The sequence below is a fragment of the Pedobacter polysacchareus genome (assembly GCF_019802255.1).
GTDB classification, from domain to species: Bacteria; Bacteroidota; Bacteroidia; order Sphingobacteriales; family Sphingobacteriaceae; genus Pedobacter; species Pedobacter polysacchareus.
Map to the genome: position 1 here is coordinate 173,015 of NZ_JAHYSS010000004.1, position 115,343 is coordinate 288,357.

The 115,343-nt window shown below is 41.2% G+C and carries 99 protein-coding genes (2 of these 99 running past the window's edge); 62 read left to right on the forward strand and 37 right to left on the reverse strand.

The window, feature by feature from the left end:
* From K7X70_RS11920 to K7X70_RS11960, 9 genes are all read right to left on the reverse strand, one after another.
* Nucleotides 1-133: the start of a phytase gene (locus K7X70_RS11920; RefSeq protein ID WP_222537317.1), read on the reverse strand. It extends 932 nt beyond the left edge of the window; only the first 133 of its 1,065 coding nucleotides appear in the window; it begins with the start codon at nt 131-133; the stop codon falls past the left edge of the window.
* 43 nt (nt 134-176) lie between these two features.
* Nucleotides 177-1,430, reverse strand: a complete 1,254-nt coding sequence (locus K7X70_RS11925) for a right-handed parallel beta-helix repeat-containing protein (protein ID WP_222537318.1) — start codon at nt 1,428-1,430, stop codon at nt 177-179.
* A 94-nt stretch (nt 1,431-1,524) separates the two neighbouring features.
* Nucleotides 1,525-4,299, reverse strand: coding sequence for a TonB-dependent receptor (locus K7X70_RS11930; protein WP_222537319.1), 2,775 nt, complete (start codon nt 4,297-4,299; stop codon nt 1,525-1,527).
* Between the two features lie 338 nt (nt 4,300-4,637).
* Complete coding sequence (locus K7X70_RS11935; protein ID WP_222537320.1) at nt 4,638-6,248, reverse strand: tetratricopeptide repeat protein; 1,611 nt, start codon at nt 6,246-6,248, stop codon at nt 4,638-4,640.
* A gap of 238 nt (nt 6,249-6,486) precedes the next feature.
* On the reverse strand, nt 6,487-8,607 hold the full coding sequence (locus tag K7X70_RS11940; RefSeq protein ID WP_222537321.1) for a S9 family peptidase: 2,121 nt from the start codon (nt 8,605-8,607) through the stop codon (nt 6,487-6,489).
* A gap of 99 nt (nt 8,608-8,706) precedes the next feature.
* A complete protein-coding gene (locus K7X70_RS11945) occupies nt 8,707-9,771 on the reverse strand; it encodes a branched-chain amino acid aminotransferase (protein ID WP_062550635.1) in 1,065 nt (354 codons plus the stop codon).
* 120 nt (nt 9,772-9,891) lie between these two features.
* Nucleotides 9,892-10,854: a tryptophan 2,3-dioxygenase family protein gene (locus tag K7X70_RS11950; RefSeq protein ID WP_222537322.1), complete on the reverse strand. Its 963-nt coding sequence runs from the start codon at nt 10,852-10,854 to the stop codon at nt 9,892-9,894.
* Nucleotides 10,855-10,969: 115 nt separating this feature from the next.
* Complete coding sequence (locus K7X70_RS11955; RefSeq protein ID WP_222537323.1) at nt 10,970-12,268, reverse strand: HAD-IB family phosphatase; 1,299 nt, start codon at nt 12,266-12,268, stop codon at nt 10,970-10,972.
* A 4-nt stretch (nt 12,269-12,272) separates the two neighbouring features.
* Nucleotides 12,273-13,250: an NAD-dependent epimerase/dehydratase family protein gene (locus tag K7X70_RS11960; protein WP_222537324.1), complete on the reverse strand. Its 978-nt coding sequence runs from the start codon at nt 13,248-13,250 to the stop codon at nt 12,273-12,275.
* Between the two features lie 74 nt (nt 13,251-13,324).
* On the opposite strand from K7X70_RS11960, the gene K7X70_RS11965 reads away from it, so the two are divergent.
* A complete protein-coding gene (locus K7X70_RS11965; RefSeq protein WP_222537325.1) occupies nt 13,325-14,506 on the forward strand; it encodes a formimidoylglutamase in 1,182 nt (393 codons plus the stop codon).
* 124 nt (nt 14,507-14,630) lie between these two features.
* Nucleotides 14,631-15,779 carry a TlpA disulfide reductase family protein gene (locus K7X70_RS11970; RefSeq protein WP_222537326.1) on the forward strand — a complete coding sequence of 383 codons (1,149 nt, stop codon included), beginning with the start codon at nt 14,631-14,633 and terminating at the stop codon, nt 15,777-15,779.
* Nucleotides 15,780-15,893: 114 nt separating this feature from the next.
* Here K7X70_RS11970 and K7X70_RS11975 read toward each other — a convergent pair whose 3' ends face one another.
* From K7X70_RS11975 to K7X70_RS12000, 6 genes are read right to left on the reverse strand one after another with little or no spacing between them, the layout of a single operon-like run.
* Nucleotides 15,894-17,162 (reverse strand): sialate O-acetylesterase, encoded by a 1,269-nt coding sequence (locus tag K7X70_RS11975; RefSeq protein WP_222537327.1) that lies wholly within the window; start codon nt 17,160-17,162, stop codon nt 15,894-15,896.
* Nucleotides 17,163-17,164: 2 nt separating this feature from the next.
* A complete protein-coding gene (locus K7X70_RS11980) occupies nt 17,165-18,073 on the reverse strand; it encodes an SGNH/GDSL hydrolase family protein (protein WP_222537328.1) in 909 nt (302 codons plus the stop codon).
* A 5-nt stretch (nt 18,074-18,078) separates the two neighbouring features.
* Nucleotides 18,079-19,533, reverse strand: coding sequence for an MBOAT family O-acyltransferase (locus K7X70_RS11985; protein ID WP_222537329.1), 1,455 nt, complete (start codon nt 19,531-19,533; stop codon nt 18,079-18,081).
* A gap of 2 nt (nt 19,534-19,535) precedes the next feature.
* Nucleotides 19,536-19,943, reverse strand: a complete 408-nt coding sequence (locus tag K7X70_RS11990; RefSeq protein WP_222537330.1) for a VOC family protein — start codon at nt 19,941-19,943, stop codon at nt 19,536-19,538.
* A gap of 25 nt (nt 19,944-19,968) precedes the next feature.
* Entirely contained in the window at nt 19,969-20,205 is a 237-nt protein-coding gene (locus K7X70_RS11995) for an acyl carrier protein (RefSeq protein WP_062550625.1), read from the reverse strand.
* Nucleotides 20,206-20,217: 12 nt separating this feature from the next.
* Complete coding sequence (locus K7X70_RS12000) at nt 20,218-21,942, reverse strand: HAD-IIIC family phosphatase (RefSeq protein ID WP_222537331.1); 1,725 nt, start codon at nt 21,940-21,942, stop codon at nt 20,218-20,220.
* A gap of 499 nt (nt 21,943-22,441) precedes the next feature.
* Here K7X70_RS12000 and K7X70_RS12005 point away from each other — a divergent pair, with 499 nt between their 5' ends.
* Both K7X70_RS12005 and K7X70_RS12010 read left to right on the forward strand, forming a co-directional pair.
* On the forward strand, nt 22,442-23,293 hold the full coding sequence (locus tag K7X70_RS12005) for a DUF6266 family protein (protein WP_222537332.1): 852 nt from the start codon (nt 22,442-22,444) through the stop codon (nt 23,291-23,293).
* A 92-nt stretch (nt 23,294-23,385) separates the two neighbouring features.
* Nucleotides 23,386-24,393, forward strand: a complete 1,008-nt coding sequence (locus K7X70_RS12010; protein WP_222537333.1) for a lipid A deacylase — start codon at nt 23,386-23,388, stop codon at nt 24,391-24,393.
* A gap of 98 nt (nt 24,394-24,491) precedes the next feature.
* On the opposite strand, the gene purD is transcribed toward K7X70_RS12010, so the two are convergent.
* On the reverse strand, nt 24,492-25,763 hold the full coding sequence (gene purD, locus K7X70_RS12015) for a phosphoribosylamine--glycine ligase (protein WP_222537334.1): 1,272 nt from the start codon (nt 25,761-25,763) through the stop codon (nt 24,492-24,494).
* A gap of 257 nt (nt 25,764-26,020) precedes the next feature.
* On the opposite strand from purD, the gene K7X70_RS12020 reads away from it, so the two are divergent.
* From K7X70_RS12020 to K7X70_RS12070, 11 genes are all read left to right on the forward strand, one after another.
* Nucleotides 26,021-26,482, forward strand: a complete 462-nt coding sequence (locus K7X70_RS12020; protein ID WP_255607120.1) for an RNA polymerase sigma factor — start codon at nt 26,021-26,023, stop codon at nt 26,480-26,482.
* A gap of 4 nt (nt 26,483-26,486) precedes the next feature.
* Entirely contained in the window at nt 26,487-27,137 is a 651-nt protein-coding gene (locus K7X70_RS12025; protein WP_222537336.1) for a hypothetical protein, read from the forward strand.
* A gap of 218 nt (nt 27,138-27,355) precedes the next feature.
* Nucleotides 27,356-30,667, forward strand: coding sequence for a preprotein translocase subunit SecA (gene secA / locus K7X70_RS12030; RefSeq protein ID WP_222537337.1), 3,312 nt, complete (start codon nt 27,356-27,358; stop codon nt 30,665-30,667).
* Between the two features lie 70 nt (nt 30,668-30,737).
* On the forward strand, nt 30,738-31,196 hold the full coding sequence (locus K7X70_RS12035) for an SPOR domain-containing protein (protein WP_255607121.1): 459 nt from the start codon (nt 30,738-30,740) through the stop codon (nt 31,194-31,196).
* The gene (locus tag K7X70_RS12040; RefSeq protein WP_222537339.1) at nt 31,180-32,367 is read left to right on the forward strand and encodes a M20 metallopeptidase family protein; all 1,188 of its coding nucleotides are present in this window, start codon (nt 31,180-31,182) and stop codon (nt 32,365-32,367) included. Before K7X70_RS12035 ends, K7X70_RS12040 begins: the two co-directional genes overlap by 17 nt.
* 61 nt (nt 32,368-32,428) lie before the next feature.
* Nucleotides 32,429-33,370 (forward strand): hypothetical protein, encoded by a 942-nt coding sequence (locus K7X70_RS12045; RefSeq protein WP_222537340.1) that lies wholly within the window; start codon nt 32,429-32,431, stop codon nt 33,368-33,370.
* A 44-nt stretch (nt 33,371-33,414) separates the two neighbouring features.
* Nucleotides 33,415-34,965 (forward strand): serine hydrolase, encoded by a 1,551-nt coding sequence (locus K7X70_RS12050; RefSeq protein ID WP_222537341.1) that lies wholly within the window; start codon nt 33,415-33,417, stop codon nt 34,963-34,965.
* A 5-nt stretch (nt 34,966-34,970) separates the two neighbouring features.
* Nucleotides 34,971-35,636 carry an SGNH/GDSL hydrolase family protein gene (locus K7X70_RS12055; protein WP_222537342.1) on the forward strand — a complete coding sequence of 222 codons (666 nt, stop codon included), beginning with the start codon at nt 34,971-34,973 and terminating at the stop codon, nt 35,634-35,636.
* Between the two features lie 54 nt (nt 35,637-35,690).
* Nucleotides 35,691-37,697, forward strand: coding sequence for a DNA primase (gene dnaG / locus K7X70_RS12060; RefSeq protein WP_222537343.1), 2,007 nt, complete (start codon nt 35,691-35,693; stop codon nt 37,695-37,697).
* On the forward strand, nt 37,698-38,060 hold the full coding sequence (locus K7X70_RS12065; RefSeq protein WP_222537344.1) for a YraN family protein: 363 nt from the start codon (nt 37,698-37,700) through the stop codon (nt 38,058-38,060). It begins immediately after the preceding gene.
* 7 nt (nt 38,061-38,067) lie between these two features.
* On the forward strand, nt 38,068-39,144 hold the full coding sequence (locus K7X70_RS12070) for a glutaminyl-peptide cyclotransferase (RefSeq protein WP_255607122.1): 1,077 nt from the start codon (nt 38,068-38,070) through the stop codon (nt 39,142-39,144).
* A 72-nt stretch (nt 39,145-39,216) separates the two neighbouring features.
* Here the strand turns inward: K7X70_RS12070 and K7X70_RS12075 are convergent, their stop codons facing one another.
* Nucleotides 39,217-39,744: a DUF4251 domain-containing protein gene (locus K7X70_RS12075; protein ID WP_222537346.1), complete on the reverse strand. Its 528-nt coding sequence runs from the start codon at nt 39,742-39,744 to the stop codon at nt 39,217-39,219.
* A gap of 76 nt (nt 39,745-39,820) precedes the next feature.
* A complete protein-coding gene (gene pgi, locus K7X70_RS12080) occupies nt 39,821-41,467 on the reverse strand; it encodes a glucose-6-phosphate isomerase (RefSeq protein ID WP_222537347.1) in 1,647 nt (548 codons plus the stop codon).
* A 100-nt stretch (nt 41,468-41,567) separates the two neighbouring features.
* Here pgi and K7X70_RS12085 point away from each other — a divergent pair, with 100 nt between their 5' ends.
* The 4 genes from K7X70_RS12085 (at nt 41,568) to K7X70_RS12100 (ending at nt 45,538) form a co-directional block, all read left to right on the forward strand.
* Complete coding sequence (locus K7X70_RS12085) at nt 41,568-42,872, forward strand: amidohydrolase (RefSeq protein ID WP_222537348.1); 1,305 nt, start codon at nt 41,568-41,570, stop codon at nt 42,870-42,872.
* 83 nt (nt 42,873-42,955) lie between these two features.
* Nucleotides 42,956-43,456, forward strand: coding sequence for a hypothetical protein (locus K7X70_RS12090; RefSeq protein WP_222537349.1), 501 nt, complete (start codon nt 42,956-42,958; stop codon nt 43,454-43,456).
* Between the two features lie 84 nt (nt 43,457-43,540).
* A protein-coding gene (prfB, locus tag K7X70_RS12095) for a peptide chain release factor 2 (protein ID WP_222537350.1) occupies nt 43,541-44,618 on the forward strand; the annotation gives its coding sequence in 2 pieces (ribosomal slippage) (nt 43,541-43,600 and nt 43,602-44,618; 1,077 coding nt in all).
* Between the two features lie 2 nt (nt 44,619-44,620).
* Entirely contained in the window at nt 44,621-45,538 is a 918-nt protein-coding gene (locus K7X70_RS12100; protein WP_222537351.1) for an alpha/beta hydrolase, read from the forward strand.
* Here the strand turns inward: K7X70_RS12100 and K7X70_RS12105 are convergent.
* A complete protein-coding gene (locus K7X70_RS12105) occupies nt 45,535-46,404 on the reverse strand; it encodes a transglutaminase-like domain-containing protein (RefSeq protein ID WP_222537352.1) in 870 nt (289 codons plus the stop codon). The genes K7X70_RS12100 and K7X70_RS12105 overlap by 4 nt on opposite strands.
* A 44-nt stretch (nt 46,405-46,448) precedes the next feature.
* On the opposite strand from K7X70_RS12105, the gene K7X70_RS12110 reads away from it, so the two are divergent.
* Entirely contained in the window at nt 46,449-47,231 is a 783-nt protein-coding gene (locus K7X70_RS12110; RefSeq protein WP_222537353.1) for an O-methyltransferase, read from the forward strand.
* Between the two features lie 8 nt (nt 47,232-47,239).
* Here the strand turns inward: K7X70_RS12110 and K7X70_RS12115 are convergent, their stop codons facing one another.
* Nucleotides 47,240-48,373 carry a BamA/TamA family outer membrane protein gene (locus tag K7X70_RS12115; protein ID WP_222537354.1) on the reverse strand — a complete coding sequence of 378 codons (1,134 nt, stop codon included), beginning with the start codon at nt 48,371-48,373 and terminating at the stop codon, nt 47,240-47,242.
* A 162-nt stretch (nt 48,374-48,535) separates the two neighbouring features.
* Between K7X70_RS12115 and K7X70_RS12120 the strand changes: the two genes are divergently transcribed.
* The 20 genes from K7X70_RS12120 (at nt 48,536) to K7X70_RS12215 (ending at nt 68,609) form a co-directional block, all read left to right on the forward strand.
* The gene (locus tag K7X70_RS12120) at nt 48,536-49,516 is read left to right on the forward strand and encodes a deoxyhypusine synthase family protein (protein ID WP_187665676.1); all 981 of its coding nucleotides are present in this window, start codon (nt 48,536-48,538) and stop codon (nt 49,514-49,516) included.
* 252 nt (nt 49,517-49,768) lie between these two features.
* Nucleotides 49,769-51,064, forward strand: a complete 1,296-nt coding sequence (locus tag K7X70_RS12125) for a cytochrome c3 family protein (RefSeq protein ID WP_255607123.1) — start codon at nt 49,769-49,771, stop codon at nt 51,062-51,064.
* 44 nt (nt 51,065-51,108) lie between these two features.
* A complete protein-coding gene (locus tag K7X70_RS12130) occupies nt 51,109-54,183 on the forward strand; it encodes a TAT-variant-translocated molybdopterin oxidoreductase (protein WP_222537355.1) in 3,075 nt (1,024 codons plus the stop codon).
* A gap of 23 nt (nt 54,184-54,206) precedes the next feature.
* Complete coding sequence (gene nrfD / locus K7X70_RS12135; protein ID WP_062550602.1) at nt 54,207-55,679, forward strand: NrfD/PsrC family molybdoenzyme membrane anchor subunit; 1,473 nt, start codon at nt 54,207-54,209, stop codon at nt 55,677-55,679.
* A gap of 2 nt (nt 55,680-55,681) precedes the next feature.
* Entirely contained in the window at nt 55,682-56,218 is a 537-nt protein-coding gene (locus K7X70_RS12140) for a DUF3341 domain-containing protein (protein ID WP_222537356.1), read from the forward strand.
* Nucleotides 56,211-56,798: a c-type cytochrome gene (locus tag K7X70_RS12145; RefSeq protein ID WP_255607124.1), complete on the forward strand. Its 588-nt coding sequence runs from the start codon at nt 56,211-56,213 to the stop codon at nt 56,796-56,798. Before K7X70_RS12140 ends, K7X70_RS12145 begins: the two co-directional genes overlap by 8 nt.
* Nucleotides 56,799-56,812: 14 nt before the next feature.
* Nucleotides 56,813-58,027: a hypothetical protein gene (locus K7X70_RS12150; protein WP_062550599.1), complete on the forward strand. Its 1,215-nt coding sequence runs from the start codon at nt 56,813-56,815 to the stop codon at nt 58,025-58,027.
* Nucleotides 58,028-58,095: 68 nt separating this feature from the next.
* Complete coding sequence (locus tag K7X70_RS12155; RefSeq protein ID WP_222537358.1) at nt 58,096-59,334, forward strand: cytochrome c oxidase subunit II; 1,239 nt, start codon at nt 58,096-58,098, stop codon at nt 59,332-59,334.
* A gap of 20 nt (nt 59,335-59,354) precedes the next feature.
* On the forward strand, nt 59,355-61,223 hold the full coding sequence (locus K7X70_RS12160) for a cytochrome c oxidase subunit I (protein WP_222537359.1): 1,869 nt from the start codon (nt 59,355-59,357) through the stop codon (nt 61,221-61,223).
* Nucleotides 61,224-61,326: 103 nt separating this feature from the next.
* On the forward strand, nt 61,327-62,385 hold the full coding sequence (locus K7X70_RS12165) for a COX15/CtaA family protein (RefSeq protein WP_222537360.1): 1,059 nt from the start codon (nt 61,327-61,329) through the stop codon (nt 62,383-62,385).
* A gap of 17 nt (nt 62,386-62,402) precedes the next feature.
* Nucleotides 62,403-63,278, forward strand: a complete 876-nt coding sequence (cyoE, locus tag K7X70_RS12170) for a heme o synthase (protein WP_222537361.1) — start codon at nt 62,403-62,405, stop codon at nt 63,276-63,278.
* A gap of 10 nt (nt 63,279-63,288) precedes the next feature.
* Complete coding sequence (locus K7X70_RS12175; RefSeq protein ID WP_062550594.1) at nt 63,289-63,879, forward strand: cytochrome c oxidase subunit 3; 591 nt, start codon at nt 63,289-63,291, stop codon at nt 63,877-63,879.
* Nucleotides 63,880-63,909: 30 nt separating this feature from the next.
* Entirely contained in the window at nt 63,910-64,617 is a 708-nt protein-coding gene (locus tag K7X70_RS12180; RefSeq protein WP_222537362.1) for a cytochrome c oxidase subunit 3, read from the forward strand.
* Nucleotides 64,618-64,636: 19 nt separating this feature from the next.
* Nucleotides 64,637-64,987 (forward strand): cytochrome C oxidase subunit IV family protein, encoded by a 351-nt coding sequence (locus tag K7X70_RS12185; RefSeq protein WP_062550592.1) that lies wholly within the window; start codon nt 64,637-64,639, stop codon nt 64,985-64,987.
* Complete coding sequence (locus tag K7X70_RS12190) at nt 64,987-65,694, forward strand: SCO family protein (RefSeq protein ID WP_222537363.1); 708 nt, start codon at nt 64,987-64,989, stop codon at nt 65,692-65,694. Before K7X70_RS12185 ends, K7X70_RS12190 begins: the two co-directional genes overlap by 1 nt.
* Nucleotides 65,695-65,716: 22 nt before the next feature.
* Nucleotides 65,717-66,286 (forward strand): DUF420 domain-containing protein, encoded by a 570-nt coding sequence (locus tag K7X70_RS12195; protein ID WP_062550590.1) that lies wholly within the window; start codon nt 65,717-65,719, stop codon nt 66,284-66,286.
* Between the two features lie 120 nt (nt 66,287-66,406).
* Entirely contained in the window at nt 66,407-66,655 is a 249-nt protein-coding gene (locus tag K7X70_RS12200; RefSeq protein WP_062550589.1) for a hypothetical protein, read from the forward strand.
* 51 nt (nt 66,656-66,706) lie between these two features.
* Entirely contained in the window at nt 66,707-67,105 is a 399-nt protein-coding gene (locus K7X70_RS12205; protein WP_062550588.1) for a hypothetical protein, read from the forward strand.
* A complete protein-coding gene (locus K7X70_RS12210; RefSeq protein WP_222537364.1) occupies nt 67,102-67,761 on the forward strand; it encodes a DUF2461 domain-containing protein in 660 nt (219 codons plus the stop codon). Before K7X70_RS12205 ends, K7X70_RS12210 begins: the two co-directional genes overlap by 4 nt.
* A 5-nt stretch (nt 67,762-67,766) precedes the next feature.
* Nucleotides 67,767-68,609, forward strand: coding sequence for an OmpA/MotB family protein (locus K7X70_RS12215; protein WP_222537741.1), 843 nt, complete (start codon nt 67,767-67,769; stop codon nt 68,607-68,609).
* An 87-nt stretch (nt 68,610-68,696) separates the two neighbouring features.
* On the opposite strand, the gene rfbC is transcribed toward K7X70_RS12215, so the two are convergent.
* From rfbC to K7X70_RS12230, 3 genes are read right to left on the reverse strand one after another with little or no spacing between them, the layout of a single operon-like run.
* On the reverse strand, nt 68,697-69,251 hold the full coding sequence (gene rfbC / locus K7X70_RS12220; protein WP_222537365.1) for a dTDP-4-dehydrorhamnose 3,5-epimerase: 555 nt from the start codon (nt 69,249-69,251) through the stop codon (nt 68,697-68,699).
* 7 nt (nt 69,252-69,258) lie between these two features.
* The gene (locus K7X70_RS12225; protein ID WP_222537366.1) at nt 69,259-69,561 is read right to left on the reverse strand and encodes a DUF4286 family protein; all 303 of its coding nucleotides are present in this window, start codon (nt 69,559-69,561) and stop codon (nt 69,259-69,261) included.
* 16 nt (nt 69,562-69,577) lie between these two features.
* On the reverse strand, nt 69,578-71,386 hold the full coding sequence (locus K7X70_RS12230) for a tetratricopeptide repeat protein (RefSeq protein WP_255607125.1): 1,809 nt from the start codon (nt 71,384-71,386) through the stop codon (nt 69,578-69,580).
* A gap of 224 nt (nt 71,387-71,610) precedes the next feature.
* On the opposite strand from K7X70_RS12230, the gene K7X70_RS12235 reads away from it, so the two are divergent.
* Genes K7X70_RS12235 through K7X70_RS12245 form a run of 3 tightly spaced genes read left to right on the forward strand, consistent with a single transcriptional unit; the run spans nt 71,611 to nt 75,878 of the window.
* Nucleotides 71,611-73,506, forward strand: coding sequence for a S9 family peptidase (locus K7X70_RS12235; RefSeq protein ID WP_222537367.1), 1,896 nt, complete (start codon nt 71,611-71,613; stop codon nt 73,504-73,506).
* Between the two features lie 10 nt (nt 73,507-73,516).
* On the forward strand, nt 73,517-75,184 hold the full coding sequence (locus K7X70_RS12240; protein WP_222537368.1) for a sensor histidine kinase: 1,668 nt from the start codon (nt 73,517-73,519) through the stop codon (nt 75,182-75,184).
* Between the two features lie 4 nt (nt 75,185-75,188).
* Nucleotides 75,189-75,878 (forward strand): response regulator transcription factor, encoded by a 690-nt coding sequence (locus tag K7X70_RS12245; protein WP_222537369.1) that lies wholly within the window; start codon nt 75,189-75,191, stop codon nt 75,876-75,878.
* On the opposite strand, the gene K7X70_RS12250 is transcribed toward K7X70_RS12245, so the two are convergent.
* The 7 genes from K7X70_RS12250 to K7X70_RS12280 form a co-directional block, all read right to left on the reverse strand.
* Nucleotides 75,875-76,756, reverse strand: a complete 882-nt coding sequence (locus tag K7X70_RS12250) for a UbiA family prenyltransferase (protein ID WP_222537370.1) — start codon at nt 76,754-76,756, stop codon at nt 75,875-75,877. The two genes, K7X70_RS12245 and K7X70_RS12250, sit on opposite strands and share 4 nt — an antisense overlap.
* A gap of 19 nt (nt 76,757-76,775) precedes the next feature.
* Nucleotides 76,776-78,053: a metallophosphoesterase gene (locus tag K7X70_RS12255; protein WP_222537371.1), complete on the reverse strand. Its 1,278-nt coding sequence runs from the start codon at nt 78,051-78,053 to the stop codon at nt 76,776-76,778.
* Nucleotides 78,054-78,089: 36 nt separating this feature from the next.
* Nucleotides 78,090-79,589, reverse strand: a complete 1,500-nt coding sequence (locus K7X70_RS12260; RefSeq protein ID WP_222537743.1) for a sigma 54-interacting transcriptional regulator — start codon at nt 79,587-79,589, stop codon at nt 78,090-78,092.
* A 49-nt stretch (nt 79,590-79,638) separates the two neighbouring features.
* Nucleotides 79,639-80,736 (reverse strand): vWA domain-containing protein, encoded by a 1,098-nt coding sequence (locus K7X70_RS12265; RefSeq protein WP_222537372.1) that lies wholly within the window; start codon nt 80,734-80,736, stop codon nt 79,639-79,641.
* 201 nt (nt 80,737-80,937) lie between these two features.
* Nucleotides 80,938-81,819 carry a cupin-like domain-containing protein gene (locus K7X70_RS12270; protein ID WP_222537373.1) on the reverse strand — a complete coding sequence of 294 codons (882 nt, stop codon included), beginning with the start codon at nt 81,817-81,819 and terminating at the stop codon, nt 80,938-80,940.
* 145 nt (nt 81,820-81,964) lie between these two features.
* Nucleotides 81,965-82,846, reverse strand: coding sequence for a cupin-like domain-containing protein (locus K7X70_RS12275; protein ID WP_222537374.1), 882 nt, complete (start codon nt 82,844-82,846; stop codon nt 81,965-81,967).
* A 360-nt stretch (nt 82,847-83,206) separates the two neighbouring features.
* The gene (locus K7X70_RS12280) at nt 83,207-83,752 is read right to left on the reverse strand and encodes a fasciclin domain-containing protein (protein ID WP_222537375.1); all 546 of its coding nucleotides are present in this window, start codon (nt 83,750-83,752) and stop codon (nt 83,207-83,209) included.
* A gap of 125 nt (nt 83,753-83,877) precedes the next feature.
* Between K7X70_RS12280 and K7X70_RS12285 the strand changes: the two genes are divergently transcribed.
* The 3 genes from K7X70_RS12285 to K7X70_RS12295 all read left to right on the forward strand — a co-directional run bounded on the left by K7X70_RS12285 (nt 83,878) and on the right by K7X70_RS12295 (nt 88,491).
* A complete protein-coding gene (locus tag K7X70_RS12285) occupies nt 83,878-85,836 on the forward strand; it encodes a DUF1800 domain-containing protein (protein WP_222537376.1) in 1,959 nt (652 codons plus the stop codon).
* A 101-nt stretch (nt 85,837-85,937) separates the two neighbouring features.
* Complete coding sequence (locus tag K7X70_RS12290; RefSeq protein ID WP_222537377.1) at nt 85,938-87,203, forward strand: DUF1501 domain-containing protein; 1,266 nt, start codon at nt 85,938-85,940, stop codon at nt 87,201-87,203.
* Nucleotides 87,204-87,333: 130 nt separating this feature from the next.
* Nucleotides 87,334-88,491, forward strand: coding sequence for a formylglycine-generating enzyme family protein (locus tag K7X70_RS12295; protein ID WP_255607126.1), 1,158 nt, complete (start codon nt 87,334-87,336; stop codon nt 88,489-88,491).
* A gap of 34 nt (nt 88,492-88,525) precedes the next feature.
* Here K7X70_RS12295 and K7X70_RS12300 read toward each other — a convergent pair whose 3' ends face one another.
* Nucleotides 88,526-89,836: a DUF3472 domain-containing protein gene (locus tag K7X70_RS12300; RefSeq protein ID WP_255607127.1), complete on the reverse strand. Its 1,311-nt coding sequence runs from the start codon at nt 89,834-89,836 to the stop codon at nt 88,526-88,528.
* A 167-nt stretch (nt 89,837-90,003) separates the two neighbouring features.
* On the opposite strand from K7X70_RS12300, the gene K7X70_RS12305 reads away from it, so the two are divergent.
* A complete protein-coding gene (locus K7X70_RS12305; protein ID WP_222537379.1) occupies nt 90,004-93,165 on the forward strand; it encodes a glycoside hydrolase family 2 TIM barrel-domain containing protein in 3,162 nt (1,053 codons plus the stop codon).
* A 163-nt stretch (nt 93,166-93,328) separates the two neighbouring features.
* Here the strand turns inward: K7X70_RS12305 and K7X70_RS12310 are convergent, their stop codons facing one another.
* The 3 genes from K7X70_RS12310 to hemW are packed head-to-tail and all read right to left on the reverse strand — an operon-like array spanning nt 93,329 to nt 95,657.
* Entirely contained in the window at nt 93,329-93,652 is a 324-nt protein-coding gene (locus K7X70_RS12310) for a phage holin family protein (protein ID WP_222537380.1), read from the reverse strand.
* A gap of 49 nt (nt 93,653-93,701) precedes the next feature.
* Nucleotides 93,702-94,487: an SDR family oxidoreductase gene (locus K7X70_RS12315; RefSeq protein WP_222537381.1), complete on the reverse strand. Its 786-nt coding sequence runs from the start codon at nt 94,485-94,487 to the stop codon at nt 93,702-93,704.
* A gap of 27 nt (nt 94,488-94,514) precedes the next feature.
* Nucleotides 94,515-95,657 carry a radical SAM family heme chaperone HemW gene (gene hemW / locus K7X70_RS12320; RefSeq protein WP_222537382.1) on the reverse strand — a complete coding sequence of 381 codons (1,143 nt, stop codon included), beginning with the start codon at nt 95,655-95,657 and terminating at the stop codon, nt 94,515-94,517.
* Between hemW and K7X70_RS12325 the strand changes: the two genes are divergently transcribed.
* The 7 genes from K7X70_RS12325 (at nt 95,595) to porN (ending at nt 102,656) form a co-directional block, all read left to right on the forward strand.
* Nucleotides 95,595-95,747, forward strand: coding sequence for a hypothetical protein (locus K7X70_RS12325; protein ID WP_222537771.1), 153 nt, complete (start codon nt 95,595-95,597; stop codon nt 95,745-95,747). The genes hemW and K7X70_RS12325 overlap by 63 nt on opposite strands.
* A gap of 233 nt (nt 95,748-95,980) precedes the next feature.
* Nucleotides 95,981-96,964, forward strand: coding sequence for a DUF4271 domain-containing protein (locus K7X70_RS12330; protein ID WP_222537383.1), 984 nt, complete (start codon nt 95,981-95,983; stop codon nt 96,962-96,964).
* A 17-nt stretch (nt 96,965-96,981) separates the two neighbouring features.
* Nucleotides 96,982-97,752 (forward strand): uroporphyrinogen-III synthase, encoded by a 771-nt coding sequence (locus K7X70_RS12335; RefSeq protein WP_222537384.1) that lies wholly within the window; start codon nt 96,982-96,984, stop codon nt 97,750-97,752.
* Between the two features lie 221 nt (nt 97,753-97,973).
* Entirely contained in the window at nt 97,974-99,335 is a 1,362-nt protein-coding gene (porK, locus tag K7X70_RS12340) for a T9SS ring complex lipoprotein PorK/GldK (RefSeq protein WP_222537385.1), read from the forward strand.
* 34 nt (nt 99,336-99,369) lie between these two features.
* Complete coding sequence (gene porL, locus K7X70_RS12345) at nt 99,370-100,179, forward strand: type IX secretion system motor protein PorL/GldL (protein ID WP_222537386.1); 810 nt, start codon at nt 99,370-99,372, stop codon at nt 100,177-100,179.
* A 45-nt stretch (nt 100,180-100,224) separates the two neighbouring features.
* Nucleotides 100,225-101,763 (forward strand): type IX secretion system motor protein PorM/GldM, encoded by a 1,539-nt coding sequence (gene porM / locus K7X70_RS12350; RefSeq protein WP_222537387.1) that lies wholly within the window; start codon nt 100,225-100,227, stop codon nt 101,761-101,763.
* An 8-nt stretch (nt 101,764-101,771) separates the two neighbouring features.
* On the forward strand, nt 101,772-102,656 hold the full coding sequence (gene porN / locus K7X70_RS12355) for a type IX secretion system ring subunit PorN/GldN (protein ID WP_222537388.1): 885 nt from the start codon (nt 101,772-101,774) through the stop codon (nt 102,654-102,656).
* 113 nt (nt 102,657-102,769) lie between these two features.
* Here porN and uvrC read toward each other — a convergent pair whose 3' ends face one another.
* From uvrC to porW, 3 genes are read right to left on the reverse strand one after another with little or no spacing between them, the layout of a single operon-like run.
* The gene (gene uvrC / locus K7X70_RS12360; protein WP_222537389.1) at nt 102,770-104,578 is read right to left on the reverse strand and encodes an excinuclease ABC subunit UvrC; all 1,809 of its coding nucleotides are present in this window, start codon (nt 104,576-104,578) and stop codon (nt 102,770-102,772) included.
* A gap of 23 nt (nt 104,579-104,601) precedes the next feature.
* On the reverse strand, nt 104,602-106,824 hold the full coding sequence (locus K7X70_RS12365) for a transglycosylase domain-containing protein (protein WP_222537390.1): 2,223 nt from the start codon (nt 106,822-106,824) through the stop codon (nt 104,602-104,604).
* A 2-nt stretch (nt 106,825-106,826) separates the two neighbouring features.
* Complete coding sequence (gene porW / locus K7X70_RS12370) at nt 106,827-109,595, reverse strand: type IX secretion system periplasmic lipoprotein PorW/SprE (protein ID WP_222537391.1); 2,769 nt, start codon at nt 109,593-109,595, stop codon at nt 106,827-106,829.
* Nucleotides 109,596-109,706: 111 nt separating this feature from the next.
* Here porW and K7X70_RS12375 point away from each other — a divergent pair, with 111 nt between their 5' ends.
* The 8 genes from K7X70_RS12375 to atpG all read left to right on the forward strand — a co-directional run.
* Nucleotides 109,707-109,928, forward strand: a complete 222-nt coding sequence (locus K7X70_RS12375) for an AtpZ/AtpI family protein (protein WP_222537392.1) — start codon at nt 109,707-109,709, stop codon at nt 109,926-109,928.
* Between the two features lie 51 nt (nt 109,929-109,979).
* On the forward strand, nt 109,980-110,369 hold the full coding sequence (locus K7X70_RS12380; RefSeq protein ID WP_222537393.1) for a hypothetical protein: 390 nt from the start codon (nt 109,980-109,982) through the stop codon (nt 110,367-110,369).
* A gap of 14 nt (nt 110,370-110,383) precedes the next feature.
* A complete protein-coding gene (gene atpB, locus K7X70_RS12385; RefSeq protein ID WP_222537394.1) occupies nt 110,384-111,538 on the forward strand; it encodes a F0F1 ATP synthase subunit A in 1,155 nt (384 codons plus the stop codon).
* Between the two features lie 40 nt (nt 111,539-111,578).
* Nucleotides 111,579-111,788, forward strand: a complete 210-nt coding sequence (atpE, locus tag K7X70_RS12390) for an ATP synthase F0 subunit C (protein ID WP_062551197.1) — start codon at nt 111,579-111,581, stop codon at nt 111,786-111,788.
* 77 nt (nt 111,789-111,865) lie between these two features.
* Complete coding sequence (locus tag K7X70_RS12395) at nt 111,866-112,360, forward strand: F0F1 ATP synthase subunit B (protein WP_182960764.1); 495 nt, start codon at nt 111,866-111,868, stop codon at nt 112,358-112,360.
* A gap of 31 nt (nt 112,361-112,391) precedes the next feature.
* Complete coding sequence (atpH, locus tag K7X70_RS12400) at nt 112,392-112,940, forward strand: ATP synthase F1 subunit delta (protein ID WP_222537395.1); 549 nt, start codon at nt 112,392-112,394, stop codon at nt 112,938-112,940.
* A gap of 52 nt (nt 112,941-112,992) precedes the next feature.
* A complete protein-coding gene (atpA, locus tag K7X70_RS12405; RefSeq protein ID WP_222537396.1) occupies nt 112,993-114,567 on the forward strand; it encodes a F0F1 ATP synthase subunit alpha in 1,575 nt (524 codons plus the stop codon).
* Between the two features lie 28 nt (nt 114,568-114,595).
* Nucleotides 114,596-115,343, forward strand: the 5' portion of a protein-coding gene (gene atpG, locus K7X70_RS12410) for an ATP synthase F1 subunit gamma (protein WP_222537397.1). Its footprint extends 137 nt past the window's final position; the window shows 748 of its 885 coding nt (coding positions 1-748); its start codon is at nt 114,596-114,598; its stop codon lies beyond the right edge, outside the window.

Consider the following 115,343-nt stretch of genomic DNA (forward strand, 5'->3'; position numbering starts at 1 on the left):
CGGAGTCAAATTGTACCGGATCAGAGGTGTACAGCGGTTTTACTGCTGCGGGATCTTTCTGGACAGAAGAACAGGATACATGAAGCGTAAGCAGCAGCGCGGATACAGAAAGGATAAGGTGAGGTTTGTTCATTTTTGTTAGTGTTTGATACTTATAAATCAGGTTAGCTTTAAGGTTAATTAGTGCCATATGCACCAATATAGCTGGTAGGTGCAGGTGAGGTATATAGGTTTCCATTTAGGGTTAATCCTGCTGCATGGTGACGGAAGAAGTCCGTTTTCCCTTTGCCAATTGCTGGAGAACCAGAAGCGATGTGGAAATTCCAGGCGGTATTGAAATCAGGATTGTCTATTGGATTGGTAACCGGATAATTCAGGAACATGGGATGATTGGATCCTGCAGTTTTTCCAATCACATCATTACTGCCAGCAATGATATCCGCCGATGGCTGAAACTGGTTTGTGGTCGTTTGACTCTCGCCATAATATAGGTTGTTGCCAATCAGAGATCTGGCATCTTCCGGGTTTTTAGTATCTCTTTTGATCCCAAAACGGGTATTCGCGAAAAGGTTGTTAAACAGGTTGACCCTTACTGTAGCTTCTACCCAGACCGAACCACCTTTGGCACTTGGTCTGCGCCAGCCGGTATTCACAAAAGTGTTGTTATAGGCAACTACAAAGGTTTGAGGGCTTCTGTCGCCACTGTTTGAAAGTTTAAGCGCATTTGTATTGGTGCTATACATCAGGTTAAAGGCAACATCTGCCAGACATCCGGATTTCAGGTTGATGGCTTCTCCACCGGTTACTCCTGTAGTATAAAATACGTTGTTGGAAAAAATGATTTTTCCACCTTCAATATAGGTGCAATCTTCCTGTAGGTTTCTGAAAATACTGTTGGTCACCACTAATTTTCCATTCACATTGGCATACCATAGGGCCGGTAAATTCTCTCCGCTTTTCGCTTTATAAAGACTCATTTTTACGGAGGTAGAGGCTGCGGTGGTGGTGGCTCCGGCATATTCAATAATCGTGTGGTTCAGCAACAATTCTGCACAGCTTGGCGCTGCTAGAATCCCTCCCCATAACCGGCCGAATTTGTTTTTCAGGGTTCTGGAATCCTCAGGAATGGTGAATTTGATCGGAAATTCTGCAGTACCTTCTGCATAAAGATTTCCTTTAACAATGATCTCTGGTTTAGCAAGTGTATCCATCACAACGGTTACGCCTTCTTCAATGGTGAGTGATTGACCTTCAGGAATGATGATGTCCCCTTTAATAATTTGCGTGCTCCCTCTTTTCCAGGTACCGGAAACCTCGCCGATGGCAGAACCGTTTCCTGTATCAGGATCTACATCGCTATTGGCTTTTTTGCAGCTGCTGAATCCGACTACTAATACTGCCAGACCCATCCATATTTTTGTTGCTTTCATCTTGTTTGTATTTTATGATTGATCAATTATGTATGTGAAATGATCAAATGACTATGTGAAATGGTAATAACTGTATACGAAATGTGGAGGCCGATTATAATTTATAGCGTACTCCCAATAAATAGGTTTGTTTATAATGGTCGTTACGGATCAGTGTTTTGCCATCATATTCAGTTCCCGATGTTCCATTGGCTTCCGTATTGGTACCTTTGATGAATAATTTTAATGGCGTATTCAACAGGTTTCCAGCTTTAACAAATACACTTAAATTGTTTTTAAACTTCTTCTCTGCAGAGGCATCCATCTGGATAAATCCTTGCTGCCATAGGTCGTTGTCTAAGAATTGAGAAATGGTATTAATCCTTGGGCCGGTATAAGAGGCTGCCAATTGTGCATCCCAGCCGCTTTTGCTGTCTTTAAAAAGCAGGGATAAGTTGGCAATGTGTGCAGATTGTCCAAATAAAGGTCTGGTTTGATCTACCAAAATCGGATCTAAGTCGCCATTTGCATTGCGGATTCTTGATGTTTTCGGCGTCGTAATTCTGGAATGGGTATAAGTGTAATTGGCTTTGAATCCGAATTTGTGGATAAACTTAATGTAATCCAGTTCCAATCCGTAGTTTTTAGCGGTACCGAAATTTCCAGGGGTATAGTAAGTATCCTGTGGACGAATCGGGTCTGGCTGGAAGGTATATTCTATTGGGTTTTGGATGTTTTTATAGAATACACCAACTAATAACTGATCGCTCCTGTTTGGGAACAGCTCATAACGAAGGTCAAGGTTGTCTGCGATTGCGCGTTTCAGATCTGGATTTCCTCTTTCTTTATAGTCGTCCTGTACCACTCCGATTCCCGGAACCAATTCATAAAAACCAGGACGGTTTAAAGAGCGGAAATAAGAAGCACGAAGGGCCTGGTGGCTGCTCAGTTTATATTTTAAATTTAGGCTTGGCAGCAGGTCTGTATATACTTGTTTGCCATTTGGGCGAGGCTGAGCACCTGGAAACAGCATCATATAGCTTTGGTCGGTATGCTCCATACGTAAACCACCAATTACCTGCAGGTCTTTTACGGTAAAGTTGAACATCCCGTAAGCTGCAGCCGTTTTTTCGGCAGCATCATAGGTCAATGCGTTGTCTACAGATCCTGTTGGGTTTTTAACATTCCATACAATTTCTGTATAGCTGTTGAAATCCTTACCAAATAGTGCGGTAGGATTCGCGTTTGTTAAGGTATATTGATTGAAGAAACTGCTGCGCTGTTTGTCGCGGTACATTCCACCGGCACTGAACAGGACATTGATCCCAGCAATTGGCTGTGTGTAATCGATGTCCAGGTAACCAGCTTTATCTTCTTCGGTACTGCGTTCCCAACGACGGGTATAAGCATCGCCAATGGCAGGAGCATAGGTGCGGCGGTCTACAAAATTCTCTTTTACACCTAAGATATTGATGATGCTTTGATCAGGCGTTTCATTTTTTGCTGAAGAGTATACTGCCGACCAGCGTACTTTTAATCTTTCAGGGATCAGCTGATGTTCACCCTGTAAAGTACTGTTGTAAATCTGCTGCTCAGAAAAACGGGAGCGGGTAGAATACGTGAGTTTAGCATTGCCTAGTTCAGGCTGGTATTCACTGCTGAAATCGGTTACTTTAGAGTCGCGCAGCTGCAAGCTGTTCAAATCAACATAAGCATTGTATAAACTCAGTTTATTGTTTTTATTGAAGGTATAGTCCAGTTTTGCATGTGCACCATAGCGTTTCTGCTGCTCAGAGTATTCCCTGTCGTCCCGACTCATAATGGTGCCTACCTTATTGGCGGCAGCCACTACACTGGAATTGTAAAAAGTACTATTGGCTCCTCTATAGGTGTTCTGGTAACTACCAGCAATTAAAACACCTAGTTTATTGTCCAGAAAACGTTGTCCGATAGATAAACCACCCACTACATTTGGTGCAGGATGTTTGGTTTTGTAATCCACCATTCCTGTGGAGAAATCCAGTGGAGTAGCTTTATAATCCTTACCATGCAATTCATAAGGGGATTTGCGATTGTTTCCGCTGTTGTCGAATGAAGTAAATCCACGATCCAGGAACATCTGGCTATACCCAGTGGCCAGATTGGCATCAATTTTTAATTTGTTTGGCGCATCTTTCATCACCATATTGATCACACCACCAACGGCATCACCTTCCATATTTGGAGTCAGTGTTTTTGAAACTTCCAATCTTTCCAGCAATTCAGCAGGAAAGATATCCAGTGGTACATAACGGTATTTATTGTCAGGACTAGGAATTTTAATGCCGTTTACCAGGGTATAACTGTACCGTTTATCCATACCACGAAGGATGGCATACTGCCCATCGCCGCTGCTGCTTCTTTCTACAGATACACCGGATACACGTTGAATCACGTTGGCCACAGTCAGGTCTGGAGAAATTTGGATGGCTTTTCCTGATACCACATTCACCAATTGCAGTGCTTTCTGCTCAATCCTTCTGGCTGTTTTCTCTGAAGATCCATCTCCTTTTGCAGAAACAGAGACTTCATTTAACTCAGCGGCATTGGTTTCTGATAAATAGATTTTTAGTACTGGATTGTCCTCTTTCAGGATCACGATCTGCTTGAAAAAGGTTTTGTACATTAGGTAGGATACCTTCAAGGTATAAGTCCCGGCAGCAGGATGTTTGATCTCAAAGGATCCATCCAGTCCGGTTAAAACAGCTTGGTTGGTTTTTTCCAGCTGTACTGATGCACCCACCATTGCTTCTCCTGTTTTCTGGTCGTAAACATAACCTTTCAGGCTTGTCGCATGAGCGATAGTAATGCTAAATAATAGGCAAAAAAGAACGGATAATAGTGTCTTCATTTTCTGATTAATTTTGTTGGATTGGTTTATTTTGCTGTAGTGATTTGTTCGTATTGCTATTTGTTTTACTGTTGTTGTTTATTTGTTCTCAATAGACCATCTCCTGTCGTTTTGCTAACGTTCCCCAAAAGTGAATACTGGATAATGGGCTTTAAAATTATGACCGTAAACAAAATGTATACAGCGTTACATGGCAGGGATACAAAACGCGTACAGCGTGAACATGATTTTGTTAACTTGTTGATAGTTAGGCGTTTTTGCGTAACCAAAATCGCCATTACCATTTTATTAGCGTAATGTTACCAAATTGTTAAGCGTCATGTAATTCGGAAAATCCATCATAAAGTCTGGATAAATGTGCTCAGGTTTTCTCCTTGAGGAAGGTTGAGTTTCTTCCTTAAACGGTACCTTGCTACCCGTAAACTGTCTTGGGAAATGCCAAAAAGAACGGCCATGTCTTTTGAACTCAGGTTCATTTTAATCAGCGCTACCAGGCGAATATCATTTGCCGTCAGGTCATCACAATGGGCTTTCAAATGGTCAAAAAATGTCTGATGAATCTGCTCAAACATCCGACTGAAATCTTTCCAGTGCTGATCCTGGTTGATGTTCTGGTTGATGCGCTGAATCAGGAGCTGTAAGGCTTTTTTCTGGTCTCTTTTGTCGTCTTTTACCAGGCTTTCTATGGTGCTTCGGAGTTCTTCCAGGAACTGATTACTTTGAATTGTATGGAGGGTGGTGCTGGTGAGTTCCTTGCTTTTTAATTCCAATGCATCGTTAATCGCTTCTTTCTGTGTTTCAAATAACCGTTGGTTTTGTTCGTTCAGCTGCTGTTCGTTTCTAATTTTTAAACGCTGTCTGCTGATGACACTTGCGGCCAGACAAACCAGGAGTACAATGATGAGAATGGTGGCGATGAGCAGGATTCTATCCGCAGATTTTTCCTGTTCAAACTGTGCAATGGCATCGTCTTTCTGCTGGATTTCAAATAAGGTCTGTAATAAAGCGAGCTGCTTATTATTGTCTTCGGTAAAGATTTGAAGAAAGATATCCCGACCTAGTTCGCTGTAATGATAGGCGCTGTCGTAACGCTTCATCAGGTCAAAAGTTTTGGAGAGGTCCCGATAAGCACTGCTCAGCTGATATTGGTCATTCATAGCCTTAGCCATGCTTTCGGCCTTCTTGGTGTAGTTTAAGGCCTCTGGATACCGACCCGTTTTCCGGTACACATCACCGATGTTATTGATGATTTCAATCTGTCCATGGAGGTTTTTTTCTCTGGCATTACCCGCCATGGCCAGGGTATAATATTTCAGTGCTGAATCTAAATGTGGCTTATCTTCATAAATGCTGCCGATGTTCTCATAGATCTTCGCGATGCCGGTCTGGTCCTTTTCTTTATGGTAAACCGTCAAGGCCAGTTGCTGGTATTTCATGGCAGCGAGGTAGTCCTGGGTTTTCTCATACGTCTGCCCAATCAGGCCATAAGACTCCGCAATGCCTTTCTGAATACCCAGCTGCTGATACAACTTTAAGGCCTCCTGATATTTTTCTAAAGCAACGCGGTATTGCCTGGCATAGTAATAGGTTTCCCCAATCTTATTCAAGTTTCCGGCAAGTTGAACCGTCGCGTTTTTCTCCCGAAAGATCTTATCCGCCTTATAGTAATAATTGATGGCTTGAGCATAGGCAGCCTGAAAATAAAAGAGGGCTCCGATTTCCTGATAACACAAGCCTTCGGTTAAGAAATCGTCTTTTTCCAGCGCCTCTTTTAAAGTCTTTTTGATCTTCAGAAAGGAAGTATTTGGGGGATTATTAGTCAGGGTATCTATCGGGTGGGATTTGGGTTTTATGACTTCCTCGGCAAATGTAGGGAAGGAATAAAGTAAGACAAAACATAGGGCTAGGCCGATGTAGTTGTGGAATGGTAAGGTAGTCTGTTGTTTCACATCCTAAAATTACCGCGTCGATATTAAGCTAATGTTAAATAAATCCCCAATGTGAAACGGCTGGAATGAATAATTAAGGAACAAAAATAAGGAGGGCTAATGGCTATGCATTTTGGGCAGATCAAGGAATAAAATGAGCAGAAAAAAGCCCCTGAACATTTAAACGTTCAGGGGCTCGATCTTAATTAAATGACCGCTTTAAGCGTGCTGCTCATTGGTGTCATTTTTCTTATAAATGTTAGTTCAGCAAATCTGCAGGAACAGGTTTCTCCAGCAAATGGTCATAATAGAAACGGATTCTTTCCGCTTTATCATGCGCTGTTTTCAGACCACCCCAGCCATGACGGCCACCAGGGTAAATCATCAGTTCAAAATGCTTATTGGCATCCTGTAATTTATCTATTAATTGAATCGTGTTCTGGATATGTACATTGTCGTCCATATCGCCATGCATAATGCGCAATAGTCCTTTGTAATTGTTCACATAAGTGAGCACAGAGCCGTTTTTGTAGCCTTCTGGGTTTTCCTGTGGCGTATCCATGAAACGTTCTGTATAGTGACTGTCGTACAGCTCCCAGCTCGTTACCGGGGCACCTGCAATCCCGAAATCGAAATCATTGGCACCCATGGTTAAAGCCATACAAGTCATGTAACCACCATAACTATGACCAGTGATCAATAGTTTTTTGTTGTTTACATAAGATTTTGCTTTCAACCATCTTGCTGCGGTTGTATAATCTTTCATTTCCCATTTACCCAGATTACGGTGCATTAAAGCGACACCTTCTTTACCGAATTGTCCGGAAGCACGGTGATCTACTGCAATCTGAATGATGCCTTCATTCGACCAGTACTGTGGAGCAGTACCCTTCCAGGTATTGGTTACGGTACCCGCATTCGGGCCGCCATAAATACTCATCACCACTGGATATTTCTTATTGACATCAAAATCTGTCGGGTAGGTGATCACTGCTGGTAACTGGTAGCCATCCTCCGTAGGAATCGTGATCATTTCCGTTTTACCAAAGTTATATTGTGCAAAATCTGCTGATTTACTATCGCCCAGTTCTTTGATTATCTTACCTTCATTGTCTACTAATGTTCTTTTTGGCGGAGTGGTCACATTAGAATAAGTCGTTACGAAGTAACGGCCATTTGGCGAAAGCTGGATCTGGTGGTTATATTCACCAAAAGTCAGTCTTTTTAAGTTTTTACCACTGTAATCTACGCGGTAAAAATCAGAACGGGTAGAAGCTTCTTTGCGGGCATTGAAATAAACTACTTTATTTTTCTCATCTACATGAACGAGACTCGTTACCTGCCATTTTCCAGAGGTGATTGGATTGATCAGTTTTCCATCTAAGGTATATAGGTAGAAATGTGCCCATCCTGTTTTATCACTTTTCAGGATATAGTGTTTTTTATCTTGTAAGTATTCAATACGACCATCATAATCCAGGTCTACCCAGGAAGGCTGTTTCTCATCATAGATTTCTTTTTTAACCCCTGTATTCGGATTTACGGAGTAGAATTTCAGGTTATCCTGACCGCGGTTCATCCACTGCACCATCATGCTGCTGCCATCATAGCTCCAGTAAGGCGTACCAAAATACTGATCGTCTTTTTCATTGAAATCTGCCCAGGTGATGTCACCACCAGCAACCGGGACGAAACCTATTTTCACTTCCGGGTTAGGATCTCCTGCTTTAGGGTATCTTGTTTTTTCAACATAGCCATGCTGACCGGTTGAACCATTAATCGGGAACATCGGAACTTTGGTATCATCGAAATGCATAAATGCAATGTTCTTGCTATCAGGCGACCACCAGAAGGCTTTATATGCGGTAGCGCGGCCTAAGATCTCCTCAAAATATACCCATGACGACCAGCCGTTGTAAATCACATCAGTTCCGTCTGTCGTATATCTCGTTTCTTTTCCTGTGGCTACGTCAACTGAGTAAAGGTCATTGTCGCGGGTAAAAGCAATGTGTTTTCCATCCGGAGATAGGGTAGGGTTTTTTTCCTCTGCTTTAGTATTGGTGAGTTGTTTTGCGGCTTCTTTTCCATATTGAATAAATACATCATGATTTCTGATGTTCACATTCACATTGCTTTTCGGGGCAGGAGTATATGGTGTTCTACGCCCTGTTTTTACATCTACCGCGTATAATTTGCGATCCGAAAGGTCCATTTCAATATAATGGTTGTCGTCAGACCAGCCATTTACCATGTTCATCGGTTTCGTTAATGAGGCCTGGCCTCCCAGGGTTTGTTGCTGGCTCAGCCTTTTCAGCTGTGCCTGTACCGTATAGCTGAAGCAAAACGATGCCGCTAAACCGATCAGTAATGTTTTTTTCATTGTGGTTATAATTGTGTGTTAAGGATAAACCTAATAAAAAAAAGGCGCCCTGGTTCAAAGGCGCCTCACAAAAATTATTTACAGCAATGTGCTGCAAATTTACAAGATAAAATTCCATCCGAATTCATCTGGAGCAAGTCCGTAACGGATGTCATTTAATGTTTTCGCGATCCCTGCAGAAATGGTACGTGTTGCAGGATCTGTTAAAGTATATAATTTACCTTCGTAACCGATTTCACCGATTGGCGTCACTGTAGCGGCAGTACCAGCTGCAAAAGCATCTGTTAAACGGCCATTTTCAATTCCTTCAATCACTTCTTTTACGCTTACACGTCTTTCTTCCACTTCAATACCAGCATGTTTAGCCAATTTGATAATGGTATCACGTGTTACGCCATCTAATACCGTGCTTCTTACCGAAGGGGTCACCAGTTTACCATCGATCACAAAGATCAGATTCGCTGTTCCTGCTTCTTCGATAAACTCATGAGTTACCGCATCTGTCCAGATCAACTGGTCAAAACCAGCTTTTGTAGCTTCTGCAAATGGGAATAAAGAACGCGCATAGTTACCAGCGGTTTTGGCAAAGCCTACACCACCTTCATCGGCACGGGTATATTCTGTTTCAATTTTTACTTTTAAAGCTTTGCTATAGTAAGGACCTGTTGGGGTAGTTAATAAGGCGAAAGTATAGGTATCTGATGCTCTCACACCCAGGTAAGGGTCTGTAGCGAACATCACCGGACGGATGTATAAAGAGTAACCATCCTGATTAGGTACCCAGTTTTTATCGATGTCAATTAAGGCTGCAATGCCTTTCATAAAAATATCTTCATCAATAGCTGGCATTGCCATACGAGCTGCTGATTTGTTAAAACGCTCAAAATTCTTGTCCGCTCTGAATACGCTAACCGTGTCATCTGGTTGACGGTAAGCCTTCATACCTTCAAAAATCGCCTGTCCATAATGTAGGGCAGAGATTGCCGGGCTCATTGGAATAGGGCCATAAGGAAGCACTCTTAAGTTTTTCCATGCGCCATCTTCATAATCGGCAATAAACATGTGATCGGAAAACACCTTTCCGAAGGGAAGTTGTGAAAAGTCTGTTACAGTTAGTCTGCTTTGTTCAGTTTTCGTGATGGTTATATCCAGTGTCTCGTTCATTTCAATTCGTATTTCTATAGGCAAATCTACTAAAAATTGCCACTCTTATTTGTTTTATTTGCATTTAAAAAGGGGTTTAATTGGTGTTTAACTTACACTAAGCCCCCTTGTTTTTCCCGGCTAGCTCCGTAAATCTTTCAGTACGCTGATCACCCATCCTTTGCCCCATTCCTCCATTTGTGCTTCCGTCCAAAGGAAAGGGTAGAAGATTCTCTTCTGAAAACGTGGAGGCAGGTATTTCTGCCAGTTTGTACCACCGGTTGCGGCAATGTCTACCGGATCTCTTTCCAGATAGCGCACCGCGGATTTATAATGCGAAAGCGGCCATTCCACATTCACAAAAAGATCCAGTTTTCTCAACTCTTCTTCTAAAGCACTGAGCTCAGCTCCCTGACTTTTCAATTGGTGGTAAAGCGCAGAGAAATTACTATCCTGACGGTCTTTCACCAATTGTAAAAATTGGGTCGCATATTTGTTGATGAACTGCTTTAAGGTGAGCGTTTGCTTGCCTGTAGCCAGCTCTGTCGCGCCGGCTTTCCAATAAATATTTTCAAACTGCTCCTCAATGGAAGCATCTTTCAATACTGCTCTTTTATCTTTCTCTACAAGGCGGATAAAATCAGTTGCAGAAATCTCTATCATCCGGTACTGGCCGGATTGAAAGCCACTTGCCGGTAATAATGACATGCGGAATTTCAGAAATTGCTCCTTTTCCATGCCATTTACCATGACCTCAAAAGAAGAAACCAAAGCAGTAAAATAAGCGTTGATTCTTTTCACACGATCCGTAAAAAAAGTAACGGTCAATGTTTCTTTAGCGGCTGCAATCTGGTTGAATTCATGTAAACAAAGTTTAAAGTACAACTCTGTAATCTGGTGATACATGATGAAAATCTCTTCGTCAGGGAAAGAGGTCTTTGGATGCTGCAAACTGAGCAGGGTATCCAAATGAATATAATCCCAATACGTTAAGAAATCTGCATACAATAAGCCGTCCAGGTAGGCCGACATATCCTGGCCCATCGCTGCATACTTTTCCTGCAGCTTGTCCAGTTTGTCTTTAATTTGTGGGGTTAGTTCCATGATTTAATCGATATTACCAATGCACTGAGTACTCCTTAAGTTACCTTTTCTAAACAGGCAGCGCCTGAATTGATCCTGGTATCACTCAGATTACTCAGCGCATTCCCCTGAATCACTAGTACAATACCCTGAATTTAATGGTATGTTCAATTTTCTTCAGAGATTTAAAAAGTTGTTTGTCGTACTCCGAGTTGATGTCGGTGATCGCATAACCGATCTCCGGATTCGTCATCAAAAACTGTCCGACAATATTAATGTCGTGTTTTGCAAATACGGTATTGATCTTCGCCATAATCCCCGGAACGTTTTTGTGAATATGGATCAGGCGGTGTGATTTCTCAATTCTTGGCAATTGCAGGTTCGGGAAGTTATTACTCAAATGAGTCGTTCCTGTATTCATGAAATCGATCATTCGCTTAGGAATGAAAGTCAGGTTTCTTGGGTTGGATTTCAAATCGTCAAATACCACTACTCCCTGTTTGGTACAAGCAGCCAGGTCGATCTTGTTTTTCGATTGCCCAAGGTAACCAATGGTCTTTAATTTTACTGCTTTGGTCAATTGATCCAATGTCAGTTTCTCGCCATCTGCCAATAACAGCATGTGCACATCTGCCACATATTTCTCTTCAAATGAAGTTTTATGACGGATAGAAAAGCCATCTTTTTTCAGCAAGGCGATACTTTCCGGATTCACGTCCCCGATTACCAAGCATAAGATCCTGTTTTTAGGGTAAGAAATTGCCCTTGGCAGGTTGTTCACATATAAGAACTCGTCGAAACTTGGCGTTACATGGTCTGCTTTTTTAACGATGCTTTCTCTGGAAATGTTCTCCGTAAAAGCATAAAACTTCTTGATCAGTCCGCTTTCTCTCAGCTGGAAATCAGAATAGCCATCGCCGATCCCATAAAGATTGCCTTCCAGGTTCAGCTGCTGCATTAGTTTCACTTTACCACCTTCCTCACTTAAAGGATTGGAATGGTCGTAATCTATAATTTTGCCGTCTCCAGTGGTGACAAAGGTATTGGCGTAAATGTTTTCTTTTTTGATGTGATATTGGCTCACCACAGGGGTGATAAACTCTTTAAAACCACCAGAAACGATCAATACCTCATCTGCATGTTTCTTAAAGAAATCTGCATTGCGGGAGAAAGAGGCGGATACCTTTTTCTTTAAGCGGGTAATCAACTGTTTCAAATGATCTTCTGTAGCTTCCAAAAGTTTTACCCTTTGTGCTAAGCTTTCGCCGAAGGAAAGTTTTCCCTCCATGGCCAGGTTGGTATAATCCTCAATCTTTTTGAAGATGGCTTCCTTATCAGGATGCTTTTTTAGGGAGATACGGGCCAGCTCATCCAATGCCTCTACTTGTGTAAAGGTGCTGTCGAAATCAATGATGTAAATGTTCTTTTGGTTCATAATTTTAATGAAGTGAAACCTGTTTCAAGGCCTGGCAAGTTTCTGCCACACTCTGATCCAAGGGCTTAAAGGTTATTCCAATCGTATCAATTATCTTTTTATTGCTGTATAGACTTTCATTCAGGCTGCTTCTTGCGGCATCACTGGTTAAGGCAGCAGGTTTTCCCGTAAATAGGGAAACCAGCTTTGCAGCCCTCCAGGCGATGCCCAGCATCCATGGTTTCGCTTCTTTTGATGGCGCTTTGACACCAAAACCTTTGGCAATCTCGCCAAAGAAGCGCTGGTAATTATAATTTTCAGCGGAGATCGTAAAACGCTCTTCGCTGATGCTGCTGTTCATTAAAGCGATCATACTTTTCGCCACATCTTCTACGTCTACAAGACCTGTAGCCCCTTTGGTATAATAAGAAAGGCCATCTCTGACGAGTTTAAAGATCGCACCGCTGCCTTCAAATCCAGCCCCGCCACCAATGATGACAGATGGATTCACAATCACCGCATCCAATCCTTCGGCAATGCCGCGCCACACTTCCATTTCTCCCTCATATTTGGAAATGGCATAGCTATGTGCTTTGGCATCGTATTCCCAGAAGTCTTTTTCGGTAATGAGCGCATCTTTTTTCGCGTTTCCTAATGCTGCCACGGAGCTGACATGCAGCAGCCTCGCCTGATTTTCCACGCAAAGGTTCACCACATTACTGGTGCCCTCAATGTTTACTTTCAGTAATTTCGCTTTGTCTTTTGGATCAAAAGAAACCATGGCTGCACAGTGATATACCTGTGAAATGCCTTCAAAAGCATCTTCCAGGGTAGAAAAATCGTTCAGGTCTGCAACCACCCAGCTGATCAGGGTATTGTCTTTCAGGATCGCCGGAATCACAGAATGCTCGCGCTTTAATGCACGGAGCTTAATTCCTTGTCCCGTAAGTTGATGTATTAATTCTGCCCCTAAAAATCCAGTAGCACCGGTAACCAATATCATTTCATTATTTTTAGGATGTTCATTAAAATATGATCTCAAAAATAGATATTTGACAGATACATTTATAATACAATATGTCATTATCAGATTTTTTCTCCCCAGTCAACCCCGATAAATTTGCACCGAAACAAGGATTCTATGCCAGTCAGTTAGGTTTAAGGGCCGGATTTTACACCGATAAATTTCCGGAACTTGGGGAAAATCAATACGATATTGCCATTTTTGGCGTACAGGATGATCGCGCAGCAGTAAATAATGAAGGCTGTGGGCTTGGTCCCGACTATTTCAGGGCGCAATTTTACGCCTTGCATGAGGGGGCTTTCGACAGCAGGATCATCGATCTTGGGAACATCAAACCTGGCGCTTCCATTTCTGATACTTATGTAGCGGTAAAGATGGCGGTAGGGGAGCTGATCAAATTGAACATCATTCCGGTAATTATTGGCGGCGGTCAAGACCTGACTTATGCGCAATACCTGGCTTATGAAAGTCTGGAGCAAAAGGTAGACCTGGTGGTGGTAGACAGCAAGTTTGACCTCGACGAAGAAGATCAGGAGGGACTGGCTGCAAAATCAGATACCTACCTCAACAAAATATTATTACATCAGCCCAATTACCTGTTTAACTTCAGCAATGTGGGCTACCAGACTTATTTCGTGAATCAGGATAGCCTGAAGGTCATGAGTAAGTTATATTTTGATGCCCACCGACTAGGGGAATTCAGTAATGACATCACTTTAACCGAACCGATTATCCGCAATGCGAACATGATCAGCTTTGATATTGGAGCCATTAGATCTTCCGATGCGGTTGCCAATGCCAATGCTGGACCAAATGGTTTTTATGGCGAACAAGCCTGCCGTATTACCCGTTATGCAGGAATGAGTGACAAGCTGACTTCCATCGGTTTCTATGAGTTTAACCCGGCATTTGATCAAAACGGACAAACCGCTTTATTGCTTGCACAAATGGTCTGGTACTTCATAGAGGGCTTTTATAACCGCAAAAAAGATTTCCCACTCACGCCAAAATCGCAATACCTGATCTATCGCGCCAGCTTAAATGACGGCTCTGGAGATATGCTGTTTGTGAAGAGTAAAAAGTCAGACAGGTGGTGGATGCAAGTCCCTTATCCATCTGGAATTACCAAGAACGAACGCTACCATTTGGTGCCTTGCCGATACGATGATTATACGATGGCCGTGAATGGAGAAATGCCCGATTTATGGTGGAGAACCTATCAAAAGCTATTGTAATTTTATAGGGAATTTCACGTTATTCTGTATACGCTTCCTTATATTTGAAGTATAGACGACTAAAACAGGTAAGTTTTCTGTTTTATAGCGCATTTAAATTTAAACTAACGAAAAATCATATTAAATGAAAAGATCAATCATCGCTGCAATTTGCTTATTGCCAATTGCAGGTATGTCGCAAGGCAAATTTACCGTTCAAGGTAAAGTAGGGAACTTAAACGCACCTGCAAAGGCTTATATTGCTTATAGAGTAGGTCAGACTCAGGCGACTGATTCCGCTGCGATTGTAGGTGGTAAATTTACTTTTCAAGGCCCTGTAAATGGAATTTCTCAGGCGCAAATCAGAATTAAACACGACAATGCGGTGGTGGATCCACAGTCACGTGTGGCTCCTGATGTGATTTCTTTTTATATAGAGCCGAAAGAAATTCAAATCGTTGCCCCTAAAGATTCGATCAAATATGCAACTATTAAAGGTTCTGTAGTCAATGATGAAAACGCAAAATATAAAGCTTTAACTAAATCTGTTTCGGAAAAAGGTGCAGCATTAATGGCTGAATACCGCAGTAAAAATGAAGCTGAGCGTAAAGATGAAGCTTATATGAAAACAGTATATGCGCGTGATGAGGCCATTCAAAAAGAATTAGAAGGTATTAACAACGTATATATTGCTGCTAATCCAAATTCTTATGTTGCTCTAGTTGCTTTTGGCAGCAGTTTAAGTGATGCTGATCCGGCAGTGATTGAGCCTCAGTTTAACAAGTTCTCTGCCGCAGTTAAAGGTACTGACCTTGGTAAAAGTATTGCCAGTATGATCGCTTCAGCGAAAAATACACAGGTAGGACAAATGGCTTTAGATTTCACCCAAAATGACGTGAATGACAAACCAGTAAAATTATCCGATTTCAAAGGTAAATATGTACTGCTTGATTTCTGGGCTTCATGGTGTGGACCTTGTCGCCAGGAAAATCCTAACGTAGTGACTGCTTACAACAATTTTAAAGACAAGAACTTTACAGTTCTTGGTGTTTCTCTAGACCGTCCAGGTCAAAAAGAGGCTTGGTTGAAAGCGATTGAAAAAGACGGTTTAACCTGGACTCATGTTTCAGACTTAAACTTCTGGAATAATGCTGCAGCACAATTGTACGGGATCAAATCTATTCCAGCAAACTACCTGATCGATCCAACTGGAAAAATCATCGCTAAAAATATCAGAGGTGAAGAATTGCAAACGAAACTTGCTGAAATCTTAGGCGCAGCAAAATCTAAATAATTTACAGCTTAATCGCTGAAGATGTTAATCACAAGAAAAGGTTGCCCGTTTAGGCAACCTTTTCTTGTGAATGGTGATTTTTATTCAGCCACCTTCTAATATTCCGATCAGGTATTAATCGACTAGTTCATCAAATTGGTATGCCCAATTGTGCAGCGGGTAAGATTTTTTAAGAATTGTTGCAGTGAATGCTGTTCCCTGTGAGTCCCGGAGATTCCCTCTTGGACCTTGTTTAAAACCGCTTTTTTCCTTCATTCCATTTACGGCGTACCTCACTTTTGCCCCTGAAGGAGATTCCTTACATTGAAGTTTTAGTAAATTGTCTTTTAAGGTCACCTGCTGTAAGATGTTTTCATTTTTGGAGTTAATGACGCTAAAGCCATAGTTGGCCGCATATTTTACTGCGGTAGTATCCAGGACCAATGGAGGTGCAGGAACATTAAATTTAACGAATACGGTATTTCCTGAAACTTTAAAATCAGTAGGCAGCAGACCGGTATTTGGTTTAGATTCCAGCAGTCGGATCACAGATAAGCCAGTTAAATAACCCAGCCTTTTTTGAGAAAGGCCATCAATATGTACGCGATCGTCTACAAAGGAATAAGGATAGGTTGGACCACTGCCCATAAACAGGCTGTCTTCGCGAATTAAATCTAATTGCCCTTGCGGAATACCCATCTCTCTACTGTTGAAATGGTTCTCATTGAAATCTTTTGAAAGTGTCAGACAATTGGTTTGGTAGCTGATGCAAACTACATCCTGACGTTGTTTTGTAATGGCTTTTACATCTCTGTTAAAGTCTATTTGAAACTGCTTAAGGTCCTTTTTATAATTTTTAGATTTTACCCACACGATGTCGTCTTCGCCTTGCATCCAGCAGAAAGCAGGAACTATAAAATTCCAGCCATTGTCCTGTGCCTTTTGATAAGCGCCTTCGATTTCATCCAGGAATTTTTTATAGGCTTTCGTGCCTTTGCCGATTTCGGCAATGCCGGAAGCACCTTGTCCGCCGGGAAAGGTAGAGATCAGCAGACTATCCCCATAACCTTTCTCTTTTAAATGTGCCGATACAACCTCAGCCATGCCATATACCGAGAGTTCAAATGCTCGGTGACGGTCGTTTACTACTTTTTTTACCCATTGTTTAAATGGGGTTTCTGAAAGGTATCCGAAGTTTTCATCCAGATTCTCAGTGAGCACGGTATGGTTTGTTGTGGCAGCCAAAGTATCAAAATCCGTAATTCTGATGGCTTCTTCTCCCAATGCTAAACTCTGTCCATAAACAGGGATGGCCAGAACAGTCTTTTTTTCCGAAGTTTTGGTTTGGCAGCCAGTAAAGGCCAGTACTGCTAGCAGGAGGAGGAAGGAGAAGCGCTGTTTCATGGTTATTTAATATATGGTTTCAATTCAGAAGCAATCAGGGCAGAATATTTTTTAGCACCCTCATCATTGAGGTGACCAAAGTCAAAGAAATTATGAGAATCACCAGTAATTCCTGCTTGCTGATAGTTGTTGATAAAAGGAATATTGTTCTTTTTAGCAATGCTATCCGGCACCTGGAATAAATTCGTTTTTTCTACAGCATACATTGGTGAATAAATCAGGATCAGCTGGATTTTCTTCTCTTTGCATTTATCAATAAAAGCCTGCAGGTATTTCAATTTATCCTTACTGACTGGAAAAGGAAATTTCTCTGGTTTAACAGCTACAATGGCAGTGTCTAATTTGCCATATAAGGCTTTATAGCCTTTATCAGCATCTGAAGTACGTTTACTAAGGTTACCGGCCAGGAGGTTCGCAAACTCACCGTTATAGCGGTATAAATGGGATACCTCTCCTTTGTAATAGAATCCAGCCTGCTTTAGTACGGTATCACAACCTGGGCTGTAACCGATAAATGGGGTAAGCGGGCCTACCGCTTCTGTGGTAGAGAACGGTGTTTCCAGATAATCAGTAGGGTGTATTTCCAGGCAGATCGTTTCCGGTGTATATCTTTCCAGGATATTGCTGAGCAGGCCATATTGAAAATAAATGTTGCGCATTCCCCATAATCCGGCATTGTAAACGCCCTTTTTCAGGGTATCACTAATGATGGATGGCACATAATGGTGATGTGCCCGGGAGCTGCCCATAAATACGACTGGGTCGGTCATTTTGTAGGTCACCGCAATCAATTTATGCTCGTTGGTAGTGGTGGTCGTTTTATAAAAAATATTGACCACATAAGACAATGCCCTGTCGGCAACAAATGTGATGACAATAATAATGAGTAATCTTTGTAAGAACTTTTTCATCTCCATTAAAATTTAAAATAGATGAACTGATTGCCATCGAGTATACCGAAAAACAGAATTAACAGGATATAAGCGGATATGGTAAGCTCATAACGGTATTTATTGATAAAACCGGTTTTAAAAGCTTGTTTAGCCGGGAAAAATTCATCTCTGAAATCCTTGCAGAACAGAATAAACAGACAGAGTAAACCATTGCTCAGCGTGTTGAAATCAAAGAATAAAGCGCCCCAATCTGTAGCGATTTTAAACATGATATTTCCGGCTTCTCCCAGACTGGTAGACCTGAATAGGATGAGTCCGAGGGCCACCAACAAAAAGGTGCCCAGCATCTTCATTGTACTGCTGAAATTCGGTAAACCGCTTTCATTCTTTTTGATTTTACTCTTTTTAAAGAAGGCCCCGGAGAGCATGAGTGGAATGTATAATAAGCCATGGTACAAGCCAAAAATGGCGAAAGTCCAGTCTGCACCATGCCACAGTCCAATGAGGACAAAAGTGATGATGATGGCGAAAATAGAACCCCATTTTTCAAAATTTCTAAAGCGGATATTTAAAGGCATGAATACGTAATCGGTCAGCCATCCGGTAAGGGAGATGTGCCATTTGCGCCAGTATTCGGCAATATTTTGCGAGAAGAACGGACGTTTAAAGTTTTCCGTAATTTTCAATCCTAGCAAGCAGCCTACACCGATCGCCATTTCAGAATAACCGGCAAAGTCGGCGTACATCTGGATGGGATAAAGCAGGGAAGCAAAAGCCAGGGAAGTTCCGTTATGGTGAATAGAATTGTCGAATATGGCATCCACATAAATCGCTAAGCGGTCTGCGACGCACATCTTCATGAACATTCCCCAAAAAATTCTTTTTAAGCCGATAGAGGCCAGGTCGTAATCCAATACCCGTCCAACAGACAATTGCGCCAGAAAAGATTTCGGGCGGTCAATAGGGCCGGAAAGGATCGTTGGGAAAAACGAGATATAAGTTGCGAAATCTACAAAGTTCCTGGCGGGTTCGATATGACCGCGGTGGATCTCTATAAGATAACTGATGAGTTTAAAGGTGAAAAAGCTGATTCCCAAAGGCATCAGGATATTAAAGGTACTCCAGTGGGTCTGAAGGCCGATGGCATTGAAAAAGTCGCTGAAGGACTTGATGAAAAAGTTCAGGTATTTGAAATAGAGCAATAAGCCAATTCCGAGGGAAACACCAACCGTACTGAGGATGGAGGTTAACTTTTCATTGTGTGCTCTGTATTTTCCGATGGCCCTGCCTAATCCGTAGAATACGAGTGTTGCGCCGAGCAGCAATGGGATCATTTTCCATTCTGCGAAACCATAAAAGAAATAACTGGCCAGGAGCAGCCAAATATTTTGCGCAGCAGCTTTACCTTTTAAGGGAAAAAAGTAAACGGCAAAAACGACCACGAAAAATATTAAGAAGTTGATAGAATTTACGACCATTATTAATCTTTATTTACCAATTCTATAAATCCGACCTCTTTTTTATAGAGGTAGCAGATGAGTCTGTTTTCTAATGCAATGGCTTCTACAGGGCGGAATAAGGGGATAAATCCCAATGTTTCCACCAGCTCGTCGTAAGCCAGATGAATATCTGCAACTTCATAGCAGACATGATAGGGGGCAACACCGGTTTTCTTTAAAATTTTATTAACCGAAGAAAGCTCATCAATAGGCTGGATGAGTTCTATTCTTGGAAAGCCTGTTTTGTTCAGGAAACAGATGTGAACCCGTTGAATTTCGTCTTCAATGATTTCAGTGGCCTCATAGCCAGTCTGTAAATAGAAGTCGGAAGTATTGGCTATGCTGTCGGTAACATAGCCAATATGATGAAAGTTAGAATCTTTGAGCACCGTTGTTTTTTTGCTAGGCGTTTAATTATTTACTGGCAATACAATCGATCATTTCCGAAACATTTTTCCAGGAAAGGATCTCTTTAGAGGTAAACTTGATTTTCATTTCTTTCTCAATACCTACAATCAATTGAATGTGTGTCAATGAATCCCAATCTTCTACATCATCGGCAGTGGTTTCAGGAGTCAATACAATTTCTTCGTTATCCAATACGTCGCGGAAAATTTCCTGCACTTTTCCTAAAATCTCATTACGTTCCATTATTCGTGTTTTTTATTTGTGGCTAATATAAAATTCTTTGCTTTGGTATTGGTCTACATCCAGCTCAAACTGCAATTCTGCAGTGCCTTCCAATTTCTGGAAGCCAAGTTTTGGATAATGTGCTTCTACCATTTGGTTTTTTGCCGTTGGCAGGTACTCCCCAACGATGCGTTTGAAGCCGTTTTCTTTAGCATAAGCAACCAGCCTGCTTAAAGTAAAATCTTCCATGCCGCGTTTCAGCACTCTGCAGCTCATAAACCAAGTGTCAATAAACAGTGTTTCCGCATCTTCTTTCTTCAGGATGATGACACAAATCAGCCCGTTATCTCCAAACTTGTCGGACAAGTCAAAAGAGAAACTGGCATATTGATCATCTTTTCCTAAAGCTTCAATTTCGGCCTCCGTATAGCGAACTGTGCGGAGGTTAAACTGGTTGCTCCTTTGCGATAATTGTGCCACACGGACTTTATTGAAAGAATCAAAGTTTTTCACTTCCGACACCATGTCCAATGATTTCAGGAAGTCTGCTTCATTGGTAAATGTTTTCAATAGCGAAGCGCGCTGGTGTTCTACCTGATATTGCTGTGTTCTTTCGGCATCTGCATTAGAGTAGGAAGCGGTTTCAAAAAGGTTTAGGGAATACAGGTATTCCAGGTATTCGCCCGGATCTTCAGGAAGCTCAGGGACGGTAATGTCTGGTACGTTTTCCCGCACCATATTGCGTTCAAAAGGATTGTCGTCCAGGAATACCATGGAGTCAAATCCGATATTAAGAATGCTTTGAATCAGTCGGATGTTATCTGCTTTATTATCCCAATTGGCTACAAATACGGCGATATCATCTATTTTCAGCACCATCTCCGGATTGAGTTCAAAAGGAGCTCTTGCCTTATCTTCGTCGTTTTTACTGCAAACGCAGATGATGATCCCACGATTTTTAAGTTTTTTAACCCATTGCTGGAATTCGGTAAATGCTTTGCCGATGCCCAGGCCATGGCCTACCTGAATGTTTTCCCATCCATCATCACCAACGATTCCACCCCAGGTGGTATTGTCAAGGTCGAGTACGAGACATTTCTTAAACTTTCCTTCTACAGCGCATAAAATATCCAGTGTCCGGGAAGCAACATAAGGAAGGATGTCGAGGCTCAGCACCATTTCTGTACTCACATACACATGGCTATTGAACATCTGGTCGCGTCCGAATTTATTTTGCAATCCTGCGATGTCACAGATGAAGAAGTTCGGATATTCCTGTGCAATTTTCATCAGTTCAAAATTCAGTTTACGAACTTGAAAGGTAAAAGAGGATGGGACTTTTGTGGCATAACTGCCAAAAACGGTATCTTCAATTTCAGGATAGTTATAATAGATAATGCGACCTGAAACGGAATTGCAGAGCATTCGGATAAAATCCAGACGATCGTCGGCAAGGTTTATCTGTTCCGCAGTGGCTGAGGTACTATATTTTTCCAGCAGTTTATGGGTAGATTGAAATACAACGGAGTAATCGGCGGCAAAGTCATAAAAATCCGATGTTGGATCTAATATCTGACGCTCAATCTGGTTGTATTCTGCTTCGAATAAATCAATATTATAGTTTCTTTCATAGCCCATTCCTTGGATGGCTACTGCCAGGAATTGAGTAGCGGCATCGCCAAGAAGTGCAACTTTCCGGGTTGGGAGCGCTGTACTGTCTTTTTTTAAATTGCGTTTAAGTTCTTTAAAAGATATCATATAGGTATAAAAAGAATGCTAAAGTACGGGGTTTCTATTTCAGTGAATAAGCTACCCAAACCTAATAATTGTTTTTGCGAAAATAGCTATTTTTTCTAACTAAGAGCAGATGAAAGTTTCGCTAACTTACTGGAACAGTGTTGCTGTGCTGTGAGCTGGAGTTGGGCTGGGGAGATTCGGGGAGAGGTTTGGTTAAATGAGGGAAAAAACTACTGAGTATAGCTTTGAAAGGGATTCTTGTTCTTTCTATTTTCAATGGCTTTTAGGACTGGGTTGCTGGGGCCTTAGCCGGCTTTATGGCCTTCCAAGGGCTATTTTGCTGCACAGCTATTTTGTTCAACTAAAAGCCCTTTCCGATGAATTACATGAATTCTTCTTTCATGCTAATTGTATGGAGTATGATTCTATACTAAGGGAACTGTGCAGGAGACTTGAAACTATTATGCAATTATCTTGTTGTAGGTTATTCAAATTATTTACATATAAAGGGAATCGTATTATGGCAAAGGGAAAAAATGGTCTTCATGGATGGCCAAGTGGTAAAATTGGGAGAGTAGTTTATTATGAGCTGAATGGGCAACCAGTGATGCGAGGTATTGGGAAACCTGGAAAACCGAGTTTAAAGCAACAGGCAAATCACCAGTCTATGGCGGTGACTACCCGTTTCTTGAGCCATCTGAATGACTTTATCAAAAATGGTTTCGAACTCGAAACCCGTGGGACGATTAGAAATCAACATAATCTGGCTGTTTCTCAGATTAAGAAGAATGCCTTGCAGGGTACATACCCGAACATCAGCATTGATTATGAGAAAGTGCAGCTCAGTAAAGGTACTTTGCTCAATCCGAAAGGCCTCCGTATGAAGAAAACAGCAGCTGGACTACAAATCAGCTGGGATCCTGCTTATTCTTATGGTACAGGAGTCCAGTATGACGATACTTTGCAGCTGGCCGTTTGTTTTCCGGCAACAGGGAAAAAACAGATTGAACTGAATTTTGCGAAGAGAAAAGATGGCACTGCTTTTTTGCCGCTATGTGAATACGAATTGAGCCAGTCTATGGAGGTGTACTTGTTTTTAAGAGCTGCAAACCATGATTCCGTTTCTGATACGGTTTATCTGGGCAATCTGAATGGCACTTATGAAAATCCAAAAATCAAAGAAATCAGGGAAAAAGCACAGGCTGCAGATTTAAAGTTAAATCTACGTTTTGAGCAGATTAATGCACAATATAAGGCGCAAATGAAGTTGAAACCAGAAGAGCGAGTCGGTGGTAAAGCTTTTCGAAACTTAGAAACAGAATACTTTGTTTTAGTGGATCAGTGGCGATCCCGACAAACAAAACCAGGCTAATTTTAGCCTTATTTTTAATTGCCGGATAGTGGAATTATATATTAATTTTGGGCGTCGTTTTATGTTAACGATTTGAACCCTAAAAACAACCTATGCGGATTCGTTTACTACTCATTTTTGCTGTACTATTTACGGCCACGGATATTTATGCCCAAGAATTGGAAGGTAATTTAAACTTCCATGGCTTTGCTGATAACAGAGAATACTCCAGATCAAATCGCTTTTCTGAAACTATTTTTGGAATGCGCGTTTCTCCTGAAGTAGGTTTGCTGGTGGATAGCACCCACAGAATCAGAATTGGGTTTAATGCGTTTCATGAATTTGGATCGCCAAAATTTACCACCAGTATTGCACCGGTAGCTTATTACCAGTACATGAAAAAGGACTGGGATTTTTATCTGGGCGCTTTTCCAAGACAGGGATTGATCTCCGATTTCCCGCGTGCCATATTAAATGACACCTTAAGTTACTACCGTCCTAATATTGAAGGGATGTTGGTGAAGTATGAGAATGAAAATTGGAAACAAATTATTTTCATTGATTGGACCAGCAGACAAACGGCAACCGCAAGAGAGAATTTTATCTTCGGTTTTTCCGGTACCTATAAAAAGGATTTGTTCTTTGTATCTCATCATGCGATGATGCTGCACAATGCAGGGCCAGGTATTCCTATTCCTAACGACCATGTGGAAGACAATGGTGCGGCAAGTGTAAAAGTTGGATTGGACCTTTCTAAAAAGACTTTCCTGGATTCTTTGACGCTGAGTGCTGGCGGATTGATTTCATTTGAACGTATTCGTACGGTTGGTGGCTGGAAAACACCTAAAGGCATGTTGCTGGAATTGAATATGGAGTACCATAAGTTTGGGATCGTCAATTCCTTTTATAAAGGAGAAGGGCATCACCTGATTATGGGCGATAAGTTCTATACCGCTAAAACTTACAACAGAATGGATTTGACCTGGCGTCCGATCGTTTATAAAAACCTGGAAGCTAAACTGGTCTTATCTTTCCATTTTGTGGATGGCGTAGTAGATAGTCAGCAGGCATTTGGATTAAGGTATAATCTTTTTGGAAGTAAATCTCTGAAAAGGAAATAGTCCTCAATGAGGATGAACAACAGTCTATGCTGTGAATTCATTAACATAAAAAAAGGGTTTGTTCTTAGAACAAACCCTTTTTTTATGTGGAATCAAACTTATACTAAATCAAATCCAATATCTTCTCTAAAGTATTTTCCATCGAAGTAAATGCGTGCTGCATCGCCTGTGGCGCATTGTAAAGCGTCAAACTGGCTGTCCTGCAGGCTAGTTACTGCAAGTACTCTACCTCCGTTGGTTTTCACAACACCTCCTTCTAAGCTGGTACCTGCATGGAACACATGAGAATTGCGCACGTTATCAATACCAGTAATGGTCTTACCTTTTTCGTAATCACCAGGATAGCCACCTGCAACGATCATTACGGTTGCTGCATTTTTAGGGCTGATGGTTAATTTATAATCTTTTAATTTCTTTTGAGCAGTTGCCATGAAAAGCTCTACCAGATCGTTTTCGATACGTGGGATCACGCTTTCCGTTTCCGGATCACCCATTCTGCAATTGTACTCTATAATTAAGGGCTCATCACCAACTTTGAATAAACCAAAGAAGATAAAGCCGGTATAATTAATTTTGTCTTTCTTTAAACCATTAATGGTAGGAATGATGATTTTCTGCTCTACTTTATTTAAGAAAGCTTCATCTGCGAAAGGAACTGGAGATACAGAACCCATTCCGCCGGTGTTCAGGCCAGTATCTGCCTGTCCGATTTTTTTATAGTCTTTCGCTTCAGGTAAGATCACATAGTTTTCACCATCTGTCAATACAAAGACCGACAGCTCTATTCCGGTTAGGAATTCTTCTACCACTACCGTACTTCCAGCATTGCCAAATTTACCACCCAGCATCAATTTTAATTCTGATTGTGCTTCTTCGATCGTATCCAGGATTAACACGCCTTTACCTGCAGCTAAACCATCTGCTTTTAATACAATTGGAAGGGCATGTGAAGCCAGGTAGTTTAATCCTTCTTCCAGGCTTTCATTGCTGAAAGATCTTGATCCTGGGGTTGGGATGCCATGGCGTGCCATAAATTGTTTAGAAAAATCTTTACTTCCTTCCAGGATGGCGCCTTCTTTTTTAGGACCGATTACCGGGATGTGCGATACTTCCGAGTCATTCGCAAAGAAATCATGGATCCCATTTACCAAAGGTTCTTCCGGACCAACTACTAAAAGTTCAATGGCTTCTTTTAATGCAAAAGCTTTTACGGCTTCAAAATCATTAGGATTCAGGCTGATATTTTTTCCGTAAGCGCCGGTACCACCGTTGCCTGGTGCAATAAACAGTTGAGAACATTGAGAAGATTGGCTCATTTTCCAGGCTAATGCACTTTCTCTGCCGCCGGAACCTAATAGTAAGATATTCATCTATGTATGGTTTTTTGTTTGAATTGTGTAGGTGGATCGGGTACCTGCCCGGTTCTTACCGGCAAATATACCGCTTTAGGGAAATTATCACAGTTTAACTTGAATATTAAAATTAAAGAGGTAAGGATGTCTCATTTCTAAGCCGAATGATCTCCGGAAGCAGGGGGGCATTTATTTTTTTAATTATTGTAATTTTCGGGCCCTTTAAGCCGACTTACTCTACAAACCAATCAATGATGGAAAAAGCTTTTATCGAAATGATAAACAAACATGCTGGGATTGTATATAAGGTCTGTAGCATGTATGGCCTGGAAAAGGAGGATCAGAAAGATCTTTTCCAGGAAATCGTTTTACAGCTATGGAAATCTTTTCCATCTTTTAGACAGGAGGCGCAGGAGAGTACCTGGATGTACCGCATTGCCCTGAATACAGCGATTAGCAATTTTAGGAAGGAGCGTAAAATCCCTGCCAGCAGTAGCATTTCCGCCGCTGAATTTGAAATTCCTGATGGCTGCATTTTTTCAGATCAGGAAGACCAGCTGGGCATGTTGAAACTTGCTGTCGGGCAGTTGACGAAAATTGAAAAAGCGGTCATTCTGTTATATTTCGAAGAAAAGAACTATCAGGAAATTGCAGACATCACTGGAATGACAAAAACAAATGTTGGGGTGAAAATCAGCAGAATCAAGCAGAAGTTGGAAAAGATAATTAAAGCATAAGGGGATGAATTTAGAAGAGCTAAAAGGAGCCTGGATAGCACAGCAGGAAAAAATGAGTCCTGTTTCACCACTGAACCCGGATGTAATCAGAGGAATGATCAGTAAAAGATCTGAAACGATGACTTCAAAAATCAGGAAGTTTTATGTCAATGGGATTTTGTTTTGCAGTTTTTATGTGGTGGTTTCCTGCTTATTGGGCTGGTCATCTGATCATGGGGAATTGTTTAACCAGCGGGTGATGATAAGGCTTGGCGCGTTGTTCCTTGCTTTATTTGTACTTGGCCTGGCCTGGCTGAGGATGCGAAAGATTGATCATGAACAAAATGTTCTGCATCACCTGGAGGAGATGGTGAGTCATTATGTGCTGGCCATGCGGACGGTTGTCGTACTTGTTGTCCTCGCATTGGGTACCTTTCTCATTGTACTTCCTTCTTTGAAATTGTCTGAAAATATAGCCAGTCAGGGACTCGTATGGGGTATTTTGGATACTTATGAAATGTTAGTCATTTTGGCGTTCATCATGTGTTTAGGACAATTTTTTCTGCAAAAGTTGCGTTGGTCTAAAGTAGGGGGACATTACAGTTTGAAGCAGGTAAAGCAGGAGTTGAAAGCGCTGCGTGAATTGACTGCAGAATTGAGAGAAGATCAAGTCTGATTACTGTCCTCTTTTATAGGTTTTTAACAGCTTTTCTCTTAACCACTGTTAAATTGTTAAAGATTTTTAAATAAAATCACGATGCTAAAGCAAAGTACAGGATATTTTGTAATTTTAGCGCCCAATGACTGCCATTCTGACTTATTGTTTGATATGGCTTGGTTGTTGTAATTTGTACGTTTTTCAATATTAATAAACAATAAACACAAACATAAAAGATGTTAGGATTTTTAACCAAAGTATTTGGAAGCAAATCGGAAAGAGATATCAAGGCATTACAGCCTATCGTTATCAAAATCAACGAAGAGTATTCGAAGCTTTCTGTACTGAGCAATGATGAGTTGCGTAACAAAACGGTTTATTTTAAGGATGTGATTGCACAGGCTTTAGCGGAGATTGATGGAAAAATCAGTGGCTTAAAAGCCGATGGTGAAAGTCAGGATTTGTCTTTAGCAGCAAAAACGGCCTTATATGATCAGATCGATGAGCTGATTAAAGAACGTGATAAAGAATTAGAAGTAGTATTACTAGATATATTGCCACAGGCATTTGCCGTGGTTAAAGAGACTTCCAGACGTTTCTCAGAAAATGAGCGCCTAGAGGTAACTGCCAGTCAGCACGACAGAGATTATGCGGTACGCAGAAACAATGTAACCATTGAAGGCGATAAAGCTTTCTGGGCAAATTCATGGGATGCTGCCGGTACATTGGTGAAATGGAACATGGTACATTACGATGTTCAGTTGATCGGTGGTATGGTATTACACAGTGGTAAAATCTCTGAGATGGCTACGGGTGAGGGTAAAACTTTAGTAAGTACATTACCTGCTTACCTGAATGCGCTTGCTGGAAAAGGTGTTCACATTGTAACTGTGAATGATTACCTGGCACGACGTGACTCGGAGTGGAATGGTCCATTATTTGAATTCCATGGGATTAAAGTAGATTGTATTGATAAGCATGAGCCAAACTCTCAGGAGCGTCGTGATGCTTACCTTGCTGACATTACTTATGGTACCAACAATGAATTTGGTTTTGATTACCTGCGTGACAATATGTCGCAAACGCCAGACCAGCTGGTGCAGCGTAAATTGCATTTCGCGATGGTGGATGAGGTCGATTCAGTTTTAATTGATGATGCCCGTACACCTTTGATCATTTCAGGTCCGGTTCCTTTTGGAGATCAGCATGAATTCCATGAGCTGAAACCAAGGATCGAAAGATTGGTAGCTGCACAAAGAGAATATGTAACTAAGGCTTTAAATGAAGCTAAAAAATTAATTAATGATGGTAAGGCCGGAACCGAAGAAGGTGAAGGTGGTTTAGCGCTATTACGTGCACACCGTGGTTTGCCTAAAAATAAAGCATTGATCAAGTTTTTAAGTGAGGGTAGTGTTAAACAAACCTTATTGAAAACTGAAAATCATTACATGGCTGATCAGTCGAAGAACATGCCGAAAGTAGATTCGGAATTGTACTTCTATATTGATGAGAAAAACAACCAGGTAGAGCTGACTGAAAAAGGTATTGAGCTGATCACCAAATCTGGTGAGGATGCGCATTTCTTCGTATTGCCGGATGTAGGTACAGAGATCGCTGAGATTGAAAAATCTAACCTGACGAATGAAGAGAAGATTGCACAGAAGGATGCCCTGATGCGCGATTACTCGATTAAAGCAGAAAGAATTCACTCGGTAAACCAATTGCTGAAAGCTTATACTTTATTTGAGATTGATGTGGAATACATCATCGATGAAGGAAAGATCAAAATTGTTGACGAGCAAACTGGTCGTATTATGGATGGCCGTCGTTATTCTGACGGTTTACACCAGGCGATTGAAGCAAAAGAAAATGTGAAAGTAGAAGATGCTTCACAGACTTATGCAACAGTAACCCTTCAAAACTTCTTCCGTATGTACCATAAACTTTGTGGTATGACAGGTACAGCAACTACTGAAGCTGGTGAGTTCTGGTCGATCTATAAACTGGATGTAGTGGAAATCCCTACCAACAGAGTGATCTCTAGAATTGACCACCAGGATTATGTTTACCGTACGGTTCGTGAAAAATACAATGCAGTAGCAGAAGAGATTGTTAAATTAACAGAAGCAGGCCGCCCGGTATTGGTAGGTACAACTTCAGTTGAGATTTCTGAGTTATTGAGCAGAATGCTGAAACTTCGTGGAATTAAACACAATGTGTTGAACGCGAAGATGCACCAGAGAGAGGCGGATATCGTAGCTGAAGCAGGTCAGGCTGGACAGGTAACGATTGCAACCAACATGGCTGGTCGTGGTACGGATATTAAGCTAGGTGCTGGTGTTAAAGAAGCAGGTGGTTTGGCTATCGTAGGTACAGAACGTCATGAGTCTCGTCGTGTAGACAGACAGCTACGTGGTCGTGCAGGTCGTCAGGGTGATCCAGGTTCTTCTCAGTTCTTCGTATCTCTTGAAGATAACTTAATGAGGTTATTTGGTTCTGAAAGAATCTCTAACATCATGGTAAAAATGGGCATCGAAGATGGTGAAGTGATTCAGCATTCGATGATCACCAAATCTATTGAGCGTGCACAGAAGAAAGTAGAAGAAAACAACTTTGGTATCCGTAAGCGTCTATTAGAGTATGATGATGTGATGAACTCACAGCGTACTGTAATTTATGCAAAACGTAAAAATGCATTGTTCGGTGAGCGTTTAGACGTGGACATGAACAACATGACTTTCGACGTAGCTGAAGACATTGTTACGGAATATAAAGAAGAAGGAAATTACGAAGGTTTCAAACTGGAAGTGATCAAAAACTTCTCTGCAGATACGACTATTGATGAAGCAGAATTCAGTGCAAGAAATATTCACCACCTGACTGATAAATTGTTTGAAGAAGTAACGGCATTCTATGCTAGAAAATCTGAAGGCATTATCCAGCAGGCCATGCCAGTATTGAATCAGGTATTCGAAGAGCGTGGAGAACACATTGAGCAAATCATTGTTCCGTTTACAGATGGTATTCGCAGCATCCAGGTGCCGGTTAATTTGAAAAAAGCAATCGACAACCATGGTCGTGAGGTGACTAAATCATTCGAAAAAACAATTGTACTGGCCTTGATCGATGAATCATGGAAAGAACACTTGCGTGAAATGGACGAGTTGAAACAGTCGGTTCAAAATGCGGTATACGAGCAAAAAGATCCACTGATCATTTACAAAATGGAAGCCTTTAACTTGTTTAAAAACATGTTGAATGCGGTAAATAAAGAAGTAGTTAGTTTCTTATATAAAGGTGGTATTCCAATTGAAACAGATCCTAATGACGTTAGAGAAGCTCAGGCACCAAGACCTGCTCCGAGCAAATTGAAAATGTCAAAACCGGATTTTGAAATTTCAGTTGGTCATGAACCAATGACTATGGAAGATACTCGTGAAGCCGCACCACAGCAGCCCATCCGTAAAGAAGTGACGGTAGGCAGAAATGATATGTGCCCTTGCGGAAGCGGTAAGAAATTCAAAAACTGCCACGGCGCAGGATTGTAATTTGTAATACACATTTAGAATGCCGATTTTTGTAACAAAAAATTCGGCATTCTTTTTTTTAAGCCCTTTCATGAAGATATTATTTACCAGTATATTGTGTTGTTTCTCCATCGTTCTTTTTGCCCAGCAGAAAGGAGAGGTGGTGGTGATTAAAGATCCCATGATTGATAGCTTGATTGCAAAGCGGATCGCTTTGTACACCAAGTCTGCTGGTACTGCCGGCGGTACTCCCGCTAAACCCGGGGCTGCAATTGTTGGTCAGATGGGGTATCGCGTACAGATATTTTATGGCTCCGACAGGCGTCAGGTATTTTCGGAACAAGCCCGCTTTAAATCTGCTTACCAGAATTTAAACACCTATATTACTTACAAAGAACCTAATTATTATTTGCGGGTTGGCGATTTTAGAACACGTTTGGAAGCCCAGCGTTTGTTAAATGAGCTGAGACCCATGTTTCCAACCCTGTTTATTTTTAGGGAGAAAATAAATGCACCTAACCTAGATTATAGCAATGACAATGAAAGATAAGATCCAAACCCTAGCGCTTGATATTTTTGATCAGGTGAGAGGCTACCGTCAGCATATTCATGCCAATCCTGAACTTTCCTTTAAAGAGTTTGAAACTTCAGCTTATATTAAAAGTCACCTGGATGAATGGGGAATCCCTTATACAGAAATGGCGAATACAGGGGTAGTTGGATTGATTAAGGGGGACATTCCATCTGATCAAATTATCGCATTGCGTGCAGATATGGACGCTTTGCCAATCATAGAGGCAAATGATAAACCTTATGCTTCAAAAAATCCAGGAGTGATGCATGCCTGCGGTCATGATGTTCACAGTTCTTCGTTATTGGGAACGGCTTTCATCCTGAACAGCCTGAAAGCAGAATTTGCAGGCACCATTAAATTGATTTTTCAACCGGGAGAAGAAGTGCTTCCAGGTGGTGCCAGTATCATGATTAAAGAAGGGGTGTTAGAGAATCCTAAGCCACAGGCGATCCTTGGACAGCATGTGATGCCATTAATTGATGCAGGTAAGGTTGGTTTTCGCTCAGGTATTTATATGGCCTCAACGGACGAATTATACGTAACTGTGCATGGTAAAGGCGGCCATGGTGCCCAGCCTCACCAGAATATTGATCCGGTAGTGATTGCTTCGCACATCATTATCGCTTTGCAGCAAATTGTCAGCAGAAATGCAGACCCACGCTTGCCTTCTGTACTTTCTTTTGGAAAGGTGCAGGCCAATGGAGCAACGAATATCATTCCTAATGAAGTGAAAATGGAAGGTACTTTCAGAACACTGAATGAAGAATGGCGTAAGGAAGCAAAATTACTGATGAAAAAAATGGCAGAAGGCATTGCTGAAAGTATGGGCGGAAGCTGCGATTTTAACATCATGAACGGCTATCCTTACCTGATCAATGAGCCGGTATTGAGCGATAATGCACGTGCGCATGCAGAAGATTATTTAGGAAAAGAGAATGTGCTGGAATTGGATATCTGGATGGCAGCGGAAGATTTTGCCTACTATTCGCAGGTAACCGATGCTTGTTTTTATAGGTTAGGAACCGGAAATAAAGAAAAAGGAACCAGCTATTCTGTGCATACGCCAAACTTTGATATTGATGAGGATGCTTTAAAATTGTCGACTGGCCTAATGGCTTATCTTGCATTAAAGCAGTTGGGTAATTAGGTTGCGGTTGTTAAACCACCGCATCGGCATTAATTTTTGTGTACTGTTCCCGGATTTCCCAATGAAGAAAATACTTTTGTTAGCGGTTTGCATTTTGTTTTTTGGAAAAGGTTTTAGCCAGGAGATTCCGCGCTTTAACCCGGATACCATTAAAACTATCCAGCTGGATTCTGCAGTCAATATCGTGTCGCAAAAGTTCGGTGTAGAGACGTTTATTAATGCGATCATCACCGATAATAGCTTTTATCAGGCTTTCCGGAATATGAAGAAGTACGGTTTCATCGCCGAAAACAGAATTTATACCTACGATAAAAAGAATAAAGTAAACGGCAGGATTTACCGGAAAATCAGACATAGCCCTAAAGGGCCGGTCAAGATGGAATACCTGGTGAAACAGGATACGGGAAAGGTGTACAAGAAAAATGGCAAATACCAGTTGTATACGATTGAGATGTTTGATTACATCTTTATGAACGCGTATCAGTCGGAATTTGTATCTGAAGGGCCTATGACTACTGGTAAAGGAGCCGAAAGTAATGAAAGCTATAAAGATAAACTGAAGACCCTCATTTTTGCCCCCGGAAGACCTATTAAAGGCTTGCCATTTATCGGCAGTAAAACACAAATCTTTACGGCCAATATGCGCCAGTATTACGATTATAGCTATGCCAGCGGAACTTACCTGGATTCTATTCCAGTGTACCGTTTCAAGGTGACGGTGAAACCCGACCTGAGCAATGGTACCAAAGAGGGCTTGATGATTAAGGAACTGACCACTATTTTTGATCAGCGTACTTTTGAGATTCTGGGTCGTTATGTGGACATGAAATATAGCAATATGCTGTTTGATTTCAACGTACAGATGAACATTGAAATGAGTTATTTTGGAGGGGAGAAATTACCCACTAAGATCACTTATCAGGGGAATTGGGACTATCCTTTTAAAAAGGAAGAACGGGCAAGTTTTTTAATTGTTCATAAGGACTACGATACCGGGAAATAGATTTCCGAATTTTAAAATATATTTGATAGACAAATTGTTCTGTTATGAAAAAAATTAGGTTCATCGTCTTTTCTTTTGTAATTCTTGGATTTACAGGAGTTGTTCAAGCACAGGTACTGACCAGTAAACAGGTGGATAGCCTGGTGGAAAAGACGCTGACTGCTTTTGATGTTCCTGGGATTGCGGTAGCGATTGTAAAAGATGGGAAAGTGATTCACTCTAAAGGATATGGGCTTCGCTCTATCAGGACGAAGGAGGCAGTCAACGAAAATACTTTTTTCGGAATTGCTTCCAATAGCAAGGCTTTTACTGCCGCAGGATTGGGCATATTGGTTGATGAAGGGAAACTGAAATGGGACGATAAGGTGGTAGATCTGATTCCTGGATTTAAGCTGTATAATCCTTATGTGACCCAGGAATTTACCGTAAGGGACTTATTGACCCACCGTTCTGGTTTAGGCTTAGGTGCAGGAGACCTGATGATTTTCCCGGATTCTAACCGGGTAACTAAGGCGGAACTGATTCATAATATGCGTTACCTGAAACCTGTTTCTGGGTTCAGGACTAAATTTGACTACGATAACCTGCTGTATATTGTGGCAGGAGAGGTACTGGCAAAAGTATCGGGAATGAGCTGGGAAGATTTTGTCGAAACCAGAATCATGCGCCCGATAGGAATGAGCCAGAGTGCCGGTGCTTACCCTCGTCTGAAAGACAAAAAGAATGTGATTGATGCACATAGTTTGATTGATGGAAAGCTAACCGTAGTCAGTAAAGGTTTTCCTGAGATTTCCAACGCTGCAGGTGGCATCTGGTCGAATGTAACAGAGATGAGCAAATGGGCGATCATGCAGATGGATAATGGCAAATATGGCGAGGGATTAAAGAAGAATTTATTCAGTGAAGAAGTACATCGGGAAATGTGGAGCCCGCAAACGATCATCGCAGGTGGTTCTTTTAACAGTTATGGACTGGGCTGGTTTTTGAGCGCTATTAACGGAAAATTAGAAGTTTCACATACCGGTGGTTTAAGTGGGATTGTGACGCAGGTGACTTTAATTCCGGAACTGAAACTGGGCATTATTGTGCTGACCAATCAGGAGAGCGGTTATGCTTTTTCGTCCATTACCAACACGATAAAAGATGGTTATTTTGGCATCAAAGGGAAGGATAGAATTGCGGTTTATAAAGGGTATGCATCGGAAGATGAAGCCGAAAGTAAAAAGGTGACTGATGAGGTTTGGGCAGCAATTACGGCTGAACAGCAAAAGAATACCCAAAAAGTTGACCTGAGCGTTTATGAAGGTTCTTTTGTTGACCCATGGTTTGGTGAGGTTGTCATTAAAAAAGTAAATGGTAAACCTTGGTTTCAATCTCTGAATTCCCCGAAATTGGCTGGTGAAATGCTGCCTTATAAAGGAAATACTTTTGTGGTGAAATGGACAGACCGAAGTATGCATGCAGATGCTTTTGCGATCTTCTCTCTAGATAAAGAAGGCAAAGCTTCCGGTCTGAAAATGGCCGCTGTTTCTCCATTAACGGATTTCAGTTACGATTTCCAGGATCTTGATTTTACACGTGCTGCAAAAAAATAATACTCATGAAATATAATCAAAAGTTAAGTCTCCTGCTGGTACCAATGGCATTGTTTGTCCTATTTACTGCGATGAATTTTAAGCCTAAAAAGATTATTTTTTTTGGCGATTCTATCACCCAGATGGGGGTAGCACCAGGAGGGTATGTAGACTTGATCCGTAAGTCTCTGGATCCTTTGAAATATGAAGTCATCGGATCTGGTATCGGTGGAAATAAGGTTTACGATCTTTACCTACGGATGGAGGAGGATGTGCTGTCAAAAAAGCCGGATCTGGTGGTGATTTATGTTGGTGTGAATGATGTATGGCATAAGCAATCGATGCGTACAGGAACGGATTATGATAAGTTTATCGCCTTTTATCAGGCGTTGATCAACAAGATTCAGGCAAGCGGTTCAAAGGTAGTTTTATGTACGCCTGCGGTGATCGGGGAGAAGAAAAATGGAGCAAATGAAATGGATGCCGATTTGGACAAGTATTCAGGAGCGATAAGGGAGCTGGCAAATAAAAATAAATTGCCACTATGCGATCTTAGGGATTTGTTTAAAACCTATGAGGAAAAAAATAATATAGCAGATGTGGCCAAGGGAGTTTTAACGACTGATGGTGTACATTTGAACGATAAAGGGAATCAGACCCTTGCAGAAGTATTGATCCCACTGTTGAAATAAACAAACGGATAAAAATAAGGTGATTAGAGAAAGAGATTATAAAAATATTAAAGAATGATTAACCAGGATACCATCAGCAAGATCATGGAAACCGTCCGCATTGAGGAAGTGGTTGGTGATTTTGTGTCTTTAAAAAAACGTGGTACCAGTTTGATAGGGAATTGCCCTTTTCACAATGAGAAAACACCTTCTTTCCACGTTTCTGTGGCCAAGGGGATTTACAAGTGTTTCGGCTGTGGTAAAGGAGGTGATTCGGTCCATTTTATTATGGACCATGAGAAGTATTCTTATCCGGAAGCGTTAAAGTTTCTGGCTCAGAAATACCATATTGAGGTGGAGGAGACGGTACAGTCTCCACAAAATATTGAAGCCCAGAATGCGCGGGAAAGCTTATACATTGTTTCAGAATTTGCGGCGGGTTTCTTTGCCAATGAACTGTGGACAGGGGATCAGGGCCGTGCCATTGGCCTGAGCTATTTTAAAGAGCGGGGTTTCCGGGAAGACATCGTTAAGAAGTTCCAATTGGGTTACTCTCCGGATGTTTGGGATGCCTTGATTCAGCATGCGGTTTCGGCTGGACATAAAGAAGAATACCTGGAGAAAACAGGCCTGGCGATCAGAAATGATAAGGGCAAGCTGTATGATCGTTTCAGGGGCAGGGTGATGTTCCCCATCCACAATTTTACGGGTAGGATCATTGGCTTTGGCGGTAGAACGCTGAAAACAGATAAAAATGTCCCTAAATACGTCAATTCACCGGAAAGTGATATTTACCATAAGTCGAATGTGCTTTATGGGTTGTTCCATGCCAAAAAGGCCATTCGTGACACGGATAACTGTTATTTAGTAGAAGGTTATGCGGATGTACTCGCTGCACACCAGGCAGGAATAGAAAATGTAGTGGCCTCATCAGGTACTTCATTGACAACGGAGCAGATTCGTCTGATTGGCCGTTTTACAGAAAATGTTACGATTCTTTATGATGGCGATGCTGCGGGGATTAAGGCCTCTTTACGTGGATTAGACATGATCCTGGAGGAGGGTTTGAACGTAAAAGTTGTTTCCTTCCCTGATGGTCATGACCCCGATTCTTACATGCACCATGTAGGCTCTGGAGCATTTAAAAAATACATTGAAGAGCACCGTAAAGATTTTATTCTTTACAAAGCGAATATCCTGCTGAAAGAAGCAGGTTCCGATCCGATCAAAAGGGCAGGCATCATCCGTGATATTGTAGAAAGTATTGCGAAGATCCCAGATGATATTAAGGCCTCGATTTTCATCAAGGAATGCAGCAGCCTGCTGCAGGTAGAAGAGCGTATTTTACTTTCTGAGCTGAATAAGATCAGGATGGCGAAATTCAGGAAATCGAGTGCTGGTCAATCAGGCGCTGGAAATTCCGGGGTCGGTTCTTCTGGTTTCCAACAGCAAAATCAAAACCAATATCAGCCTTATCCTGATGGGCCGCCTGACAATCTTTTTGAGGTTCCAGGTGCTGGCGGAGAAGCGGCGGAAGCGGCTGCAGCCGAGGAAAGTGATTTGCTGCAGGAGCAGGAAGTAGTGCGTCTTTTATTGGCCTATGGCCATGAGCTGGTGAGCTGGGATAAGATTGATAATATGTATATCGGTTCTTTCATTATGCAGAACCTCGCAGATGTAAGCTTTACCGATCCGACGTGTAAAATCATTATTGATACCTATAATGAAGAAATAGAAAATGGCCACCTGCCGGTAGCCAGCCAGTTTATCAACAGTGAAAACCGGAATATTGTAGAACTGGCAATTACGCTGTCTACCTCTCCGTATTCCCTAAGTGAAAACTGGTACAATAAGCACAATATTTATGTTAGGGATGAAAGTGTCAACTTAAAGGCGACCGTTCTTGGTGGGATTTTTCACCTTAAAAAAGGGAAGGTAGCGCGGATGCTCTCAGATATTTCTAAAGAGATTAAAACAGAAAATGATCCGGTTAATCTGGAGATTCTGATGCAGCGCTTTATGTTTATGAAAAGCGTGGAAAGAGAGATTTCGAAGTTCCTGGGAACGGTGATTTTAAAATAGATGGCAGCGCATAACGAACTCGGCCAGCGTGGGGAGGAGATCGCCAGAGCCTATCTGGAAAATGCAGGGTACCGCATTTTAAATGTGAATTGGAGATACGCAAGGGCAGAAGTAGACGTTATAGCTGATCAGGGAGGAACCCTGATTTTTGTGGAAGTGAAAACCCGTACCAGTATTGATTTTGGGGAGCCGGAAGATTTTGTAGACCGCAAAAAGGAGAAACAATTGGAATTTGCTTCCTCGGCCTATATTGAGTTAAAACAACATCAGGGAGAAATCCGTTTTGATATTATTGCCATTACTTTTGAGCAAAAAAACAGTTATAAAATTAATCACATTGAAGATGCATTCTGGCCAAGTTAAAAAAATCATGAGTTTATCTAAATTAGCCCTGTCGGCCTGCTTATTATTGAGCGTTTCGCTGGTTATTTCCTGTAAAAATAATGCGCCGGTAGGAACTGGTGTAAGTTTTAAGTCCCCGGAACAAGGGCAGAGTTTTCCTTTGGGAACGGAGGTAAAAGTCGCTTTGGAAGTTCCTTCGGGCAGTAATGTTACTTCTGCAGTGTATACCCTGGATGGAAAGCCAGTGGCTACTAAAAACAACGCTGATCCTGTTGCAATCCCTACCACAGGTTTGAGTTTGGGTTATAAGCTGATTACAGCCGTTATAGAGGAGGATGGAAAGAAAGATACGTTAACGATCAACTTTGAGTTAAAGTCGGCTGTGACGCCTTCGCAATACGGTTATAAAGTAATTAAGACTTTTCCTCATGATACCGCTGCTTATACGCAGGGATTGGAGTACCACAATGGCCGCTTTTTGGAAAGTACCGGTCAGGAACAGCATTCTTTTGTGAGATGGGTAGACGTACCTACCGGGAAAATCTTACAGCAAACGAAACTGGATGACCAGTATTTTGGGGAAGGATCCAGTTTGGTAGGGGATAAGATCGTAATGCTGACCTGGCAGAATAGATTGGGTTTAGTGTTTGACGCGAAATCATTGACGCAGCAAGCTACTTTTCCTTATCAGTCTAGCATGGAAGGCTGGGGACTGTGCTTTGATGGTACTAGATTATACAAATCTGATGGTACTAACAAAATCTGGTTCCTGAATAAAGATAATTATAAAGAAGAAGGCTTTATTGAAGTTTACAACAATTATGGTCCGGTGCCTCAGTTAAATGAGCTGGAATATATTGATGGTAAAATTTATGCCAATGTCTACACGAAAAATGTGGTGGTGGTAATTGACCCGGCAACAGGTGTAATTGAAAAAGAAATTGATTTTACAGGATTGCTGCCAGCAGGATATTACAAAGATGAAGTAGACATTGCAAACAATGTGCTGAATGGTATTGCCTGGGACAAGGCGGGTAAACGTTTATTCGTGACCGGCAAAAAATGGCCGCATCTATTCCAGGTGGACCTGGTTGCTAAACCTTAATCTTAAAGATTTCTTTATAAAAAAAGCCGTCATATCCTCGATATGACGGCTTTTTCGTTACAATTCTTCTTATTACTCTGCTTTCTTAGGTTCAGCAATGACACCATTAAAAGTAATCGGCTGTCTGTTCATGCTGATCACATTTAAGGTCGCATAACCACTTGTCGAGACACTTAAAGATAACGTGCGTACATCTTTGGTGTCTTTAGGGGCGATGTCAATGATCCATCCTCCTTTTTTCTTCGCAGTGGTTTTATAATCGAATTTTTTAGACTTAAATTTTATACCTGAATCATCTGGATTCATGGTCGCATTATACGCTCTTCCATAATAAGGCAGGTAAACTTCTACGCTATCCTTGTTGATGATCAGTTGGTATTGAGATCCGGTAAGTTGAATCATACCGCCACCCATACCACCAGGCATTCTGCTCATTATTTTGTTTAAATCAGCATTAGCCATAGGAGTCGCAGAGGTTGCTTCAAACACTAGATGCTTGTCAGCGACTAATTTGGCTGTAGTTGCTTTGTCTGTTTGTGCCATTACCTGCACACTAGAGCAAACAATAAGAAGTGCTAACAATTTTTTAAATGTTCTCATGATCATATCCTTTTTTATTTGGTTAGAACAAAATAGCGCTTAAAAGGTTTAATTCTAAGCGCTATTTTTTTGTCATTTATCTCCAGCTTTTATACTGGTTGATCAAACCGTTTGTTGAAGCGTCGTGAGACTGAACTTCCTGATCTCCTTCTAGTTCCGGAAGAATGCTTTTGGCCAATTGCTTGCCCAGCTCGACTCCCCATTGGTCGAAACTGAAGATGTTCCAGATGATGCCCTGAACAAAGATTTTATGTTCGTAAATAGCGATCAAACTACCCAGACTGAATGGTGTTACTTTCTTCAAAAGAATAGAGTTGGTTGGCCTGTTTCCTTCAAAAACTTTGAAGGGTGCCAGTTTTTCTATTTCTTCCTTGCTTTTGCCTTCTTTTTCCAGTTCTGCAACCACCTGTTCTTTGGTCTTACCATTCATTAAAGCTTCTGTCTGAGCGAAGAAGTTAGACAATAAGATCGGGTGATGGTCGCCTAATGGGTTTAAGCTTTGCGCAGGAGCGATGAAATCGCAAGGGATCAAACGGGTTCCCTGGTGGATCAGCTGATAGAAAGCATGCTGTCCATTGGTTCCTGGCTCTCCCCAGATGATCGGTCCTGTTTCATAACTGACATCGTTACCATTACGGTCTACATGTTTACCATTACTTTCCATATCTCCCTGCTGGAAATAAGCGGCAAAACGGTGCATGTATTGATCGTAAGGTAAGATCGCCTGAGTTTCTGCATCAAAGAAATTGATGTACCAGATGCCAATTAAAGCCAGGATTACCGGTACATTGTTTTCAAATTCAGCAGTTTCAAAATGTGTATCTGCAGCGTGTGCACCTGCAAGTAATTGCTTGAAGTTGTCGAAACCAATGCTTAAAGCAATAGGAAGGCCGATTGCACTCCATAAGGAATATCTTCCACCTACCCAGTCCCAGAATTCGAACATGTTATCGGTGTCAATACCGAATGCAGCAACATCTTTTGCATTGGTAGACAATGCGGCAAAATGCTTGGCCACATCGCCTTGCGCAGCACCGCTATTTAAGAACCAGTCCTTTGCACTATTGGCATTGGTCATGGTTTCCTGTGTCGTAAAAGTTTTAGAAGCAATCAGGAATAAGGTCGTTTCCGGATCTACATTTTTTAAGGTTTCTGCAATGTGTGTGCCGTCGATATTGGACACGAAATGCATATTTAAATGGTTTTTGTAGGCTTTTAAGCCTTCAGTAACCATTACCGGACCTAAATCAGAACCACCGATACCGATGTTCACTACATCTGTGATCGCTTTGCCAGTATAGCCTTTCCATGATCCGGAGATGATCGCCTGACTAAATTTATCCATCTTTTCCAATACTTTGTTCACCTCTTCCATGACATCTTTGCCATCTACAAGAATAGGTGTACTGCCCTGGTTACGTAAAGCAATGTGAAGTACCTGGCGGCCTTCAGTCTGGTTGATTTTCTCTCCGCTGAACATGGCTTTAATGGCCTGGTCCAATTTACACTCTCTGGCCAATTGCATCAGCAAAGCCATTGTGGTATCGTCAATTCTGTTCTTTGAATAATCCACAAGAATGTCTTCAAATAGTATCGAGAATTTTTCAAAACGGGAAGCATCTTCCGTAAAAAGATCCTTTAGGCTTTTTTCGTTGATCCCGATAAAATGATCGGTCAAGTATTTATAAGCTGCGGTTTCTGTAAAGTTTATCGTTGGTAGCATCATATTAGTATTTCTGTAAATGTAGGAGTTTATAATAATATTTCTATTCGAAATGAATATCCGCTCATTATCTTATATTTAACGTATAAAAAATAGGTTTATGAAAAGATTTTACTTTATACTGTTGGTTTTGTTTGGAGCTAATGCGGTTGCGCAAAAGCAAAATCTGAGACCTGAGGTTTCAAAAAAGGCTTTGAGCATTACTCAAAAAGTGATAGACTGGCGTCGGGATTTGCATGAGCATCCGGAATTGGGCAACCAGGAAAACAGAACTGCAGCTTTGGTGGCCAAACATTTGAAGTCTTTAGGGATCGAGGTGCAGACTGGTGTGGCGAAAACAGGTGTTGTTGGAATTCTAAAAGGTGGAAAGCCAGGGCCAGTAGTTGCGTTAAGGGCAGATATGGACGGTTTACCCGTTACAGAGCGGGTTGATTTGCCTTTCGCTTCTAAAGTAAAAACCAGGTATAACGGACAGGAAGTAGGCGTGATGCATGCTTGCGGTCATGACAGCCATGTGGCGATTTTAATGGGCGTGGCAGAGGTGTTGGCTGCTATGAAAAAAGACATTCCGGGCACGGTTAAATTTATTTTTCAACCCGCAGAAGAGGGGGTTCCTGAAGGCGAAGAAGGTGGTGCTGCATTGATGGTGAAAGAAGGGGTGCTCGAAAACCCGAAAGTGGAGGTGATTTTTGGTTTACACATCAATTCACAAACACCGGTAGGAGATATTACCTATCGTCCGGCTGGGATTATGGCTGCAGTGAATGATTTAAAAATTACGGTGACTGGCAAACAGGCGCATGGTGCTTATCCATGGAGCAGCATTGATCCGATTGTGATTTCTGCACAAATTGTGAATAACCTGCAGACCATTGTGAGTAGGAACCTGAATGTGACGGAAAATCCAGGTGTCGTTACAATTGGCGCCATCAACGGGGGAATTCGTTCTAACATTATCCCGGAAAAAGTAGAAATGATTGGTACGATCCGCAACTTCTCAAAAGAAGATGAAGCGATGTTTATTGAAAGGGTAACGACGATCGCTAAAAAAACTGCAGAAGCAGGTGGTGGAACAGCAGAAGTAAAAATTCCATACAGCAACCATTATCCGGTTACTTTTAATGATGTAGCCTTGACAGAAAAAATGTTACCTAGTTTACAGGCAACTGCTGGTAAAGCACATGTGAAATTAAAGCCGCCGGTAACCGGAGCAGAAGACTTTTCATTTTATCAGGAAAAGGTTCCTGGCTTGTTTATTTTCCTCGGAGGAATGCCTAAAGGACAAGATCCATTAAAGGCACCATCACACCATACCCCAGATTTCTTTATTGATGAGAGTGGGTTTGGATTGGGTGTGGAAGCCCTTAGTAACCTGGCACTTGATTACATGAACTTGAAAAAATAAGGACAGTTTTTTGATTTAGGGATCATTTTAATTGGTTATATTTAATATACTAATAGTAGTACATCACCTAGAAAAACAATTTTATGTTAGAAAATTTGAATGAACTGGTTAAACAAAGCGCTCAGGATGCCATTGTGAACAATTCCGACGTTCCAAATGAGCAGAATGAGGCTGCGATTCAAGCGGCCTCTGGTTCTATTTTTGACTCTTTGAAACAACAATTGTCGTCGGGAAATATTGGTAATCTTGTAGATGCCTTTAAAGGTGGAGATGTGGCCAACTCTTCGGTGGTAAAGGACGCTTCTTCTGGTTTTATCGACAAGCTGTCTGGGATGGGCATTAACCTGGATTCGGCGAAAGCGATTGCTGCTTCAATTATTCCGGGAGTAATGGATAAGCTGGTGAGTAAGACAAATGATCCGAACGACAGTTCTTTTAATCTTCAGGATATGCTGACGAAAATTTCAGGACCTGACGGGAAGTTCCAGTTGTCGGACCTGACGAATTTGTTCAGTGGCAGCACTGAGCCTGGAAAAGAAGGGGAATCTGGTATAGTCGATAAGCTAAAAGGACTTTTTAATTAGTAAAAGAAAAGGTTTAAAGGGGGTTCTGTGCTTGTTTTTGAAAACAGGGACAGAACCTCTTTGTATTATTATATATTTGTGATTATGACAAAAGAACAAATTCAGGATTTAAGGGACAGAGTAGCGTCGCTGAGGAGGCATCTTTGACGTAGAAACACGTCTTGAGGAAATTTATATTGAGCAGGAGCTGACCCTGCAAACTGATTTTTGGGATGATCCTAAAAAAGCAGAAAAGCATTTGGCAGGAATCAATTCCAAGAAAGTATGGACTGATGCCTGGCAAGCAGTAAATAAGGAGCTGGAAGATACAGAAGTCATGTTTGAGTTTCTCCAATCCGGCGATGCCACTGCGGAAGAAATGCAGGAACAATACAACCGCTGTTTAAATATGGTGGAAGAACTGGAACTGAAAAATATGCTGAGCAGTAAGGAAGATCAGCTGCATGCGGTGATGCAGATTACTGCAGGTGCCGGTGGTACAGAGAGCTGTGATTGGGCAGCCATGCTGATGCGTATGTACATCATGTGGGGAGAGAAAAACGGCTATAAGGTAACAGAACAGGATTCGCAGGAAGGGGAGGTGACCGGTATAAAATCAGTTACGCTTCAATTTGCCGGAGACTTTTCTTATGGTTATCTGAAAGGAGAAAATGGGGTTCACCGTTTGGTGCGCATTTCGCCTTTTGATTCCAATGCCCGCAGGCATACTTCTTTTGCTTCCGTATATGTATATCCATTGGTGGATGATACGATTGAGATTGAAGTGAAGGATTCAGAGATTGAATTCGAGACTTTCCGTTCCGGTGGTGCTGGTGGACAAAATGTGAATAAGGTGGAAACTGCCGTAAGGCTGTACCATAAACCTTCTGGGATTGTGATTAAAAACCAGGAGTCGCGTTCACAACTGCAGAATAAAGAAAATGCAATGCGCTTGCTGAAATCGCAGCTGTATGAAGCGGAAATGCGGAAGCGTATGGAAGCAACTGCTTTAATTGAAGGCTCTAAGAAGAAGATCGAATGGGGATCGCAGATCAGGAATTATGTACTGCATCCTTATAAATTGGTCAAAGATTTACGAACCAATTATGAGACTTCTAATGCGCAGGCCGTATTGGACGGAGATTTGAACGAATTTTTGAAAGCTTACTTAATGGAATTTTAAATATGAGATACCTTATTGTATTACTGATGACCGGTCTTTTTACTACAAATAGCGCGATGGCGCAGGAAAGTATATTGATTTATCCTGGAGTTATTCCGGGGGCAAAGCCTACGCCTGCAGATTATAAAGAGCTTTCTGAGACAGGAAAAGATGGAATCATTAGGGTCAGTAAGGTATCTGTACCTACATTAAAAGTGTTTTTGCCATCGAAAGATAAGGCAACAGGTGCGGCAGTGATCATTTGTCCGGGTGGCGGTTATGGCATTCTGGCGATTAACCATGAAGGTGATCATGTCGCTAAGCGCTTCAATGACATCGGCGTTGCCGCATTTGTATTGAAATATCGTTTGCCGGATGATGCGATTATGATCGATAAATCTTTCGGCCCTTTACAGGATGCCGAACAGGCGATGTATGTAGTCAGGAAAGATGCTGCGAAATATCATATTGATCCTGCAAAAATAGGGATCATGGGCTTTTCTGCGGGTGGTCACCTGGCCTCCACATTGACGGTACATTATAAGGATGTCAAAATAGAGAATAAAGAGGGATTGAGTCTTCGTCCGGATTTCTCGATATTAATTTATCCGGTGATTTCTTTGCTGGAGTCCCCACATACCGGTTCTGCGAAAAATCTGACCGGGCCAGATGCAGCGTATGCACAAAAGGAATACTTTTCCAATGAGCGCCATGTGGATGCAGAAACACCGATGACGTTTTTAGTGCATGCAAATGATGATAAATCTGTTCCTGTTGAAAATAGTTTGTCTTTTGATCGGGCAATGGCAAAAGCAGGTAATAAAGTAGAGCTCCATACTTACCAGGCTGGTGGCCATGGTTTCGGATTGAACAATAAGACGACACAGGATCAATGGTTTGACCGCCTGGTCAACTGGATGAAAGCCAATAAAATTATTTAAAGGTTACTGTTGTCAAGAATGTCCTGCAGCTCTTTCAATTCTGCTACCTTGTCTGCGGAACCCAGGTTCTCATAAGAGGAAATCAGATTTCTAAGGATTCTTCTGATGATTTCTACATTACTGCATGGTGCATAAAATCCGGGCATAGGATCAAGTCCCAGCTGACGAAGAAACTGATCAACATCATGTTTGCCGAATATGGCACCTTTGTTAAAGGCATTGATATAGAAGAGCACGCCAAACTCATTGCCTTCCCGTTTGCTCTCGTCAATATAGCCGAGGATAAAATGCTGCGGCAGATTGACACCATATACCGGAATATCCAGCTTCTGGGCAATAGTCGAATAGATGATGGCTAAAGAGATTTGATTTCCTTTCTTACTGTCCAATACCTGATTGATGTAAGAATTTTGAGGGTCATGGTGGTTTTTTGTGTTTCCACTGAAGCCATATACATTATAGAATACATGATTGATGAGTTTGATCTTTTCAATAGAACTCATTTCATATTGCAGTCCGATCCAGATTTCTCTTTTGATTTCTTCCATCTGGAATTTGATCTTTTCCTCATCAAGGTCTGGGTATTGATACCTGTTGACCACCAATGCACCTTGCAAAAGATCGAAGGCTCCGCTTTGATACCAGAGGTTCAGGTCTTGCTTCACACTGTTGAACTGGATTTTGTGAACTACATTCTCAATCCTTTCCTGTAGCACGGTGTCTAAAGATTCTTCCCATGCATTTTCAAGAAAATGAACCACCTCTTCTCCATACTCCAGCAGGCGTTTTTCAATATGTTCGAAGATCTCCGGATCGGGATCGTCCAACAATTTGACCAATGCGCTTATTTCTTTACTATTTTCCATTAAACATGCAACTTAGAATCATGTGATTGCTTATTTTTGTAGCTATGGTTTTCAACTTTATCAGCGACTATCTTCAGCACCGATTGACTTCAAAAAGCAGACATGGTACTCATTCTCCTTTCGTTTATAAGCTCACAGATGAGGTAATTTACGATTTTAACGTTAAAAGTGATTACAAAAGCATTGAAGCGCAAAGAAAAAAACTTTTAAATGACGATTCTTTAATTACGGTGACCGACCTCGGTGCAGGTTCTCATTTGAATAAGAACCGTACTAAAAAGGTACGACAGATTGCAAAGAACGCTTTGAAGAGCCCAAGGCTGGCACAGTTGATTTATCGCCTTGCGAAAGAGAACCAGCCAAAACATATTTTGGAATTGGGTACTTGTTTGGGGCTGACTACCGCATACCTTTCTAAAGCTTGTCCGGAGGCAGATGTCATTACGATTGAAGGCTGCCCGGAAACGGCAAAAGTAGCTTACAAAAACTTTGTGGATCTGGAACTCGAGAATGTGGAGTTGAGGGTTGGGAACTTCGATACCTTGCTGCCGGATTTAATCGCACAGGCAGATCAGCTTGATTTTGTCTATATAGATGGAAACCATAGAAAGGATGCGACCCTCAATTACTTCAACTGGTGTTTGCCGAAAGTACATGAAGGTTCGCTATTGATCTTTGATGATATATATTGGAGTGAAGGGATGAAAGAAGCCTGGGAAGAGATCAAACGCCATCCAGAGGTTACGGTAACCATAGACCTGTTTTGGATCGGATTGGTTTACTTTAAAAAAGGACAGGCAAAAGAACATTTTAAGATTAAGTTTTAAAATCTCTTTTAGAATGCTTCGGCCAGGGTGAAATAGAAACCACTCTGGCGTTTTTCATTGCTGCGTTTTTCTCCCACTGCATAATCCATGCGGACACTCAGTCCTTTTTCCGGATCAAAGAAATATCTTCCGCCCATTCCATAAGAAGGCTTGAAGCTTTTCAGGGCAAAATCGCCATTGGCAAAAACTTGTCCGGTTCCTGCAAAGACTACTGCACCGAAACGGTTGTTGTAGCGGTAACGCAATTCTGTCTGTCCAGCCAGTAAGTTCTGATCGCGGTAGCGCCCGGTATAATATCCCCTCATCATTTCATCATTCCCCATTTGCGGCAATAGATAGAAAGGAATATTTTTTCCTTGTATGGTATGGAATAAAGCATTGACGCCTAAAACGAATTTAGGGCTGAGCGACCAAAAATTTCTCACGTTTGCCCTGATGACACTTCCACTGAAGCTTTCGCCAGACCAGAGTTTAGGGGCGTATTGGTAGGTAACGCGTCCAAGGAATCCTTTAGTAGGGTAGTTGTTGGAATTCCGGGTGTCGTAGCTTTGTGAAACACCTATATAGGCAACATTGCCGCCTGATCTGTGAAAGAGGTCAGGAGCTGTACTAAATAAGCCGCCTGTCACCTCATCTTTGAAGCTGTAATTTTCAAATCCCAGGGAGAGCCCGGTATAGGCATGTGGTAATAGTCTTTTTTCTGCTTCGAGCATTACTCTCGACTGGCGTTGAATCAATCTGTCTTTATCCGCAAATAAAGTTTCATTACCAATTCCGAAAAAATCGAAGGGCATTCTTTTAAACCTGAACTCGGAGATGAAATGATATTCATTGCCTTTGGTCCAGATGTCGCTCTTTAACGAAAAGTTGTACTGTCCTTTGGTTGATACAGAAGCAACACCAGAAAAGTTGGAGCTGCGGTTGCTGCTGTCTTTTCTGTCCAGGTAAGTAGAGTATAAAGCACCAAGGCCAAATTCTGCACCAATTTCCTGGGAATAACGAAAAATGGGTACTGGCATAAAGCTCGCTCTGCGTGAGCTATCTGTTTTTTCTGACAAGTATCGTTTGATAAACTTCTTTTGTGCGGATGCGTTTGCGACGGTAATGATCAGGATAGTGATGCAAAGCGAAATTCTCTTCATTGGCCTAAAATAGGGAAAGATTTATATATAATTCTGTTACTGGCGATCCCATAGCAAGATTAGCGCCAGTATTTGATGGGCTTTCCGTTTTAAAGCGGGGTTAGGATTAGTCCTTTACGATTATTTGCCTATTTTTGCCGCAACAACATAAATTAATCAAAAATGAGTACAACAAGAGGACCTATCTCGCAATTCATGGAGACGAATTATCTCCATTTTAATGCGGCAGCTATGATGGATGCGGCTAAAGGATACGAAACACATTTGGATGAAGGTGGTAAGATGATGATTACCCTTGCAGGAGCGATGAGTACTGCTGAGTTAGGTATTTCATTAGCTGAAATGATCCGTCAGGACAAAGTTTCGATTATTTCTTGTACTGGTGCCAACCTGGAAGAAGACATTATGAACCTTGTTGCGCATTCGCATTACAAAAGAGTGCCTAACTATCGTGATTTAAGTCCACAGGATGAATGGGATCTTTTAGAAAACCATTACAACAGGGTTACTGATACTTGTATTCCTGAAGAAGAGGCTTTCCGCAGGTTGCAAAAGCACATCAATAAGATCTGGAAAGATGCAGAAGATGCTGGAGAGCGTTTCTTCCCGCATGAGTTCATGTACAAAATGTTATTGAGCGGTGATTTAGAGCAATACTATGAGATTGATCCTAAAAACTCATGGATGCTTGCAGCGGCAGAGAAGAACTTGCCGATTGTAGTACCGGGATGGGAAGATTCAACGATGGGTAACATCTTTGCTTCTTATGTGATGAAAGGTGAAGTTAAAGCGACTACTGTAAAAGGTGGTATTGAATATATGGGTTATTTAGCAGACTGGTACATTAAGAACAGTTCTGGTAAAGGTATCGGGTTCTTCCAGATTGGTGGAGGTATTGCCGGTGACTTCCCAATTTGTGTGGTTCCGATGTTGTATCAAGATATGGAAATGGAGAATATTCCATTCTGGAGCTATTTCTGTCAGATTTCTGATTCAACTACTTCTTATGGATCTTATTCAGGTGCAGTGCCGAATGAAAAAATCACCTGGGGTAAATTAGATATCAACACGCCAAAGTTCATTGTAGAATCAGATGCGACAATCGTTGCGCCACTGATCTTTGCATGGATATTAAAAATGTAAATTGAATTTACAAATATTGTCCATGTGAGGTTGGCTGAGAAGAATCAGCAGTTTTTTGAAAATTGCTGATTTTCTTCGTTTAAAGCCACAAAAACGAACTATTTAGATTGATTATAAATTGTATTTACTGTCATTTATTTGTCATTGGTAAGTTAATAAATTTTACTTTTGTGGACGTTTTGGTGTAGAACCTAAGTTCGATTGCCAAAGGCGGTTTACAAGTTTTTTAAAAAATAGCATAAAATACTCATTATGAGGGATATCTCATTGATCATTAGAAGAGTTTGGAAGTCGGCATTCATGTTCACGGCTCTATCTGTTTTAATCGTTTCTGCAACACAAGCGCAAGATGTAGTGGAGGGAAGAAAAATATTTAAAGATAAATGTTCTTCTTGTCACCAATTAGACCGTAACAGTACAGGTCCGGCTTTAACTGCCAAAATGAACGAGCTAGACGAAGCCTTTACCATCAAATGGGTAAGGAACTGGAAAGCTTTAGTTGATGCTGGCGACAAGCAAGCGATTGAGGCTGCGAAGTTCTCTCCATCGGAGATGACGACGTTTCCTACGTTAACAGACGAACAAATTAAAAGTGTGATCGCTTACGCTAAAGCGGGCGAGCCTAAGAAAGAAGGCGATGCAGCAGCAACTACTGCCACTGCTGACACAGGTGTATCTGATTTTTCTATCGCAGGTATCGTAGCTATTATATTAATATCGATTGCGGTATTAGTGGTACTAGGACGTGCGATTAAAATGTTAGAGCGTCTGATTTTACAAAAGCGTGGTGTGGTGCTTACAGAAGAAGACAATGTTTCTTTAGTAGTAGGTGTTCGCAGATTATTCAAAAACAAAAAATTTGTATTCTTCTTCATTCTATGTTTAGTAGTGAGCTTAGGTTCATTCGGATGGATGGGTATGTGGAATACAGGTGTACACACTGGATATCAGCCGGTACAACCGATTAAGTTCTCTCACGAATTACACGCTGGGACGAATCAGATTGATTGTCAGTACTGTCACTCAGGTGCATTTAAATCTAAAAATGCTTCTATTCCATCTGTGAACGTTTGTATGAACTGTCACAAATCGGTACAGGCTACTGAGAAGTACAACGGTGAAATTTCTCCTGAGATCCAAAAGATCTACACTGCGATCGGTTACGATCCGGCAACTTTAACTTACGACAAGTCTAAAGAGAAACCAGTAGAATGGATTCGTGTACACAACCTTCCTGATTTTGCTTATTTCAACCACTCTCAACACGTAGTAGTAGGTGAGGAAGCGATCAGAAAACAAAAAGGTCTTCAGCCAAATGAGCCGGTATGCTTTGCATGTCACGGTCCGGTGAATACCATGGAAGAAGTTTATCAGTTCTCTCCGCTAACGATGAAATGGTGTATCAATTGCCATAAAGACGCTGAGATTTCAGGTAAAGACAATGCTTTCTATACGAAAGTGATTGAAGCCCATGAGAAAATCAAAAAAGGCGAAAAAATCACACCAGCATTATTGGGTGGTTTAGAGTGTGGTAAGTGCCACTATTAATAAGAGTTTAATAAGAACGTTCGATAAACAGTAATATAGCTTAAATGGAAAGCAATAAAAAATACTGGAAAGGCTTAGAGGAGTATAAAAACACTCCCGATTTTGTTGAAAACAACAAAAACGAATTTGCTGAGCCCCTTCCAATAGAAGATGTTTTAAATGAAGCAGGGTTAAGTACGGTAACCCCGCGCCGGGACTTTTTGAAAGCACTAGGCTTCGGCCTGGGAGCGGTAACGCTTGCAGCTTGTCAGACAGCTCCGGTTCATAAATCAATCCCTTATGTCATCAGACCTGAAGAGGTAGTTCCGGGTATCCCGAATTATTATGTATCAAGTTTCAATGGACAGAGTGTATTGGTGAAGACCAGAGAGGGACGTCCAATTAAAATTGACGCAAACCCAAATTCAGGAGTATTCAACACAGGTACTGATGCACAGGCGCAAGCTTCTGTTTTAGATCTATATGATGTTTCTAAATTACATGGTCCTGTTTTGAAGGATGATGAAAAAGCATCATGGGCTAAGATTGATGAGTTTGTAAAAGGCGAATTAAATAAAGCTCAGGCATCAGGAAAGAAAATCCGTGTGGTTTCTTCTTCAATAAGCAGTCCTTCTACTAAAGGAGTAATTGCTGACTTTGCTGCTGCTTATCCTAATACTAAGCACGTACAATACGATGCAGTATCTTATACTGGTATCATCAAAGCAAATGAGAATAGCTTTGGTAAAGCAGTAGTTCCACAATACAGATTTGACAAGGCTGACCTGATCGTAAGTTTCGGTGCAGACTTCTTATCTACCTGGATCAGCGGTGAAGAATTCACTTCCCAGTATGTTGCGAACAGAAATCACAAGTCTTTAAAGGCTGGTAAAATGTCACGTCACTTCCAGTTCGAAGCTGGTATGAGTGTAACAGGTACTAACGCTGATACGCGTGTACCGGTTAAACTATCAGAAGAGGGACCTGCATTAATTACCTTATATAATACCATTACTGGAAATAATTTAGCTGGTGCTAGCTTGCCAAATAACGTAACTGCTGATAAAGCAATTAAGTTGGTCGCTAAAGAATTGTTGCAAAACAAAGGAAAAGCATTAGTAGTTTCAGGTTCAAATGACGTATCTACTCAGATTCTGGTAAATGCGATCAACTCTGCAATTGGCAGTTATGGTACAACGATCGACTTAGACAATCCTTGTAAACGTTACGCAGGTAACGATGCAGAATTTGCTGAGTTTATCAATGAAATGAACAGAGGAGAAGTTGCTGCAGTATTCATTTTAAATGCTAACCCTGGTTATGATGTCGCAAATGCGAAAGCTTTTGCAGATGCATTGGCTAAGGTAGCGTTAAAAGTATCTTTCGCAGATCGTAAAGATGAAACAGCCAGCTTATGTGATGTAATTGCAGTAAACCATAACTATTTAGAGTCATGGGGTGATGCAAGTGCTTACGAAGGTGTTTACTCTATCGTTCAGCCAACGATCAATCCAGTATTCAATACCCGTCAGGCAGAAGAGAGTTTATTGATCTGGTCTGATAACGCGGTTAAAGATTACTACCAGTATGTGCGTAACAACTGGGATAAAAACATCCTTCCTTTATTCGGTAAAACCTGGAAAGAAGTATTACAAACTGGTGTATTCATTGCAGGCGCTAAACCAGCTGGAGCTTATAACTTCAACTTGTCATTGGCAGCTGTAATTCCTACCATTTTAAATAACAGCAAATCATTAGCAAAAGATGTCGAATTACAAGTTTATGAAAGTGCATCAATGCGCGATGGTAGACATGGTAATAACGCTTTCTTATTAGAATTGCCAGATCCGGTTTCGAAAGTAACCTGGGACAATTACATTGCTATTGCACCTAAATTCGCTGAGAAATTAGGTTACAAAGAATTCGATATCGTATCTGTAAAAGCAGCAAACGGTTATACTATTGACTTACCTGTGTTGATTCAGCCAGGACAAGCACAAGGAACTGCTTCAATCGCTTTAGGATTTGGTAGAACGATGACTGGTAAAGCTGGAAACAACGTAGGTAAAAATGCTTATCCTTTTGTAAGTTTCAGCAATGGTACTTCTAGCTATGCAACTACGGTTCAGTTATCTGGAACAGGTCGCAGAGAAGAATTGGCGCAAACACAAACGCACCACTCTTTCGAAGGAAGAAACATTATCCGTGAAGCTACTTTCACTGAATACAAAAAGAATCCAGCTGCAGGTTCAGGTAATGACCATGCAAAACATAAAACTTACGATTTATGGCCGGCTTATGAGAAACCAGGTAACAACTGGGTGATGGCAATCGATTTGAATGCTTGTACAGGTTGTGGTTCTTGTATTGTTGCTTGTAACGTAGAAAATAACATTCCTGTTGTAGGTAAAGAAGAGGTTCGTAAGCGCAGAGAAATGCACTGGATCCGCATCGACCGTTATTACAGCTTTAATGTAGAAGGTGATGCACATGCAGAAGGCGGACATGGCGCTCATGGTACTGGTATCAATGCGGTAACTAAGGAGAAAGAAATTGCTCATTTAGACAACCTTGATAATGTATCTGTAGTTCACCAGCCAATGCTTTGTCAGCACTGTGACCATGCTCCATGTGAGACGGTTTGTCCGGTATTGGCAACAGTACACTCTTCAGACGGCTTAAACCACATGGCTTATAACCGTTGCGTAGGTACACGTTACTGTGCGAACAACTGTCCGTACAAAGTGCGTCGTTTCAACTGGTTTAACTACTGGAATGATTCTCGTTTCGACAACTATCTGAACAATGAGTTTACTCAGCTGGTACTTAACCCTGATGTAACTGCTCGTTCAAGAGGTGTAATGGAGAAATGTTCTATGTGTATCCAACGTATCCAAGCTGGTAAATTAACTGCTAAGATTGAAAAACGTCCGTTAAAAGATGGTGATATCAAAATGGCATGTCAGCAAGCGTGTTCGGCAAATGCGATCATCTTTGGCGATGCCAATGATCCTGAGTCGGAAGTATCTAAAGCATTACGTAGTGAGCGTATTTACTATGTATTGGAAGAGATCAACGTACAACCGGGTATAGGTTATATGACAAAAATTAGAAACACAGATACAACAGTACAAGCGTAAGCTGATATTAAAGAAAATAAATTATGTCAGGACATAAGGAATCAATATTAAGAGAGCCATTAATCACCGGCAATGATATCACGTATGCAAAGATTACGAATGATATCTTAATGCCAGTTGAGAACAAGCCTAACAAGGCATGGTGGATAGGATTTATACTCGCACTATGTGGTGCCACACTATGGTTGGTATCCGTTGGATATACCTTCTGGTTTGGTATCGGTGCATGGGGATTAAATAAAACAGTTGGATGGGCATGGGACATCACCGGATTCGTTTGGTGGGTAGGTATCGGTCACGCAGGAACACTGATCTCTGCGGTACTATTACTCTTCCGACAGAACTGGAGGAATTCCATTAACCGTTCTGCAGAGGCGATGACCATTTTCGCCGTAATCTGCGCCGCGACGTATGTAGTATCCCACATGGGTAGACCATGGTTGGCTTACTGGGTACTTCCATTACCGAATCAATTCGGATCGCTATGGGTAAACTTTAACTCTCCATTAGTTTGGGATATGTTTGCCATCTCTACTTACTTCTCTGTATCACTTTTATTCTGGTACACAGGTTTATTGCCTGATATCGCGACTATCCGTGACCGTGCAGTAGGAACAAGACGTAAAATCTATTCTATCCTTTCTTTCGGATGGTCTGGTAACGTAAAAACATGGCAGCGTTTTGAGGCAGTATGTATCATCTTAGCAGGTATCTCTACGCCACTGGTACTTTCAGTTCACACGATTGTATCTATGGACTTTGCAACCTCGGTAATTCCAGGATGGCATACCACGATTTTCCCTCCATACTTCGTAGCAGGGGCGATCTTCTCAGGATTCGCAATGGTATTAACATTATTACTAGTAGCTCGTAAAGTATTAGGTCTTGAAAACTACATCACCATGTTCCACATTGAATCGATGAATAAGATCATCATTCTAACAGGATCGATCGTGGGTGTAGCTTACATCACTGAGTTTTTCATTGCCTGGTACTCAGGTTCAGAATACGAACAATACGCTTTCATTAACCGTTCAACCGGACCATACTGGTGGGCTTACTGGATGATGATGACGTGTAACGTAATCTCTCCTCAGTTACTATGGTTCAAAAAGATCCGTACTTCGATCGCAGCAACCTGGATTTTATCTATCGTTGTAAACATTGGTATGTGGTTCGAACGTTTCGTAATTATCGTGACTTCATTACACCGTGATTATATCCCTTCAAGTTGGGCGATGTTCTATCCAACTTGGGTAGATGTGGGTGTCTTTGTAGGCTCAATCGGAGTGTTCTTTACCTTGTTCCTTTTATTCTTAAGAGTATTACCTTCTATTGCAATTGCAGAGGTGAAACTGTTACTGAAGAGTGCAAGTGAGCAATCTAAAATGGAACAAATTAAAGAAGGTCATCTGGACAAAGAACACGTAAAAGAATACGTAGAGTCTTTAGAGAAATTTGATAGTGTTAAACAAGAAGAATACGCAAAAATATAACAATGAGTAATATCAAATATATTTTAGGCAGTTTTGGTGATCCTGACGAAATGATGCACGGCATCGACCAGTTACAGGCAAATAACATTAAAATACATGATGTTTATACACCAATGCCTATTCACGGCATAGAAGCTAAATTAGGGATCAAAAGATCCAGGTTGGATATCCTTGCATTCTTTTGCGGGGTAGCCGGAACCATTTCCGCATTCTCATTGATCTACTTAACCTCGGTGGTAGATTGGAAACACAACATTGGTGGTAAACCTGCTTTAGCACTTCCGGATTTTATTCCGATTATGTTTGAAGTAACGGTTTTATTCTGTGCATTCAGTTTAGTGGGCGCTTATTATGCTTCAACGCATTTATTCCCAGGAAGAGCACCTAGAGTAATGGACTTAAGAGCTACAGATGATAGATTCATTATCGCTGTAGATGCAAAAGAAAATACCGACCATAATAAAATTGATGGTTTATTAAAAGATGCAGGTGCTTTAGAAATTAAGCACAATGAAAGGAAGTATATCAGCTATGAATAAGAATAAAGTAGTTTTAGCCTCATTTTGTATTCTTGCAAGTGCTGTTGTATTTTCAGCATGTAAAGATCCGCAGAGTACAGGTTTAGAGTATGCAAGGAACATGTATGATCCGATTGCATATAATCCAGACCAGCCAAACAAAAACTTTAAGAACGGGTCAACGGCACAGACACCACCAGCGAATACTACGCCAGTAGGATTCAATAAGTACGACGACTATCCTAATACTAAAGAAGGATATGAAGCTGCTGGTGCGAACCTGAAAAATCCGCTTCCTGAAACAGAACAAAATCTAATTGCAGGTAAACATTACTTTACCGTATTCTGCTCGCCATGTCATGGTGAAAAAGGAGATGGACAAGGTCACCTGGTAAAAATCGATAAGATCAGTGGTATTCCTTCTTACCATGGTGATGCAGCTTCATCACGTGGTGGTTTGATGAAAGACCTTACTGCAGGAAAAATTTATCATACTATTGAGTATGGTTTAAATAACATGGGTTCACATGCCTCTCAACTATCTCCTGATGAAAGATGGAAAGTAGTGATGTATGTTCAACAATTACAAAAAATACAATAGAAAAGCACAAATAAATGGGAACTCACAATTATAATTTAACTGAGCAGTTTGAGTTTACAGGTAAAGCAAAAACCTTAAGTCTGATCGCTATTGTCCTAGGGGTACTAGCTATAGGATATGGCTTTTCGGCGGAGGCGCTTCATGAGCGTACTTTTGCTAACTTGTTACTGATGGCTTATTACTTCGCATGTGTTTGCATGTCAGGTGCATTCTTTCTTGCTGTTCAATTTGTAGCACAGGCTGGTTGGTCTGCATCTATACTACGTGTACCACAGGCGATGGCTAAAACCTTGCCGATTGCGGTTGTTATCTTAATCGCAGTTATGGCAGCCGGTTTGTACACACACAACTTATATCATCACTGGAATGCTCCGGGCTTAACTGATCCGAACAGTCCTAACTATGATAAATTAATCGATGGTAAGTCGGCTTTCCTTAACGTTCCATTCTTTATGGCACGTCAGGTGATCTTCTTAGGTGTTTATTCCTTCTTCGCAGTTTGGTTCGCTAAATTGTCAGTGAATGAAGATTTAAAAGGTGGTTTAGATTCTTACAGAAAAAGTTTTAAATACTCTTGTATTTTCTTAGTAATCTACGGTTTTACTACGCCAATCTTTGCTTTTGATACCATCATGTCTCTTGAGGCACACTGGTTCTCTACGATGTTCGGCTGGTACAACTTCGCAGCAATGTGGGTAAGTAGTTTAGCGACTATGGCCATTATCATCATCCTGTTGAAAAAAGCAGGTTACATGAAATGGGTTAACAATAGTCACCTACACAACTTAGGTCAGTTTATCTTCGGATTCTCTATTTTCTGGACATATGTATGGTTCGCTCAATTTATGTTGATCTATTATGCAAACATGCCGGAAGAAACTGTTTACTTCTACAAAAGATTTGATCACTACCAATTCTGGTTCTACCTGAACCTGGTATTAAACTTCTTAGCCCCTGTTTTATTATTAATGGACAGAGACAACAAGAGACAGGAAAATATCATGTTAACAGTTTGTATCATCGTATTGTGCGGTCACTGGGTTGATTATTACCAAATGATTATGCCGGGTACGGTTGAAGAACACCATGCTTTTGGTATTATTGAGATTGGAACAGCTGTAGGTTTTGTAGGATTGTTTACCTTTACCGTTTTAAGAGCACTAAGCAAGCAGCCTTTAATCGCAAAGAACCATCCTTTCCTACAGGAAAGTTTGAATCACCACTTGTAATAGGTGATCTTAATAGAGTATATAAAATAATAGTATAATAGAAGTACAGCGTTACTACTTTTAAGGAAATGAGTTTAAGAAAATTTATAAGTAACAAAACAATAGCGGCACTAGCAGTGATTCTTACTGTTTTTGCAAGCACAAGCGCATTTGCACAAGCTGCCGGCGCTGCCGCTGAGACCGTTGCCAAACCTATTGATATGGGTCCGGTATATAAAACGGTTATATTTTATACCATGGCATTTCTACTACTTTGCTTATTTATAGCAATTATTGGAAAATCATTAAAGGTATATGAATTGACCCGTGAGGCTCAGGACAAACCAAAAGGAATCAACTGGAATACAGTGAACGGTGTGTTGTTCGCATTGTTCCTGATTGTAGGCCTATATGGTGTTTATTGGGAATATACAGTTCATGGTAAGATGATTCTTCCTGAAGCTGCTTCCGAGCATGGTAAGAAAATTGATCAGATGTTCAACATTACGTTGATCATCACTACGATTGTATTTATCGCTACGCACATCATCCTATTTGTTTTTGCTTATATCTATAGAAGCACTGGAAAAAGGAAAGCTTACTACTATCCACATAACAACGCTTTAGAGCGTATCTGGACAATCGTTCCTGCATTGGTTTTAACCGTGTTGGTATTGATGGGTTTCTTAACCTGGAGATCGATTTTTTACAAAATTGAAGATCCAAACAACAAGCCATTAAACATTGAGATTACTTCATCTCAGTTTGCATGGGCGATCCGTTATCCGGGAGCTGATGGTATTGTTGGGGTAAAAAACTACAAGTTGATCAACTCTATTAACGCATTAGGTATTGATTTTAAAGACAAAAACACTTTAGATGATCAGACTGCTGATGAGATGGTGATTCCTGTGAACAAGCCAGTTCGTTTGATTTTGACCAGTAAGGATGTATTGCACAGTTTCTACATGCCTCACTTCAGAATTCAATTGAATACAGTACCAGGTATGACTTCTTACTTCGAGTTTACACCAACCATCACTACTGAAGAGATGAAAGTGAAAACTAACGATCCTAAATTTGCTTACTTATTCTTATGTGCTAAAATTTGTGGTGAAGGTCACTACAAAATGCAGAAAGAAGTTAGAGTGGTTTCGCAAGCTGAGTATGAGGCATGGGTTAAAAAACAGGGAACTTATTTGACAGACGATTTGAGAAAAGAGTTTAACCTGCCAGTAGCAGCAGCACCAGCTGCAGTTGCACCCGCAGATAGCGTAGCAAAAGACACTTCTGCAGTTAAAACAAATCAATTAGCTTTAAAAAAATAATAATACTGGAATAGCACATTATGTCAACTATATCATTACACGATACACATAACCACGATAGCCATGATGATCATGGGCATCACAAAGAGACCTTCTTAACGAAGTATGTCTTTAGTCAGGATCACAAAATGATCGCTAAGCAGTTCCTGATAACAGGTATTATTATGGCTGTTATTGCGATGGGCTTATCTATCCTGTTTCGTTTGCAGCTGGCCTGGCCAGAGAAAAACTTCCCTATCCTGGAAACATTCCTTGGAACATGGGCAGAAGGCGGACGAATTAAACCGGATTTCTATCTGGCATTGGTAACGATACATGGTACCATCATGGTATTCTTTGTATTGACGGCCGGCCTGAGTGGTACATTTAGTAACTTATTGATTCCTCTTCAGATAGGGGCAAGGGATATGGCATCGCCATTCCTGAACATGTTATCTTACTGGTTCTTCTTTGGAGCTTGTGTGATTATGATGAGTTCATTCTTTATCCAAACTGGTCCAGCGAGTGCGGGATGGACAATTTATCCTCCACTATCAGCTTTGCCAACGGCGATTAAAGGATCTGCATTAGGTATGACTTTATGGTTGATCAGTATGATCATGTTTGTTGCTTCTTCACTTATGGGTGGTATCAACTATGTGAGTACTGTATTGAACATGCGTACTAAAGGTATGGATCTTTGGAAAATGCCATTGACCATCTGGGCGTTCTTCTTAACAGCGATCTTAGGTGTACTTTCCTTCCCGGTATTGGTGGCAGGTGTGGTGCTTTTAATCTTTGACCGTAGTTTTGGTACCAGTTTCTACCTATCTGATATTGTAATGGGTACTCAGGTATTACCTAATGAAGGTGGTTCCCCAATCCTTTGGCAACATTTATTCTGGTTCTTAGGTCACCCTGAGGTTTACATCGTAATCATGCCAGCTTTAGGTATCTCTTCAGAGGTCATCTCAGTAAATTCAAGAAAACCAATTTTCGGTTACCATGCGATGATTTATTCATTGATTGGTATTACGGTATTATCATTCATCGTTTGGGGTCACCACATGTTTGTGACGGGTATGAACCCGTTATTAGGTGGGGTATTTATGATCACAACCTTGATTATTGCGGTTCCTTCTGCAGTAAAAACTTTCAACTACCTGGCTACATTATGGAGAGGTAACATCAGATTCACTCCAGCAATGTTATTTGCGATTGGTTTGGTATCTTTCTTCATCTCTGGTGGTTTAACCGGTATTTTCTTAGGTAATGCTTCTTTGGACATTAACTTACATGATACTTACTTCGTTGTTGCCCACTTCCACTTGGTAATGGGTTCTGCTGCGATCTTCGGTATGCTTGCAGGTGTGTACCACTGGTATCCTAAAATGTTCGGTAGAATGATGAGCAGCAAATTAGGTTACCTTCACTTCTGGTTAACTTTCATCTCTGCTTACTTAGTATTCTTCCCATTACACTTCTTGGGTCTTGATGGTGTACCTCGTCGTTACTATGCATTTACTGAATTTGAGTTCATGCAAAAATGGTTAACAGTGAACGTATTCGTTACCTGGGCAGCTATTATTGGTGCATTGGCACAAGTAGCTTTCTTATGGAACTTCTTCTACTCGATCTTTAAAGGAAAGAAAGCACCTCAAAATCCTTGGGAAGCGAATACTTTGGAGTGGACTACACCAGTAGAGCACCTTCATGGTAACTGGCCAGGAGAAATTCCAACAGTGTACCGTTGGCCATATGATTATAGCAAACCAGGTTCTGATGTAGATTTCATTCCTCAGACGGTTCCTTTCTCTCAAACGATGACTTCTAACATGCCTCACGATTTTGAAGGTAATACAGAAGCTGAGCGTATCCAAAGAGAATGGGAAGCTAAAAACCCTGCTTAGCAGAAAAATAGATCATACATCGTATTCTAAATACACAATGGGGTATCTGCAGTAGGTAAATACTTACAACAGATGCCCCATTTTTTTTAATCTAATACCAACCATGGTTCCTAAAGCTGAAAAGAGATTTATCAAGCTTAACCTTCTCACCATTGTCGTGACCTTATTGCTCATTCTGGCAGGAGGAATCGTACGAAGTACAGGTTCTGGTATGGGTTGTCCGGATTGGCCAAAATGTTTTGACCAGTATATTCCTCCAACTCATGCGTCACAGTTACCTGCCAATTATAAGGACAAATATGTTGCTGAACGTGTAGCGAAAAATGAGCGTTTCGCAAAAACATTAGAGAAGATGGGAAAGGCACATCTAGCGGATAGTATCCGTCATGATGAGTCGATTTTACAACCTGAAACTTTTAATGTGGCTAAAACATGGACGGAATATTTGAACCGTTTAATGGGAGCCATCACTGGTTTCTTTTTGGTTGGCTTATTGGTTTATTCCTTTACGTACCGTAAAACAGCCACAAGGATACTGGTATTGAGTATTCTGAACGTAATCATCGTAGGTTTTCAAGCCTGGTTAGGCTCGATCGTGGTTTCTACTAATTTAATGCCCTGGATTGTTACGGTACACATGTTATTGGCATTGGTGATCCTTGCGATTTTAGTTTACACCTATAATTATGCAAAGCAATTGCATGAACAGCAGCTGGTGATCATGTCTAACATTACCTGGTTGAAAATATTGACCTTAGTTTCAGTTGCCCTGAGTACAGTTCAAGTCGTATTGGGTACGGAGGTAAGGGAGGCGATCGATGCGATTTCAAAAGCCCTGATGTACAATGATCGGGCAAGCTGGGTTGGAAAAGTAGGGGAGGTTTTCTCGTATCACAGAGATGTGGCCATTTTAGTTTTGATCCTCAATGTCGTGATTTATAAAATAGTAAAGGATAAGTTTAATGGTAAAGCTACCGCGCTGTTAGTTGGTAATGGAATTGCCATAGTTTTAATTATCCAGATTGTTACAGGCTTATTATTGTCTAACTTTGCGCTGCCTCCATACGCGCAGGCATTACACATTCTGTTTTCTACTGCATTATTCACTTTACAGTATTACCTGTATTTGTTGGTGTATAGGACAGAGACTTACCATCAATAGTATTAATAATTTATAAATTGAAACAGTTTTTAGCAGATTTTTCTAAGCTTATTAAATTCAGACTAACTTTTCTGGTTGTATTTTCCGCATCAGTTACGTTTTTAATTGGTTCTAAAGTGCCGATCGATGGCCTGAGCCCGGATATCAACTGGACTAACTGGTTGATCCTCATTGTGGGTGGTTTTCTGGTGACCTCTGCTGCCAATTGCTTCAATGAAGTGATTGAAGTGGATCTGGATAAACTAATGACCCGTACCAAAGACCGTCCGATGCCTGCAGGTCACATGACTACAGGGCAAGGTTTGGTTTCTGGTTTGGTGATGGGATTGATCGGGACCTGGTTATTGGGTAAACTAAATATCGAGACTGGCTTACTTTCCGTATTTTCAATTTTTCTATATGCTTTTGCCTACACTCCTTTAAAAAGGAAGAGTCCAATTGCGGTATTTGTAGGGGCCATTCCTGGTGCTTTACCTCCACTAATCGGGTATGTGGCAGCGCATGGCAGAATTGATCAGATTGCAGTAATCTTGTTCTTAATTCAATTTGTTTGGCAGTTTCCACACTTCTGGGCCATCGCCTGGGTATTGGACGACGATTATAAGAAGGCAGGATTTAGATTGTTACCTACTACTAAAAGGGACAAGACAAGTGCTTTTATCACCTTTTTAAGTACAATAATCCTCATCCCTGTAAGCTTAATGCCTACGTTTTACGGCTTTGGTGGTTATTATATTGCAGGAGTATCTATCCTCGGCGGGCTGGTTTTCGCAGCGCTGGCGTTTAAAATGTGGATGAATCTGGATTTGGTCAGTGCGAGAAAGGTCATGTTTTGTTCTTTCTTTTATCTACCCATCGTTCAGTTGGTTTTATTATTTGATTTTATAGCTTAATAATTTAAATATGGTACATACGTTAAAAGAGCAGGATGTAAAATATGAAGAGGTAGTCAACTCAAAGCCTAAGAAGTTTATTCTTTGGTTGTTTGTAGTGTCTTCCACGATCATGTTTGGGGGCTTTACGAGTTTCTACATCGTATTTGCAGCATCAAAGGGTAAAGGACATGGATTAGTACTTCCAGATGCCTTTATGTACAGTACATTGATTTTAATCGGAAGCAGCATCTGTCTGTTTCTTGCTGCCAAAGCATTGAAGGCCGGAAATATCGGCTCGGAAAAAATTCTTCTTTGGGGAACTATGGCATTGGCATTGGTTTTTGCTTATCTTCAGGTAGACGCATGGAGCACTTTGTATCAAACAGGAGCAACATTAGTGAACAATAATGCAGCGATCTCTTTAATTTATATCGTTTCTGGATTTCACTTATTGCACATTTTTGGTGGACTTTGTTTCATATTGAATTGTATCTTCGGTGCTTACGGTGGGATATCACTGCCTAGAGCGAAATACAGAATGGAAATTGCCTCTATATTTTGGCATTTTATAGATATATTATGGATATATCTGTATGTTTTTTTACTTTTGAACAGTTAGATTTGTTAACAAACTATTACAATTTATAAAATGAATTCATTATCACAATTAGATCAGGTAAAAACTACTCCTTGGAGCGGAGGTCGCTCGCCGTGGTCGGTAGAGTACGGTAAATTAATGATGTGGTTTTTCTTGCTATCTGATGCATTCACATTCTCGTCATTATTGGTTTATTATGGAGCGCAACGTTTCACTAAATTAACCTGGCCAGATCCGGATTTGGTTTTCCAATCGATCCCTGGTATTGTAGATACTGGCGCACCGTTGGTGTTCGTAGGTATCATGACTTTTATTCTGATCATGAGTTCTGTAACCATGGTATTGGCTGTAGAAGCTGGTCACAGACGTTCTAAGAAAGAAGTAGTATGGTGGATGATTGCGACAATCATTGGTGGTTTCATGTTCTTAGGCTGTCAGGCTTTAGAGTGGACACACTTATTCCATGAAGGATTTGGATGGGGTAAAATTCCTCCAATGGAAACTCTTCACCACTTGTTTAACGGAGAGGTTTCTACCGTATCTGCTTTACAGTTTTCAAATCTATTCTTCACAATCACAGGATTCCACGGATTTCACGTATTTACAGGGGTATTGATCAATATCATCATCCTGGTGATGACCATCAATGGTACATTCGAAAAACGCGGACATTACCTAATGGTAGAGAAAGTTGGTTTATACTGGCACTTTGTGGATTTGGTATGGGTATTTGTATTTACATTCTTCTATTTAGTTTAATCATTCAATAAAAAATATTATGTCAGATCACGCACATAGCACAGAGCACGGACACGGAGAGCACGAAGGCCTAACGAAGAAAAAAATATGGCAGGTATTTGGTATTCTTTTACTGATCACAGTAATTGAATTCTTTATCGCCCTTTGGGTATTGCCACATGGTTACATGAGCCATGGTGTAGGTAACTTCTTCTACATCGCGCTTACTTTAGTGAAAGCATTTTATATTGTAGCTTACTTCATGCACTTAAAGTATGAGAAGCTGGGACTACAATTAGCATTAACCGTATCGTTTATTTTTATTTTCTATTTTACAACACTAATGCTAATTGAAGGCGGATATCTGCATCTTCATATGCCCCTTGTTTAATGAGTAGTTCACAAATAAAAAAAATATTAATCCTGGTCACCATTTTAGCGGTACCAGGATTTTTGTATTATTTACTACAGGAAAAAGGAAAGAACAGGTATAGACCACTTCCTATATTCGGTAAAAAAGAGGTAGCCTCGACCTTTCATTCTGTAAAGGGGAAACAGATCCCGGATACGATTTATTACCAGGTTCCAGACTTCAAACTGGTCAATCAAAATGCGGACAGCATCACCTGGAAAAACTACGAAGGAAAGATTTTGGTATTGAATGTCTTCTATTCCAATGAAAATCCTGGAAAAGTAAGTTTTGCCAATAAAGCGATGAAAGCTTTTGAAGCGACTTATGACCATAATAAAACGGTTAATTTTGTTGGATTAACTATTGATCCGGCAAGAGATACACCAGAAGTACTGGCAAAATACGCACAGACACTTGGTGCACAGCCTGGAAAGTGGGATTTACTAACTGGGGATAGTACCGCAATTTATAGTCTGGTGAATAAAGGATTGTCTATCGATGCACATCAGGAAGTCGAAAACGGAACCCGTAAGTTTATATACAGTAATATGTTTGTCTTGCTGGATCCTCAGCGCCGCATCCGTGGTTATTACCCGGCAAGTAGTCAGGAAGCACTCTCTCAGCTGAATGATGAGATCAAAGTATTGATCACAGAAGAATTAAGAAACAATAACGACGGAAGGTAAACCTTTCGAAATACCATTTAAGATGAATAATGATAAGTTTTTTCTAAGACTAATTTGGATAGTGACTGCAGTGGTACTAGCTGTAGTAATTGCTTTGAAACTAGTTCCACCACCCAGCAATAAACCTGCTTTCATTTATTTACTGCCTCATATTATCGGTGGAATCAATGCGGTCTGCTCAGTTCTACTGATCATATCGCTGATCTTCATTAAAAAAGGAAACATTCCAGCGCATAAAATTACCAATATCATCACCTTTATCTTGTCGGCGATATTTTTAGTGTTTTATATTCTGTTCCATTTGTATGAAAAGGATACCAAATTTGGTGATCTTGACCATAACGGTATTCTATCTGCAGCAGAACTGGCAGCAGTAGGAAGTACGAGATATGTTTATTTCTTCATCTTAGCCACACATATTATCCTTGCGGTAGTGGTACTGCCTTTAATCCTCGTTAGTTTTTACAGAGGATTAACGATGCAGGTGGAGCTGCATAGAAAGATTGTTCGCTGGGCATATCCGGTATGGCTATATGTAGCTGTAACGGGGGTGATTGTATATCTGATGATTTCTCCCTATTATAACTTCTAATTTTAGACCTTATACCTAAAAAAAGGGTGGCTGAATTTAAATCCGGCCACCTTTTTTTATGTGATATTTTTTACACTAGCAATTGCCTTATTCTTAGCGTTCTTTCTCTATATTTGCAGGATGAAAAAGATAGTTTTTATCTTCCTTTTTATGGTCACTATGGTGATCTCTAATGTTCCTGCCGCAAATGCACAATGTGCCATGTGTACGGTAAGTGCAGAACAAAGTGTGAAAAATGGAAATACACAAGGAAATGGCCTGAACTCAGGAATTCTTTACCTTTTGTCAATTCCCTATTTGTTAATTACTGGAATGGGCATCCTTTGGTATGTGAAGTTCCGTAAGAAAAACACTGAAGAAGTCGCCTAATAGTTTAGCCTGCCATTCCCGCTCATCGCCTGTTGCGATTTACTGATCTCTATGAAGAAAACGTCAAAATTGTATGCAGTTGTACATGGTAAATGTCCTCAATGTCGGAGAGGCGATATCTTTACAGGAAGTCTGTATGGATTTAACATCCAGCATACGAATACCAATTGCAGTCATTGTGGTTTCCGATTTGAGATAGAACCCGGCTATTTTTATGCCGCCATGTATGTCAGCTATGCGATGAATTGTGCCGAAATGATCAGTTTAGGTGTAGCTGCCTATATCTTGTCTGGCGGTTGGCTGGAATATGAATCTTTCTGGATGTACATTACGGTAATCTTTACGGGATGTCTAATTTTGGCACCTTTCAATTATCGCTATTCCAGAGTGATGTTATTACATTTCTTATCCCCTAAAATAAAATACAAACCCGCATACGATACACCATGATTAAACCTGAAACATTCGCTTTTATCACCGATGTAGCCCGGAATAACAATCGGGAATGGTTTGCTGAACACAAAGCAAGATATGAAAACGCAAAGGAAGATGTATTGGCCTTTGTAGATCAGCTGATCCCTGTGCTCGCAGGAATAGATCCCCATTTTTCCATAGACACCCCTGCAAAGAAATGTTTGCTGCGTATTTACAGGGACGTTCGGTTTAGTAAAAATAAAGATCCTTATAAAAACAACTTTGGCATTTCTTTTAATATCAAGGGAGGTATTCACGGACCGGGATATTATCTTCACCTTCAGCCTGGGGAATGCTTTTTAGGTGCAGGTTTTTGGATGCCTGAAGCACCTGTACTGAAAAAAATAAGAGAAGAAATTGATTATAATACCTCGGAGTTTTTAGATATTGTTCATGCTAAAAGTTTTGAAAGTACGTTTAAGCTGAGTACAGAGGATACATTGAAAAATGCGCCTAAAGGATATGATCAAGATCATCCTCAGATAGAATTTCTAAAGCTGAAAAGCTTTGTGGCGGTTTATCCCTTACCGGATGAGGCTTTTCTAAAACCTGGGATTGTAGATCAGTTGAAAACAGCTTTTGAAGGCGTATATCCGTTTATATTATTTTTGAGAAATGCCGTAGTGCAATAATTATGATGAAAAGAATTGCTTTGTTTGTATTTGTTGGACTGTTTGCTTCAGCATTCAGTGCCTGTGTAGTTTTATCGCCGAAGAAGTATAAGGCCTTATTGGCAAAACAAGATTCCTTGAGTACTGGTCTAGATCAATCTCAATTGAAAAATGAATATCTGGAAGATTTGATCGCCAGGTTAAAAAAGGACACCACCGGGCTTAGCGCTTCATTAAATGACCTGAGAGAGAAGTATTCCGAAATTGACAATAGTTACGCCAAGTTAAAGGATAATAGCTCTACGGAGATCAATAAGCTGTCTCAGGACCTTAAAAAACGGGAGCAGCGTTTAAAGGAAGTAGAAGAGATTCTGCGTAAACGTGATGAGGCAACGAATCAGCTGAAAGAGAAATTGCAGGGAGCCTTATTAGGCTTTACAAAAAGCGGCTTAACAGTAGAGATTAAGAACGGAAAAGTATACGTGTCTCTAATGGATAAGTTATTGTTTCCTTCCGGCAGTATCATCATTGATGAAAAAGGAAAACAAGCGCTAACACAGTTAGCCGCGGTATTGAAAGAGCAGCCGGAGATCAATATTGCAGTAGAAGGTCATACGGATACGCAGAAGATCAGCAACCTTGGCCAGATCAAAGACAACTGGGATTTGAGTGTACTCAGATCAACTTCTGTAGTACGATACCTGACAGAGGTTGCTAAAGTGGAAGGTGTAAGGATGACAGCCACTGGAAAAGGAGAATTTCAGCCATTGGCGGTCAACAGCACGCCAGATGGAAGAAGTAAAAACAGAAGGATAGAAATTGTACTTTCTCCAAAACTGGATGAATTGTACAACCTAATTAAACAATAATATAGGTTTTCCTAAAGAGAAAGGCCGTTATGATGTGATCATCATAACGGCCTTTCTCCTTTTATATCGTACGGTTTAGAGCTATTCTTAAAACGGGCTGCTGAAATCTTTGAATCCAGGCAACACCAAATCTTTATCTGAAAGTAAAAGATCTTCCAATGGAATGTCCTTACTCCAGTTGATGTTTAAGTCGGCATCATTCCAGATGACCCCTATTTCCGATTCCTTATCGTAGTAATTACTTACTTTATAAGTGAAGATTGTTTGATCTTCCAGTGTTAAGAAGCCATGTAAAAAGCCTGGTGGTACCCAGAGTTGTCTATGGTTTTCTCCACTTAGCTCGATGCTAAAGTGCTGTCCATAAGTAGCAGAGTCTTTTCTGATGTCTACTGCAACGTCTAATACCTTTCCTTGGATCACTCTAACCAGCTTTCCTTGTGCGAAAGACGCTTTTTGGGCATGTAATCCACGTAAAGTACCTTTCTGAGAGAAAGATTGATTGTCCTGAACAAAGTTGACATTAATACCAGCTTCCGAAAGGGTTTTTGCATTGAAACTTTCATAGAAATAGCCACGGTTATCTTTCCAGACTTTAGGCTCTATGATCAGCAGATCAGCAATAGGGGTTTCTAAAATATTCATATGATGATTAATCGATGATTTCCATTACGGTTCGAAAAGAAACGAGTTGATTTTCGAAGTTTGCGGTCACTTCTGCCTGCAGGGCAGTGGCAAAGTTTTCCTGATAATCCTGGTAGGCATTCATGTCTTCTATCGCATATTGCACGCAATAAGTAACGCCTTCATTTGGAGAGTCTACTACTTTAAGTAAACGATAGGAAGCAAATTTTCCGGTAGCCATTACACTTGGAATGTGCGATTCCTGCATCCATTGCAACCAGCGATCTGCGGCTGCATCTTCAATTATTGAGGTAACATTGTATACTAACATCTTGCAAAGATAGGAACTATGTACCAATAATATCTCCGCGAAGTTTCCTAAAACGCTTGCGTGCCTCGGTCGTGTACATACTGCCTGGATATTCGTTGATCAGCTTCTGGTATACGGCTTTAGCTTGCTCCGGATCTTTCAAATTGTTTTCATAGAGATTGCCAAGGGTAAACAGTGCGTCATCGGCCCAAATACTCGTGCTATGTTTCTCGCTGAGTGTTTTTAGCGCGGCGATCGCATTGCTGATGTTGTTGCTCTTGATCCATATTTTTGATTTAGCCATCAGGATATCATCTGCTAAACTATTGTTTGGAAAGGCAATATCAATGCTGTCTAATTTTACAATCGCCTGTGGAGAAAGATTTCTAAACTGCAGCATCTCTGCATCTGCATACATTTTTAAGGCACTGCTGTCTGTTGGGGATTGCAAATTGTCGGAAATCAGCAGACTGAGGTTGAGGGCGTCATTTGCAATCAGCTGTGAGGTGGATGCTTTAAGCACATCTGCCTGTGATTTCGCATAAGCGAAATTACCTTGGTAGAAGGATAATCTGGCAGAACGGTACCTTGCTTCATTGCCAATCGCCTGATTTTCGAATTGTTTGGCCACCTGTTCATAGATCAGAATAGCTTCCCAGGGTTGTTTGGTAAGAATGTAGAGGTCTCCAAGATCTAGTTTTAACTGTCCGAGGTCTGAGGTAGTTAAACCTGGAATTTTAACCGCCTCTTCTAATGCTTTTTCTGCGGTATCCAGCTGATTCAGGTAATAAGCCTGCAGGTTTACCCATTTTTTCAGGGCAAAAATCGTTTGAGGGGTTTTACCATATTCATCAAGAATAGCCTGATAAGCTGCTGCAAGTTCTGTAATGGAATTCTTCTCATATTTTCCCGCAATCAGGAGCTCATATCGGGTATTGATCAATTCCACTTTTGCAGGGAGGTAATACTCATTTTCTTTTCCTTTCGATACCAGGTATTCATAAGCTTTAATGGCTACTGGATAAGCCTGATTACTAAGGAAAGTGTTTGCAGCCTGGTAAAGGATTCCGCCGTCATCTTTGATGCGCTTGTCCTGGGCAATCAGCTGCCTTAAGGCCATGTCATATTCCTGCTGCTGCAGGTATTGCCAGATTAATAATTTAGTATAGATTTCTGTCTGCGGTTCTTTCTGGATTTTTTTTAACAATACAGTTTGTAAGAGTTGATAATCATTGTTATCCTCGAAAATAGTGGAGAACACACTTTCTGCCTGGGGTAGGAGCTGAGGCATTTCCGGCAGCGCATCAAGGTACTCCTGAATGAGCATTTGTTTGTCTTTTTTATAGCGATATATGCTCAGTAGTTCAAAAGTGAAGGGCTTATTGCTTTTTAACAGTTTCCTGCCTTGCAGGAAAGCAGTGATGGCAAGGTCATAAGCCTGGAAGTTATAAAATTGGGTGGCAATTTCCCGGATTTTGAATTCATCTGCTGGAAGGTTGCTGAGCGCTTCCATATATTGCTTATTGGCTTCCTGGCTTTGTCCTTTCTCTTGCAGCAACCGACCCATTGCAATGCTGTAGACCAGGTTTTTGGGATTTTGCTTCAGTGTTTTTTTGACTAATTTCTCCGCCTCCTCAAATTTCTTGATTTTTAACAGGCTGCTAAAATACAGCTCAAAATAGGTTTCATTATTGGTTTTATGATAGAGCTTTTCGAAGAGTATGGAAGCCTCCTGAAACTGCCCTTGCTGGTAGTATTGATAAGCCATGGCATCGTCCATGTGGTCTTGTGCAAAACAAAAGATCTGGAACAGCAAAAAGGTAAAGACTAAAACGGGTTTCTTCATTGGGCTTAACAAAACAGGAACCTAAAAATAACGATTTAAAGACGAATGTAGCGTGTCTTGTGACAAGATTAATACCTGGGGGTATTTTAAATGTTACGGATTTATATTTTCATAGCCCAAAAAAGTATTTATATTCATCAGTTCTGAAAATGTAATAGTAACAATATTGGTGTATATCTGCTATAGACTGGTTGCGTTCCGTAGCTTTGTTAGCGATTAATAATATGATGAGATATAAAAGATACTTTTTCCTGTTTTTAATATCTCTAGCTTTTGCTTGTCAGCCAAAGGAGGGAGGCGAACGGACCATCCCCCTGGATGATTTTTTTAAATCACAGGAAAGGATGACCTATCGGGTGTCCCCGGACGGACAAAACCTTTCTTATTTGAAAATGGAAGGGAAGAGTTTAAACCTGTATATAGAAGATATCGCCTCTGGAAAAGTCAGGAAAATCACCCGTCTGGAGGATAAAAACATTATTTTCTACTTCTGGCTCAGCAACAATGAACTGATCTATTATAAAGAAGTAGATGCTGCAAAACGGCGTTCAGATATCTTTATTATCAATAAAGAGGGGGCAAATGAGCGTCAGCTGAGCAGTAATGAAAAGAGTAGGATGCGGGTGATTGAAGATCAGCTGATTGATGATAAATACCTGTTGATCTCTTCCAACAAAAGAGATTCCACAGTTTTTGATGTTTACCGGTTAAATGTGCGGAATGGCGCCATGGAGATGGTGGCAAAAAATCCTGGAAACATTACCGACTGGCGTACAGATTCTGAAGGTAAATTAAGGCTGGCAGTGAGTACCGATGGTGCCAATACCACGATGCTGTACCGTGCACAGGAAGGTCAGCCTTTTAAGCCCATCATGACCAATAATTTCACGACTACATTCATGCCTGTTGCTTTTAAGCACGATCGGCCGAATATTATTTATGCAATTTCCAGCGTAAACAGAGATAAAAGTGCTTTAGTAGAAGTGGATTGCAATACTGGAAAAGAACTTAAAGTTCTTTTTGGAAATGATTCCCTGAACATTACTGACGCGCAATATTCCAGAAAAAAACAGCAGCTGTCGTTTGTGATCTATGAAACCTGGAAAAAGGAAAAACATTACATGGACGATGCGATAAAAGCATTGTATAAGGACCTTGATCAGCTTTTACCAAAAACAGAGACCCGGATTTTAGACCGTGATCAGGCCGAAAATGTATTCGTTCTGCGCACCTTTACCGATCGGAACCCCGGATCTTATTACCTGTATTTTGCAGATAAACGCAAATTGAAAAAACTGAGTGATTTTAATCCCGCAATCAAGCAGGAGGAAATGAGCGAGATGAAACCTGTTAGTTTTCAATCGAGAGATAGCCTGACGATTAATGGCTACCTGACTTTGCCGCTTCATGTGAAACCGGAAAATCTACCAGTAGTAGTATTGCCTCATGATGGGCCTGTAGACCGTAACTTATGGGGATACAATGCGGAAGTGCAGTTTCTGGTAAATAGGGGCTATGCTGTATTCCAGATCAATTACCGTGGTTCTTCGGGTTATGGAAAAGCATTCATGACCGCTGGGTTTAAGCAGTGGGGAGGAAAGATCCAGGATGACATTAATGACGGTGTAAAATGGCTGATCAAAAAAAATATAGCAGATCCTAAGAGAATAGGGATCTATGGTGCGGGATTTGGGGGTAATATTGCACTAAACAGCGCGTATTTGAATCCCGGAATGTACGCTTGTGTCGCTTCAAATTCCGGCGTGATCAACCTGTTTACCTATTTAAAATCTATTCCACCGTTCTTAAAGAACAGCTTGCAAATGTATTACGATATTGTGGGAGACCCATTAACGGATGCAGATCAGATGCGTAAAGCTTCGCCTTTATTTCAGACGGATAAGATTAATACCCCTGTATTTATCTCTCAGAACGTAAAAGACCCAAATGCGAACGCCGCAGAGACCTTACAATTTGTGAAAAACCTCAAGAAAAGAAATGTGAATGTGACTTATCTGGAGAATGAAGGTATTGTATTTCCGACCAAAAATTTGGAAAGCAGGCATCAGTTTTATACTGCTCTCGAACAATTTTTAGAAATCAACCTTAAAAACAGGTAAATTCGGATCAATGATCGCAGAAAAAAAAACAGGCTATCGTAAGAACTTTTCTTTAATCCTTACTTTCATCGTACTGATGTCTGTATTGTTTTCCCTGTCATTGTATCTCGCTTACAACTTTAGTAAGAAATATATTGAAAGTGAATTTGTGTCTGAAAAAGTGAATGTGCTGGAGCAAACCATTAAGCCTTATAACGATTTCTTTCAGAAAAAACTTCCCGAAGTTTCCTATTATAATGGCTACCTGGATTCTGCTACTGCATCCAGCTTTGTAGACACGGTATTACAGGAATATCCTTTCGTATCCAGAGTGGTCTTCTATGATTCTGAAGTAAAAAACACACCCGTTAATGACGGACTGAATACCGGTAAATTTTCCTTTGGACCTAAAGATATTTATCAATTCGGACCCCTCATTCCAGCCGATTCTATCCGGCTTTTCTCCAGGGCGAACACCCGTAATTTTATTGTTGGTGATGATTTTAACGCACTGGCATTGAAATTGGCCTCTTATATCGAAAGTCTGGACACCAATAAGGTGCCGAGTCAGGATGAACTGTTTAGTAATTTCAGTAATGTACGTTCCAATAAAATTACCTACCTGAACATTCCAAGAACAGAAGATCTGAAGATGTATAAACGGATGCTGAGGACTAAATTAGCGCCACAGCCGGTATATCAGCAAGATATGCTATCCTTCCATCTGGATCCATATAAACTTAAAATCATCAATTCCAGGCCGCTTTTATACCAGTACATTAAGATTCAGCCTTCTACCTACGATCCTTTGGATACCTCCGAAACGTATTTAAGTACAGAGATTACACTTCCAGGTGCTTTTTCGGACTATAAGCTGTATTTTCTTTCCTCTAAATCATTTGTAGACCGCGAGATCCTGAGTTACTTCCTGCCCATTGCTGCCGCTATTCTCGTCTTTTACGGAATTGTAGTGCTGGTTGCATTTTTAATTTACAGAAACCTGAATATCAATCAGCGCATGTTCAAATTACAATATGACTTTGTAAATAACCTCACGCACGAATTTAAAACCCCCGTCAGTGTCATAAAAATTGCCGGGAATAACATTAAAAGTGCCAGCTCACTCAGCGATAGGGAACTGAAACTTTATGGCAAAATATTAGATGAAGAAGCGGATAAGCTGAATGGGTTAATGAATAAATTATTGGCCTTCACGCAAATTGAAAATAAAGCAATTCAGCTCAATCAGGATGAAATCTATATTGAAGATTTTATAGAAAGTACCGTAGAATCTCATAGATTGAAACATCCTGATTTTGATTTTACCTATGAGGTGAGCGGATTTACCACTTTTGTGACCGATCCAGTGCTTTTAGGCAGCCTTTTTGATAACCTTGCAGAGAATGCGTATAAATACTCCCCGCCGGAGCGAAAAAAGCTGCACATCAGTGCCCGCTTAATCAAAGGCCGTGTGGTGATCAGGTTTACGGATCATGGAATTGGAATTCCTTCCTCCGAAATTAATAATATCTTTAAGAAGTTTTTCCGCATTCAAAACCAGTACAACCAGAATGGAAGTGTTGGCCTCGGATTGGCTTTCTGTAAAGAAGTCGTTAACTTTATGAAAGGCGAGATCACGGTAAAAAGCAGGGTGAATAAAGGAACAGAATTTAAAATTGTACTACCATATAACGATTAGAAATATGTCTAAGGGAATTAAAATATTAATAGTTGAAGATGATGAGAACCTCAGGTTTTTAGTGGTCCACCGTTTAAAAGCAGAAGGATATGATGTTCTGGAGGCTGGTGATGGGGAAACTGCAGAGAAAACGATCATGACTGAAAAGCCGGATATTGTTTTACTGGATTGGATGTTACCTGGTAAACAAGGTTCTGAGGTTTGCGAAGAAGTTCGTAAACAAGGTTTTGAAAACCTGATCATCATGATGACCGCAAAAGCACAGGATGTAGATAAGATCGACGCGTATAACTTCGGTGTTTCCGACTACGTAACGAAGCCGTTCAACATGGATGTATTGGTGGCTATGCTGGACAATAAAGTTAAATTCTTATTGAATAACGACCGTTCAGAGATCCATCGTTTTGGAAATATGGAACATCACCCTAACATCCATACCTTATTCAGGAATGAAAAGAAAATAGAGCTGACCATTTTAGAGAATAGAATCCTGCTTTATTTCCTGAGAAATCCGAATAAAGTGATCAATCGTGATGAACTGATGCTGGTAGTTTGGGGATACAACTCTGATGTAAATACCAGAACGCTGGATATGCACATTGTGCGTCTGCGTAAAAAGATAGAGCTTAATCCTGATAATCCTCAGTTGTTACAAACCGTAAGAGGAGTAGGTTATCGTTTTAATCCTGCTTAAAAGGATAAGTGCAGCAGTACCAGTAACAGGTACTGCAATAACATCATTCCGTCTAAGTACAGGAAATAATAGTATTCGTTCCTTTCTGGATTTGATTTATAGATCAACCAACCTGTTAACCCGATGGTAAGCGTCAGCAAAATTACCTCAAGGTTGACAGTTTGCTGATGTAAAATCAGCAAAACCAGGTATCCGCCTAATAAAAACAGAGAAAATAGAAAAGCCTTTTTATCCCCTAATAAGGCAGGAATCGTTTTTAAGGCCATAATTTTATTTTGAAATAAGTCCCGCACATCAAAAGGAATGGTGATGGCTGCAATAAATAGGAAGCGCATAGCGACCATTAGCAGGGTTTCACCTGTAGAGATATTGAGCAATTGGTTATGCTCAGTTTCTACAATCGGCAGGAGTACACAGCTGATCGACCAGATCAGCGCCACCAAAAAAAGCTTGATCAAAGGAATATTCTTCAATCCTATTTTCTGCTCATCCAGCGTTAAAAAAGGGATATTGTAACTAATGGCCAATACGCCGGTAAATAGCATCAGCAGCTGCGCCTCAATACTCAAATACAGCAATGCTAAGGGAATCAGGCAAAGCCCTGAGATCAACACCATGGAAATAATTAACCGATGGTGTGAAAAGATCCAGCGAACCCTCATCAACGGAGAATTTGCAGGGTCTTTTGGTGCAGAAAGCAGCATGCTGAAATTATAGAGCCCCATCGTTCCAAAGAAAATGATGGCCAAAATATATTTATCAGGGGGAACATGTAACAAATAATAAGTAACCAGGCCTTGAGCAACCGCACAGATGGCGATAAACAAATTGCTGAACAGCAAAAAATCAAGGCTGGAAAACAGTATTTTTTTTACCATATCCGAAGATGGAAATTAGCTAAGCACGTTTCAACTCAAATATCGTGATTTCTGGTAAAATTCCAACCCTTCCAGGATAGCCCAGGAAGCCATATCCCACATTTACATACAATTGCTGCTGCTTTTCCTGATATAAACCTGCCCATTCATTATAGATATATTGTACGGGACTCCATTGGAAATCTTCCGTTCTGACGCCGAATTGCATGCCATGAGTATGGCCGCTGAACATCGCGTCAATCTGTGGATATTTAGGCAATACTTCTGCCCTCCAATGTGACGGATCGTGCGACAATAGTAATTTCACAGGAAGGTCATCCGTGTCTTTCGTCGCCAGGTCCATTCTTCCATATTTTGGGAATCTTCCGGTTCCCCAGTTTTCGATCCCCAGAATTCCAATCTCTTCTCCATTTACTTTCAGGCGTCTATGCTCGTTCATCAGCAAGTCCCAGCCCATCCGCTCATGCGTTTTGATCACTTCCTGTAGGTTCTTCGTTTTGATCGCTGAAGGTTCCTTCCCAAAACGATATTCCCCATAATCATGGTTTCCTAAAACAGAATACACACCTAATGGCGCTTTCACTTTCTTGAAAATATCCTGATATTCGCGCATTTCGGTGGCCAAATCGTTGACCAGATCTCCGGTAAAAAATAGGACATCTGGTTTTTCTGCCAGCAGCATTTCCACCCCACCTAAAACCGCTCTGGGATTATAAAAACTTCCGGAATGGATGTCCGAAATCTGGCCTAATTTCATGCCCTCAAAAGAAGCTGGAAGATTAGGAAGGACTAAGGTCTTACGGATGACTTTATAATCATAAGCACCTCTGACAATTCCCCAGCTTAAAGAAGTGAGTGGAATGGCGGCAGTAACCAGCCCTGCTTTGACTAGAAAAGAAGAACGGCTGATCGGCTCTCCGGTCTTCACCTGAGTGATGGTTTCCGGAAGTGCAGGATCTATAACCGACCCGGTTTTCGGTTTCGAAGACCGGGAAAGCTGAATGATAAACCTCCTGAAATCGTCTATAACCAGGAAAGGAAGCAAAACCAGCTTACAGGCTACAGTTAAGAAATAAGCCACCAGAATCACTGATTTAAGGCTCAGAAACAGGTTCGCATAGAAGGTACTGAAAACACCAACCAGCAATACAAAGGTATAGCCCCACCAAAGAATGGTAAATAACTTCCGCGTTCCTGGTTTCCATTTCTTGAAAACACTAAGAATCGCGCGAAAGCAGTAATAGTCGAACGCTAACAGTAGTACTGATAAAAATATAAAGACGGGTAATCGGCCCATTTGGCGTAATTATAAAAAAATGAAATTTAAAAAAGCTTATCTGAAGTCCATATCATCTTCATCCTCCTCATCCGGACTGGTATTAAACAGACTGTCGAACATGTCAGAGAATCCAAATCCACTTTGCAGGTATTTCTTGTTCAGCTGCGAATATTCTGCCAAACCATGCAGCACAAATTCCATCATCAGCAAAGTTTGATTGGCACTTAATTTCGGGTGGAACTGTTGTACCAGTTCACTTAATCCATCCACCTGCATCAATTCCTTTTTGTATTTAGCTAAAGTTAACTGATCGGAAATGTCTAAAGTATTCCCTTCTGTAAACCACTCTGTAATTCGGAAATATGGGTTCGCAGACTTACTTTTCTTCGCTTTTTCCGGATCCGGGAAGTAACGGTTAAACAGAGATTTAATGGCTTTTCCGATTAAAGTATGGGCTACTTTTGCCGGGCCTTCCAGCTCTCCCTCATAAACCAACTCAATTTTTCCGGTAATGGCAGGGGTAATTCCTGTTAAATCCGACAACCGTACAAAAGTGCTTTTTTCCTTATTGATGAGCATCCTCCTTTCGGCAGTGCTGACCAGATTTTCATAAGCGGAGATCGTTAACCTGGCCGAAACACCGGATTTCTGATCGATAAATTCACTTTGTCTGGCTTCAAAAGCCACTTGTTCTACCAGATCTTTTACCAGGCCATCAGCTTCTACAGTTTCTTTTTGTGCAGCAGTGATTTTGGCTTCCTGAGCGGTAATCTCTCTGGAAATGGCAATTGTTTTTGGGTAATGGGTTAAAATCTGACTTTCAATACGGTCTTTTAGAGGGGTCACGATGGAACCTCTATTGGTATAATCTTCCGGATTGGCGGTAAATACGAACTGCACATCCAGTGGCAATCTCAATTTAAAGCCCCTGATCTGAATGTCTTTTTCCTGCAGCATATTGAACAAAGCCACCTGAATCCTGGCTTGTAAATCCGGGAGCTCATTGATGACAAAAATACTGCGGTGTGCCCTTGGAATCAATCCGAAGTGAATTACCCTTTCGTCATTGTAAGTCAGTTTTAAAGTCGCCGCTTTGATCGGATCCACATCCCCGATTAAATCGGCAACAGTCACATCTGGCGTCGCTAGTTTTTCCGTGTAGCGCTCGCTGCGGTGCTGCCAGCTGATGGGGGTATCATCTCCATGAATACTAATCTCATGTTTTGCATACCATGAAATCGGTTGGAGTGGATCATCAAAAATTTCACTTCCAGCAACATACGGAATATATTCATCCAATAAATTGACCATCAGTCTGGCAATTCTTGTTTTTGCCTGGCCTCTTAAACCCAATAGCAAAATATTATGTCTGGATAAAATGGCAGTTTGAAGTTCCGGCATTACGGTTTCGTCATAGCCTAAAATTCCTTCGAAACCGGCTTCATTGCTTTGAAGCTGTGTGATCAGATTTTTACGGAGCTCGTCTTTTACGGCAAGCGACTTATAATTGGAGGCCTTTAATTGGCCAAGGGTTTTTATAGTGATGTGATCCATTATGATGTCTTTGGTATGATGTTTTTCGTGTGTAGTAGTGGTAGTAGGATTATCGAACTGTTTTTCTTCTGTTTTTAATGTAATCTTCAAAGATATATTCCCCCAATCCGTTGAGGGAGCTATAGAACGCCCTGCCTCCGTTGATTTGGGTAAATTCCCTGACAAATTGTTGGAGATAAGGATCCTGTGCAATCATAAAGGTGGTGATCGGAATATTTAATCGTTTACACTGTGCGGCCATATTCAATGTTTTATTGACCACTTTTCTGTCTAAACCCATGCTGTTTTTATAGTAAGTGCCATTTTCTTTCAGGCAGGTAGGTTTACCATCGGTGATCATGAAAATCTGCTTATTATGGGTTTTGCGACGTCTTAAAAGATCAGCTGCGAGTTCCAATCCTGCAAAAGTATTGGTGTGATAGGGGCCAACCTGTAAATAGGGCAGGTCTTTAATGGTAATCGGCCAGGCATCATTTCCAAAAACCACAATATCCAGTGTATCTTTTGGATATCGGGTCCTGATCAGCTCTGCCAGGGCCATGGCCACCTTTTTAGCTGGCGTAATCCTGTCCTCGCCATAAAGAATCATGGAATGAGAAATGTCGATCATCAGCACAGTGGAAGTCAGGGTTTTATAGTCCTTTTCTTCTACTTCCAAATCCCGCTCAGTTAGCGTGAAATTGCCGATACCATGGTTAATCTGTGCATTGTGAATAGAGGCGGTCATGTCAATCTGATCCAGCGGGTCGCCAAAACTGTATTCCCTTCTATCGGCATTTTTCTCTTCGCCAATTCCGGAAATATTGGTGTTATGGTTCCCACGGCCTGCTTTTTTAAGCTTACCGAAAATCTCCTCTAATGCCGACTGACGGATCGTTTGCTCCGTCTTGGCGGTAATGCTCATGTCACCATTTGCTGGATTCTCCTTGATGTAACCTTTTTCTTTAAGGTCATCAATAAAATTACCCATCCCATAATCGTTGTTGGTGAACTTGTATTTTTTGTCCAGCTCATTCATCCATGCCAATGTTTCTCCCGCGTCACCGGCAGTATAATTGAGCAGCTGAGTGAAGAGCTTCAGCAATTCATCGAAACCACCTTTCGGTAAGTCATCTGGCTGGAAATTAGAAAAATGGAAACCTCTCATATATTCGTTATAAACGGAATATCGAAGGTAAAAGTTTGAAAATGGAGTAATGTTATCCAGTTGTAAAAATACCCGGACAGAAAAATGGGTCGGATTGGCCGCTAAAAACAGCTGGAGGCGTTATTTAAGCGCCTGAGTATGGTTGATTTAAATCAGGGTATGAAGAATGAGGCACACCCTGATTTAAAAAAAGGTTTTTAACTATTTTGGAGAGCCGTTTGCAAGCGCACGTTCTGCTCTTTTTACCGCAACCTTTTCTCTGTATTTTGCATAAGGGGCTTTAAAAGCCATTTTCAGCACACTATCCAGTCCGCCTTTAACCGCTAAATTAAATACACTCTGTGCTTTTCTGGTGATGGAAGCATCCCATGCTCTTAAGCTTAAAGAGAAAGAACCGTCCAGGTATTTCATCCAGTGCCACATTCCTGTAGGCATAAATAAAGTGTCACCATGTTCCAGGAACACTTCATAACCTTCCACACCTTTTAAAGCTGGGAATTTTTCGAAATCAGGGTTTGCAACATCATAATCCTCTAAAGCGTAAGTGGCATTAGGGATACAGTATAACCTTTTCTTCCATTTGTTGTCAAACAAAATGATGTGTTTTCTTCCACCAAAATGGGTGTGGAAAAGGTGAGGTAAATCAATGTCGTAATGTAAGAAAGTAACCGAGTTTGAGCCACCAAAAAACATAGCAGGCATACTTTCAATGAAGCCACCCATCAGGTCTTTTGGCAATACAATGTCTTTAATCAGGCTTGGCACGTGCTTGAACAGGTTAAAGAAAAATATGCGAAGCTCAGTAGGTTCTCTTTTGATCAGGTCCAGGTAATCGCCAAAACGCATTTCTGCTACTGAGGCATTGATCGGCTTTGAGGGATCAGCTTTAGAGTTGTCCATCAAACTGACATTCAGGTCGCCGGCAATTTCTTTTAAATATTCAGTCGTCCATTTCTCTCTGGCTGGCCATGATTTAGTCAATCCCTTTATAATTAAAGGACGCCTCGGATCTAAATAATTCTTTTTGAAATCCTCAGGACTAATGTTCTCAACGGTATCTACCGGCTTCAATATAAAGCTCATAATTATCAAGGTTAAAGGACAAAAGTGTAAATTAAAATCTAAATTTATCCATCTGGGAATAATTATTTTTACCGGCGATCAAGGTTGTGACAGTTAATGATTATTATGACGCGGACTGTGAATGAGCAAAGCGTTGACCGTAAAATTATCTGGGCTTCTGATCTGCAAGGGCCTTATTGGCTCTTCTAATGGCGAGTCTTTCCTTCCATGCCATATACTTTTCTTTAAAGTTGGCCTTCATAAAATCATCAAACTTGCGCTGGATCGTCAGGTTGTACAAGCTTTTGGCTTTTACAGCGAGAGATTTATCCCATGCCCGCAAACTGATGGAAAAGGAACCGTCCAGGTATTTCATCCAGTGCCAGTAACCGGTAGGCATAAATAAGGTATCGCCATGCTCCAGGTAAGCTTCAATTCCTTTCACCCCCTTTAACGCCGGAAATTGATCGAAATCAGGTTTTTCTACATCATAATCTTCTAAAGCATAAGTCGCATAAGGGATTTGATACAAGCGCTCTTTCCATTTGTTCTCAAATAATATCACATGTTTTCTTCCACCAAAATGGGTATGGAAGATGTGTGCCAGGTCAATATCGTAATGTAAAAAGGTAACAGAGCCCTTCCCTCCGAAAAACATATTCGGATAACTGTCTAAGAAGCCACCCATTAATTCTTTTGGTGCCCGGTAATCTTCCAGCAGCTTTGGTGCCTGCTTTATCGGGTCGAAAAGGAAGATGCGAAGGTCGGTAGGGGTATTTTTAATCAAGTCTACATAATCTGCAAACTTCATCTCTGCCGCCGAAGCATTGATCGGCTTGGAAGGATCCGCTTTGGAGCTGTCGTAGAGTGGAACGGTTTTATCGCCAACTACGGTTTTTAGGTAGTCAAGGGTCCACTTTTCATGAGCAGGCCATTTTTTAGACATGTTTTTTATGATGAGCGGGCGACGGGCGCGTAGATAGTTTTTCTCAAAATCTTCTTTTGAGATGTCCTGGACAACGTCAATTGGAGTAAGTTCGAACTTCATCTGTGATGCTTTTATAAAGCCGATGGTGCATGGGAACATGCCCTGGTCATGCTTCGTGTATTTCGTAGGTAAACATAATAAAAAGGTAAAAGTTTGTTAATGTGGAGAGGTGAAAAATTAAAATCTTCTGACAAAAGGGAAAAATTGTCCCTGTGCTCAGACTCAAATCTTTTCCGAAGAGGAAAAAATTTGCAGGTCTTCGAACAGGAACAATTTTTCTGATGAATAATGTAGGTCCGAAATTGGGCGCTGTATATAGATGGAGCGATCAGCACATAAAAGAACAGGCAGCTCAAATCTGAACTGCCTGTTAAAGCCTAACCTTCTCTATATCGCTCTTTTGGCTTTTCTTTTAATGTTTTATTTAGGCATTAAAACAGTATCAACAACATGAATCACGCCGTTTTTTTGCATTACATTGGCGATGGTTACAGTAGACATGCCACCTTTTTCATCTTTCAATACCAATTTATTTCCTTCCATCCATGCCCATAATTTTCCACCGCTTACAGTAGTCAATTCCGCTTTACCTTTTCCGGCTTTAATGGCTTTTGCAATGTCTGAAGCAGTCATTTTTCCAGCAACTACGTGGTAGGTCAGGATTTTAGTCAACATGGCTTTGTTTTCTGGTTTTAGCAGTGTTTCTACAGTTCCTGCCGGAAGTTTTGCAAATGCTTCATTGGTAGGTGCAAATACGGTGAATGGCCCCGCTGATTTTAAGGTTTCTACCAGTCCGGCAGCTTTTACCGCTGCAACAAGAGTGGTGTGGTCTTTAGAATTTACAGCATTATCAACAATGTCTTTATTGGCATACATCGCTGCGCCACCAACCATTGGATTTTTCTGAGCTTGTGTTGTGAATGCCATAGCTACTAGGGCAATTACGGTAAAGAATGTTTTTTTCATGATAGTAGTTTTGTATGGGCAGATACGAGGAAATGTTCGGGCCGGTTTTTGTTATATTTAAAAAAGTATTAATCTTTTTTCTATTCTACTGGTCATAAGTAGTATACCTCAAAAAACCAATCTATATGAAAACTCCGGTAAAGGTTATTTACTCATTTATAGCTGTGCTGTTCCTCACAATTATTTTCTCTTCCTTTAAAAATGGACAGACAGAGCGGTATAAAACAGCTTTTCCTTATCGACAGGCCGGCTTAACCGAACGTCAGGCAGCAGCACATTTACTGAGCAGATTTACCTACGGAGCAAAAGACGGAGAAGTGGATGCCGTTATGAAGATGGGCTTGGAACGCTGGTTTCAGCAGCAGCTGGATGGAAAATTACCAGATGATTCTTTGAATTTATTATTGAATAAATATGAGGATATCAACCTGAGTAATACCGAGGTCGAGAATAAATATCCAAGAGCAAACCGCGTTTTGAGACTCGCCATTCAAGATGGTTTTATAAATAAAGATTCCGTAAATAAAGGGGATAAACCAGAATATCGTGCACTGATCCGTACCTATATGGAACAAAAAGGATTCAAGCCAGAGCAAGAATTATTACGGCAGTTTATCAACCAAAAGATACTAAGAGCAGCTTATACGAATAACCAATTGAGGGAATTATTGACCGATTTCTGGTTCAATCATTTCAATGTATCCCTGACAAAAAATCAATGTGCAGCATTCGTTCCAGCCTACGAAAGGGATATCATCCGTCCTAATGTAACCGGGAAATTTGAAGAGCTACTGCTGGCTACTGCAAAATCTCCAGCCATGCTCATCTATCTGGATAATTTTACCAGCACGGGAACACCGGTAAAAGATGATCAAGGCCCGGGAATGAGTAATAACCAAGGCCGGCAATTCAGAAATAACAACAATAGAAACAACAAGAACCTTGTTCCGGTAAAAAGGAAATCTGGCGGCCTCAATGAAAATTATGCAAGAGAAGTTATGGAACTCCATACTTTGGGGGTGGATGGAGGCTATACCCAGTCTGACGTCACTCAGGCTGCAAGAGTATTGACCGGTTGGACGATGGCGCCAATGGGCGAGGAGGGTTATGGAGCAGCAATGAAAAAGATCATTGATCAGGTAGGAGAAGAAAATCTGAAAAAGAGAGGTTTTGTAAAAGATGGCGATTTTCTGTTTGTTCCAAACCGACATGATAATGAAGAGAAAACAGTATTGGGGCATCATTTTGCTGCAGGGGGCGGATACGAAGAAGGACTTGAACTATTTGATCTACTCGCGAATCATCCGGCGACGGCTAAATTTATCAGCACCAAACTAGCCACCAGGTTTGTAAATGACAACCCTCCCCAAAGCCTGATTGATAAGATGGCGAAAACTTTTAGCAAGTCTAAAGGAGATATCCGACAAGTGATGATCACCATGGTTTCCGCTCCCGAATTCTGGAGCAGTGCTGCCATCCGCGAAAAAACAAAATCTCCCTTTGAACTCACAATTAGTGCGGTACGTGCTCTAGATGCCAACATTACACAGCCATATCAGCTCTTCAACTGGGTCAATAGGATGGGGCAAAAAATGTATTACTATCAGGCACCTACCGGCTTTCCAGATAAAGGACAATATTGGATTAATACGGGTGCTTTGCTCAATAGAATGAACTTCGGACTCGCCATTGCCGCACAGCGGATTCCTGGGGTCAGTATTAACCTGGCCAGATTAAATGATTTTCATGAACCGGAAAGTGCTCAGGCTGCCTTGCTGACTTATGGAAAGATCATGATGCCCGAACGTGATTTAACAGCTACATTCAAAAGGCTTCAACCCATGCTCAACGATCCTGCCCTGACGATGAAAGTCGCGAATGCTGCGGATAAAGCAGCGGCGTCCAGAGATAAAACAATGAATGCTGCGGATAAAACAATGAATGATAGGGACAAAGCATCTAATATTGAGGATAAGATGGCCAGTACTCCTGAAAAGAGAAAAGAGGATAAAAAAAATAACAATGCAATGTTAGCGCAGGTAGTTGGAGTAATTATTGGCTCACCTGAGTTTCAAAGAAAATAATTCAGTTGAAATGCAATGATGAAACTCAGGAAATACAGCGATGAAACTCTTGAGATAGAAACATAAAATTCCTGAAAATACAGCTATAAAATTAAGAAATCATGACTTCAAGAAGAGGATTTATAAAAGGTGGTGGACTGGCATTATTTGGCATCGGATTGGGTGGGATTCCAGGTTTTTTGGCGGAGGCAGTAGCCCATACTAAAGAACCAGGCCTGTTCAACAGAAAGAAAATAATGGTTTGTATTTTCCAGCGCGGGGCGATGGATGGGTTGATGGCCGTAACGCCATTTACAGATCAGTACCTGCAGCAAGCAAGACCAAACCTATTCATGAGCGCTGCAAAAGCAGCAAAGAATACGCCGTTAATAGACCTGGATGGGCGTTTTGGTCTTCATCCTTCCATGGCAGCTTTTGAGTCCGTATTTCGCGACAAGCGGATGGGGATTGTGCATGGTATCGGATCACCTAACAATACCAGGTCTCATTTTGATGCACAGGATTACATGGAATCGGGCACGCCATTTAAAAAAGGAACAGATAGTGGTTGGCTCAACCGTGCTGTGGGGCTACTGGGGCATGATGGTGCCACGCCTTTTCAAGGTGTGAGCTTGACCTCCTCTTTGCCGCGTTCTTTTTATGGCGAAAACCCGGCTTTGGCCATCAGCAATCTCCAGGATTTTAATATCCAGATGAGAGGAAATATGAACGGGGCCAATCTGGCCGCCAAAAGTTTTGAAGATTTATACGATCAAACCTCTTCAAACCTGCTTAAAGATACCGGAAAAGAGAGTTTTGAAGCGATAAAAATGCTGCAGAAAACGGATACGAAAAACTATAAACCAGCCAATAATGCAGTCTACCCGAACACCGCACTCGGAAATTCCCTGAAACAAATTGCACAGCTGATCAAGATGAATGTAGGGATGGAAGTTGCTTTTGCGGAATCCGGAGGCTGGGATACCCACTTTAACCAAGGTACCGATACGGGGATTTTCGCTAGAAATGTGAACGACCTGAGCAATAGCATTATGGCTTTTTGGACAGATATGGGAACATTACAAGATGATGTAACGGTAATGACCATGACTGAATTTGGCCGTACCGTGAAGCAAAATGGAACCGGGGGAACAGACCATGGACGCGCTTCCTGCAATTTCATTTTGGGCAATGGCGTAAATGGTGGCCTGGTACATGGAAATGTGCAGCCAATGGCGATAGAAAATCTGGAAGATGGCAGAGATCTGGCCGTAACCACCGATTTTAGAAGTGTGTTTTCTGAGGTGGTCGACAAACATCTGAACCTCCATAACGATAAATTGCTCTTTCCGGATTGGGAAGGAAGTAAAATTGGCGTAATGCGTTAATAATCGCCAGAATCAGCTAAGAATTTAATATTTTATCATTATTTTGCCTTCATTAAGCGGAGCTCAGGATCGCCTATGACGTTAATCTTCGGGCTTTTACCCGCAACCTGAGCATGACCCCAATTTTTTTATGAAGAAAGAGTTTTTGTATTTGTTTTTAGCGTCGGCCATGGTCGCCTGCAACCAGAAAAGTGAAGATAAAAGTGCGGCTGTTAATTCCGCAGATACGACGGTAAATGCCGGGATGTCTGGTTCCAATCTGAGCGATTCTGCCTGTTGTAATTCCAATCTTCCCAAGCGATATGGTGCTGTAACGGGGATAGAAACACTTTCTGAAGATAAAAAAAACGGACTGAATTCACATGCAGGCATGAAATATATTCCTGCCGGATCATTTCGGATGGGTGCTTCGGATAAAGAAGGCCGCAGGGATGAATATCCGGCGCATGAAGTGAAAATGGACGGCTTCTGGATCGATGAAACGGAGGTCACCAATGCCCAGTTTGCTGCATTTGTGAAAGCAACAGGCTACATCACTCAGGCGGAACAAAAGCCGGATTGGGAAGAGATCAAAAAACAATTGCCTCCGGGCACGCCTAAACCATCAGAAGACCAGCTGCAGCCCGCATCTTTAACCTTTTCCCCACCAAAAGGCCGGGTAGACATCAATGACGTTTCACAATGGTGGAGCTGGACACCTGGTGCCAGCTGGAAGCATCCTCAAGGACCAAAAAGCAGTATCAAAGGCAAAGAAAATTATCCGGTAACGCAGGTTTCCTGGTTTGATGCCAATGCCTATGCCAAATGGGCAGGAAAAAGATTGCCTACAGAAGCAGAATGGGAATACGCGGGGAGAGGTGGTCTGAAAGATAAAAAATACCCTTGGGGAGATGAAGACCTGGCCACAGGAAAAGTAAAGGCCAATACCTGGCAGGGAGAATTCCCATATTCCGATAAAAAGACAGATGGTTACGGAAATGTAGCACCAGTGAAATCATTTGCTGCCAATGGCTACGGTTTATATGATATGGCGGGAAATGTTTGGGAATGGACAGCAGACTGGTATCGTGAAGACTATTACCAGCAGCAAAAAGGAGTAACTGTAAATCCACAGGGGCCAAAAGACAGCTATGATGCCGCAGAACCAGGGATTCCTAAGAAAATTATCAGGGGAGGTTCATTTATGTGTCATTCCTCCTATTGCAAAGGATATAGAGTAACCTCCAAAATGAAGTCTTCTATGGATACAGGACTGGAGAATACCGGTTTCCGGTGTGTGGCCAAATGATATTCCTGAGCCAGTCCTGATCAATGCTGCCTACCTAAGGCAGCTTATTGAAATCTATTTCAGGGTGTGTTTTCCCTGTTGATTTCCTGTGAAATGGCGTATTAATGGGCGTAAAGTCATTAAAAAAGCCGCAATTTTTTAAGTAGAAAGAAGTTTGATCTGTTCCACCAGTATAGTCTTTTCTATAGTTAATTCTTGCTGTTGCATCTGCAGTGAATTTCGCGTTAGTCACCTCATACCATTTTCCAGACGCATCAACGGCCCATTGGTTTTTATAGTCGCCTCTGCGGGACTGATCGCCTGTTGGCGGAGAGAAATTTTCCAGGAAAGAATAGATGCCGCTTAGGTAAACCGCGGATTGTGGGCGCTCAAAACTGGCTACCAATTGCCAGTCGCCCTTGTCAAGATCTTTGAAGTAAGCCGTATAAACAGTCGTGTTTTTCGCTGGATTAGGCTTTGCATGCGTTAAAAATGCATAGCTTTTGCCCGATTTCCATGGATAAAGCATATAGCTTTGTCCGCCGGAACCTTCATTCCCAAACTCGCCGGTTTTAGTGGTATTCCCTTTTTTCAACAGCACAATCTTCATGCTGTCAGGAATAGATTTTGGATCATCCGTAGTAAATGGACTCCAGACAGAAAAGAGCACCCTGCGTTCGGTAGGGGAGTTCACCTGCATCCCAAAATAACCACCGCCAAATCCATTGGCCATATAATAAGTACCTTGTTTGTCTTCTCCGTTAGGAACCATAATCTCATTATAGAACCACTCTACTTTTCCTTTTGCTTCCGCAGGGATTTCGTAGTTTAAATGTACGGAAGGACCTCTTCGGCCCCAATGAAAGTAAGCACCCTCATTGTTTTTTACGTATACTGCGCCTTTTGCTAAAGCAGAACCACCGACTAGCAAGTCTGAGACTTCGGCAAACACCGATCCCGTTTTACTGATCCCTCTCAATTCAACTTTAACATAACCCGGGGCTTTAATTTCTACCTGACCTAAGGGGATGATTTCAATGCCGGTATTGCTCAGCTCTTTTTGAAAGGTTTTTCCAGCTACGCTAAGGCTGATTTTACTGTTTCCGGAAGGAACACGGAGTTTAAGTGATAAATCTGCCGATCCTGCAGTTTCTGTCCTAAAGTAAATGGCAATCACATCTGCCGCATTGCTCCAGTTGCTCAAACCTTCATTTTTGATTTTTGCAGTGCCGCCTTTCTCTACATACCCATTGCCTCCAAGGGGGATGGTGATACTTTCAGGATCGATTTCAGCCCTGCTTCCGGCAAAGGTCGCCGGAAGAATCAGCAGCTGAAAAGCAAGAAGGAAAAAGGTAAATTTCTTCATGTTCATTGGTGTGTTGATTGTTTTGTGTGTGGTTCGAAATATAAAATTAGGCAAAGCCGAATTAAAAAAAGGATCAAAAACCAGTCAAACGTTTGCGTTGCCCATTTAAGGCCTTATTCACTAAAATATAGTTACGTTAGTCTTAGCATTACAATCTAAACACATAAATGAGAACAATTTTTACCACACTATCCTTATTATTGGCCTCTTCGGCAGTAATGAGCCAGCAATTGCCAACGGAGCTGCAAACTCCGGAAGTGGTTGCTGTAAACAGGATGCCTATGCGTGCTTCGGCATTTGCTTATGAAAGCAAAGCATTGGCGGCAAAGCGTGAAAAGGAGAAGTCTAATTACTTCCTGACGCTAAACGGACAATGGAAATTTAACTGGGTTCAAGACCCGCGTCAGCGTCCGCAAGAGTTCTTTAAAACTACTTTCGACGATACTAAATGGGATAATTTTAAGGTGCCTGCAAACTGGGAAACCAATGGTTATGGCTTGCCGATTTATGTAAATCATCCTTACGAATTTACTGGCCGAAAGGTGATGGGGGAGCGCTTAAACCCGCCGTTCGACATTCCTGAAGATAATAATCCGGTGGGTTCCTACAGAAAGAAATTCACGCTTCCAGAGCACTGGGATGGCCGTCAGACTTTTATCCACCTCGGTGCGGTGAAATCAGCGTTTTACATCTGGGTGAATGGGAAAAAAGTGGGATATAGCGAAGACAGTAAACTTGCTGCGGAATTTGACATCACTAAATACCTGAAAAAAGGAGAGAATTTGGTGGCGCTGCAAGTCTACCGCTGGAGTGATGGCAGTTACCTGGAATGCCAGGACATGTGGAGAATCTCCGGAATCGAGCGTGAGGTGTACCTGTATTCTACACCAAAAGTAGATGTCAGGGATTTTAAAACCATCGCTACTTTAGATAAAACCTTCAAAAACGGATTGCTGTCTTTTGATGCCGAAATCAACAACTACAAAATCGAAAGAGGAACGCTGCACAGCACTCCTGATACCTTTTCTGTAGCTTTAGAACTGGTAGATCCAAAAGGTAAAACCGTGTATACGGATGAAACAAAAGGGATAAACAAGGTAATTGGAAACTATAAAGCCAATGTGAAGCTGCAAACGGAAATTCCAAATGTTGCCGCATGGACTGCTGAAACGCCAAACCTGTATACCTTATTCATCACCCTGAAAAATAAAAAGGGAGAGGTGCTGGAAGTGATTCCGCAGAGAATCGGTTTCCGTACAGTAGAACTAGTCAACAACAACTTGCTGGTGAATGGAAAAAGAGTGTTCTTTAAAGGGGTAAACCGTCATGAGCACAATGCCACACAAGGTCATACCCTAACTAAAGCAGACATGCTGAAGGATATGGAAATGATGAAAAAACTGAATGTGAACTCAGTAAGACACTCTCATTATCCACCAGATCCTTATTGGATGGAGCTTTGCGATGAATACGGATTGTATGTAATTGATGAGGCCAATATTGAATCTCATGGTCGTTATTATGACCTTGCTTATACGCTTGGAAATGATAAAGAATGGAGAATGCCGCATTTGGAGCGTATCAAAAGAATGTACGAGCGCGATAAAAACCATTCGTCGGTGATCACCTGGTCATTAGGAAACGAAGCCGGTAACGGAAGAAACTTCTATGAAGGCTACGACTGGCTGAAAGCAAATGACGGTCGCCCGGTACAATACGAACGTGCAGAAGAAGATTTCAATACAGACATGATTGTGCCTCAATATCCAGATCCAAACTGGTTGAAACAATATGCGAACAGCAAGCCAGACCGTGCTTTGATCATGAGCGAATTTGCACACATCATGGGAAACAGCCTTGGTAACTTCAAAGAATATTGGGATGTAATTGAAAGCCAGCCGAACCTACAAGGTGGATACATCTGGGAATGGATCGACCAGGCTATTGATACCGTTAAAAATGGAAAACGCATCAATGCTTATGGTGGTGATTTCCCTTTAAGCGGTCCGGTAAATGAAAACTTTAGCGACAACAACTTTAGTGTTAAAGGTGTGGTGACCAATCATCGCGGCATGACCCCAATGGCGGTAGAGGTGAAGAAGGTGTACCAATACATCAAAACCAAATACAATGGCAACAACAGCATCACTGTAAACAACTCTTATTTCTTCAAAGGACTGGAGAATGTGAAGTTAAACTGGGAGCTGTTAGAGAATGGCAAAATCGTTGAAAAAGGAAGTCAGAACGTGCTTAGCATCGATCCAAGAACAGAGAAAGAACTGAGCCTGCCGATTAAGACGAAAGCTAAAACAGGATCGGAGTACTTCCTGAATGTATACTACGACTTAAAAACAGCGGAACCTTTCCTTCCATTAAATTATACGATTGCAACAGAACAGTTTGCATGGAATGGTACGCCGGCATTGTCGCAGCCAGCTGCCGCAGCTGCAGGCAAATTAACCGTAGAAAAGGCAGCGGGAAAAACACTGGTTAAAGGAAAAGACTTTACCGTAACGCTAGACCTTGACAAAGGATTAATGACTGGTTACACGGTAAAAGGTGTACAATTGTTAGCGGAAGGCCCTCAGCCAGGTTTCTGGCGCGCACCAACCGACAACGACATCGGTGCTGGTTTTAATAGCAGCCTTAGAAAATGGAGAACTGCCTATGCAGAAGGAAAAGTAAGTACTGCAGAGGTAACGACCGCCCCTTCAGGAGAAGTTACTGTGGTATTTAAGAAAGACGTAGTGAATGGTGATGCAACCGTTGAACAAACGATAACCATCAGACCTGACGGCATCCTAAAAGTGAACAACCGCTTTACTGCTAATAAAGGTAAATATGCTTTAATGCAGCGCATCGGTAATGATCTGCAGTTAAACGGCGGATTAAACAAGATCAGTTATTATGGTCGTGGTCCGGGTGAAAACTATTCAGATCGTAAAACAGCTTCTTTTGTAGGCTTATACAACCAAACATTAGATGAGCAATACTTCCCTTATGCACGTCCTCAGGAAAGCGGGAATAAAACGGAAGTGCGCTGGGTGAATTTCACAGATAAAAAAGGAAATGGATTGAGCTTCGGTATGGCCGATAGCCTGTTGAATTTCTCTGCACTGCCTTATAGCCTGGATGATTTGGATCCTGAAGTGAATAAGAAACAATACCATTCTGGTGAATTGGTGAAGAGAGACCGCATTTATATGCACCTCGACTTGATTCAGAGTGGTTTACAAGGAATTGACAGCTGGGGATCTATGCCCTTAAAGGAATACAGAGTTCCTTTTGCAGCACATGAATACTCTTATTGGATCAAACCAATGAAGTAAGCACAGCTGACAATAATTAAAAAGCGGCCTTTCGTATGGGTATTCGAAAGGTCGCTTTTTTATGCGGCTTTGTTTTATAACCGAATGTTTTCTAGCCCATTAAAAAATATTTGCGCAAACGTTTGCGCCTGAGGGAGAGGAGTACCTTTTCCTAAAGCTGGTTTTAGAGCATTATGCCAACCACAGCCATCACTAAAGCGATGATTACTGCAGGTAAAAATCCAGCAACTTCGAAATCATCAAACAGCTTGTCTGCTAATTTGATCATCACTGCTGTGACGATTAAATGAACGAAGAAAGATAAGAATCCTAAAGTAACCACATTCAGTGGAACCCTTAACAACCAGCCTAAAGTTGCATTGAGTAAGCCAATCACTAAGGCAACAACGATTGCAGTTCCATAATTTTTAATTCTTACGCTAGGGAGAACGTAAGTCATCCCCAGTAAAATACCGGCATTGACTAAGAGAGTAATGATGAAATTCATAGCTTTAGATTTGAATGCTCAACGGGTCAAAAATCAATCCAAAAATTGATTAGGTCACTTTAGCTGTTCTGATATATTTAGAGAATTTTAGGGGGAAGAATCGCTTCAGCCAAACTCCTTTGACCTCTTTTCCTCCGATATACACTTCTTCCTTTTGCTGTTGAACTGCCTTTACAATTAGCTGGGCGCAGGTTTCCGGCAGCATTCCTGCGGCCTGTGCCTCGTCCATTGTTCCCTGAGGAGTTCCAGAAGCGGTTAAGGCGTTTAGCGTCACATTGGTCTTGATGAAACCAGGGCATACCAGGGTAATGTGAATCCCCTGATCGTGTAATTCCGCTCTTAAAGAGTCGAAATAACCGTGTAAAGCGTGTTTTGAGGCGGAATACGCAGAGCGAAGCGGCGTGCCGAATTTGCCCACTAAACTGCTGATACAAACGATATGACCCCCGCCATTTGCAAGCATCACGGGTAATACGGCTTTGCTCAGCGCTACTGTACCCCAGAAGTTGACATTCATCAGGCGCTGTTCTACAGCCAGGTCGGTTGCTAAAGCCAATCCCCGCTGACTAATTCCGCCACTATTGATCAACAGATCAATTTTTCCGAAAATGCGGATGGCTTCTGTTGCTTTTTCTGGCAGAGCAGCAGTGTTTTCCAGGTCCAGCGACAATACATGGACATTGATTTTATTTTGACAGCCACTTTTTACGCGGAACAACTCATCCCGGTTGCGGGAAGAAATGATCAATTTAGCGCCCAGCTGGCTATACGCATAAACCAATGCTTCTCCTATGCCGGATGAGGCTCCGGTGATCCATATCACTTTATCTTTCATTTCTGTTATGACGTTTAATCTCTAATGTTAACGGTGATCCTCCGGAATTAAAAACAATTCAGAAGCAATATGATCTGCAAATAATTTTCCATCTAAGGTTAAAGTTAAATGGTTGTTTTCATGGATCAGCCATTGTCGCTCGATAAATGGTTTGATGCTTTTAAGGGTATCCGTAAGGAATGCCTTGCCGAAATCGGCGTTTATTTTGTCCAGACTAGTGCCCCACATGGTGCGCAAGGAAGTCATGATGTACTCATTAAATCGGTCGTACAAGTCTAGGGTCTCGATTGTTTCCGGCAAACGACCTTCTCTGATGTCACTTAAATAAGCCGCATTATTGGCCACATTCAGGTAACGCGTATGGCCATCAAAGCCATGCGCAGAAGGGCCGATGCCCATATATGGAATGCCGCGCCAGTAATTGGTGTTGTGAACCGCATACTGACCAGGCTTGCTGAAATTCGAAATTTCATAATGCTCAAAACCGCCTTCTTTAAGTTTATCTATCAAGGTGATGAACTGCTCAGCGCTCTGTTCCTCATTTACCGGAGTTTGTTTGCCTCGTTTGATGGCACTGGCCAATGCGGTCCGAGGTTCTACGGTTAAGGAATAAGCAGAAATATGCGGCGTTTGAAATTCGATCGCTTTATTGATGTTACTCAGCCATTTTTGGTCGGTCAATAGCGGATACCCGTAAATCAAATCGATGCTTAAATTCTCAAATCCGGCATCCTGACTCCTTTTGATACAATCTTCCGCTTCTTGTGCATTGTGCGCCCGGTTCATCCAGATCAGGTCTTCTTCAAAGAAAGATTGGATGCCAATACTGAAACGGTTGACTGGCAATTGTCTCAGTTCTTTGATTTTTTTAGCATCCAGATCATCAGGATTGGCTTCAATAGTAATCTCCGCATCCGAAGCAATGGAAAAATGCTTGGTCAGGGTATTGAAAATCTTTTCAAATGCTGCGGAAGGGAGTACCGAAGGTGTGCCTCCGCCAAAGTAAATACTGCCAATCTGGTGCTCAGCAACCCGATCTTTTTTCTTGATGATCTCTGTGCAAATCGCATCAGTCATCTCATCAACGTATTTTAAAGAGGTGCTGAAATGGAAGTCGCAATAAGTACAGGCCTTTTTGCAAAATGGAATATGGATGTAAATACCGGACATCCGACAAAAGTAAGGTATAAAAAGAAGATATCCTTTTTCCAGTCAGATGAAATTGGGGATGGCCCGATTTCTGAGCTGAAAAGACCCTGAAAGGATCCGCATAGTGCTGGGGAATAGACCTGCTTTCCTAAGAGGTCTGGAGGGGGTTGCTAATGCACTTCTCTTTCCGAACACTATCCGACCAGTACCACCAAAATAAAATAAAAATGCTGCGGGCATTTTTAAGGACATTTATTCCCTGAGGAAAGCTGAAATTTTTGTCCCTCTGGCAGGATCTGAAAACCGTTGGAAAACTAATACATATTTAAGTTAAATTTGCGGCAATGAATTTAAATCGCATCCTTCTGCTGCTGTTCTTTTTTTGTGTGGCTGGCTTTTCCAATGGTTATGCTCAGACAGCTGATATTGCTGCGGATACGCTGCAGGTCAGAACAGCCTATCCAAGGAGGATGGTAAAGGATGCGGCTTACCTGGCCAGGCAAAAATTTGTGACCGATTCGATCATGACCCATACCTGGTTACTGCCCGATTCCCTGATCGATAAAAACATCATCATCGACAGTATTGTGAAAGCAAATACGACCGGCCATACCGACCTGCTCCACCGTTACCAGGAAATCGGAAATGCGAAGCAGGTTTCCGCCTTTCGAACCGGCAAACCATTACCCAAAGGAGAGCGCTGGGTACTTGCAGTCATCGTAATTTTACTCGCCATATTCGCCGCGTTAAAAATTTCTTTCTCCAAACAATTGCAAAGTATTGTCCAGTCTTTCTTTAGTAATCGGGTACTCAACAACCTGAATAGGGAAGATAATTTGTTTACTTCATGGCCTTTTCTCCTTCTGTTTGTACAGTTCGGATTTACTTTAGGCATGTTTTTTTACCTTGTTTCACAATATTATCACCTCGCTTTTGTAAGCAGCGGTTTTCAGTTTTATGCTAGTATTTCTATCCTGATTATCGTTTTATATGTCCTAAAAATTCTCATTTTACGTCTTTTAGGTTATCTTTTTGAGGTGCAAAAAGCCGTAAATGAATACGTTTCCATATTATATTTAAGTTACTTTAATCTTTCTTTAGTTTTCATTCCCCTGGTAATTGCGTTTGCCTTATCTCCTTTAAGGTATGGAGCTTACTACGTGGTAGCTTCTTTTGTACTTCTGGCAATTATCTTTATTTTTCAGTTTATTAGGGCAGGGATAAATATTTTATCTCACTATAGATTTTCTAAAGTGTATTTGTTTTTGTATTTTTGTGCCCTCGAAATTTGCCCTATATTAATATTAATCAAGGCAATAGGATTTTAAAGCGGTAATTAGGTAAAATGCAAGAAAAGACAGAAGATAGGTTACGTAAAGTGAAAAGTATACTGATCACCTTACCAAAACCGGAAACAGAGAAGTCTCCTTATTTTGATTTGGCAAAGAAGTACAACCTGAAAATTGATTTTAGATCATTCATTCATGTTGAAGGTATTCCAGCCAGAGATTTCAGAAAAGACAAAATCACCCTGAGTGATTTTACTGCAGTAGTGTTTACCAGCAGAAATGCTGTTGATCATTTTTTCAGAATTTGTGAAGAGATGAGATACGATGTGCCTGCTGACTTGAAATATTTCTGTATTTCAGAATCTACCGCCTTATACCTCCAGAAATATATTCAGTACAGAAAGCGTAAAATCTTCTTCGGTAAGCAAACTGCAGCGGATTTAGCGGAAGTATTGAAGAAACACTCGAATGATAAATTCCTGTATCCATGTTCTGATATGGCTACTGAAGATACCATGAACTTCTTACAGAAGAATGGTTATGACTTTACGCCGGCCGTATTGTTCAGAACCGTGGTCTCTGATCTTTCGGATCTTGCTGAAGTATTTTATGACGTGATCGGATTCTTTAGTCCGTCTAGTATTCAATCTTTATTTACCAATTTCCCGGATTATAAACAGAACAATACCCGCTTTGCAGCATTCGGTTTAAACACTTCTAAAGCCATCAGTGATGCCGGTTTAATCGTTGATATTGCAGCACCCTCACCAGAAGCGCCATCTATGATTATGGCCATCGAAAATTACATCAAAAAGTCTAATAAATAGTCATACGGCCTAAATTGCACGCTCTAGCGCAATTTAGGCTAACTTTTTTTTGAGGGTTACTACTATTTAATTTCAAGTAGAAAGTACTTTCTGACAGCTAATTGCTGTGTCCGAGTGAACGGAATTCTCTGTTCATTATTATCTTTCCTCGTATTTTTATGGCTTAATAGTTGTTAATGTGAATCTTAATATATAAAATTGCTATAAAATTGCGGGAATATATGAGGAGAAACATCTACTTTTTGGGATTTATAGCCACAATACTTCTATCCAGCTGCGGAAAAGGCGGTCAGGGGGAGTTAGTCGGGGTATACAATAAGAAGTTTAAAAACAACCGAGTGCCTTTGGGTATGGTATACGTACCACCAGGAAGGACCTTGATTGGGATGTCTGACGAAGACATTAACAACTCTCAGACCTCTCCGAGTCGTATGACTTCTTTTAGCGCGTTCTTTATGGACCAGACAGAGATTTCCAATGCAGAATACCGACAGTTTGTGAACTGGGTAAGGGATTCTGTGGCGGTGACTACACTGGGCCCAACTGTTGCCGCTAATTTTTATAAACCTGTTCCTGCAAATGCCGGCCCGACTTCTGCCTCTGAGCGTTACATCGACTGGAAAAAAGTGGGTAATGGCTCTCTGTTGTGGAGCCGTAAAAATGGTGGTTTTGGCGCCAGATTAACCGATATGTATTATAGCGGCGCGGATGCTTTACCTGGCAGAACCGAAATTGATGTGAGAAAACTGAGATACGCTTACAGCTATAAAAGCACCGATCTGGAAGCCGAAGGCCGTAAAGACCCAACTAAAAAAAGACAGGATTTCATTGTTACTTATACCGATCTTCCTGATCCTGATAAATCAAACCAGTTTCCTTCCGTAAATGTATATCCTGATACCCTGGTTTGGAAAGTAGATTATTCTTATTCTCAGAATGATCCAATGGTGAAAACTTATTTTAACCACCCTTCTTATGATGATTATCCGGTAGTAGGGGTGAGCTGGGAACAGGCCACTGCATTTTGTGTATGGCGTACCCGTTTCTATGAGTCTGTGGCTGTTGCTAGAAAACAACCGCTGAATTCAAGACCAGAATACCAATTGCCCAGTGATGCACAATTTGAATATGCAGCAAGAGGTGGCAATGTGAAAACAAAATACCCTTGGGGCGGCCCTTATATCCGCAATACCAAAGGATGTATGCAGGCTAACTTTAAAGTTGGACGAGGAAATTATTCAGATGACGGCGGTTTATATACCGTAAACGTGAAGTCTTATTTCCCGAACGATTATGGCTTGTACAATATGGCTGGAAACGTTGCCGAATGGACCGTTACCGCCTATAATCAATCGGCAGCTCCTTTACTGCTAGATTTTAACCCGAACTTTACTTACGTTGCAAAAGCTACAGACAGCAAATACCTGAAACGCAAAGTGGTAAGAGGAGGCTCCTGGAAAGACATCGGATTTTTCCTTCAGAACTCCGTAGGTACTTATGAATATCAGGATCAAGCGAGATCTTATATCGGATTCAGGTGTATTTCCGCCTATCCGGGATCAGATATCAGAAATAAAAATTAACAATCTTAATCATATACCAATTCATCCTAAACAAATGGTAGCAAAACGTAAATTCGATAAAATGCATCTGGCTATATCGCTAGGTGCCAGCGTGGTTATTCTTGGCGCGCTTTTTAAAATTCTTCACCTTGGAGGCGTATGGGGTAACTACATGATCGGAATCGGATTAGGAGTAGAAGCGATCTTATTTGCTTTGACCGGATTCATCCAGCCAGAACCAGAACCAGCATGGGAAAGAGTGTACCCTGAATTAAGAGATGATTATGATGGTGAATTGCCGAAAGCCTCATCTAGAGTAACAGCACAGCCAGCGGCCTTTTCTTCTACCGCAGCATTGGATAAAATGCTGTCAGATGCAAAAGTTGGTCCTGAACTGATCGAAAGCCTGGGCAATGGCCTGCGCACGTTCGGTGATAAAGTTGCGGCAATCTCTAATGTAGCTGATGCTTCTGCTGCAACCACAGAATTTGCTGGAAAAATTAAAACTGCTTCAGCGAGCTTTGACACCCTGAATGGCGCTTTCTCTAAAGCAACAACTCAATTGGTGGAAATCGGCGAAAGTGCCGGTGCTTCTAAATCCTACCACGAACAAGTGAATGCGCTGGCTAAAAACCTGGCTTCTCTGAACGCAGTTTATGAATTGGAATTGCAGGATTCCAGTGCCCACCTGAAATCAATGAACAAATTCTATCAGAACATCGCTTTGACGATGGATAACTTTAGTGGTTCTATGGAAGATTCTAAACAATTTAAGGACGAAGTTGGGAAACTGGCTAAGAACCTGGGTTCTTTAAATGCAATCTATGGCAACATGTTATCGGCAATGAATCAGCCACGTGTTTAATCCGTATTTAATTAGTGATCATTTCATCATCAGACTGAATTAAGAATGGCCGGAGGAAAACAAACAACGAGGCAGAAGATGATCAATATCATGTATTTGGTATTGTTAGCTATGCTTGCCTTGAACGTATCAGATACGATATTGAATGCTTTTAAGAACATCAACGACAGTTTGCAGACGTCAAAAAATAACGTCAGCAGCAGCATCGACCAATTGTTCGCAGCATTTCAAAATACAAAACTTAAAGAAGAGCCTGCAAGGGCACAGCCCATCTGGGAGAATGCCAATAAAGCAAAAACTTATGCCAACGAACTGAACGATTATATTCAGAAATTGAAAGATCAGTTTGTAGTAGAAGGTAAAGGAATTGACCCGGAAACTGGTGATTTAACAGAGCGTTCCAATCTGGACATCGCTCAGGGCATCATGATCAATCAGAAAAAAGGGGATGAACTACAAAAGAAAATCAACGAAACCCGCGAAAAGTTAATCTCTTTATTACCAGAGAAAGACCGTGCACATGTGACGTTCTCATTGGAAGCTAAAAATGCAGAGAAAGCCATCAATGGAAAGAAAAACTGGGCCGATATTAATTTCGGTGAGGGAACGCCATTAACAGCAGCCAACACCATCCTGACTAAAATACAGTCGGATGTGAAAAACGCCGAAGCGGAAGTAGTGAAGAAATTATTCGGAGACATGGATAAGGCATTGGTCAATTTAGATCAGTTCGACGCGGTTGCAGTAGCGCCAAGTTCATACGTGATCCAGGGACAGCCTTATACCGCACAAGTGTTTTTAACGGCGAGCGATTCCAGATCTATGCCTGAAATCTCCGTAAACTCCAGCCCATTGTCTGTAAAAGACGGTAAAGGAACTTATACCGGCAATACTGGTAGTGTGGGTGTGTTCAAATGGTCAGGTACAATCCGCGTCAAACAAACAGATGGTAAAGTAGTAGAATACAGAACTCCTGAGCAATCTTATCAGGTAGCAAAGCCTTCTGCAACGGTATCTCCTGATAAAATGAACGTAATTTATGCAGGAATCCCGAATCCATTCTCTGTTTCTGCAGCAGGCTTTCCATTGGAAAGTGTGAAAGCGAGCATGGACGGTGGTACGATCTCTGGCGGCAGTGGCAAATTTACTGTGAATGTAAGCGGTGCCCAGGTAGGAAAAGAATTGAACATCAACGTTTCAGCAAGCACCGGTGGTAAAACTTTAAACCTGGGCTCTCAGAAATTCCGCGTGAAAGCATTGCCAACGCCTAAAGCTTTAGTAAAAGGAAAATCTGGTGGAAGTGTAGACCTGGAGTGGCTGGAAAATGCCGGCCTATTGGATACACAGCTGGATGATTTCGTTTTCGATGTAAAATATAAAGTAATCAGATTTGCGGCTACATTTATCAACCCTAGATCTGATGCGGTAACGATACAAAATAGTGGTGCAGGATTTAGTGGTCAGGTAAAAGGAGCTTTAAATTCCATTAAACCTGGAGCTATAGTAGTGTTCAAAGACATTGTGTGTGAAGGTCCGGACGGCCGTCAGCGCGTGTTGGATGGCATCACATTTAGTGCAAAATAGGATTGATTATGAAAAACATTGTAAGTATTTCGGCATTATTGTTATTCGGACTGACGGTATCAGCACAGGTGGTAAAAAGCCCTGATACTTCGAAGGCTACAGTAAAGAAAGCGAAGATCAAAACACCGCCTAAAGATGGCTTTTCCGCAAGAAAAGACGTGGATAGTGCCGTGATGGTTCCTTTCGCCGATGTAAGAGAAGAGGATGTGTTTTATTCTAAAAGAATTTGGCGCGAGATCGATTTAAGAGATACCATTAACTCGGTATTGAAAGCAGAAAATGCAAGATTGATCGATGTGCTGTTAGAAGCGGTCACCAATGAAGAATTGACAGCTTATTCTCCGAAAGATACGACTGCCGGGAAATTGCTGGAAGACAATGATTCTTTCAAAATTGCATTAACCACACAGGAAGCCCTGCAAAATATGCGCGGTGTAACAGAAGGTACACCTGATGCAACAACCGGAAAAATCGCAGCACCAACTTTGAAAAGATTCAGACCTGATGAATTTCTGAAATACAGGATTAAAGAGGATTGGATTTTAGATACGAAGCGTTCAGTTTTTGAACCTAGAATTGTAGGGATAGCCCCGATGAAAATGGTAGAAGGACACTGGCAGCCGGTTTTCTGGATCTATTACGATGATGCAAGGGAACTGCTGAGTAAGAAAAAATTAATGAATCCTGGGAATGATGCCTCCGTACTGACTTTCGATGATTTCTTTGTCAGACGTTTATTTTCTAGTTATATAGTGAAAGAAACGAACCCTGGAAATAAAACGATTGTGGACATGCTGGGTTTGACAGATGCCAAGGATCCAAGAAAATTATACGAATCGGAGAAGATTAAGAAATCCATTGCAGACTTTGAACAGAGTCTTTGGGAATATTAATCCCCCTCGTTTAAAACATAAAACCCGGTCTTTATCATAAGACCGGGTTTTTTTATGCCTTTTACTGCAATATTGTTAGAATTCCCCTTTGATCGGAGCGGATTCAAATTAGTTTAAGAGCCGGCAGGTTTCTTGAAATAATTGGTTAAAGCCATTACCTGTGCTTTATTCAGTACTTTCTGCAATTCCGTCAGGTCTGCCTCCCTGATCTTTTTAACCGATTTAAAGTGACGCAGGAGCTTGTCGGCAGTCGTCTTTCCAATTCCTTCTATTGCTTCCAGTTCAGTCTTAAGCGTGCCCTGATCGCGTTTCTTCCGGTGGAAGGTAATGCCAAACCTATGCGCTTCATCGCGGAGCTGCTGGATCAGTTTAAGGCTTTCCGATTTCTTGTCCAGGTACAAAGGATAAGGATCATTAGGAAAGAACAATTCTTCCAGTCTCTTGGCAATACCGACGATTGCGACCTTATGTTCTATACCCAGCTTTTTCAAGCTGCTCACAGCAGAGGATAGCTGGCCTTTACCACCATCAATGATGATCAGTTGAGGCAATGTGCCCTCTTCTTCTAACATGCGCTTATATCGCCTGTAAACTGCTTCTTCCATGGTGGCAAAGTCATTGGGTCCTTCCACGGTTTTTACGTTGAAATGGCGGTAGTCTTTTTTCGAAGGTTTTGCATCTTTAAATACCACAATTGCCGACACCGGATAGGCTCCCTGGAAGTTGGAGTTGTCAAAACATTCAATATGTTTAGGCAATTCGCTCAATCCAAGATCTTTTTGCAGCTGTGTTAAAATGCGGTCTGTTCTCAAATCCGGGTTCAGCTTTTCATACTGGTTCAGCTTCTCTTTTTTGAAAAACAGTACGTTTTTCTGAGAGAGTTCCAGCAGGCTTTTCTTTTCCCCTAGTTTGGGAACGGTAAACTTGATATTTTTATCCTCTAATGCGATTTCAAAAGGAATCACGATCTCTTTGGAGGTACTGTTGAACTTGGTGCGGAATTCCGTAATGGCGAGCGTCAATAGCTCTTCATCAGTTTCATCCAGTTTCTTTTTGATCTCTATGGTCTGGGTTTGAATGATACTGCCATTCATGACTTTCAGGTAATTCACAAAGGCATAACGTTCATCGGAAGCAATGCTCACCACGTCAATATTGGTGATGGAACTGCTCACTACAGTAGATTTGCTCTGGTATTTCTCGAGCACCATCAGTTTCTTCTGATATTGGTGGGCCAGCTCAAAGTTCAGGTCTGCAGCTGCCTCTTTGACAATCTGCTTGACCTCTTTGATCACATTGCCGATTTTTCCGTTCAGAATGTCTTTGATTTCTTCAATATTTCTATCGTAATCTGCAGCTTCCTGGTAAGCCTGACAAGGCCCTTTACAATTGCCGATCTGGTATTCCAGGCAGACTTTGAACTTGCCCTCGTGGATGTTTTTCTCGGTTAGGGGTAAATTACAGGTTCGCAGGCTATAGGTTTCCTTGATGACGTCCAGAATGGTGTGCATCATGCCTACAGAGGCATAAGGGCCAAAATAGGTGGAGCCATCTTTCACCATATTCCGCGTCCAGAATACCCTTGGAAAAGGTTCTTTCTTGATGATGATCCATGGATAGGTTTTATCATCCTTCAGCATGATGTTATACCTCGGCTGGTGCTTTTTGATCAGGCTGTTTTCCAGCAGCCAGGCATCAATCTCGGTATCTACAATGGTGAAGGTGATTTTCCTGATTTTAGAGACCAGCACCCGGGTTTTCCCATTGAGCTGCTTGTCCTGAATAAAATAGGAACCCACCCGGTTTCTCAGGTCTTTGGCTTTGCCGATATATATTAAAGTATCCTCCGCATCCCAATACTGGTATACACCAGGTTTATGGGGAATGTCGGCCAATACTTTTTTATACTCAAAAGTACTCATGAAAATCGCTTTTTAATGAAAAGCTAGAAACCTAGCTTTTCGTCAAGTTCTGTCGGTTGTTCCTGCTGCTGGTATTGGTTACAGTCGAAAGTAATGGTGGTTCCATTTTTCGGTGGTTCAAAATCAGCTTTGCTTATATTCAAGGTCTTACTGGCATATACACGTTTCATAAAACCAGCATAAATCGGCAATGCAGTCACTGCACCAGAACCCTGTTTGGTACTAATAAAGTGGAAGGCACGGTCCTCACAACCTGTCCATACACCCGCAGTCAGCTGTGGTGTAATGGCCATAAACCAACCATCTGAGTTGGCATTTGTCGTACCGGTTTTTCCACCGATAGGTCCGTTTACGCCATATTTTCCAGTTAAGCTCCATCCTGTTCCGTTGGTAATGACACCACGCAGCATTCTGGTCATTACATAAGCTACTTCTTCATTCAGTGCAGGCACTGGAATCGGGGTGTCATTGTAAAGTACAACGCCATTTTTATCCTGTATTTTTAAGATGTATGTTGGTTTTTTCCATACCCCTTTATTGGCAAATACGCTGTAAGCACCCGTCATATCATACACAGAAGCATCGAAAGAGCCTAAAGCAATAGAAGGAGAGGCAGGCACATCAGAAGTAATTCCCATTTTTTTAGCCAAAGTAGCTACGGCCACCGGACCTACTTGTTTCATCAGGTAAGCCGCAATATAGTTCTGCGACAATGCCAGTGCTTTTTGTAAAGTCAGGTATCCAGGAACGGTTCCTGAAGATCTTGGTGTCCATGGTGGGCTGCCCGGAGTTTCAATGGTTACCGGTTCATTCAATACGCTGAAACATGGAGAATATCCGTTTTCAATCGCTACCGCATAGGTGAAAGGTTTTGCGGTGGAACCCACTTGTCTGGTTCCCATCTTTACCTGATCATATTTAAAATGCTCATAATTGATCCCGCCAACCCATGCTTTCACATATCCGGATTGCGGATCCATCGCCATCATGGCATTTCTCAATAGCAATTTATAGTATTTTACAGAGTCGATTGGCTTCATCAGCGTATCAATATTTCCTTTCCAGGTGAAGATGCTCAGTCGGGTAGGGGTATTGAAATCCGCTTTAATTTCTGCTTCGCTTTTTCCTTCCAGCTGTAAAGATTTGTACCTGTCGGATCTTTTGACACCCTGTTCAATCTGCATTTCTTTTCCTTTGAAAGGGTTTTTGCCTTTCCAGCTGTCGTAGAAAGAGGCTTGCAGAATCTTCATGTATTCTTTTTGCGCCTCTTCTGCATACACCTGCATCTCGTAGTTGATGGTGGTGGTTATTTTTAGCCCATCTCTATCCAGGTCGTACGGCGTGCCGTCTGATTTTAGGATCGAGCGTTCCAGAAAGATTTTCTTGATGTCACTTTTCACTACTGCTCTGAAATAAGGAGCAATACCATCATTTACGGTTGCTGCACTGAAGCGCAGTCCTAGCGGTTTTTCTATTTGTTTCTCATAATCCTGCTCGGTTAGAAAATCCGCTTTCACCATCAATCCCATAATGGTATTTCTACGGGCCAATGCGCGTTCTGGATTACGGGTAGGAGAATATCTGGTGATGCCCTTTAGGATGCCTATTAATGTAGCCGCCTGACTAACGGTTAATTTATCCGGTGTCGTGTTAAAATATACCCTTGCCGCAGATTTAATTCCATAGGCCTGGTTTCCGAAATCTACGGTATTTAAATACATCACGATGATTTCTTCTTTCGTGTAGTTGCGTTCTAATTTTACCGCAATTACCCATTCCTGGAATTTCTGCAGAATACGCTTGGCAAAGTTCTTTTGCCTTCCCTCTTCTGAAAAAAGGTTCAGGGCCAGCTGCTGCGTAATGGTACTTCCCCCTTGTTTCTTGCCAATAATAGCATAAAGAAAAATGGTGAATGTACGTTTAAAGTCGATTCCCGAGTGTTCTTTAAATCGAATGTCTTCTGTTGCAATTAAGGCATTGATGACATTCGGAGAAATCTTGTCGTAGGTGACATTAGATCTGTTTTGTACAAAGTAAGTGCCCAGAATTTTGCCATCTTCTGTGATGACTTCTGAGGCCTGATTGCTTTTTGGATGTTCGATGTCTCTGAAAGAAGGAAGTTCACCAAACAAACCAAAACCAACGGCGATGATAAAAAGAGCGAATAAAACGATTCCTGCAATTAAGAGCTTCCAGATGTTGAAATTATACCTTCTGATGTCTTCTTGCGAAAGTGGTTTGTTCATTGTTAATAGTTGTTTTTATAAAATTCAAGGTATTTGTTCAACAGGTCCTTGCTACTGATTTTATCAAAGTTTTCTTTGCTGATGATAAAGCTTTTGTACAGGTTTGCAGGGACCTTCATGATTTGTTTTAACTGTGGATTTATACCATCGGCATACGTTTTTGCGTCGTCGAAAGTACCAAAGTTTCCTACAAATATAAGCTGATCATTGTCAAATTCCTTCAATTGATGACGGAGATTGTTTTCTGCGTAGTTTCCACGGTTGAATTGACCGATGCCAAAACGGGAAGAACTAAGCGTTAAAGAGCCGTCAGCCACATGTACAACGTAATAATATAATTTAGATTCAGCAGTATTAAAAATTCCTTCAGCTTTCGGTACAGGTGCTGGTGTAACCGGTTTTTCTTCAGTTGGGGCCTTTACTGCAGGTGTTTCTTTTGCAGGAGGAGCGGCTACCGGGTTTTGCGCTTTGACTTTAGCCGGTTCTTTAGCTGGGAATTGCTGCGCAAAGAATTTTGGTTCATTGGCATCAAAATCAGCCAAAGCAATGGCTCTTTTCCTGAATTCTTCTAAATGCTGACTGATATACCCCAGGTGTTCTTTTACCAATGGCACGATCAGCTGATCATTGGGATAGCTGGCCTTAATCTTTTCAAAAGCAGTAATCAATTGGTCTACATGAGCAGTTCTGCCAATGGCGATGGCCTTTAAGTAAGCAAATTGCGGCGCTAAATAGTTATCAGGATTGCTTTGCAGTACTTCATCTACTTTTAAGATTACGCTGGCGAAGTCCTTTTTCTCATAGGCCTCGAACAGCTCATTGTACTGTTTGTTCACTTGTACTTCCATTTCCGATTGTTTCAGCGAGAAAGAAGGATCAAGAATGGTTTTTGCATAGGATGAGCTGGCAAAGTCTCTCAATACAATCTGCTTATAAAGCTCCGCTTTTGTAGGATCTATGGTTTTATTCGCTAAGAACAGGCCGTAATTGATTGAAGCCAGACGGTCATTTTTAGGGAAGCGTTTGAGTAAAATCTCATAAACCTCTGCGGCTTCTTTAGGGCTGCTGAGCTCCTGAAGGTAGAAGTTGGCGATTTCATAATAAGCTTCCATGATTTTCTGATCGGATTTTGCCAATAGCTCCGGGCTGGTTGGAATGTCGGCCAGCAGTGCTTTCATTCTGGAGGCGGAATCGGGTAAAGCTGGTCCGATATGGTCCGGGTTGACCACCGAGTTATTGGTCGCGTAGTTTTTAGTGATGTCCTGATTGGTTTCCTGTGCCGATGATTTGATGCTTTGACGCCAGTTGAGTTCCAGTTTACGGTTGCCCCATTTCTTTTTAAAGTCGTTAAAACCAGTGCTGATCGCAGTTGGGTTGGCGAAATAAAAATTACTGGATACTGGTGTTTTCTGACGGATGTTATTTCCGGTTGGGAAATTATTTACCGGAATATTGTTGACAATATTCGCTGTGTTTTCAGGTTTAACTATGGGATTTAGTATTAAGCGCAGTTTTTCCAAACGCTCCGTTTCCGGTAGCCTGGCCAGCGATTGCAAGGTATCCTGCAAGGAAATTAGCTCATAACGGTCGGTCAGGTATTGCAGGTTTTGATTTTTCTTAACGATCTGCTCATAATCCGGATAAATTTTAGGTAAGGTGTTTACCGTGCTGTCGTAATACAACTTGGCGTTGAGGTAATCATGGAAATGCTTGAAATTCAGGTCTGCAATCTTTAAATAAGAGAGGCCTTTCTGGTACATGTTTTTTGTGCTGTTGCGAACCGATAGTTTATAGTATTTATCGGCTTCTGTATAATTCTGGTCTCTGGCATAGCTTTCTGCCACCTGATAATAGATCTGATCGTGGTAATCCTCGTTTTTATCATCTTTGAGCATCGCCAGCAGCTGCTGCTGTTTATTGATCGTTACGCCGCTCAGGAAGGCAGTGAGTTTAATACGGTTTAAGTTGGCATTGAAATACATTTCAAAAGGGGCATTACTTTTTTCTACTTTCCGGTAATAACGCAATGCTTCATTGTAATTTTCCTGCTTTTCGTACAGCTGTGCCAGGATGTAATTCCACCTGATGCGCTGTGGCTTAGAGGGACCGGCCTTGATGGCCTGCTGCAATACCTCAATCGCATCTGCGGCCATGCGCTGGTGGATATAAATTTGCGCGATGGTGGCTAAGGGTGCTGCTTTATTACTTTTTAAGCCGGAAATGGTATTGGATAAGGTGTCCAGTACCTTTGCTGCTTCACTGTATTTACCCAGCTGCATCAAGCTTCTTGCTTTCCAGTCTAAAGCCTGCACACGGCTTTTAGTAAGATTGGGGTAGGTTTTTGCCGTATAATCAAAGTACTCTTCTGCATTAAAGTAGTTTCCTTTATAGAAGTTGGCTTTTCCGAGCAGGAGGTAGGCATCGTCCTGGTAGTTGCCATAGGTTTTTTCCAGGAGGAGCACACGTGCTTTCTTGATGATCTCCTCCATATCTGGCATGCTGCTGCCGGCCTGGTCATTATAAATATCATAAGCTTGCGGGTTGATATAGATGGGCAGCACCTCATCATAATTGTCTGCATAGCTTTCTGCAAGTTCCTCCTGATGCTGGCTGAGGATCACATTGGCATTGTATATATAATTGTATCTGGAAGTCAGGTTTTGCATGGCCCTGCTTGCTGCAGTGTCCTTGTTGGTACTACATGCGTAAAGAAAGCAGGAACAGAAGATAACTAAGGTTACCTTTAGAGAGTTGATTGCGTAATTTTCCAAAAAAGATAGATTGAGTTAAAGCTTATAAACAACAAAATATATACAAAAGTATTTTATTCAGCCATAAGTTCTTAACAATTTAGTTTTTATTTGCATCAGATTTTCAATCCTATGGAGCCAAACGAAGAGAAAAAGAACATCAATAATTTCGCGAAGTATTCTGCGATCAGCTTTCAAATGCTGGCCACAATCGGGCTTTTTGCGTTTGCAGGCTATAAAATTGATGAATATCAGCACAGTAAGCAGCCGATCTATGCGGCAATTTTAGGACTTTTAGGAGTAGTGGTCTCCTTGTATCAGGTTGTAAAACAACTGAATAAAAACTCAAACTGATTATTTAAAACCGTTGTAAATTCCTACTTTTGTAAAAAAATAGATACTGATTTGAGTTTAACCCGGTTTACCTTTTATTATTTAGCGTTTTGCGCCGTTCTCGGCGGCATCGCATATGCCCTTCCTTCTCTATTTCCAGATCAGTTGATCCTAGTACCTAAATTCTGGTTGGTGTTTGGCTTTTTAGCCGGTATTACTTACATCGCGTATGGTGTGGCAGATTTAGGCTTAAAACGCAATCCCGATGTTGGTGTCATGGCCATAATGGGATCAATTGCATTGAAGATGATTTTCGCCATGGCTTTTGTACTGATATACAGCCTTAAAAGCAAGGAAAACGGTTTTGTTTTCGTGCTGAACTTTTTTTCTTTATATTTATTGTTCAGCCTCTTTGAAATATACTGTTTGTTACGTAACTTGCGCCACCAAAATAAAAAGTAAAAATCTGCGAGTAAATGGATTGTAGCCACGTTTTTGAGTTTAAAGTGAAGAGGTTAATTGTTGTTTTTACGCTGTTTTTAGCGTTTTTTTCTGTTACGCCTGCGGCTTTCGCACAGGTTGACACAGCACAAGTAACAGAAGGTTCTCATGCCCAGCCGGCAGCTGAGAAAAAGTTTGACATTGGTAAGTTTGCACTACACCACATTGCGGATTCGCATAGCTGGCATGTAATCGGACATACCTATATCGACCTTCCGGTAATTTTGTACACCAAAGCTGGTGTTGTAAACTTCAGTTCTGCTGATTTCACCACGCTGGAGGACGGAAAAGTTGTTCGCGATGATGAAGCTAAAGTAGTTGTAGAACGAAAAGGACAACGCTTTGTGAAGATGCACGAGAAAATCTATTATGCATCTGACGTTGCGAATGAGCACGGTCAGTTTGTAAATTTAGATGAGAAGCATCATCCCACAAATGCCCGCCCGCTGGACTTGTCAATTACCAAAAATGTATGCACCTTGTTATTGTCTATCGTCATTATTTTAGTTGTGTTCCTGAACGTAGCTAAAGGATATAGAACAAACAAAGGTAAATCACCAAAAGGAATCCAGTCCTGGATGGAGCCAATCATCTTGTTTGTACGTGATGATATTGCGATTCCAAACTTAGGTCATAAATACGAGCGCTTTATGCCGTACTTATTAACCGTGTTTTTCTTTATCTGGTTTAACAACATGTTGGGCTTAGTTCCATTCTTACCTGGTGGTGCCAATTTAACTGGTAACATCGCTGTAACGATGATCCTTGCACTGGCTACGTTCTGCCTAACGGTGTTTAACGGTAATAAATATTACTGGAAGCACATCTTTATGCCGGATGTACCATGGTGGATGTATATCGTAATGGTTCCGGTAGAGTTGTTCGGTATTTTTACCAAGCCTATCGCCCTGATGATTCGTTTGTTTGCTAACATTACTGCAGGACACATTTTGGTGTTGTCGCTAATCTGCCTTGTGTTTGTATTTAACAGCTTATACATTGCGCCAATTTCTATCGCCTTCGCTGTATTCATCGGCGGAATCGAGTTACTGGTTGCATTTATCCAGGCCTTTATTTTTACGATCCTGTCTGCCCTGTTTATCGGAATGGCAATTGATGATCACCACTAATTAGAATAATTTTTAACAACAATTAATATATAAAATCATGATTACAGGAAGTATTGCTGCAATTGGTGCAGGATTAGCTGCGATTGGCGCTGGTCTAGGTATCGGACGTATTGGTGGTTCAGCTATGGACGGTATTGCTCGTCAACCAGAAGCTGCCTCTAAAATTCAAACTGCAATGTTAATCGCTGCTGCCTTCGTTGAAGCTGTTGCGCTTTTCGCAGTAGTAGTTGCCCTAATGGGTAATGGCTAGAAATTAAACGGTGCCAGATAGTGATATCTGGTACCATTTATTGTTAAAAAAGAACAAAATATTTTATACATATACAGATGGAATTATTATTACCTGAATTCGGCCTAGTTATCTTTCAATCCATTGCTTTCTTATTGCTAATGTTCCTATTGGCAAAGTTTGCCTGGAAACCTATTCTAGCCGCAATTAAAGAACGCGAAAAATCGATTGACGAAGCATTGAGCAAAGCTGAATTGGCAAAACAAGAGATGGCTCGTTTGACTTCTCAAAATGAAGAGTTAATGAAATCTGCGCGTGCGGAACGTGATTTGATCTTGAAAGAAGCAAAAACGCTTAAGGATAGCATCATTAATGAAGCAAAAACTTCTGCTCAGACTGAAGGTGCTAAATTAATTGAGAAAGCTAAGATTGAAATTGAGAACTCAAAGAAAGCTGCATTGGCAGAATTGAAGCACCAGGTTTCTTCTTTATCATTAGATATCGCAGAGCGTGTATTGCGCAATCAGTTGCAAGACAAAGCTACTCAACAGGATTTAGTTGCTAATCTTTTAAAAGATGTTGAATTAAACTAATCAGTAGTTTATTTAGCCAAATTAGATAAAAATGTTAGAAAATAAAGCAGCATCGAGATACGCCAAATCAATGATTGACCTTGCACAAGAGCAAAACTCTTTGGAAGAAATCAAGAATGATATGGTGCTTTTAGATCAGGTGATTGATCAGAATCCAGAATTGGAAGCTATCCTTAATAACCCTATCGTTCCTTTGGACAAAAAAGCCGGGATTTTAGATGATATTTTTGGTGCCAAAGTAAATGTGGTGACCAAAGCTTTCTTTAAACTGGTAGTGAGCAAAGGACGTTCAGAGATTTTATTCGGAATGGCAAAATCTTTTATCCAGCAATACAATGCCATTAAGGGAATTGTGACTGCTGAAGTAACTTCGGCAATCGAGCTGACTGATGCAAACAGAACAGAGATCGTAGCTTTAGTGAAAAAAGAAGTAGGCGCTAATGAAGTGGTGATTAAAGAAAAAGTTAATGACAAACTGATTGGCGGATTTATTTTGAAAGTTGGAGACAAGCAATTTGATGCGAGTATCGCCAACGGTTTGAATAAACTTAAAAAAGAATTTGCTCAAGGGATTGTTTAACTTGAGTATTTAAAATAAGAAGATAACATATACTAAGAAATAATATAAAATTATGGTAGAGGTAAGACCAGACGAAGTATCGGCAATTATCAGGCAACAATTGGCGGGCTTTAAATCAGAAGCAGAACTTGAAGAAGTTGGTACCGTATTGCAGGTGGGTGATGGTATTGCCCGTGTTTATGGTTTAACTAAAGTTCAATCCGGTGAGTTAGTTGAATTTGAAAACGGCTTACAAGGTATTGTTTTGAACCTTGAAGAAGATAATGTTGGTGTGGTTTTATTAGGCCCATCTGACACGATCAAAGAAGGTGATACGATTAAACGTACTAAGAAAATTGCCTCTATTAAAGTTGGTGAAGGTATGTTAGGTCGTGTAGTTAACACGATGGGTGAGCCAATCGATGGTAAAGGACCAATCATTGGACAGACGTATGAAATGCCTATCGAGCGTAAAGCTCCAGGTGTAATCTACCGTCAGCCAGTTACAGAACCTTTACAAACAGGTATCAAAGCGATTGATGGTATGATTCCAATCGGTCGTGGTCAACGTGAGTTGGTTATTGGTGACCGTCAGATTGGTAAAACTGCGGTTTGTATCGATACTATCATCAACCAAAAAGAATTTTATGAAGCAGGTAACCCTGTTTACTGTATATATGTAGCTTGTGGTCAAAAAGCAAGTACTGTAGCAAATATCGTACGTACATTAGAAGAAAACGGTGCAATGCCATATACGGTTGTTGTAGCTGCTTCGGCTGCTGAACCTGCTCCATTGCAGTTTTATGCGCCTTTCTCTGGTGCTGCGATTGGTGAGTTTTTCCGTGATACAGGTAGACCAGCATTAATTGTTTATGATGATTTGTCTAAACAAGCTGTTGCTTACCGTGAGGTGTCTCTATTACTTCGTCGTCCACCGGGCCGTGAGGCTTATCCTGGTGACGTGTTCTACCTTCACAGTCGTTTGTTAGAGCGTGCTGCTAAGATCAACTCAAATGATGAGATCGCACAAGCAATGAATGACCTTCCTGAATCATTGAAAGGTATCGTTAAAGGTGGTGGTTCATTAACTGCATTGCCAATTATCGAAACTCAGGCTGGTGACGTTTCTGCTTATATCCCTACGAACGTAATTTCAATTACTGACGGACAGATCTTCTTAGAAACTAACTTGTTCAACGCAGGTATTCGTCCAGCTATTAACGTAGGTATCTCGGTATCACGTGTAGGTGGTAATGCACAGATCAAATCAATGAAAAAAGTTGCCGGTACTTTGAAATTAGACCAGGCTCAATACCGTGAGTTAGAGGCTTTCTCTAAATTCGGTTCTGACTTAGATGCAGCTACTAAATCTGTACTTGATAAAGGTTCACGTAACGTGGAAATCCTTAAACAAGGTCAGTTCTCTCCAGTAACAGTAGAGAAACAAGTAGCGATCATTTACATTGGTACTAAAAACTTAATGCGTTCAGTTCCTGTAAATAAAATAAAGGAATTTGAAGCTGAGTACTTACAACAATTGGAATTACGTCATCCAGAAACTTTGAAAGCTTTAAAAGCTGGTAAATTTGATGATGCAATTACCGGAGTATTGGAAACTGTAGCAAAAGAGCTTTCCAGCAAATACTAAATTACTCTTGACTGAAGAATAAAAAAGAATGGCTAATTTAAAAGAAGTAAGAATTCGTATATCATCGGTGCAATCTACACAGCAGATCACCAAGGCCATGAAAATGGTTTCGGCTGCGAAGTTGAAGCGTGCGACCAATGCGATTGTTCAGCTACGTCCGTATGCTACAAAGTTGAAAGAGATCCTAGGAAATCTTTCAGCGAGCTTAGAAGGATCATCGTCTCCGTTTATTCAGGAACGTGAACCAAATAAGGTATTGATTGTAGTGGTTTCTTCTAACCGTGGTTTAGCTGGTGCCTTTAACATGAATGTGATTAAAGAAACCAACAATTTAATCTCGGAAAAATATAGCGAACAATACAAAAATGGTAATGTAAGTATCGTCGCTATCGGTAAGAAAGCACATGATTTCTATGAGAAACGTGGATACAATGTTATCGGAAATAATAATGAAGTATATGCTGCGCTTACTTTTGAAAATGTAACCAAGATCACCAATGCGATCATGGCAGGCTTTGAAAAAGGCGACTTTGATAAAGTAGAGCTAGTATACAACAGGTTTAAAAATGCGGCCGTTCAGATCTTAACTACTGAGCAGTTATTGCCACTTCCTAAAACTGAAATTGCCGAAGGTGCAGCCGCTGCTCATGCAGTAGACTATATCATGGAGCCTTCTCAAGAGGAAATTGTATCGCAGCTGATCCCTAAATCGATCAAAACCCAAGTATACAAAGCAGTATTGGATTCTCATGCTTCTGAGCATGGTGCCCGTATGA

Excerpts from the sequence above, each read along its gene's own strand:
- K7X70_RS11925 (WP_222537318.1), bottom strand. The coding sequence starts at position 1,430 with ATGAAAGCAACAAAAATATGGATGGGTCTGGCAGTATTAGTAGTCGGA.
- K7X70_RS11930 (WP_222537319.1), bottom strand. The coding sequence starts at position 4,299 with ATGAAGACACTATTATCCGTTCTTTTTTGCCTATTATTTAGCATTACT.
- K7X70_RS11940 (WP_222537321.1), bottom strand. The coding sequence starts at position 8,607 with ATGAAAAAAACATTACTGATCGGTTTAGCGGCATCGTTTTGCTTCAGC.
- K7X70_RS11945 (WP_062550635.1), bottom strand. The coding sequence starts at position 9,771 with ATGAACGAGACACTGGATATAACCATCACGAAAACTGAACAAAGCAGA.
- K7X70_RS11950 (WP_222537322.1), bottom strand. The coding sequence starts at position 10,854 with ATGGAACTAACCCCACAAATTAAAGACAAACTGGACAAGCTGCAGGAA.
- K7X70_RS11955 (WP_222537323.1), bottom strand. The coding sequence starts at position 12,268 with ATGAACCAAAAGAACATTTACATCATTGATTTCGACAGCACCTTTACA.
- K7X70_RS11960 (WP_222537324.1), bottom strand. The coding sequence starts at position 13,250 with ATGATATTGGTTACCGGTGCTACTGGATTTTTAGGGGCAGAATTAATA.
- K7X70_RS11965 (WP_222537325.1), top strand. The coding sequence starts at position 13,325 with ATGTCATTATCAGATTTTTTCTCCCCAGTCAACCCCGATAAATTTGCA.
- K7X70_RS11970 (WP_222537326.1), top strand. The coding sequence starts at position 14,631 with ATGAAAAGATCAATCATCGCTGCAATTTGCTTATTGCCAATTGCAGGT.
- K7X70_RS11975 (WP_222537327.1), bottom strand. The coding sequence starts at position 17,162 with ATGAAACAGCGCTTCTCCTTCCTCCTCCTGCTAGCAGTACTGGCCTTT.
- K7X70_RS11980 (WP_222537328.1), bottom strand. The coding sequence starts at position 18,073 with ATGAAAAAGTTCTTACAAAGATTACTCATTATTATTGTCATCACATTT.
- K7X70_RS11985 (WP_222537329.1), bottom strand. The coding sequence starts at position 19,533 with ATGGTCGTAAATTCTATCAACTTCTTAATATTTTTCGTGGTCGTTTTT.
- K7X70_RS11995 (WP_062550625.1), bottom strand. The coding sequence starts at position 20,205 with ATGGAACGTAATGAGATTTTAGGAAAAGTGCAGGAAATTTTCCGCGAC.
- K7X70_RS12000 (WP_222537331.1), bottom strand. The coding sequence starts at position 21,942 with ATGATATCTTTTAAAGAACTTAAACGCAATTTAAAAAAAGACAGTACA.
- K7X70_RS12005 (WP_222537332.1), top strand. The coding sequence starts at position 22,442 with ATGGCAAAGGGAAAAAATGGTCTTCATGGATGGCCAAGTGGTAAAATT.
- K7X70_RS12010 (WP_222537333.1), top strand. The coding sequence starts at position 23,386 with ATGCGGATTCGTTTACTACTCATTTTTGCTGTACTATTTACGGCCACG.
- purD (WP_222537334.1), bottom strand. The coding sequence starts at position 25,763 with ATGAATATCTTACTATTAGGTTCCGGCGGCAGAGAAAGTGCATTAGCC.
- K7X70_RS12020 (WP_255607120.1), top strand. The coding sequence starts at position 26,021 with ATGATAAACAAACATGCTGGGATTGTATATAAGGTCTGTAGCATGTAT.
- K7X70_RS12025 (WP_222537336.1), top strand. The coding sequence starts at position 26,487 with ATGAATTTAGAAGAGCTAAAAGGAGCCTGGATAGCACAGCAGGAAAAA.
- secA (WP_222537337.1), top strand. The coding sequence starts at position 27,356 with ATGTTAGGATTTTTAACCAAAGTATTTGGAAGCAAATCGGAAAGAGAT.
- K7X70_RS12035 (WP_255607121.1), top strand. The coding sequence starts at position 30,738 with ATGAAGATATTATTTACCAGTATATTGTGTTGTTTCTCCATCGTTCTT.
- K7X70_RS12040 (WP_222537339.1), top strand. The coding sequence starts at position 31,180 with ATGACAATGAAAGATAAGATCCAAACCCTAGCGCTTGATATTTTTGAT.
- K7X70_RS12045 (WP_222537340.1), top strand. The coding sequence starts at position 32,429 with ATGAAGAAAATACTTTTGTTAGCGGTTTGCATTTTGTTTTTTGGAAAA.
- K7X70_RS12050 (WP_222537341.1), top strand. The coding sequence starts at position 33,415 with ATGAAAAAAATTAGGTTCATCGTCTTTTCTTTTGTAATTCTTGGATTT.
- K7X70_RS12055 (WP_222537342.1), top strand. The coding sequence starts at position 34,971 with ATGAAATATAATCAAAAGTTAAGTCTCCTGCTGGTACCAATGGCATTG.
- dnaG (WP_222537343.1), top strand. The coding sequence starts at position 35,691 with ATGATTAACCAGGATACCATCAGCAAGATCATGGAAACCGTCCGCATT.
- K7X70_RS12065 (WP_222537344.1), top strand. The coding sequence starts at position 37,698 with ATGGCAGCGCATAACGAACTCGGCCAGCGTGGGGAGGAGATCGCCAGA.
- K7X70_RS12070 (WP_255607122.1), top strand. The coding sequence starts at position 38,068 with ATGAGTTTATCTAAATTAGCCCTGTCGGCCTGCTTATTATTGAGCGTT.
- K7X70_RS12075 (WP_222537346.1), bottom strand. The coding sequence starts at position 39,744 with ATGAGAACATTTAAAAAATTGTTAGCACTTCTTATTGTTTGCTCTAGT.
- pgi (WP_222537347.1), bottom strand. The coding sequence starts at position 41,467 with ATGCTACCAACGATAAACTTTACAGAAACCGCAGCTTATAAATACTTG.
- K7X70_RS12085 (WP_222537348.1), top strand. The coding sequence starts at position 41,568 with ATGAAAAGATTTTACTTTATACTGTTGGTTTTGTTTGGAGCTAATGCG.
- K7X70_RS12090 (WP_222537349.1), top strand. The coding sequence starts at position 42,956 with ATGTTAGAAAATTTGAATGAACTGGTTAAACAAAGCGCTCAGGATGCC.
- K7X70_RS12100 (WP_222537351.1), top strand. The coding sequence starts at position 44,621 with ATGAGATACCTTATTGTATTACTGATGACCGGTCTTTTTACTACAAAT.
- K7X70_RS12105 (WP_222537352.1), bottom strand. The coding sequence starts at position 46,404 with ATGGAAAATAGTAAAGAAATAAGCGCATTGGTCAAATTGTTGGACGAT.
- K7X70_RS12110 (WP_222537353.1), top strand. The coding sequence starts at position 46,449 with ATGGTTTTCAACTTTATCAGCGACTATCTTCAGCACCGATTGACTTCA.
- K7X70_RS12115 (WP_222537354.1), bottom strand. The coding sequence starts at position 48,373 with ATGAAGAGAATTTCGCTTTGCATCACTATCCTGATCATTACCGTCGCA.
- K7X70_RS12120 (WP_187665676.1), top strand. The coding sequence starts at position 48,536 with ATGAGTACAACAAGAGGACCTATCTCGCAATTCATGGAGACGAATTAT.
- K7X70_RS12125 (WP_255607123.1), top strand. The coding sequence starts at position 49,769 with ATGAGGGATATCTCATTGATCATTAGAAGAGTTTGGAAGTCGGCATTC.
- K7X70_RS12130 (WP_222537355.1), top strand. The coding sequence starts at position 51,109 with ATGGAAAGCAATAAAAAATACTGGAAAGGCTTAGAGGAGTATAAAAAC.
- nrfD (WP_062550602.1), top strand. The coding sequence starts at position 54,207 with ATGTCAGGACATAAGGAATCAATATTAAGAGAGCCATTAATCACCGGC.
- K7X70_RS12140 (WP_222537356.1), top strand. The coding sequence starts at position 55,682 with ATGAGTAATATCAAATATATTTTAGGCAGTTTTGGTGATCCTGACGAA.
- K7X70_RS12145 (WP_255607124.1), top strand. The coding sequence starts at position 56,211 with ATGAATAAGAATAAAGTAGTTTTAGCCTCATTTTGTATTCTTGCAAGT.
- K7X70_RS12150 (WP_062550599.1), top strand. The coding sequence starts at position 56,813 with ATGGGAACTCACAATTATAATTTAACTGAGCAGTTTGAGTTTACAGGT.
- K7X70_RS12155 (WP_222537358.1), top strand. The coding sequence starts at position 58,096 with ATGAGTTTAAGAAAATTTATAAGTAACAAAACAATAGCGGCACTAGCA.
- K7X70_RS12160 (WP_222537359.1), top strand. The coding sequence starts at position 59,355 with ATGTCAACTATATCATTACACGATACACATAACCACGATAGCCATGAT.
- K7X70_RS12165 (WP_222537360.1), top strand. The coding sequence starts at position 61,327 with ATGGTTCCTAAAGCTGAAAAGAGATTTATCAAGCTTAACCTTCTCACC.
- K7X70_RS12175 (WP_062550594.1), top strand. The coding sequence starts at position 63,289 with ATGGTACATACGTTAAAAGAGCAGGATGTAAAATATGAAGAGGTAGTC.
- K7X70_RS12180 (WP_222537362.1), top strand. The coding sequence starts at position 63,910 with ATGAATTCATTATCACAATTAGATCAGGTAAAAACTACTCCTTGGAGC.
- K7X70_RS12185 (WP_062550592.1), top strand. The coding sequence starts at position 64,637 with ATGTCAGATCACGCACATAGCACAGAGCACGGACACGGAGAGCACGAA.
- K7X70_RS12190 (WP_222537363.1), top strand. The coding sequence starts at position 64,987 with ATGAGTAGTTCACAAATAAAAAAAATATTAATCCTGGTCACCATTTTA.
- K7X70_RS12195 (WP_062550590.1), top strand. The coding sequence starts at position 65,717 with ATGAATAATGATAAGTTTTTTCTAAGACTAATTTGGATAGTGACTGCA.
- K7X70_RS12200 (WP_062550589.1), top strand. The coding sequence starts at position 66,407 with ATGAAAAAGATAGTTTTTATCTTCCTTTTTATGGTCACTATGGTGATC.
- K7X70_RS12205 (WP_062550588.1), top strand. The coding sequence starts at position 66,707 with ATGAAGAAAACGTCAAAATTGTATGCAGTTGTACATGGTAAATGTCCT.
- K7X70_RS12210 (WP_222537364.1), top strand. The coding sequence starts at position 67,102 with ATGATTAAACCTGAAACATTCGCTTTTATCACCGATGTAGCCCGGAAT.
- K7X70_RS12215 (WP_222537741.1), top strand. The coding sequence starts at position 67,767 with ATGAAAAGAATTGCTTTGTTTGTATTTGTTGGACTGTTTGCTTCAGCA.
- rfbC (WP_222537365.1), bottom strand. The coding sequence starts at position 69,251 with ATGAATATTTTAGAAACCCCTATTGCTGATCTGCTGATCATAGAGCCT.
- K7X70_RS12225 (WP_222537366.1), bottom strand. The coding sequence starts at position 69,561 with ATGTTAGTATACAATGTTACCTCAATAATTGAAGATGCAGCCGCAGAT.
- K7X70_RS12230 (WP_255607125.1), bottom strand. The coding sequence starts at position 71,386 with ATGAAGAAACCCGTTTTAGTCTTTACCTTTTTGCTGTTCCAGATCTTT.
- K7X70_RS12235 (WP_222537367.1), top strand. The coding sequence starts at position 71,611 with ATGATGAGATATAAAAGATACTTTTTCCTGTTTTTAATATCTCTAGCT.
- K7X70_RS12240 (WP_222537368.1), top strand. The coding sequence starts at position 73,517 with ATGATCGCAGAAAAAAAAACAGGCTATCGTAAGAACTTTTCTTTAATC.
- K7X70_RS12245 (WP_222537369.1), top strand. The coding sequence starts at position 75,189 with ATGTCTAAGGGAATTAAAATATTAATAGTTGAAGATGATGAGAACCTC.
- K7X70_RS12250 (WP_222537370.1), bottom strand. The coding sequence starts at position 76,756 with ATGGTAAAAAAAATACTGTTTTCCAGCCTTGATTTTTTGCTGTTCAGC.
- K7X70_RS12255 (WP_222537371.1), bottom strand. The coding sequence starts at position 78,053 with ATGGGCCGATTACCCGTCTTTATATTTTTATCAGTACTACTGTTAGCG.
- K7X70_RS12260 (WP_222537743.1), bottom strand. The coding sequence starts at position 79,589 with ATGGATCACATCACTATAAAAACCCTTGGCCAATTAAAGGCCTCCAAT.
- K7X70_RS12265 (WP_222537372.1), bottom strand. The coding sequence starts at position 80,736 with ATGAGAGGTTTCCATTTTTCTAATTTCCAGCCAGATGACTTACCGAAA.
- K7X70_RS12270 (WP_222537373.1), bottom strand. The coding sequence starts at position 81,819 with ATGAGCTTTATATTGAAGCCGGTAGATACCGTTGAGAACATTAGTCCT.
- K7X70_RS12275 (WP_222537374.1), bottom strand. The coding sequence starts at position 82,846 with ATGAAGTTCGAACTTACTCCAATTGACGTTGTCCAGGACATCTCAAAA.
- K7X70_RS12280 (WP_222537375.1), bottom strand. The coding sequence starts at position 83,752 with ATGAAAAAAACATTCTTTACCGTAATTGCCCTAGTAGCTATGGCATTC.
- K7X70_RS12285 (WP_222537376.1), top strand. The coding sequence starts at position 83,878 with ATGAAAACTCCGGTAAAGGTTATTTACTCATTTATAGCTGTGCTGTTC.
- K7X70_RS12290 (WP_222537377.1), top strand. The coding sequence starts at position 85,938 with ATGACTTCAAGAAGAGGATTTATAAAAGGTGGTGGACTGGCATTATTT.
- K7X70_RS12295 (WP_255607126.1), top strand. The coding sequence starts at position 87,334 with ATGAAGAAAGAGTTTTTGTATTTGTTTTTAGCGTCGGCCATGGTCGCC.
- K7X70_RS12300 (WP_255607127.1), bottom strand. The coding sequence starts at position 89,836 with ATGAAGAAATTTACCTTTTTCCTTCTTGCTTTTCAGCTGCTGATTCTT.
- K7X70_RS12305 (WP_222537379.1), top strand. The coding sequence starts at position 90,004 with ATGAGAACAATTTTTACCACACTATCCTTATTATTGGCCTCTTCGGCA.
- K7X70_RS12310 (WP_222537380.1), bottom strand. The coding sequence starts at position 93,652 with ATGAATTTCATCATTACTCTCTTAGTCAATGCCGGTATTTTACTGGGG.
- K7X70_RS12315 (WP_222537381.1), bottom strand. The coding sequence starts at position 94,487 with ATGAAAGATAAAGTGATATGGATCACCGGAGCCTCATCCGGCATAGGA.
- K7X70_RS12325 (WP_222537771.1), top strand. The coding sequence starts at position 95,595 with ATGGAAGTCGCAATAAGTACAGGCCTTTTTGCAAAATGGAATATGGAT.
- hemW (WP_222537382.1), bottom strand. The coding sequence starts at position 95,657 with ATGTCCGGTATTTACATCCATATTCCATTTTGCAAAAAGGCCTGTACT.
- K7X70_RS12330 (WP_222537383.1), top strand. The coding sequence starts at position 95,981 with ATGAATTTAAATCGCATCCTTCTGCTGCTGTTCTTTTTTTGTGTGGCT.
- K7X70_RS12335 (WP_222537384.1), top strand. The coding sequence starts at position 96,982 with ATGCAAGAAAAGACAGAAGATAGGTTACGTAAAGTGAAAAGTATACTG.
- porK (WP_222537385.1), top strand. The coding sequence starts at position 97,974 with ATGAGGAGAAACATCTACTTTTTGGGATTTATAGCCACAATACTTCTA.
- porL (WP_222537386.1), top strand. The coding sequence starts at position 99,370 with ATGGTAGCAAAACGTAAATTCGATAAAATGCATCTGGCTATATCGCTA.
- porM (WP_222537387.1), top strand. The coding sequence starts at position 100,225 with ATGGCCGGAGGAAAACAAACAACGAGGCAGAAGATGATCAATATCATG.
- porN (WP_222537388.1), top strand. The coding sequence starts at position 101,772 with ATGAAAAACATTGTAAGTATTTCGGCATTATTGTTATTCGGACTGACG.
- uvrC (WP_222537389.1), bottom strand. The coding sequence starts at position 104,578 with ATGAGTACTTTTGAGTATAAAAAAGTATTGGCCGACATTCCCCATAAA.
- K7X70_RS12365 (WP_222537390.1), bottom strand. The coding sequence starts at position 106,824 with ATGAACAAACCACTTTCGCAAGAAGACATCAGAAGGTATAATTTCAAC.
- K7X70_RS12375 (WP_222537392.1), top strand. The coding sequence starts at position 109,707 with ATGGAGCCAAACGAAGAGAAAAAGAACATCAATAATTTCGCGAAGTAT.
- atpB (WP_222537394.1), top strand. The coding sequence starts at position 110,384 with ATGGATTGTAGCCACGTTTTTGAGTTTAAAGTGAAGAGGTTAATTGTT.
- K7X70_RS12395 (WP_182960764.1), top strand. The coding sequence starts at position 111,866 with ATGGAATTATTATTACCTGAATTCGGCCTAGTTATCTTTCAATCCATT.
- atpH (WP_222537395.1), top strand. The coding sequence starts at position 112,392 with ATGTTAGAAAATAAAGCAGCATCGAGATACGCCAAATCAATGATTGAC.
- atpA (WP_222537396.1), top strand. The coding sequence starts at position 112,993 with ATGGTAGAGGTAAGACCAGACGAAGTATCGGCAATTATCAGGCAACAA.